Annotated in this window: 115 protein-coding genes and 2 pseudogenes (2 of these 117 cut by a window edge); 65 read left to right on the plus strand and 52 right to left on the minus strand. The window is 61.2% G+C overall.

Translation table 11 applies throughout. From position 1 onward, the window contains the following. Window positions 1–599 carry the 5' portion of a hypothetical protein gene (locus M2360_RS11885; protein ID WP_280775347.1) on the minus strand. It extends 562 nt beyond the left edge of the window, so only the first 599 of its 1,161 coding nucleotides appear in the window; the start codon lies at window positions 597–599; its stop codon lies beyond the left edge, outside the window. Window positions 600–660: 61 nt separating this feature from the next. Between M2360_RS11885 and M2360_RS11890 the strand changes: the two genes are divergently transcribed. From M2360_RS11890 to M2360_RS11905, 4 genes are read left to right on the plus strand one after another with little or no spacing between them, the layout of a single operon-like run. After that, entirely contained in the window at window positions 661–1,125 is a 465-nt protein-coding gene (locus tag M2360_RS11890; protein ID WP_280775348.1) for a MaoC family dehydratase, read from the plus strand. After that, on the plus strand, window positions 1,122–1,586 hold the full coding sequence (locus M2360_RS11895) for a MaoC/PaaZ C-terminal domain-containing protein (protein ID WP_280775349.1): 465 nt from the start codon (window positions 1,122–1,124) through the stop codon (window positions 1,584–1,586). Before M2360_RS11890 ends, M2360_RS11895 begins: the two co-directional genes overlap by 4 nt. A 57-nt stretch (window positions 1,587–1,643) precedes the next feature. After that, on the plus strand, window positions 1,644–1,916 hold the full coding sequence (locus M2360_RS11900; RefSeq protein WP_280775350.1) for a hypothetical protein: 273 nt from the start codon (window positions 1,644–1,646) through the stop codon (window positions 1,914–1,916). Further along, window positions 1,909–2,211, plus strand: coding sequence for a hypothetical protein (locus M2360_RS11905; RefSeq protein ID WP_280775351.1), 303 nt, complete (start codon window positions 1,909–1,911; stop codon window positions 2,209–2,211). Before M2360_RS11900 ends, M2360_RS11905 begins: the two co-directional genes overlap by 8 nt. An 18-nt stretch (window positions 2,212–2,229) precedes the next feature. Here M2360_RS11905 and M2360_RS11910 read toward each other — a convergent pair whose 3' ends face one another. The 5 genes from M2360_RS11910 to petA form a co-directional block, all read right to left on the minus strand. Continuing rightward, window positions 2,230–2,874, minus strand: coding sequence for a ThuA domain-containing protein (locus M2360_RS11910; RefSeq protein ID WP_280775352.1), 645 nt, complete (start codon window positions 2,872–2,874; stop codon window positions 2,230–2,232). Between the two features lie 36 nt (window positions 2,875–2,910). Beyond that, window positions 2,911–3,453, minus strand: coding sequence for an adenine phosphoribosyltransferase (locus tag M2360_RS11915; protein ID WP_280775353.1), 543 nt, complete (start codon window positions 3,451–3,453; stop codon window positions 2,911–2,913). A 122-nt stretch (window positions 3,454–3,575) separates the two neighbouring features. Then, window positions 3,576–4,451, minus strand: coding sequence for a cytochrome c1 (locus tag M2360_RS11920; RefSeq protein WP_280775354.1), 876 nt, complete (start codon window positions 4,449–4,451; stop codon window positions 3,576–3,578). A gap of 17 nt (window positions 4,452–4,468) precedes the next feature. Further along, window positions 4,469–5,728 carry a cytochrome b N-terminal domain-containing protein gene (locus tag M2360_RS11925; protein ID WP_280775355.1) on the minus strand — a complete coding sequence of 420 codons (1,260 nt, stop codon included), beginning with the start codon at window positions 5,726–5,728 and terminating at the stop codon, window positions 4,469–4,471. Window positions 5,729–5,743: 15 nt separating this feature from the next. Beyond that, window positions 5,744–6,322 (minus strand): ubiquinol-cytochrome c reductase iron-sulfur subunit, encoded by a 579-nt coding sequence (gene petA / locus M2360_RS11930; RefSeq protein ID WP_280775356.1) that lies wholly within the window; start codon window positions 6,320–6,322, stop codon window positions 5,744–5,746. 428 nt (window positions 6,323–6,750) lie between these two features. Here petA and M2360_RS11935 point away from each other — a divergent pair, with 428 nt between their 5' ends. Beyond that, window positions 6,751–7,557 (plus strand): endonuclease/exonuclease/phosphatase family protein, encoded by an 807-nt coding sequence (locus M2360_RS11935; RefSeq protein WP_280775357.1) that lies wholly within the window; start codon window positions 6,751–6,753, stop codon window positions 7,555–7,557. Between the two features lie 6 nt (window positions 7,558–7,563). Here M2360_RS11935 and M2360_RS11940 read toward each other — a convergent pair whose 3' ends face one another. Then, entirely contained in the window at window positions 7,564–9,420 is a 1,857-nt protein-coding gene (locus tag M2360_RS11940; RefSeq protein ID WP_280775358.1) for an ABC transporter ATP-binding protein, read from the minus strand. 136 nt (window positions 9,421–9,556) lie between these two features. Between M2360_RS11940 and M2360_RS11945 the strand changes: the two genes are divergently transcribed. After that, on the plus strand, window positions 9,557–9,769 hold the full coding sequence (locus M2360_RS11945) for a hypothetical protein (protein ID WP_280775359.1): 213 nt from the start codon (window positions 9,557–9,559) through the stop codon (window positions 9,767–9,769). A gap of 39 nt (window positions 9,770–9,808) precedes the next feature. Here M2360_RS11945 and M2360_RS11950 read toward each other — a convergent pair whose 3' ends face one another. After that, a complete protein-coding gene (locus M2360_RS11950; protein WP_280775360.1) occupies window positions 9,809–11,662 on the minus strand; it encodes an ABC transporter ATP-binding protein in 1,854 nt (617 codons plus the stop codon). A gap of 345 nt (window positions 11,663–12,007) precedes the next feature. Between M2360_RS11950 and M2360_RS11955 the strand changes: the two genes are divergently transcribed. Together M2360_RS11955 and M2360_RS11960 are read left to right on the plus strand one after the other, a co-directional pair. After that, on the plus strand, window positions 12,008–12,475 hold the full coding sequence (locus M2360_RS11955) for a tRNA (cytidine(34)-2'-O)-methyltransferase (protein WP_280775361.1): 468 nt from the start codon (window positions 12,008–12,010) through the stop codon (window positions 12,473–12,475). Between the two features lie 74 nt (window positions 12,476–12,549). Continuing rightward, window positions 12,550–13,419: a hypothetical protein gene (locus M2360_RS11960; RefSeq protein ID WP_280775362.1), complete on the plus strand. Its 870-nt coding sequence runs from the start codon at window positions 12,550–12,552 to the stop codon at window positions 13,417–13,419. 80 nt (window positions 13,420–13,499) lie between these two features. Here M2360_RS11960 and M2360_RS11965 read toward each other — a convergent pair whose 3' ends face one another. Next, complete coding sequence (locus M2360_RS11965; RefSeq protein WP_280775363.1) at window positions 13,500–15,437, minus strand: bifunctional diguanylate cyclase/phosphodiesterase; 1,938 nt, start codon at window positions 15,435–15,437, stop codon at window positions 13,500–13,502. 317 nt (window positions 15,438–15,754) lie between these two features. Here M2360_RS11965 and hemF point away from each other — a divergent pair, with 317 nt between their 5' ends. Continuing rightward, window positions 15,755–16,666 carry an oxygen-dependent coproporphyrinogen oxidase gene (gene hemF, locus M2360_RS11970; protein WP_280775468.1) on the plus strand — a complete coding sequence of 304 codons (912 nt, stop codon included), beginning with the start codon at window positions 15,755–15,757 and terminating at the stop codon, window positions 16,664–16,666. Window positions 16,667–16,768: 102 nt separating this feature from the next. Beyond that, window positions 16,769–16,993 (plus strand): hypothetical protein, encoded by a 225-nt coding sequence (locus tag M2360_RS11975; RefSeq protein WP_280775364.1) that lies wholly within the window; start codon window positions 16,769–16,771, stop codon window positions 16,991–16,993. Window positions 16,994–17,019: 26 nt separating this feature from the next. Here M2360_RS11975 and M2360_RS11980 read toward each other — a convergent pair whose 3' ends face one another. From M2360_RS11980 to M2360_RS11990, 3 genes are read right to left on the minus strand one after another with little or no spacing between them, the layout of a single operon-like run. Next, a complete protein-coding gene (locus M2360_RS11980) occupies window positions 17,020–18,264 on the minus strand; it encodes a CCA tRNA nucleotidyltransferase (protein WP_280775365.1) in 1,245 nt (414 codons plus the stop codon). Beyond that, window positions 18,261–18,884, minus strand: a complete 624-nt coding sequence (locus tag M2360_RS11985; protein ID WP_280775366.1) for a CoA pyrophosphatase — start codon at window positions 18,882–18,884, stop codon at window positions 18,261–18,263. The genes M2360_RS11980 and M2360_RS11985 overlap by 4 nt, the downstream gene beginning before the upstream one ends. Continuing rightward, on the minus strand, window positions 18,881–19,504 hold the full coding sequence (locus tag M2360_RS11990) for a DUF1285 domain-containing protein (RefSeq protein WP_280775367.1): 624 nt from the start codon (window positions 19,502–19,504) through the stop codon (window positions 18,881–18,883). Before M2360_RS11990 ends, M2360_RS11985 begins: the two co-directional genes overlap by 4 nt. A gap of 149 nt (window positions 19,505–19,653) precedes the next feature. Between M2360_RS11990 and M2360_RS11995 the strand changes: the two genes are divergently transcribed. From M2360_RS11995 to M2360_RS12010, 4 genes are read left to right on the plus strand one after another with little or no spacing between them, the layout of a single operon-like run. Beyond that, window positions 19,654–20,667, plus strand: coding sequence for a MoxR family ATPase (locus M2360_RS11995; RefSeq protein ID WP_280775368.1), 1,014 nt, complete (start codon window positions 19,654–19,656; stop codon window positions 20,665–20,667). Window positions 20,668–20,698: 31 nt separating this feature from the next. After that, complete coding sequence (locus tag M2360_RS12000) at window positions 20,699–21,619, plus strand: DUF58 domain-containing protein (RefSeq protein WP_280775369.1); 921 nt, start codon at window positions 20,699–20,701, stop codon at window positions 21,617–21,619. Further along, entirely contained in the window at window positions 21,619–24,402 is a 2,784-nt protein-coding gene (locus M2360_RS12005; protein ID WP_280775370.1) for a DUF4159 domain-containing protein, read from the plus strand. The genes M2360_RS12000 and M2360_RS12005 overlap by 1 nt, the downstream gene beginning before the upstream one ends. Then, a complete protein-coding gene (locus tag M2360_RS12010; RefSeq protein WP_280775371.1) occupies window positions 24,402–26,471 on the plus strand; it encodes a hypothetical protein in 2,070 nt (689 codons plus the stop codon). The genes M2360_RS12005 and M2360_RS12010 overlap by 1 nt, the downstream gene beginning before the upstream one ends. Before the next feature lie 8 nt (window positions 26,472–26,479). On the opposite strand, the gene M2360_RS12015 is transcribed toward M2360_RS12010, so the two are convergent. Further along, window positions 26,480–26,983: an N-acetyltransferase gene (locus tag M2360_RS12015; protein WP_280775372.1), complete on the minus strand. Its 504-nt coding sequence runs from the start codon at window positions 26,981–26,983 to the stop codon at window positions 26,480–26,482. A 253-nt stretch (window positions 26,984–27,236) separates the two neighbouring features. Here M2360_RS12015 and M2360_RS12020 point away from each other — a divergent pair, with 253 nt between their 5' ends. Continuing rightward, window positions 27,237–28,190, plus strand: a complete 954-nt coding sequence (locus tag M2360_RS12020) for a glutathione S-transferase family protein (protein ID WP_280775373.1) — start codon at window positions 27,237–27,239, stop codon at window positions 28,188–28,190. Here the strand turns inward: M2360_RS12020 and M2360_RS12025 are convergent, their stop codons facing one another. Further along, on the minus strand, window positions 28,191–28,655 hold the full coding sequence (locus M2360_RS12025; RefSeq protein WP_280775469.1) for an NUDIX domain-containing protein: 465 nt from the start codon (window positions 28,653–28,655) through the stop codon (window positions 28,191–28,193). Window positions 28,656–28,723: 68 nt separating this feature from the next. On the opposite strand from M2360_RS12025, the gene M2360_RS12030 reads away from it, so the two are divergent. Further along, window positions 28,724–29,656 carry a metallophosphoesterase gene (locus M2360_RS12030; protein WP_280775374.1) on the plus strand — a complete coding sequence of 311 codons (933 nt, stop codon included), beginning with the start codon at window positions 28,724–28,726 and terminating at the stop codon, window positions 29,654–29,656. Window positions 29,657–29,664: 8 nt separating this feature from the next. Here M2360_RS12030 and M2360_RS12035 read toward each other — a convergent pair whose 3' ends face one another. Beyond that, entirely contained in the window at window positions 29,665–30,354 is a 690-nt protein-coding gene (locus M2360_RS12035) for a CerR family C-terminal domain-containing protein (protein ID WP_280775375.1), read from the minus strand. A gap of 169 nt (window positions 30,355–30,523) precedes the next feature. On the opposite strand from M2360_RS12035, the gene M2360_RS12040 reads away from it, so the two are divergent. The 5 genes from M2360_RS12040 to M2360_RS12060 all read left to right on the plus strand — a co-directional run bounded on the left by M2360_RS12040 (window position 30,524) and on the right by M2360_RS12060 (window position 34,148). Continuing rightward, the gene (locus tag M2360_RS12040; RefSeq protein ID WP_280775470.1) at window positions 30,524–31,087 is read left to right on the plus strand and encodes a hypothetical protein; all 564 of its coding nucleotides are present in this window, start codon (window positions 30,524–30,526) and stop codon (window positions 31,085–31,087) included. 188 nt (window positions 31,088–31,275) lie between these two features. Beyond that, complete coding sequence (locus M2360_RS12045; protein WP_280775376.1) at window positions 31,276–31,794, plus strand: RNA polymerase sigma factor; 519 nt, start codon at window positions 31,276–31,278, stop codon at window positions 31,792–31,794. Window position 31,795: 1 nt separating this feature from the next. After that, window positions 31,796–32,710 (plus strand): hypothetical protein, encoded by a 915-nt coding sequence (locus M2360_RS12050; protein WP_280775377.1) that lies wholly within the window; start codon window positions 31,796–31,798, stop codon window positions 32,708–32,710. Between the two features lie 90 nt (window positions 32,711–32,800). Beyond that, window positions 32,801–33,313 (plus strand): CYTH domain-containing protein, encoded by a 513-nt coding sequence (locus tag M2360_RS12055; protein WP_280775471.1) that lies wholly within the window; start codon window positions 32,801–32,803, stop codon window positions 33,311–33,313. Beyond that, window positions 33,276–34,148, plus strand: coding sequence for a CHAD domain-containing protein (locus M2360_RS12060; protein ID WP_280775378.1), 873 nt, complete (start codon window positions 33,276–33,278; stop codon window positions 34,146–34,148). Before M2360_RS12055 ends, M2360_RS12060 begins: the two co-directional genes overlap by 38 nt. 12 nt (window positions 34,149–34,160) lie before the next feature. Here M2360_RS12060 and leuA read toward each other — a convergent pair whose 3' ends face one another. The 4 genes from leuA to M2360_RS12080 form a co-directional block, all read right to left on the minus strand. Next, on the minus strand, window positions 34,161–35,873 hold the full coding sequence (gene leuA / locus M2360_RS12065; protein ID WP_280775379.1) for a 2-isopropylmalate synthase: 1,713 nt from the start codon (window positions 35,871–35,873) through the stop codon (window positions 34,161–34,163). 341 nt (window positions 35,874–36,214) lie between these two features. Then, on the minus strand, window positions 36,215–37,564 hold the full coding sequence (locus M2360_RS12070) for a HAMP domain-containing sensor histidine kinase (RefSeq protein ID WP_280775380.1): 1,350 nt from the start codon (window positions 37,562–37,564) through the stop codon (window positions 36,215–36,217). Continuing rightward, a complete protein-coding gene (locus tag M2360_RS12075; protein ID WP_280775381.1) occupies window positions 37,561–38,223 on the minus strand; it encodes a response regulator transcription factor in 663 nt (220 codons plus the stop codon). The genes M2360_RS12070 and M2360_RS12075 overlap by 4 nt, the downstream gene beginning before the upstream one ends. After that, on the minus strand, window positions 38,223–38,567 hold the full coding sequence (locus M2360_RS12080; protein WP_280775382.1) for a PepSY domain-containing protein: 345 nt from the start codon (window positions 38,565–38,567) through the stop codon (window positions 38,223–38,225). Before M2360_RS12080 ends, M2360_RS12075 begins: the two co-directional genes overlap by 1 nt. A 113-nt stretch (window positions 38,568–38,680) precedes the next feature. On the opposite strand from M2360_RS12080, the gene M2360_RS12085 reads away from it, so the two are divergent. Further along, on the plus strand, window positions 38,681–39,154 hold the full coding sequence (locus tag M2360_RS12085; RefSeq protein ID WP_280775383.1) for a hypothetical protein: 474 nt from the start codon (window positions 38,681–38,683) through the stop codon (window positions 39,152–39,154). 19 nt (window positions 39,155–39,173) lie between these two features. Here M2360_RS12085 and M2360_RS12090 read toward each other — a convergent pair whose 3' ends face one another. From M2360_RS12090 to M2360_RS12100, 3 genes are all read right to left on the minus strand, one after another. Next, window positions 39,174–40,358: a benzoate/H(+) symporter BenE family transporter gene (locus tag M2360_RS12090; protein ID WP_280775384.1), complete on the minus strand. Its 1,185-nt coding sequence runs from the start codon at window positions 40,356–40,358 to the stop codon at window positions 39,174–39,176. A gap of 31 nt (window positions 40,359–40,389) precedes the next feature. Further along, window positions 40,390–41,295 carry an alpha/beta fold hydrolase gene (locus M2360_RS12095; RefSeq protein ID WP_280775385.1) on the minus strand — a complete coding sequence of 302 codons (906 nt, stop codon included), beginning with the start codon at window positions 41,293–41,295 and terminating at the stop codon, window positions 40,390–40,392. 146 nt (window positions 41,296–41,441) lie between these two features. After that, window positions 41,442–42,029: an ATP-dependent Clp protease proteolytic subunit gene (locus M2360_RS12100; RefSeq protein ID WP_280775386.1), complete on the minus strand. Its 588-nt coding sequence runs from the start codon at window positions 42,027–42,029 to the stop codon at window positions 41,442–41,444. Window positions 42,030–42,324: 295 nt separating this feature from the next. On the opposite strand from M2360_RS12100, the gene M2360_RS12105 reads away from it, so the two are divergent. Next, entirely contained in the window at window positions 42,325–42,912 is a 588-nt protein-coding gene (locus tag M2360_RS12105) for a HupE/UreJ family protein (RefSeq protein WP_280775387.1), read from the plus strand. 145 nt (window positions 42,913–43,057) lie between these two features. Further along, on the plus strand, window positions 43,058–43,828 hold the full coding sequence (locus tag M2360_RS12110) for a DUF2076 domain-containing protein (protein ID WP_280775388.1): 771 nt from the start codon (window positions 43,058–43,060) through the stop codon (window positions 43,826–43,828). Window positions 43,829–43,884: 56 nt separating this feature from the next. Here M2360_RS12110 and queF read toward each other — a convergent pair whose 3' ends face one another. Then, complete coding sequence (gene queF, locus M2360_RS12115; RefSeq protein WP_280775389.1) at window positions 43,885–44,349, minus strand: preQ(1) synthase; 465 nt, start codon at window positions 44,347–44,349, stop codon at window positions 43,885–43,887. Next, on the minus strand, window positions 44,349–45,263 hold the full coding sequence (locus tag M2360_RS12120) for a cation diffusion facilitator family transporter (protein WP_280775390.1): 915 nt from the start codon (window positions 45,261–45,263) through the stop codon (window positions 44,349–44,351). Before M2360_RS12120 ends, queF begins: the two co-directional genes overlap by 1 nt. A gap of 823 nt (window positions 45,264–46,086) precedes the next feature. On the opposite strand from M2360_RS12120, the gene M2360_RS12125 reads away from it, so the two are divergent. Together M2360_RS12125 and M2360_RS12130 are read left to right on the plus strand one after the other, a co-directional pair. Then, entirely contained in the window at window positions 46,087–47,418 is a 1,332-nt protein-coding gene (locus M2360_RS12125) for an MFS transporter (protein ID WP_280775391.1), read from the plus strand. 308 nt (window positions 47,419–47,726) lie between these two features. After that, window positions 47,727–48,035, plus strand: a complete 309-nt coding sequence (locus M2360_RS12130; protein ID WP_280775472.1) for a HigA family addiction module antitoxin — start codon at window positions 47,727–47,729, stop codon at window positions 48,033–48,035. Window positions 48,036–48,089: 54 nt separating this feature from the next. Here M2360_RS12130 and M2360_RS12135 read toward each other — a convergent pair whose 3' ends face one another. Beyond that, the gene (locus tag M2360_RS12135; RefSeq protein ID WP_280775392.1) at window positions 48,090–50,279 is read right to left on the minus strand and encodes an anthranilate synthase; all 2,190 of its coding nucleotides are present in this window, start codon (window positions 50,277–50,279) and stop codon (window positions 48,090–48,092) included. A 398-nt stretch (window positions 50,280–50,677) separates the two neighbouring features. On the opposite strand from M2360_RS12135, the gene M2360_RS12140 reads away from it, so the two are divergent. After that, complete coding sequence (locus M2360_RS12140; protein WP_280775393.1) at window positions 50,678–52,483, plus strand: methyl-accepting chemotaxis protein; 1,806 nt, start codon at window positions 50,678–50,680, stop codon at window positions 52,481–52,483. Window positions 52,484–52,507: 24 nt separating this feature from the next. Here the strand turns inward: M2360_RS12140 and M2360_RS12145 are convergent, their stop codons facing one another. Together M2360_RS12145 and M2360_RS12150 are read right to left on the minus strand one after the other, a co-directional pair. Continuing rightward, the gene (locus M2360_RS12145) at window positions 52,508–54,187 is read right to left on the minus strand and encodes a formate--tetrahydrofolate ligase (RefSeq protein WP_280775394.1); all 1,680 of its coding nucleotides are present in this window, start codon (window positions 54,185–54,187) and stop codon (window positions 52,508–52,510) included. Between the two features lie 174 nt (window positions 54,188–54,361). Then, window positions 54,362–55,192, minus strand: coding sequence for a hypothetical protein (locus M2360_RS12150; RefSeq protein WP_280775395.1), 831 nt, complete (start codon window positions 55,190–55,192; stop codon window positions 54,362–54,364). A 139-nt stretch (window positions 55,193–55,331) separates the two neighbouring features. Here M2360_RS12150 and M2360_RS12155 point away from each other — a divergent pair, with 139 nt between their 5' ends. The 3 genes from M2360_RS12155 to M2360_RS12165 all read left to right on the plus strand — a co-directional run bounded on the left by M2360_RS12155 (window position 55,332) and on the right by M2360_RS12165 (window position 57,094). Then, window positions 55,332–55,481, plus strand: a complete 150-nt coding sequence (locus M2360_RS12155; protein WP_280775396.1) for a hypothetical protein — start codon at window positions 55,332–55,334, stop codon at window positions 55,479–55,481. A 34-nt stretch (window positions 55,482–55,515) separates the two neighbouring features. Then, the gene (locus tag M2360_RS12160; protein WP_280775397.1) at window positions 55,516–56,040 is read left to right on the plus strand and encodes a TIGR00645 family protein; all 525 of its coding nucleotides are present in this window, start codon (window positions 55,516–55,518) and stop codon (window positions 56,038–56,040) included. A 322-nt stretch (window positions 56,041–56,362) separates the two neighbouring features. After that, the gene (locus M2360_RS12165; protein ID WP_280775398.1) at window positions 56,363–57,094 is read left to right on the plus strand and encodes a LuxR C-terminal-related transcriptional regulator; all 732 of its coding nucleotides are present in this window, start codon (window positions 56,363–56,365) and stop codon (window positions 57,092–57,094) included. A 99-nt stretch (window positions 57,095–57,193) separates the two neighbouring features. Here the strand turns inward: M2360_RS12165 and M2360_RS12170 are convergent, their stop codons facing one another. The 5 genes from M2360_RS12170 to M2360_RS12190 all read right to left on the minus strand — a co-directional run bounded on the left by M2360_RS12170 (window position 57,194) and on the right by M2360_RS12190 (window position 61,383). Further along, entirely contained in the window at window positions 57,194–57,511 is a 318-nt protein-coding gene (locus M2360_RS12170) for a metalloregulator ArsR/SmtB family transcription factor (protein ID WP_280775399.1), read from the minus strand. A gap of 107 nt (window positions 57,512–57,618) precedes the next feature. Next, window positions 57,619–58,374, minus strand: a complete 756-nt coding sequence (locus M2360_RS12175) for a pyridoxamine 5'-phosphate oxidase family protein (RefSeq protein WP_280775400.1) — start codon at window positions 58,372–58,374, stop codon at window positions 57,619–57,621. Between the two features lie 58 nt (window positions 58,375–58,432). Beyond that, entirely contained in the window at window positions 58,433–59,473 is a 1,041-nt protein-coding gene (gene choV, locus M2360_RS12180; protein ID WP_280775401.1) for a choline ABC transporter ATP-binding protein, read from the minus strand. Next, complete coding sequence (gene choW, locus M2360_RS12185) at window positions 59,473–60,345, minus strand: choline ABC transporter permease subunit (protein WP_280775402.1); 873 nt, start codon at window positions 60,343–60,345, stop codon at window positions 59,473–59,475. Before choW ends, choV begins: the two co-directional genes overlap by 1 nt. An 87-nt stretch (window positions 60,346–60,432) precedes the next feature. Then, window positions 60,433–61,383, minus strand: a complete 951-nt coding sequence (locus M2360_RS12190; protein WP_280775403.1) for a choline ABC transporter substrate-binding protein — start codon at window positions 61,381–61,383, stop codon at window positions 60,433–60,435. A 278-nt stretch (window positions 61,384–61,661) separates the two neighbouring features. On the opposite strand from M2360_RS12190, the gene M2360_RS12195 reads away from it, so the two are divergent. From M2360_RS12195 to M2360_RS12245, 11 genes are all read left to right on the plus strand, one after another. After that, window positions 61,662–62,048 carry a cytochrome c family protein gene (locus M2360_RS12195; protein ID WP_280775404.1) on the plus strand — a complete coding sequence of 129 codons (387 nt, stop codon included), beginning with the start codon at window positions 61,662–61,664 and terminating at the stop codon, window positions 62,046–62,048. A 210-nt stretch (window positions 62,049–62,258) separates the two neighbouring features. Further along, complete coding sequence (locus tag M2360_RS12200) at window positions 62,259–63,347, plus strand: hypothetical protein (protein ID WP_280775405.1); 1,089 nt, start codon at window positions 62,259–62,261, stop codon at window positions 63,345–63,347. A gap of 55 nt (window positions 63,348–63,402) precedes the next feature. Further along, on the plus strand, window positions 63,403–64,293 hold the full coding sequence (locus M2360_RS12205; protein WP_280775406.1) for a prohibitin family protein: 891 nt from the start codon (window positions 63,403–63,405) through the stop codon (window positions 64,291–64,293). Window positions 64,294–64,308: 15 nt separating this feature from the next. Continuing rightward, on the plus strand, window positions 64,309–65,451 hold the full coding sequence (locus M2360_RS12210) for a hypothetical protein (protein WP_280775407.1): 1,143 nt from the start codon (window positions 64,309–64,311) through the stop codon (window positions 65,449–65,451). Window positions 65,452–65,496: 45 nt separating this feature from the next. Beyond that, window positions 65,497–67,410 carry an AAA family ATPase gene (locus M2360_RS12215; RefSeq protein WP_280775408.1) on the plus strand — a complete coding sequence of 638 codons (1,914 nt, stop codon included), beginning with the start codon at window positions 65,497–65,499 and terminating at the stop codon, window positions 67,408–67,410. Window positions 67,411–67,432: 22 nt separating this feature from the next. Beyond that, entirely contained in the window at window positions 67,433–67,726 is a 294-nt protein-coding gene (locus tag M2360_RS12220) for a hypothetical protein (protein WP_280775409.1), read from the plus strand. Then, the gene (locus tag M2360_RS12225; RefSeq protein WP_280775410.1) at window positions 67,666–68,346 is read left to right on the plus strand and encodes a hypothetical protein; all 681 of its coding nucleotides are present in this window, start codon (window positions 67,666–67,668) and stop codon (window positions 68,344–68,346) included. Before M2360_RS12220 ends, M2360_RS12225 begins: the two co-directional genes overlap by 61 nt. A 101-nt stretch (window positions 68,347–68,447) precedes the next feature. Continuing rightward, entirely contained in the window at window positions 68,448–68,681 is a 234-nt protein-coding gene (locus tag M2360_RS12230) for a DUF6290 family protein (protein WP_280775411.1), read from the plus strand. Further along, on the plus strand, window positions 68,659–68,934 hold the full coding sequence (locus M2360_RS12235) for a type II toxin-antitoxin system RelE/ParE family toxin (protein ID WP_280775412.1): 276 nt from the start codon (window positions 68,659–68,661) through the stop codon (window positions 68,932–68,934). The genes M2360_RS12230 and M2360_RS12235 overlap by 23 nt, the downstream gene beginning before the upstream one ends. A gap of 8 nt (window positions 68,935–68,942) precedes the next feature. After that, the gene (locus M2360_RS12240; RefSeq protein ID WP_280775413.1) at window positions 68,943–70,232 is read left to right on the plus strand and encodes a DUF6638 family protein; all 1,290 of its coding nucleotides are present in this window, start codon (window positions 68,943–68,945) and stop codon (window positions 70,230–70,232) included. Between the two features lie 2 nt (window positions 70,233–70,234). Next, on the plus strand, window positions 70,235–71,356 hold the full coding sequence (locus M2360_RS12245) for a DUF2333 family protein (protein WP_280775414.1): 1,122 nt from the start codon (window positions 70,235–70,237) through the stop codon (window positions 71,354–71,356). Window positions 71,357–71,390: 34 nt separating this feature from the next. Here the strand turns inward: M2360_RS12245 and M2360_RS12250 are convergent, their stop codons facing one another. Then, complete coding sequence (locus M2360_RS12250) at window positions 71,391–72,236, minus strand: PAS domain-containing protein (RefSeq protein ID WP_280775473.1); 846 nt, start codon at window positions 72,234–72,236, stop codon at window positions 71,391–71,393. A gap of 561 nt (window positions 72,237–72,797) precedes the next feature. Here M2360_RS12250 and M2360_RS12255 point away from each other — a divergent pair. Together M2360_RS12255 and M2360_RS12260 are read left to right on the plus strand one after the other, a co-directional pair. After that, entirely contained in the window at window positions 72,798–74,126 is a 1,329-nt protein-coding gene (locus M2360_RS12255) for an aspartate aminotransferase family protein (RefSeq protein WP_280775415.1), read from the plus strand. 626 nt (window positions 74,127–74,752) lie between these two features. Beyond that, window positions 74,753–75,100, plus strand: a complete 348-nt coding sequence (locus tag M2360_RS12260) for a hypothetical protein (protein ID WP_280775416.1) — start codon at window positions 74,753–74,755, stop codon at window positions 75,098–75,100. A 58-nt stretch (window positions 75,101–75,158) separates the two neighbouring features. On the opposite strand, the gene M2360_RS12265 is transcribed toward M2360_RS12260, so the two are convergent. Continuing rightward, window positions 75,159–75,557 (minus strand): hypothetical protein, encoded by a 399-nt coding sequence (locus M2360_RS12265; RefSeq protein ID WP_280775417.1) that lies wholly within the window; start codon window positions 75,555–75,557, stop codon window positions 75,159–75,161. 178 nt (window positions 75,558–75,735) lie between these two features. Here M2360_RS12265 and M2360_RS12270 point away from each other — a divergent pair, with 178 nt between their 5' ends. From M2360_RS12270 to ade, 3 genes are all read left to right on the plus strand, one after another. Continuing rightward, entirely contained in the window at window positions 75,736–76,059 is a 324-nt protein-coding gene (locus tag M2360_RS12270) for a type II toxin-antitoxin system RelE/ParE family toxin (protein ID WP_280775418.1), read from the plus strand. Beyond that, the gene (locus M2360_RS12275; RefSeq protein ID WP_280775419.1) at window positions 76,041–76,343 is read left to right on the plus strand and encodes a helix-turn-helix transcriptional regulator; all 303 of its coding nucleotides are present in this window, start codon (window positions 76,041–76,043) and stop codon (window positions 76,341–76,343) included. The genes M2360_RS12270 and M2360_RS12275 overlap by 19 nt, the downstream gene beginning before the upstream one ends. A gap of 302 nt (window positions 76,344–76,645) precedes the next feature. After that, window positions 76,646–78,343, plus strand: a complete 1,698-nt coding sequence (ade, locus tag M2360_RS12280) for an adenine deaminase (RefSeq protein ID WP_280775420.1) — start codon at window positions 76,646–76,648, stop codon at window positions 78,341–78,343. 59 nt (window positions 78,344–78,402) lie between these two features. On the opposite strand, the gene M2360_RS12285 is transcribed toward ade, so the two are convergent. Next, window positions 78,403–78,771: an Atu4866 domain-containing protein gene (locus tag M2360_RS12285; RefSeq protein WP_280775421.1), complete on the minus strand. Its 369-nt coding sequence runs from the start codon at window positions 78,769–78,771 to the stop codon at window positions 78,403–78,405. Next, window positions 78,764–78,898 carry a hypothetical protein gene (locus M2360_RS12290; protein ID WP_280775422.1) on the minus strand — a complete coding sequence of 45 codons (135 nt, stop codon included), beginning with the start codon at window positions 78,896–78,898 and terminating at the stop codon, window positions 78,764–78,766. Before M2360_RS12290 ends, M2360_RS12285 begins: the two co-directional genes overlap by 8 nt. 202 nt (window positions 78,899–79,100) lie before the next feature. Between M2360_RS12290 and M2360_RS12295 the strand changes: the two genes are divergently transcribed. From M2360_RS12295 to M2360_RS12310, 4 genes are all read left to right on the plus strand, one after another. Next, window positions 79,101–80,000, plus strand: coding sequence for an AraC family transcriptional regulator (locus M2360_RS12295; protein ID WP_280775423.1), 900 nt, complete (start codon window positions 79,101–79,103; stop codon window positions 79,998–80,000). 72 nt (window positions 80,001–80,072) lie between these two features. Beyond that, window positions 80,073–80,426: a hypothetical protein gene (locus M2360_RS12300; RefSeq protein WP_280775424.1), complete on the plus strand. Its 354-nt coding sequence runs from the start codon at window positions 80,073–80,075 to the stop codon at window positions 80,424–80,426. 59 nt (window positions 80,427–80,485) lie between these two features. After that, entirely contained in the window at window positions 80,486–81,916 is a 1,431-nt protein-coding gene (locus M2360_RS12305) for a multicopper oxidase domain-containing protein (RefSeq protein ID WP_280775425.1), read from the plus strand. A gap of 481 nt (window positions 81,917–82,397) precedes the next feature. Next, window positions 82,398–82,904, plus strand: a complete 507-nt coding sequence (locus tag M2360_RS12310; protein ID WP_280775426.1) for an ankyrin repeat domain-containing protein — start codon at window positions 82,398–82,400, stop codon at window positions 82,902–82,904. A gap of 39 nt (window positions 82,905–82,943) precedes the next feature. On the opposite strand, the pseudogene M2360_RS12315 reads toward M2360_RS12310, so the two are convergent. From M2360_RS12315 to M2360_RS12325, 3 genes and pseudogenes are all read right to left on the minus strand, one after another. Then, a pseudogene (locus M2360_RS12315) lies at window positions 82,944–83,084 on the minus strand (transposase domain-containing protein); the annotation flags it as partial. Window positions 83,085–83,138: 54 nt separating this feature from the next. Beyond that, window positions 83,139–83,222, minus strand: a pseudogene (locus M2360_RS12320) (IS66 family insertion sequence element accessory protein TnpB); the annotation flags it as partial. Beyond that, window positions 83,182–83,412, minus strand: a complete 231-nt coding sequence (locus M2360_RS12325; RefSeq protein ID WP_280775427.1) for a type II toxin-antitoxin system VapB family antitoxin — start codon at window positions 83,410–83,412, stop codon at window positions 83,182–83,184. The pseudogene M2360_RS12320 and the gene M2360_RS12325, both read right to left, overlap by 41 nt. Window positions 83,413–83,540: 128 nt before the next feature. Here M2360_RS12325 and M2360_RS12330 point away from each other — a divergent pair, with 128 nt between their 5' ends. The 3 genes from M2360_RS12330 (at window position 83,541) to M2360_RS12340 (ending at window position 85,291) form a co-directional block, all read left to right on the plus strand. Beyond that, window positions 83,541–83,891: a cupredoxin domain-containing protein gene (locus M2360_RS12330; RefSeq protein ID WP_280775428.1), complete on the plus strand. Its 351-nt coding sequence runs from the start codon at window positions 83,541–83,543 to the stop codon at window positions 83,889–83,891. 4 nt (window positions 83,892–83,895) lie between these two features. Beyond that, window positions 83,896–84,720, plus strand: a complete 825-nt coding sequence (locus tag M2360_RS12335) for an FTR1 family protein (protein WP_280775429.1) — start codon at window positions 83,896–83,898, stop codon at window positions 84,718–84,720. A 109-nt stretch (window positions 84,721–84,829) separates the two neighbouring features. Then, window positions 84,830–85,291 carry a GNAT family N-acetyltransferase gene (locus M2360_RS12340; RefSeq protein ID WP_280775430.1) on the plus strand — a complete coding sequence of 154 codons (462 nt, stop codon included), beginning with the start codon at window positions 84,830–84,832 and terminating at the stop codon, window positions 85,289–85,291. On the opposite strand, the gene M2360_RS12345 is transcribed toward M2360_RS12340, so the two are convergent. The 4 genes from M2360_RS12345 to M2360_RS12360 all read right to left on the minus strand — a co-directional run bounded on the left by M2360_RS12345 (window position 85,288) and on the right by M2360_RS12360 (window position 89,631). Continuing rightward, window positions 85,288–85,719 carry a potassium channel family protein gene (locus M2360_RS12345; protein WP_280775431.1) on the minus strand — a complete coding sequence of 144 codons (432 nt, stop codon included), beginning with the start codon at window positions 85,717–85,719 and terminating at the stop codon, window positions 85,288–85,290. The genes M2360_RS12340 and M2360_RS12345 overlap by 4 nt on opposite strands. Before the next feature lie 44 nt (window positions 85,720–85,763). Continuing rightward, window positions 85,764–87,077: a guanine deaminase gene (gene guaD / locus M2360_RS12350; RefSeq protein ID WP_280775432.1), complete on the minus strand. Its 1,314-nt coding sequence runs from the start codon at window positions 87,075–87,077 to the stop codon at window positions 85,764–85,766. Window positions 87,078–87,196: 119 nt separating this feature from the next. After that, window positions 87,197–88,258 (minus strand): hypothetical protein, encoded by a 1,062-nt coding sequence (locus tag M2360_RS12355; RefSeq protein WP_280775433.1) that lies wholly within the window; start codon window positions 88,256–88,258, stop codon window positions 87,197–87,199. A 137-nt stretch (window positions 88,259–88,395) separates the two neighbouring features. Further along, window positions 88,396–89,631, minus strand: a complete 1,236-nt coding sequence (locus M2360_RS12360) for a urate hydroxylase PuuD (protein ID WP_280775434.1) — start codon at window positions 89,629–89,631, stop codon at window positions 88,396–88,398. Window positions 89,632–89,885: 254 nt separating this feature from the next. Between M2360_RS12360 and M2360_RS12365 the strand changes: the two genes are divergently transcribed. Then, on the plus strand, window positions 89,886–90,971 hold the full coding sequence (locus tag M2360_RS12365) for a DUF1176 domain-containing protein (RefSeq protein ID WP_280775435.1): 1,086 nt from the start codon (window positions 89,886–89,888) through the stop codon (window positions 90,969–90,971). Window positions 90,972–90,980: 9 nt separating this feature from the next. Here the strand turns inward: M2360_RS12365 and M2360_RS12370 are convergent, their stop codons facing one another. Genes M2360_RS12370 through xdhA form a run of 4 tightly spaced genes read right to left on the minus strand, consistent with a single transcriptional unit; the run spans window position 90,981 to window position 96,247 of the window. Continuing rightward, the gene (locus tag M2360_RS12370) at window positions 90,981–91,568 is read right to left on the minus strand and encodes a tetratricopeptide repeat protein (protein WP_280775436.1); all 588 of its coding nucleotides are present in this window, start codon (window positions 91,566–91,568) and stop codon (window positions 90,981–90,983) included. A 54-nt stretch (window positions 91,569–91,622) separates the two neighbouring features. After that, window positions 91,623–92,429 carry a xanthine dehydrogenase accessory protein XdhC gene (gene xdhC / locus M2360_RS12375; protein ID WP_280775437.1) on the minus strand — a complete coding sequence of 269 codons (807 nt, stop codon included), beginning with the start codon at window positions 92,427–92,429 and terminating at the stop codon, window positions 91,623–91,625. A 6-nt stretch (window positions 92,430–92,435) separates the two neighbouring features. Continuing rightward, window positions 92,436–94,772 carry a xanthine dehydrogenase molybdopterin binding subunit gene (gene xdhB / locus M2360_RS12380; RefSeq protein WP_280775438.1) on the minus strand — a complete coding sequence of 779 codons (2,337 nt, stop codon included), beginning with the start codon at window positions 94,770–94,772 and terminating at the stop codon, window positions 92,436–92,438. Further along, a complete protein-coding gene (gene xdhA / locus M2360_RS12385; RefSeq protein ID WP_280775439.1) occupies window positions 94,769–96,247 on the minus strand; it encodes a xanthine dehydrogenase small subunit in 1,479 nt (492 codons plus the stop codon). The genes xdhB and xdhA overlap by 4 nt, the downstream gene beginning before the upstream one ends. 197 nt (window positions 96,248–96,444) lie before the next feature. Here xdhA and glpK point away from each other — a divergent pair, with 197 nt between their 5' ends. The 9 genes from glpK to sbmA all read left to right on the plus strand — a co-directional run bounded on the left by glpK (window position 96,445) and on the right by sbmA (window position 104,234). After that, entirely contained in the window at window positions 96,445–97,935 is a 1,491-nt protein-coding gene (gene glpK, locus M2360_RS12390) for a glycerol kinase GlpK (protein WP_280775440.1), read from the plus strand. A gap of 94 nt (window positions 97,936–98,029) precedes the next feature. Then, complete coding sequence (locus M2360_RS12395; protein ID WP_280775441.1) at window positions 98,030–98,275, plus strand: type II toxin-antitoxin system prevent-host-death family antitoxin; 246 nt, start codon at window positions 98,030–98,032, stop codon at window positions 98,273–98,275. After that, the gene (locus tag M2360_RS12400) at window positions 98,275–98,691 is read left to right on the plus strand and encodes a type II toxin-antitoxin system VapC family toxin (RefSeq protein ID WP_280775442.1); all 417 of its coding nucleotides are present in this window, start codon (window positions 98,275–98,277) and stop codon (window positions 98,689–98,691) included. Before M2360_RS12395 ends, M2360_RS12400 begins: the two co-directional genes overlap by 1 nt. Before the next feature lie 84 nt (window positions 98,692–98,775). After that, a complete protein-coding gene (locus M2360_RS12405) occupies window positions 98,776–99,816 on the plus strand; it encodes an LLM class flavin-dependent oxidoreductase (protein ID WP_280775443.1) in 1,041 nt (346 codons plus the stop codon). 48 nt (window positions 99,817–99,864) lie between these two features. Further along, window positions 99,865–100,614, plus strand: a complete 750-nt coding sequence (map, locus tag M2360_RS12410; RefSeq protein ID WP_280775444.1) for a type I methionyl aminopeptidase — start codon at window positions 99,865–99,867, stop codon at window positions 100,612–100,614. A 62-nt stretch (window positions 100,615–100,676) separates the two neighbouring features. Further along, window positions 100,677–101,015, plus strand: a complete 339-nt coding sequence (locus M2360_RS12415; protein WP_280775445.1) for a hypothetical protein — start codon at window positions 100,677–100,679, stop codon at window positions 101,013–101,015. A gap of 30 nt (window positions 101,016–101,045) precedes the next feature. Then, window positions 101,046–101,528, plus strand: a complete 483-nt coding sequence (locus tag M2360_RS12420; RefSeq protein ID WP_280775446.1) for a general stress protein — start codon at window positions 101,046–101,048, stop codon at window positions 101,526–101,528. Window positions 101,529–101,675: 147 nt separating this feature from the next. Beyond that, on the plus strand, window positions 101,676–102,866 hold the full coding sequence (locus tag M2360_RS12425; protein WP_280775447.1) for a YbfB/YjiJ family MFS transporter: 1,191 nt from the start codon (window positions 101,676–101,678) through the stop codon (window positions 102,864–102,866). A gap of 114 nt (window positions 102,867–102,980) precedes the next feature. Beyond that, the gene (gene sbmA, locus M2360_RS12430) at window positions 102,981–104,234 is read left to right on the plus strand and encodes a peptide antibiotic transporter SbmA (RefSeq protein ID WP_280775448.1); all 1,254 of its coding nucleotides are present in this window, start codon (window positions 102,981–102,983) and stop codon (window positions 104,232–104,234) included. On the opposite strand, the gene M2360_RS12435 is transcribed toward sbmA, so the two are convergent. Together M2360_RS12435 and M2360_RS12440 are read right to left on the minus strand one after the other, a co-directional pair. Next, window positions 104,231–105,208 carry a polysaccharide deacetylase gene (locus M2360_RS12435; RefSeq protein ID WP_280775449.1) on the minus strand — a complete coding sequence of 326 codons (978 nt, stop codon included), beginning with the start codon at window positions 105,206–105,208 and terminating at the stop codon, window positions 104,231–104,233. The two genes, sbmA and M2360_RS12435, sit on opposite strands and share 4 nt — an antisense overlap. A 296-nt stretch (window positions 105,209–105,504) precedes the next feature. After that, entirely contained in the window at window positions 105,505–107,160 is a 1,656-nt protein-coding gene (locus M2360_RS12440) for an alpha glucosidase (RefSeq protein ID WP_280775450.1), read from the minus strand. Between the two features lie 104 nt (window positions 107,161–107,264). Here M2360_RS12440 and M2360_RS12445 point away from each other — a divergent pair, with 104 nt between their 5' ends. Together M2360_RS12445 and M2360_RS12450 are read left to right on the plus strand one after the other, a co-directional pair. Next, window positions 107,265–108,173, plus strand: coding sequence for a sugar kinase (locus M2360_RS12445; RefSeq protein WP_280775451.1), 909 nt, complete (start codon window positions 107,265–107,267; stop codon window positions 108,171–108,173). 87 nt (window positions 108,174–108,260) lie between these two features. Then, window positions 108,261–109,331, plus strand: coding sequence for a glycosyltransferase family 1 protein (locus M2360_RS12450; protein WP_280775452.1), 1,071 nt, complete (start codon window positions 108,261–108,263; stop codon window positions 109,329–109,331). Here the strand turns inward: M2360_RS12450 and M2360_RS12455 are convergent. The 3 genes in view from M2360_RS12455 to M2360_RS12465 are tightly spaced (at most 53 nt apart) and all read right to left on the minus strand, a layout consistent with a single transcriptional unit that may run on beyond the window. Next, window positions 109,313–110,560, minus strand: a complete 1,248-nt coding sequence (locus tag M2360_RS12455; RefSeq protein WP_280775453.1) for an aminotransferase class V-fold PLP-dependent enzyme — start codon at window positions 110,558–110,560, stop codon at window positions 109,313–109,315. The genes M2360_RS12450 and M2360_RS12455 overlap by 19 nt on opposite strands. A gap of 53 nt (window positions 110,561–110,613) precedes the next feature. Beyond that, entirely contained in the window at window positions 110,614–112,041 is a 1,428-nt protein-coding gene (der, locus tag M2360_RS12460) for a ribosome biogenesis GTPase Der (protein WP_280775454.1), read from the minus strand. A 31-nt stretch (window positions 112,042–112,072) separates the two neighbouring features. Next, window positions 112,073–112,096: the end of a tetratricopeptide repeat protein gene (locus tag M2360_RS12465; RefSeq protein ID WP_280775474.1), read on the minus strand. 648 nt of this gene lie beyond the right edge of the window; 24 of the gene's 672 nt are visible here — the last part of the coding sequence; its start codon lies off the right edge, out of view; its stop codon occupies window positions 112,073–112,075.

A 112,096-nucleotide genomic window follows, 5' to 3' on the forward strand; every position in this document is an offset into this window, starting at 1 on the left:
ATGAAGAACACGATCGCTGCGAAGCCCGAAATGGCGGCCAGCGCCAGACTGATCGGCGCGCGGTAACGCCAGTAATAGATCGACAGCATCACGAACGGAGCGAACGACATCGCAACCCACTCCCAATCGCCGAGCTTGCCTTCGAGCAGGCTGGCGACTGCGAAACTGGACGCCCCCGCAAAGGCCAAAGTCAGCGCCACCGCCGGCAGCGCCAACCGCTGCCGCAGCACGAGGATTTCCGATAGCGCAATCACGGAGGGGATGATGGCCAGCACGGACCAGAGGCCGCCCAGTCCGGTCAACCCGATCACCAGGCCGATGGTGATCAGCACATCATGGAAACCCCGAATGAAGCGCGGCGCTTCGGACTCCTCCAGCCCAACGCTGGGCTCAGAGGCGATCGGTGTATTGACGCTGCCCGCCTCGCCTTCCGCCAACAGCGGCTGCGGCGGCGCACCCAGCGCCACCCCGCGCGACACAAGAAACTCGACCAACGGCGCGGTCTTGTCAGTCGCAACCAATCCGGCGCGCATGGCGTCCTCCACCAGAGGCGTCATTCCCCGGCGACGATTTTCCCAGTCCGTAAGGTCATATTTCACTTGCATCATCTCCGCGCGGCACTATTCCAAAGAAACGTTTCAGGAGGCAAAAGCAAGGATCATGAGCGAAATCGCTTACTGGTGGGAGGACATGACGCCGGGTCGGCGCTTCGATCTCGGCTCGAAGACGGTGACGGCCGACGAGATCGTCGAATTCGCACAGGAGTTCGATCCGCAACCGTTTCACCTCTCCGTGGAAGCCGGCGAGGCCAGCATTCTCGGCGGTCTCTCGGCCTCCGGCTGGCATAGCTGCGCCATGTTCATGCGCCTCTACTACGACAATCTCCTGCATTTTTCCTCCAGCGAAGGCTCGCCCGGCGTCGACTTCGTCGAATGGCGCAAGCCTGTTTTGGCGGGCGACACGCTGACAGGCGTCGCCGAGGTGCTGGAAACGCGGCCGCTGAAATCCCGCCCCGGCATCGGTCTGGTCAAGCTGCGCCACGAAGTCAGAAACCAGCGCGGCGAACTGGTGATGGCGATGGAGAACCCCGGCCTGTTCCGGATGCGCGCGGGAGCCGCTGCATGAGAGTTCGCGATCTGATGCCCCTCAACGAGCCGGTCGCGATCGGCTCCTATCATTTCGACGACGAGACGATCATCGCCTTCGCCTCGAAATACGATCCGCATTTCTTTCATCTCGACGCGGAAACGGCGAAAGACTCGCTGTTCGGCGGCCTCTGCGCCTCGGGCTGGCACGTCGCCGCCGCCGCGATGAAGCTGAACGTCGCTCATCATCAGAAGGAAGCGGTCCGCCTGCGGGCTGAGGGACTGGAGCCGCCGAAGCTCGGCCCCTCCCCCGGCATCCGCGATCTCAAATGGCTGAAGCCGGTCTTCGCCGGCGATACCATTTCCTTCTCGCTGACCTTCCTCGGCGACGGGCCGGGCTACCGGCCGGACTACGAGATCTGCGAAATTCGCTTCGAAGGCGTCAACCAGAACAGCGAGACGGTAATGCGGTTCGACAGCCGGGTAGTGGAGTTTGTGTGACGCCTTGAATTCTAGGGCGCTCGGTGCAACATTAAAAACGAGCGGAGAACGGAGATCATGGCGAGGAAAGCGATCACGGTAAAGCCGGACGCCGATGGGCGTGTCGTCCTTGGCGCACTTGCCGCTGGCGTCAGCAGCTACAAGGTCAGCAAGCGCGCTGACGGAAGCCTGCTGCTGCAGCCAGACCCCGCCATTCCCCCGCATGAGGCCTGGTTGCGCAAAAACCCGACTGCCATGGCACAGATCGAACGCGGCCTCGCAGACGCAAAGGCGGGAAGATTGACCAAGGCGCCGGACTTCTCCTCATTCCTGGAAGAGGTCGATGAGTGATGGCTTTGCTCTTTTTCTCACCGATGAAGCCCTCCGGGCGATCGAAACGCTGAAAACTGATCCTTCACTCAACAAAAGGTGGAAGGCGGCCGGCAAAGCGATGGCCTATCTGCAGTCAAATCCGAGACATCCGGGCCTGAACACCCACAAATTCACGTCGCTGTCAGGGCCCAACGGCGAGGATGTGTTCGAGGCCTATGCCGAAAACAATACGCCAGGCGCCTACAGGATCTTCTGGTTCTACGGCCCCAATAAGGCGCAAATTACAATAGTTGCAATTACGCCGCATCCATAGCGCGTGACCGCCTGCCCCTCATCGCATCGCCCAGAGCGCGCCGCGTTCAAAGATCGTCCGCATTTCCGGAACGTCGAATTCGCTCGCCTGATGGCCGAGCGAGGAATAGAACACGCGGCCCTGGCCGAAGCGCTTTTTCCAGACGACAGGCATCTCCACGCCGTCGATGAAATCGAGATACTCGCCCGTAAACCGAGTCGTCGCCAGCACCTCGTTGGAGGGGTCGACATGCATGTAATACTGCTCGGATCGATAGGGGAAATCACTGACGCCCGCCATGATCGGGTCATCCGGCTTGGTCACGGTGACACGGTAGTCGATGATGTTGCCGGGATGGGCGACCCATTGGCCGCCGACCATGAACTGATACTCGACCTCGTTGCGAAAACTGTCGCCCATCGTGCCGTGGAAGCCGGCGAGGCCCACGCCGCCCTTGACGGCGCGCAGAAGCCCGGCAACCTCGTCCTTTTCGATCGTCGACATGGTGACCATCGGCACGATCAGGTCAAACTCTGTGAGGTCATGCTCGACAAGCGTCTTCGTGCCCTCGCCGACAGTCACATCGACGCCATGCGACGAAAGCAGCGCCGCCACGCGTTCGGCGCTGTCTCGTGGGGTGTGTCCATCCCAGCCGCCCCAGAAGATCAGTGCCGTTTTGCTCATTATTGCGCTCCTCCCAAAGCGGCGTCTTGATAGGCCTCAGTGGCCGTCGAAGCTGATCAGCGTGCGCACGGTGACGCCGAGATCCTCAAGCTTCTTGCGGCCGCCGAGTTCCGGCAGGTCGATGACGAAGCAGGCCGCGACGATTTCCGCGCCCATCTGGCGCAACAACTTGACAGCGCCTTCGGCAGTTCCGCCGGTGGCGATGAGATCGTCGATCAGGATCACTTTCTCTCCCGGCTGAACGGCGTCGCGATGCATCTCCATCTCGTCCACGCCATATTCCAGGCTATAGGCGATCCGCACGGTGTCATGCGGCAGTTTGCCCTTCTTGCGGATCGGAATGAAGCCGGCCGAGAGCTGATGGGCGATGGCGCCGCCGAGAATGAAGCCGCGCGCCTCGATGCCGGCGATCTTGTCGATTTTCGTGCCCGCATAGGGATGCACCAACTCGTCAATGGCGCGGCGGAATGCGCGCGGATTGCCGAGCAGCGTGGTGATATCGCGGAACATGACGCCGGGCTTGGGATAGTCCGGAATGTTACGGATGGCGGAAACGAGGTCGTCCTGAAGGCTTGTCATCGTGAAGGTCTGTCCATTGCGAGCGAGAGCTTGGGCGCTGGGACCATAGCAATGACAGCCCCCGACGCCAGCAAAAAAGGCGGCCCGGGAGCCGCCTTCCTCATCTTTTCATACCAAGCCGGTCAGTGCTTGTTGGCGTAGACCGATTTCTTGGTGAGATAGACCAGGCCGAGCAACGCCGCCAGGAAGATCATGACCATGAAGCCGGTGCGCTTGCGCTCTTCCAGCTTGGGCTCTGCAGCCCACATCATGAAAGCGGAAACGTCGCGGGCGTATTGATCCAGCGTCTGCGGCGAGCCATCGTCATAGGTCACCTGATCGTCGGAGATCGGCTGCGCCATTTTGAGCGCGATGCCCGACACGAAGTGCGGATTGAAATGCGTTCCTTCCGCCACTTCGACGCCAGCTGGCGGTTCCTGATACCCGGTCAAAAGGGCGTGGATATAATCCGGACCGCCTTCCTGATAGGGCCAGAACATGTCGAAGACGAATTGCGGAAAGCCGCGCTCCACGCCGCGCGCCTTGGCGAGCAGCGAGAAATCCGGCGGAGCCGCGCCGCCATTGGCTGCGGCGGCGGCCTCGTCATTGGCGAAGGGCGACGGGAAGTAATCCGACGGCACCGCCTTGCGGGCGTACATTTCACCATCGGCGTTGGGGCCGTCCTGCACTTCATATTCGGCGGCGAACGCCTTCACCTGCGCCTCGGTGTAGCCGAGATCCTGAAGGTTTCGGAAGGCCACGCGCTTCATCGAGTGGCAGGCCGAACAGACTTCCTTATAGACCTTCAGGCCGCGCTGCAGCTGGCCCTTGTCATATTTGCCGAAGAAGCCGGCGAAGGTCCAGTCTTCCAGTTCAGGCTTCAGCACCGGGAAGTGACCGCCAGCGATGGCGTGCTCCAGCTGCGCCTTGAGGTCATGCTCTTCCGCAGCCGAGGCGACGCCGAAGGCGGCTCCCGCGATCACGGCGGCGGCAAGGAGGGATTTAAACACAGTCTTCATGGTTCTCGTCCTTCCCATCAGGCCTTGGCGGTCTTTTCGAGCACGGCTTCCGTGATCGAATTCGGTATGCGACGCGGCGTCTCGAACAGGCCGAGCAGCGGCATGATGACAAGGAAGAAGCCGAAATAGTAGGCGGTGCCGACCTGTGACATGATCACATAGAGGCCTTCGGCAGGGCGGGAGCCCAGCCAGCCGAGCATGATCGCATTGACCACGAAGATCCAGAAGAAGGTCTTGTACCAGGGACGATAGACCGCGGACCGAACCTTCGACGTGTCGAGCCAGGGCAGGAAGAACAGGATGATGATCGAACCGAACATCACCAGCACGCCGCCGAGTTTGGAGTCGATCGGGCCGACATTGAAGGTGATGGCGCGCAGCATGGCGTAGAATGGCAGGTAATACCATTCAGGCACGATATGCGCCGGCGTCTTCAGCGGATTGGCTTCGACATAGTTGTCCGGATGGCCAAGGAAGTTCGGCTGGTAGAACACGAACCAGGCATAGACCAGCAGGAACAGCACAACGAAGAAGGCGTCCTTCAGCGTGGCGTAGGGCGTAAACGGCACGGTGTCCGTCTTGGACTTGACTTCCACCCCGGTCGGATTGGTCTGACCGGTCACATGCAGGGCCCAGACATGCAGCACGACGACGCCGGCGATCATGAAGGGCAGCAGATAATGCAGCGCGAAGAAGCGGTTGAGCGTGGGATTGTCCACCGCAAAGCCGCCGAGCAGGAACTGCTGGATCCATTCGCCCACGAAGGGGAAGGCCGAGAAGAAGCCGGTGATGACCGTCGCGCCCCAGAAGGACATCTGACCCCAGGGCAGCACATACCCCATGAAGCCCGCCGCCATCATCAACAGATAAATGATCACGCCGAGGATCCAGAGGATTTCGCGCGGCGCCTTGTAGGAACCGTAATAGAGACCGCGGGCGATGTGGAGATAGACCGCGATGAAGAAGAATGACGCGCCGTTGGCGTGCATGTAGCGCAGCAGCCAGCCGTGATTGACGTCGCGCATGATTTTTTCGACGGAGGAAAAAGCCACCGTCGTCTCGGCCGCGTAATGCATGGCGAGCACGACGCCCGTCAGGATCTGCACGATCAGCATCACCGACAGCATGGCGCCGAAAGTGTAGGCGAAGTTCAGGTTGCGCGGCACCGGATAGGCCACGAAAGAGTCATACATCAGGCGCGGCAAAGGCAGCCGCGAGTCGATGAATTTGGACAGAGCCGTACGCGGCTCGTAGGTCGAATGGTGTTCAGCGCTCATGATCCGCAGTCCCCCTTAGCCGATCTTGATCACAGTGTCGGAAGCAAACGAGAAGGTCGGGATCGCAAGATTTTGCGGCGCCGGACCTTTCCGGATACGGCCCGCTGTATCGTAATGCGAGCCGTGGCAGGGACAGAACCATCCGCCGAAATCGCCGGCCTGGCCGAGCGGCACACAGCCGAGATGGGTGCAGGAGCCAATCATCACGATCCAGTTTTCCTTGCCCTTGCCAGCCGAGCGATCGAGATCGGTCGCCTGGGCGTCCGGCGGCAGGTTGCCGTTTCGCGCCACGGGGTCCTTGAGCTCGGTCAACGCCACCTTGTTGGCGGCCTCGACTTCTTCCGGCGTGCGGTTGCGGATGAAGATCGGCTTGCCGCGCCACTTCGCCGTCAGCGACATGCCCGGCTCAAGCGCGCCGACATCCACTTCGATGGAGGCGAGAGCCAGAGTAGACGCATCAGGGCGCATCTGATCGATGAAAGGCCAGGCGACAGCGACTGCGCCAACCGCGCCCGCCATGCCCGTCGTGAGGTAAAGAAAATCGCGGCGGGTCGGCCCGCCTGCATCCCCGCTTGTCGTCTCGTGTCCGCTCACGGCTTTCCCATCCTTTGCGCAGAGTCGATTTAAACCAGATTAGATGAAAGTTCTCCGACGACCGACAACGGCCTTAGATTCCCCAACTTTCAAATTGCGTTCTATGCTTGATTGCAGATTAAGTCTAGGGTTGGCAATGGGATGGGGGCAGATTGTCGCGGCGTGGCGGCCCATTTCCCCGCTTCGCCGCCGCAATATGCGCGAATTGAGATTTTATCCGCATCGGGGTTTGACGAAACACAATTGCGCCCGACATTCCCAGATGGTAGCGCGCTGCAGCGCAAAAAATTCGAGCTTAGAACATGAAGACGATTTCGACCATTTTAAGCACGCTTTCGGCGCTGCTGCTGATCGCGTTAACTGGCAGATATGTTTCGAATTCATGGCTCTTCTTTACAATTTCTAGTTTTCAAGTCCAAGCGGCGATCTTGGCTTTTTTGATCGCGGGCGCCGCGTTTCTGTTGCATCGCAACTTTGCTCCGGCACTGATGATGACACTCGCCGTGGCGATCGGCGGACATGGTCTCTTCATGCTGTTCGAATTCAGGCAGGAGCCGGTTCGGACGGAAAACGCCAAGCCGCTTTTGCGTTTCCTCTCTTTCAATATCATGGGGAACAATGGTCCCGGCGGACCGCGGATCGCCGATTACATCATCGCCTCGGGCGCCGATGTAGTCTTCATCCAGGAATCGGCGCCGATCGGCCCGGAGATCGACCGCATCAAATCCGTCTATCCCTATCGCCTCGGCTGCGGCGCCCAGACGATCACCTGCGATCAGTCGCTCTGGTCCAAGCGGCCTTTCCTGCGCGGCGAGGTTTTCACTGCAAGTCCGATCTATCGCGACCGGCTGATGCTGGCCAGCATCGACTTCGACGGCCGCGTGGTCAATTTCGCCAATGTCCACCTCACCAAGCCCTACTTCGACAACTTTCATGAGATCGAACTGACCCAGGTGGCGCGCCGCCTCGACGCCTACCCTGGCGCCATGGTGCTCGCCGGCGATTTCAACGCCTCGATCCTGCTGACGGATATCCGCGCCTTCCTGCGCAGGACCGGCCTACGGACTGCGCAGATGGAGCCGAACACCTGGCCCGTCGGCTTTCCACAGATCGGCATGGCGATCGACCACGTGTTCGCGCGCGGACAGGTCAAGATCGGCTCGCTGGCGCGTATTCCAGATACTATCGGCTCAAACCATTACGGGCTGATCAGCGAGATCGTCTGGGAGGATTGAGGCGCATCATTCCGGCGCAATGAAGCCGCCGGATTGCCGGGCCCAGAGATCGGCATAGATGCCGCCTTGGGCGATGAGCGCCTCATGCGCGCCCTCTTCCACGATCCGCCCGCCGTCGATGACCACCAGACGATCGAGATGCGCGATGGTGGAAAGACGGTGGGCGATGACCAGCACTGTCTTGCCCTGCATCTGGCGCTCCAGATTCTGCTGAATCGCCGCCTCCACCTCGGAATCGAGCGCGGAGGTCGGCTCGTCGAAGACCAGGATCGGCGCATCCTTGAGCAGCATCCGGGCAATCGCCACCCGCTGGCGCTGGCCGCCAGACAATTTGACGCCACGTTCGCCGACATGCGCGTCATAGCCCTTGCGTCCCTTGAAATCGACAAGATCGGCGATGAAGCCGTCCGCCTCGGCCTCGGCGGCGGCGCGGGCCATCGCCTCACCCGACGCATCCGCGCGCCCGAACAGGATATTGTCGCGGATGGAGCGGTTGAGCAGCGCCGTATCCTGCGTGACCATGCCGATATGGCGTCTTAAACTCTCTTGGGTCACATCACGGATATCCTGATCGGAAATCAGGATGCGTCCACCTTCTACGTCGTAGAAACGCAAAAGCAGATTGACGAGCGTCGATTTTCCCGCGCCGGAGCGGCCGACAATGCCCAGCCGCTCCCCTGCCCTGACCTCAAGCGTGAGACCTTCGATCACCCCGGCGTCGCGGCCATAATGGAAGCGGACATCCTCGAAACGGATCGAGGGCTGGCGCATCGCCAGTTCGGGCGCGCCGGGCTTGTCGGTGAGAGCGATCGGCGCGGCCAGCATGTCGGCGGAGTTCTGGATCGTGCCGATATTGCGCATCACCGCGTTGAACTGCCCCATCATCCGTCCGAGCAGCATATTCATCCTGAGCACGAGGCCGAGAGTGAAGGCCACCGATCCCGTAGAGATCTCGCCGCGCATCCAGAGTTCGATCGCCATCGCTCCGATCACGGTGATCATCACGCCCGAAAGAAAAGCCAGCGAGGCGCGGATGCCGGTGAGATGGCGCGTGAAGCGGATCAGCGTCTGCCGAAATTGCTCGAAGCCATCGCGGATGAAGCGGTCATTGTCCTCCTCGCGGCTGAAAAGTTTCAGTGTTTGGATATTGGCGTAGCTGTCGGTCAGTCGACCGTTGATCATCGAGGACATTTCCGCCGTCTCCCGGGCATGCTTGCGCACGCGCGGCACGAAATAGCGGGCGAGCAGGCCAAAGACGACGATCCAGGCCGCGACGATGCCGCCCAGGCGAAGATCGAGGCTTGAAATCAGCGTCAGCGTCGTCAGCGTGTAGACCAGCATGAACCAGACGACCTGCAGAAGCGACACCATGAGATCGCCGGTGGCTTGGCCCGCCGACCAGACCTTGCTGACCACGCGTCCGGAAAACTCGTTGTGAAAGAAGCTCAGCGACTGGCGCGACACCTGCGCATGCGCCTGCCAGCGCACAAGGTTGAAGAAGCCCGGCACGACCGTCTGTTCCTCGACCAATGCGCCCAGCGCAATGGCGAGGAAGCGCACGACCAACACGATGAAAGCCATGCCGATCAGATCGACGCCGTGGCTGCCGAGCAGCCCTGCCCAGCCATTGGCGGGATTTGCGCCATCGAGAATGTCGACGAGCCGGCCGGTAAACCAGAACAGCCCGGCCTCCAGCATCGCCACCACGCCGCCGAGCGCGAGCATGGCGAGGAACGCGCCTTTGGCCTGGGAGACGAAATGCCAGACGAAAGCCAGCGCTTTTTCAGGCGGCCGATAGCTGGCGCGCGGACGAAACGGATCAATCCAGCCTTCGAACAGCCGGGAAATGGAGCGAAAGATCATGATGGGGCTATAAAGACTTTTAATGGCGGAACAAGGGTCAGATCTCTTGATACGCCGAACTTGACGCCATGGCCCAATGACGCATCATGGCTAAATCACAACCCGAACGACGATGCTCAGGCGGCGGAGTTCTGACATGGCGGAAAAACTCACGGCCTTCGACCCGACCGAATTGCTCGATTGCACCGAGGCGAGAACCTACTTCCTGAATGACGCCTTCGAGACGGGAGATCCCAGTTACATCGCGCACGCCATCGGGATTGTCGAACGCGCCGCCGGCAAGAACCGGTTGGCGTCCATAACCGCCTCACGGTCACCCCCGCAGAACAGAAAGCCGCCCCGGACCTGACGGGGTCCGAGGCGGCGGAATGAAAAGCTAGACCGAGGATTACTCCGCGGCGGCTTCCGCATCGCGATCATCGGCGAGGAAGCCGCCCGACTGGCGACGCCAGAGATCGGCATAGATGCCGCCTTGAGCGACGAGATCGCCATGCGCGCCCTCCTCGCGGATCGCGCCCTTATCGAGCACCACCAGACGGTCCATCTCGGTCAGCGTCGATAGGCGGTGCGCAATGGCGATCACGGTTTTGCCTTCCATCAGCGCAAACAGATTTTCCTGGATTGCCGCCTCGACCTCGGAGTCAAGCGCCGATGTCGCCTCGTCGAGGATCAGGATCGGCGCGTCCTTCAGGAAGACGCGGGCGATGGCGACGCGCTGACGCTGGCCGCCGGACAGTTTCACGCCACGTTCGCCGACTTGAGCGTCGAGCCCCTTGCGACCCTGGGGATCGACAAGCGTCTCGATGAACTCCCAGGCATTGGCCCGCTTGGCCGCCTGGATAATGTCGGCGTCGCTGGCGCCGGGCAATCCATAGGCGATGTTGTCTCGCACCGAGCGGTGCAGGAGCGAGGTGTCCTGCGTCACCACGCCGATCTTGGCGCGCAGGCTGTCCTGCGTCACATCGGCGATATTCTGCCCATCGACGCGGATCTGGCCGCCTTCGAGATCGTAGAAGCGCAATAGCAGGTTCATCAGCGTGGTCTTGCCGGCGCCGGAGCGGCCGACCAGACCGACCTTCTCGCCCGGCTTGATCGCCAGCGTGATGTCCTGGATCACGCCCTTGTCCTTGCCGTAATGGAAGCGGATACCGTCGAAATCGATACCGCCTTGGCTTGCCGAAAGCGCCGGCGCATCGGGCTTGTCGAGAATGTCCTGCTTTTTCGACAACATTCCCATGCCGTCATAAACGGTGCCGATATTCTCGAACAGAGCGGACACTTCCCACATGATCCATTGCGACATGCCATTGATGCGCAGCGCCAGCGAGATCGCGACCGCGATCACCCCCAGTTCGATCGAGCCGTTCGACCAGAACCAGATCGACATCGCCGTGGTGAGCACGCCGAGAACCGCGTTGTTGGTGTGCACCAGCGCATGGAAGGTGGTGACATAACGCATCTGGCCATGCACGGTCTGCAGGAACTCGTCCATGCCGCGCTTGGCGTAGGCCTCTTCGCGTCCAGCATGCGAAAACAATTTTACCGTGGCGATGTTCGTATAGCTGTCGACGATGCGGCCGGTCATCATCGAGCGGGCGTCGGCCTGCTTCTCCGAGATCTTCCGCAGACGCGGCACGAAATAGGTGAGCAAGCCTGCATAGCAGATGACCCAGAGCGCCAGCGGCGCCATCAGCCGCCAGTCGGCCATGCCGACCACGGCGAACATCGAGATGAAATAGCTCAGCACATAGACGAAGACGTCCAACACCTTCATCGCCACTTCGCGCACGGCGAGCGAGGTCTGCATGACTTTGGTGGCGACGCGGCCGGCGAATTCATTGGCGAAGAAGGTCATGCTCTGGCGCAGCAGGTAGCGATGCATCTGCCAGCGGCCGATCATCGGATAATTGCCGAGCAGCACCTGGTGCACGATCAGCGACTGGAACACGACCAACGCCGGCAGGACGATAAGCGCAAAGGCGCCCATGGCGAGCAACCTGTCTCCCTCGTCGGCGAAAAACGTCTTGGGATCCGACTTCGCTAGCCAATCGACGATCTGGCCAAGGAAATTGAACAACATCACTTCGCCGACGCCGATCGCGGCGGTGACGACCGCCATCAGGATCAGCCAGCCCTGAACCGGACGTGAATAATGCAGGATGAAAGCGTAAAGTGTCGAAGGCGGCGTCGAGGGCTCCTCGACCGGATAAGGATTCACGCGGGATTCGAACCAGGCGAACATGACAATGTCTCCATTGGAGGCTGCCGCGCTTCAGAAACACTGAAGACTTGAGGCGCGCGGGCGCCGGCGGCGAAACAAATTGCAGATCTCAGGAAATGCGCGGGAGGTAAATCAGCGGCGACGCGCGCGCCACGCAATGAGAACGCCGACCACAGCGATGTTATCCATAGCGTCCTCCCTTACCGCGTTGAAACGTCGCCTTCACTAGCCGTAAATCCAAGGCTTCGCCAGCCCCGGCCTTGCGGTTTTTGAAGCGACGCGTGTTCAGGAAGCCAAATGTTGCCATTTGGGCACAGAGGCGCTACCCGTCCCGCCACCCAATGACACAAGGAGGATGGACGCATCATGACGGGTCTGTCGATCGCGCTCTATCAACCCGATATCGCCGGAAACACCGGAACCATTCTCCGGCTCGCGGCCTGTCTCGGCTTGACCGTGGAACTCATCGAGCCAGCCGGCTTCGATACATCCGACCGCAATCTGCGCCGCGCCGGTCTCGATTACCTCGAAGCCGCCAGCCTGAACCGCCATATCGACTGGGCGCATTTCGAAGCCTGGCGGGCTGGACAAGACCGCAGGCTAGTCCTGGCCTCCACCAAGGCGGCGCAGCCCTATACCGGATTCGCCTTCGCCGATGGCGACATCCTGCTGTTCGGTCGCGAAAGCGCTGGTGTTCCCGATCATGTCCATGACAAGGCCGACGCTCGCATCCTGATCCCGATGATCGAGGGCCGCCGCTCGATCAATGTCGCGATGTCTGCGGCGATGATCGCTGGAGAAGCATTGAGACAAATTGGTTTTGGTCGTATTTGAATTTTATTTACTACTTATTTTCACGGAATAGCGAGACGGTTTCCTTATTGTTCTCACAAACAGAGAACAAATCCATGAAACCCAATCTGCTGGCCCCTGTGATTCCGTTCTGGATCAAGCAACGACCGTCGCCAATCGATGAGCCGCCGGTCGCGAAACCGCAAATGGATGCGAGCCAATCGCCCGAGGCATTCGTTCCGACTGACGAGGTTCCGCTTTTCGACGCAGCGCCAGATGAAACCGACATGGTTTCCGCCGGATTGGACGCCGCCGATATCGGTCTTCGCAAGGTCCAGCAGTCGGTGTCAGCCATTCTCGGCAAGGTCAACGCCGCGATCAACGACCCGGAACGCCGCGACGAACTGGCCGTAGATGTCGGCCTGCTGAAGGAGCGCGTTCGCGCCGAGGTCGAGGACGCGCAGCGGGACGGGATGAACTGGCTGACACTCGATTTCGGCCAGGATCCGCAGGAGAAGATGCTGCCGCGCCCGACCGGCGACGAGGAAGACCCGGCGGGCATCTCGCCCGTCGTGCTGATCAGTTCTGGAGACGCCGCCGACGGCATCCTGACGCGCCCCTATGGCGCATCGGAAGAGCAGGAACGCGGCGGTTTTCACCTTCTGTCGGACGACGCCGCCTTCGGGCAGGACCTGTCGCGCGAAATCGCGATTTCCAGCGAGTCGAGTGGGGAGGATCTGAAAGACATGCGCGCCGCACTGTCCTCGATCACCGCCGATCTCGCCAAGGCCGGCGCTCGCCTCGATCAGGCGCGAGCGCCGAGCGAAAAACCGAGTGAGCAAACGAGCGCCACCGGCCAATCAACCGCGATCAGCGCGGAAATTGATACGCTACTGGCGTCGGTCACCCGCGACGCCTTGCGCGCGCAAGCCCTCAACATCATGAATGGCGATAGCAGCGGCTTGAAGCGGCTCCTAGCGGGTTGAGGCCTGCTTTTTCCCGCATCCTCGACGACCCTCCAAGAATGAAGCGCCGTCTGACGAGCGCGTCGAAGATCGGGCTGCCCTTAAGCCCGGCTGGCTTTGGCGACGCCATCGGGGACCGCATAGGCGATGAAGGCTTCAACGTCGATCGGCCGAGACCAGAAATAACCCTGGGCGTAATCGACGCCGTGCAATCCCAGCATATTGGCGGCGCGCTGTGTCTCGACGCCTTCGGCGACGATGTTCAGGCCAAGCGCCTTGGCCATGCGCACGATCGCTTCGACCAAGGCCGCGCTTTGCGGATTGTCGAACATGCCGAACACGAAGGACTGATCAATCTTGAGCGTGGACACTTCGAAGCGACTGAGATTGCCGAGGTTGGAATAGCCCTTGCCGAAATCGTCGACCGAGAACTTAACCCCTTTCGCCGCGAGACGGCTGATCTGGCCGCGAATATCGTATTCATCCTCCAGAAGCATGGATTCGGTCAGTTCCAGTTCCAGGCATTGCGGCGATAGATCGCTGACATAGAGCGCGTCGAGCACGACATGTTCGAGATTGCCCCGCTTGAACTGCACGGCGGAAACATTGACGGCGATGGCGAAGTCCGCCAGTCCCAGTGTCTGGATGCGCTTGCATTCCATACAGGCCTGCTGAATCACCCATTCGCCGATCTCGACGATCATGCCGGTGTTTTCGGCGACCGGAATGAAATCGTCGGGGCGCACGGGCGGTTCGCCTTCCGGGAACCAACGCAGCAGGGCTTCGGCTCCCTTGATCCGACCGGTGTCCAACTCGACTTTCGGCTGGAGATAAATCTGGAACTCGCGCTTCTCGATCGCCGTCTTCAATTTGGCGGCCATGCTGATCGAGGCGATGGCTTGGCTGTTCATGCTCTCGTCGAACAGTTTGAAGGCGTTGCGGCCCGCGCCCTTGGCGCGATAGAGCGCGATGTCGGCCTCGCGGCGCAATGTCTCGAAATCGGGATCGGCGCTCGACCCCTGCGCGGCGCCGATCGAGCATGTGAGCATGATATATTGATGCCCGGCGCCGAGGGGTTCGCTGATCTTGCCGCTGATCCGCTCAGCGGTCGCCAGGATCTCCTCCGGATTCGACGGACGGCTGGTCAGAACGCCGAACACGTCGCCGGCGACGCGGAAGACGATGCAGTCCTCGCCCGCGATTTTCTGCAGACGGTCGGCGATGGTCTTGAGCACGAGGTCGCCGAACACATGCCCGAGCGAATCGTTGACCGCCTTGAAATTGTCGAGACCGATCAGGAACAGCGCCGCCGGCGCGTTCGGCGTGCGGATGTGGTCGTCGCGGTATTTTTTCTGGGCGCTGAACAAGTTCGGAAGGCCGGTCAGCGCATCGTGATTGGCGAGACGGTAGATCTCGTTTTCCGAGGCTTTCGCCTTGCGATATTCGCCGTTGTAGCGCGCAAGCAGTTGGCGCATGTCTGTCGCCAGCATGAAAATCGTCACCGCCGTGACCGAATAGAGCATCAATACGTCGCCGACATTGGACCAGTCGAACGGGAAAAGGCCGAAATCGACCCAGTGATATTCGTTGGCCAGCCCCAACGCCACGGCATTGGCGACGATGGCGAGATAGAGGATCAGGAAATGCTTCGGCGTCGAGAGCATCGCGGCAAAGACCAGCACGGTCACATTGCCGAGAATGACCTGATCGCGAAGCCCATCGCCGAGCCAGGTGATCGCGGTCACCGAAGCGAAGATCGTCCAGATGAACAGGAACTGACCGATCGCCGGCCGATCGCGATCGAAAAAGATCCGCGCGATCCAAAGCAACGCAAAGACCGACATTGCGGCGGCGCTGAGCCACACGCCCCGACCAAAGACGAGATTGTTGATCAACGACAGGACAATAAGAAGATTGATCGCCGCGATCATCTGCTTGACGCGTCTCGCATTGAATTGCGAAAGCGCCTGAATGACGTCGCGTCCGTCAGTGAACACCATCGCCAGCCCGCTTCCTTCGGCAGACTTGGAGCCTGTCATAGCTCCGGATGGCTTTTTTTGACCGCTAAACCACATCGCTAACCCGCCAGATGCGTTTGGGAGAATTTCTCCAAACGCCGCCAAATCGTCCATGCAACTCCCGGTTACGCGCATGCACAGTTTTCCGGCTTAACGCCATTCATTGGCGCGTAAAAATTAAGCCTGAGTAAATCGATAAGGTCCGATGTCCTAGCAAAGGATTAAAGCGACTTGAAATAAATACCCCGTGTCAGATTTTTTCACGCATGGTTGATTTTCTCTTCAGCATTTCGGAGCAGTGTGGCGAATCAACAAAAACTGCAAGAAAGCGCATGGCGATGGAACGACCCACCCTGCCTGCGGGCCTGCCCGCCGATATCGAGGACAAGAAGGACGCGGCGCGCGCCTGGTTCGAGAGCCTGCGCGATCATCTCTGCCAAACTTTCGAGGCGCTGGAGGATGAATTGCAGGGGCCGCTGTCCGATCAACCATCAGGCCGTTTTGAGCGCAAGGCTTGGCTCCGGGAAGACGGCGCTGGCGGCGGCGGCGTCATGTCGATGCTCGAAGGCCGGGTCTTCGAAAAGGCCGCCATTCACACGTCGACTGTTCACGGCGAGTTTTCGCCTGAATTCCGCCAGCAGATTCCCGGCGCAAGCGAAGATCCGCGTTTCTGGGCGTCGGGTATTTCCCTGATCGCCCATCCCGTCAATCCGCATGTGCCGACCGTGCATATGAACACGCGCATGGTGGTGACCAATTCCTGGTGGTTCGGCGGCGGCGCGGACCTTACCCCCATGCTGGGCGCTCGGCGCGACCAGACCGACCCCGACGCGCAGATCTTTCATCGCACCATGGAAATCGCCTGTTCCCGCCACGCGGTGGCCGATTACCCGCGGTTCAAGGCCTGGTGCGACGATTATTTCTTCCTCAAGCACCGCAACGAATCACGCGGCATCGGCGGGATATTCTACGACTGGCAGCATTCGGAAGAGGACGCAGGGGGTTGGGAAGCCGACTTTGCGCTCACCCGCGATGTCGGCCGGGCGTTTGGCCTGGTCTATCCGAAGATCGTCAGGGCGAACTTCAATCAGCCCTGGACGGAGCAAGACCGCGACGAGCAATTGATCCGGCGCGGCCGCTATGTCGAATTCAACCTGTTATACGACCGAGGCACCACCTTTGGGTTGAAAACAGGCGGCAATGTCGAATCCATCCTGTCCTCGCTGCCGCCCGTGGTCCGCTGGCCGTAATGCCGGGATTTTGAACGCGCGTGATACAATTCACTTCATGCAATTGGAACAAAATCATGCTATGAGTCGTTGCATTAGCCGATTGACCTGAGGAGGAGCGTCATGACGACGAATGACAAGACGGCTGGCGAGGCGAAACTGGAGACCGTGCGCGATCCCAAGACGCGCTCGATGATCGAACAGATCTTCTATTACGAAAACCAGCACGCGGAAGCGATCGCTGAAGCCGGCAACGACAATCGCCTTGCCGGCCTGAAGAAACAGGCCGCAGCGCCGAAGGGTTCGGATTGCTTCCAGGCCTGGGCATTGCCCGATTATATGCGCTGAAGCGACTTCGCGCCGCGCCGTCAGAGTCAGAGCGGCGGCGCGGACAGAAGTTCTTCTTTGCCAGCCTTGAAATCCGAGGCCATCCAGCGATCTTCCATGCGCTTCAGCGCCGCTCCCATATCTGCGCCGGGAGCAAATCCCTTTTCGATCAAATCGCCGCCCTTGACGGGCATGACCGGCTTTTCCCAGATCTCCGCCAGATCAAGCAGACGCTTGAGCCCGCCGCGGCGACCGAGCGCGTCGAGATCATCCTCGCCCTTTGACACCTGACTGGCGAGCGCCAGCTTGATGCGCGCCATCATTCCGGCCTTGCCTGCCTTGTAGAGAGCCAGCCGCATATCTTTGTCCGACATGTCCGGTTTGACCTCCGGCGTTGACGCCCAGGACAACAGCGCCGCGCGCTCCGCCCCCGACATTTTCAAACGATCGGCCATCGCCTCGACGCGTGTGTCAACAGGGGGAATGATCGCCGCGAGCCGGAGCAAAGGATCCGGGCTCCAGCCATAGGACGCCTCCGCGGCGATGAGGCCATGAATAGAGTCGATGCCCCATTTCTCCGTCTCCGGCAGAATATCGGTGAGCACACCCGCCGTGCGCATCCACAGCAGCGCCCGGCCCGGATCGCGCGCTGACAGCAGCTTCTTGATTTCCGCCCAGACCCGTTCCGCCGAGAGCGCCCCCAGACGCGACCGCGCCGCGGCGCAGGCCTTGAGGCCAGCGGCGTCGGGCCTGCCGCGACCGTAATGGGCAAAGAAGCGGAAGAAGCGGAGGATGCGCAGATGATCCTCCTCGATCCGAGTGGCAGCATCGCCAATAAAGCGGATCGTGGCGCTATCGATATCGGCAAGACCTCCGACATAATCATGCACCTTACCTTCGGCGTCGGCGTAAAGCGCGTTCACCGTCAGGTCGCGTCGCTCGGCGTCGGCGCGCCAGTCATCGGTGAAGGCGACTTCGGCGTGGCGACCGTCGGTCGAGACGTCGCGGCGCAACGTGGTCACCTCGAAGGGCCTGCCGTCCAGCACCAGCGTCACCGTGCCATGCTTGATACCGGTCGGCACGCATTTGACGCCGGCCGTCTCCGCGCGCGCCATCACCTCTTCCGGCTTCAGCGTCGTGGCAATGTCCATGTCGCTCACGGGCAGGCCCATCAGGCTGTTGCGCACCGCGCCGCCAACGACACGCGCTTCGCCGCCCTCGCCGTTCAGCAGCGCAAAGACGCGCGCCAGCGCAGGATCTCGAAACCAGGTCTCGCCTGCCACAGAGGTCATTCGTAAAACCTTTCGTAAAGCGACCGGAGAATGCCGGCCGTAATGCCCCAGATGCGCCATTCGCCATAGGGCATGACGTAGTAATGGCGCTGCTGATTGCGAAACAGCGCCGTCTCCTGGGCGTGATTGTCGGGATTCATCAGGAAAGACAAGGGCGCCTCGAATACACTCTCGACCTCGCCGGGATTGGGCGACAGTTGAAAACCGGGCTTGACGATCGCCAGCACCGGCGTGATGCGAAACCCCGAGAGAACCGGGATCGGCGGCAAATGGCCGATCACTTCGACGAAGTGCCGCGCCAAGCCGATTTCTTCCTCCGCCTCCCGAATAGCCGCATTCTCTGCGCTTTCCTCGGGCTCCAGCTTGCCGCCGGGAAAGGCGATCTGGCCCGAATGCTTGCGCAATGCGGCCGTGCGCTTGGTGAGGATCACCCGCGCATCATCGCCCTCGTCCACGATGGGCACCAGCACCGCCGCATCCTTGAGCTCCAGATTGGCGAGCCCCATCTCCGCGCCGGGATTGAGACGATAATCGCCATAGCCGAGAAAGTCGCCGGGACCGGCCGCCAGATGCCGTTCGGCGCGGGCGCGAAATGCGTTGGCGGAGAAATCGCCGCTCATGCCGACAATCTCTCAAGTTCATCCGCCGGCATGATCGGGAACCAAACGCCGCCGGAGCGAACGGCGAACATCTCTTTTCCGTCGATTTCAACGACGTCGCCGAGTTCCACCAGCTGATACATCACCGGCCGCGCCAACAGCGCCTCTAGCCGTCCCCGCATATGGAGATAGGGCTTGAGCTGGCGCTGCTCGCCGACCACGTCGAACCGAAAGGGATGATCGGGACCGGCGACCACGACGTCGCCGACATTGGTGCGGAAGGACAGGACGCGGTCGTCGCCCTCGCCCTCCACCGCCATTTCGACTGCGAGAAAATGCGCATCCTCCAGCCGGATGCCGACTTTTTCCACCGGCGTCACGAGATAGGTTTTGCCATCCTCGTCCTTGCGCAGAACTGTGGAAAACAACCGGACCAGCGGTGCCCGCCCGATCGGCGTGCCCATGTAGAACCAAGTCCCATCGGCGCGGATTTCCATGTCGATATCGCCGCAGAAAGGCGGATTCCAGCGCTCAACCGGCGGCAGCGACCGCCCTTCGGCCTGGGAATCGGCTGATGCGCGGGCGATCAACGCGGCGAGATCGCCGGCGTTGTTCTGTGCGCTGATGTCTCCGACCGCCATCATTCCATCCTCATTGATCATCCATTGCTAACGCAATCTTGAAAGCTTCGCGCTTGTCACGCTGTGACCACACTGTCACTCTTAATCTCACATATGGGGTTTCGATAGGTCGATTCGAACCACCAACGCCACCACCGCCGGAGGGTTTCATGGGCGCACTGACACCAACGGACGCCGTCATCGACGAAAAAGCCGTCGCGGCCCAGGCTGAACAGGCGCTGGAGGACATCGCCCGCATTCGCGCCGAGACCGGCAAAGTGATCTTCGGCCAGGAAAGCGTGATCGAGCAGACCGTGCTCGCCGTGCTCTCCGGCGGACACGCGCTGCTCGTCGGCGTGCCCGGTCTCGCCAAAACCAAGCTTGTCTCGACGCTGGCCACGGTTCTTGGACTTGCGACCAACCGCATCCAGTTCACCCCCGACCTGATGCCCTCGGACATTGTCGGCTCGGAAGTAATGGATCAGGACGAGCATGGCCGGCGATCCTTCCGCTTTGTCAAAGGCCCCGTCTTCACCGAACTGCTGATGGCCGACGAGATCAATCGCGCCAGCCCGCGCACGCAGTCAGCGCTGCTGCAGGCCATGCAGGAATATCACGTCACCATCACCGGCCAGCGCTACGACCTGCCGCATCCCTTCCACGTGCTGGCCACGCAGAACCCGCTGGAGCAGGAAGGCACCTATCCGCTGCCGGAAGCCCAGCTCGACCGCTTCCTGTTGGAAATCGATGTCGAATATCCCGATTTCGAGGCGGAGCGGCGCATTCTGCTCGAAACGACAGGCATGTCCGAAGCCCATGTCGAGGGTGTGATGACGGCGGCGCGGCTTCTGGAAATCCAGGCGCTGATCCGCCGCATGCCAGTGCCGGAAAGCGTGGTCGAAGCCATCCTCAAGCTCGTCCGTTCGGCCCGCCCAGGCCATGGCAATGAGTTCACCGACAGCCGCATCGCCTGGGGCCCCGGCCCGCGCGCCGGCCAGGCGCTGATGCTGACCGCCCGCGCCCGCGCGCTCTATCAAGGCCGCTTCGCGCCCTCGATCGACGATATCGCAGCGCTTGCCGGCCCTGTCCTGCAACACCGCATGGCGTTGACTTTCGCCGCCCGCGCCGATGGGGTGTCGATGAAGGACGTCATCGCCAAACTGGTGGAGCCGCTAAAGCCATGAGAAACCCGACCAGCAGAGGCGGAGCCGCATTTTGGCGTCCATAGGCCATATCGTCACCCCGACTCCCGCGAGCGCCGCTCTGGTACGCGCCCGCGAACGGGCGCGCCTGCTGCCGGATTGTCTCGTCGAAGCCCGGCGCATCGCCAATACGGTGATCGCAGGCTGGCATGGGCGCAGGAGACGCGGCCCGGGTGAGAATTTCTGGCAGTTCCGCCCCTTCGTCGAAGGCGACAGCCTGGCGCGCATCGATTGGCGGCGCTCGGCGCGCGACGACCACACCTATATTCGCGACCGCGAATGGGAGGCGGCGCACACCATCTGGCTCTGGGCGTCGATGAGCCCGTCGATGATGTACAAGTCGAACCTCGGCATGGTGTCCAAGGAAAGCCGCGCGCTGGTGCTGATGCTGGCCGCCGCCGAGATCATGGCCCGCTCCGGCGAACGGATCGGCTGCCCGGGCGTCATGGAGCCCATCGCCGCCCGCAACGCCGCCGAACGGCTGGCCTATGCGCTGGCGCATGAAGATCCCACCGGCGCGCTGCCCGACACCAGGATGATCCGGGGCGCGAGCGACATCGTGCTGTTTTCCGACTTTCTCGAACCGCCGGAAGCCGTGCTCGCCGCGTTGCAGCCATTGTCGCGGCGGGGCCTGCGCGGCCATGTCATCGAAGTCTCCGATCCTGCGGAGGAAACCTTTCCCTATGCCGGTCGGGTGGAATTTTCAGATCCCGCCACAGGCGCCAAGTTTCTCTCGGGCCGCTCCGAAGCGCTGGCCGAGGAATACAAGACGCTCTATCACGCCCGCCGCGAGACCCTGCGCGATGGCCTGCGGCATCTCGGCTGGAACTTCATCGCACATAACACCGGCCGCCCGGCATCCGAGGCGCTCGCCGCCGTGCATATGTATCTGTCCGGCCAGCCGGATCGCGCCCGCCACGGGGGAGGACGCTGATGCCCGGCCTTGCCTTCGCCGCGCCACTGGTGCTCGCCGCCCTGATCGCGCTTCCCGCGATCTGGTGGCTGCTGCGGATCACTCCGCCGCAGCCGGCGCGCGAGGCGTTTCCGCCCTTCCGCCTTCTGTTGCTGCTCAAGCGGCAGGAGGAAACCCCGGCCACCACGCCCTGGTGGCTGCTGGCTCTGCGCATGCTGATCGCGGGTCTGCTTGTGCTGGCGCTCGCCGGCCCCGTCTATGATCCAAACGCCCACCTGGGCGCGACGAGCGGCAGCCTTGCGGTGATCGTCGACAATAGCTGGGCGAGTGCGACCGATTTCGACAAGCGCCGCGCCACCGCCGAAAATCTCATCCGCCGCGCCGGCGAGAGCGACGCGCCCGTGAGCCTCACCTTCACCGCCGACCGCAATCCGGACGCGACGTTCAAGCGCGCCGACGAGGCGCTTTCGGCGCTGGCGGCGGCCAGACCTGCGCCTTTGCCGGCAGACCGATCGGCAGCCGCAGCGGCGCTGGTTGCGAGCTTCGGGCAGGAAAAGCCTGCACGCGCTGTGCTGATTGCCGATGGTGTTGCAGCTCCGGGCGATACGGCATTCTTCACCGCTTTGCGCGATGCCGGTCTGTCAGGGCTCGACGTGATCGGCGGGGACAATCCTGCGGCAATCGCCGTGACCGGGGCGGAAAACGCCGCCGACCGGCTCACCGTGTCCGCCGCTCGCCTGCAAACATCGGCGGCGCAGACCGTGGCGATCTCGGCGCGCGACATGCAGGGCCGTGTGCTGGGCGCGACCACCATCGCTTTCGACGCCGGTCAGGCGAAGGCGACCGGCGAGATCACCGCCCCCTTCGAATTGCGCAACGAATTTGCCCGCCTCACCGTGGACGGACTGGATACGGCGGGCGCGGTGCGGCTGCTCGACGACAGTTTCAAGCGCCGTTCGGTCGGCCTGATTTCGGGCGAAGCCGGCGATCGCAGCCAGCCGCTGCTGTCGCCGCTCTATTATATCAACCGCGCGCTGTCGCCCTTCGCCAATCTGTCGGAAGCCAATGGCTCCGATCTCGTCGCCGCCATTCCCGCGATGATTAAGGCGCGCCCCTCGGTCATCGTCATGGCCGATATCGGCCGCATGCCGGCAACTGCGGAAAAGGCGCTGGCGGATTGGATCCGCGATGGCGGCTCATTGGTGCGTTTCGCCGGCCCCCGCCTGGCTGCGGCGCCCGCCGATGATCCGCTGATCCCGACGCGTCTTCGCGAAGGCGAGCGCGCGCTGGGCGGTTCAATGTCCTGGGCCGAGCCCTTGCCGCTCGACGATTATCCGGAAAACAGCCCCTTCGCCGGCCTGACGCCGCCAGAAGACGTGCTCGTCAAGCGCCAGGTTCTCGCCGAACCCACGCCGGAACTCGCGGGCCTGACATGGGCCAGCCTCAAGGATGGAACTCCGCTGGTCACCGCCCGCCGCATCGGCGCCGGCCGCATCGTGCTTTTCCATGTCAGCGCCGAATCCTCATGGTCGAACCTGCCTCTGTCGGGCGAATTCGTGGAAATGCTGCGCCGGATCGTCCAACTCTCGCATTCGAGCAACACCGCCCGCAGCGAAGACGGCAAGGCCGTGCTGCCGCCCTATCGCCTGCTGACGGCTGAGGGAACGTTGACGACGGAGAAGGGTCTCGCCAAACCGATTGAAGCGGGCAACGCCATCACCCCGTCTTTCGACAGTCCGCCCGGGCTCTATGGCGGCGAAGACGGCTTCGAGGCCGTCAATCTCTTTTCTTCGGACGCGATTCTCGCTCCGATCGCCTACCCCCAGGACTTTTCCGTCGTCAAAAGCGGGTTTGTCGGCGACAACGCCTTCGATCTCAAGCTCTGGCTGTTCGCCGCCGCCGCCTTGCTTGCGCTCGGCGACACGCTGGCCATGCTGATCCTCGGCGGCGCTTTTGCACGGCGCGCCGCGACCGCCGCCATCTTCGCGCTCGCTGTGATCGGCGGGCTTGCCGGCGGCGTAGACCCCGCGCGCGCCGATGACGTTCGTCCCGGCGACGACGTGCTGATGAGCAGGCTCGACAAGACGCATCTCGCCTATGTGATCACCGGTGAGGCGGAGGTCGACCGGATTTCCGAACGCGGCCTCGCCGGCCTTTCCGATTTCCTCTATTACCGCACCACGCTGGAACCCGGCGATCCGGTCGGCGTCGATATCGCCAAGGATGAATTGTCGGTTTTCCCGATCCTCTATTGGCCGGTCAGCGCTTCGGCGCAGATGCCCTCGGAGAACGCCATCAGCAGGATCGACGCTTATATGCGCTCGGGTGGAACCGTGTTGTTCGACACGCGTGACCAGGCAACCTCGATCACCGCCATGGGCGGCGTCAGCGCCAACACCGAACGGCTGCGCGCCATTCTCGCCCGCATCGACATTCCGCCGCTTGAGCCGGTGCCGCAGGACCATGTTCTGACCAAAGCATTCTACTTGCTGAAATCCTATCCCGGCCGCTATTCAGGCAGCCCGCTCTGGGTGGAGGCGCAGCCCGACGCCAGGAGCGATCCCAACCGTCCGGCGCGATCAGGCGACGGCGTCACCCCCATCATGATCACCGGCAATGATTTCGCCGGCGCCTGGGCGATCGACAACATGGGCGCGCCGCTTCTTCCGCTGGTGCCGCCGGATGAGACGCAGCGGGAAATGGCCTACCGCACCGGCGTCAACATCATGATGTATATGCTGACGGGCAATTATAAAGCCGATCAGGTGCATGTGCCGGCATTGCTGGAAAGGTTGGGACAGTGATGACCCTGATGTTTGAACCTTTCCTGCCTGTCTGGCTGGTCGCGACGATCGGAGTCTCCGCCGCCCTCCTCGCCGCCTTCGGTCTCTACCGCCGCCAACGCGGGATGATCCTAAGAACGCTTGCTCTCGCGGCTTTGACGCTGGCGCTCGTCAATCCGATCCTCGTCGACGAGCAGCGGGAACCCTTGCCGACCATCGTCGCCATCGCCGCGGATCGCAGCCAGAGCCAGGATGTCGGTGAACGCAAGGCGCAGACGGACAAAGCGGTAGCCGATCTCCGCGCCGCCCTCGGCCGCTTCTCCGGTATCGAGACGCGCGTGATCGACGCCGGAAGCGACGATGGTTCGGAAACGCCATCGACGCGCCTGTTCGGCAATATCGCCTCGGCGCTGGAAGACGTGCCGCCTTCACGGCTTGGCGGCGTGATTGCGGTGACGGATGGTCAGGTCCATGACCTGCCAGCCGACGACCGACTGGCCGGCGTGAACGCGCCTGTACACGGGCTAATCACCGGCAAGGCCGACGAATATGATCGCCGCATCCAGGTGATCAAGGCGCCGCGCTTCGGTCTCGTCAATCAGGAGCAGGAAATGATCCTGCGGGTGATCGACGATGGCCGCGCCATCGACCAGCCCGCCGACATCACCGTCAGCGTCAATGGCGAAGTGGTCAACCGCATCCCTGCCGTTCCCGGCCAGGATCGCACCGCTCGCTTCAAGCTCGACCGCGCTGGCGGCAACATCGTCGAGGTCGCCGTCGCCGAGGTTCCCGGCGAAGTGACCCCGATCAACAATCGCCTCGTTCAGACCATCGACGGCATCCGTGAAAATCTCCGCGTGCTGCTGGTTTCCGGCGAGCCGCATGCCGGCGAGCGCGCATGGCGCAATCTGCTGAAATCCGACGCCTCGGTGGATCTGGTGCATTTCACCATTCTCAGGCCGCCGGAGAAGCAGGACGGCACGCCGATCAATGAGTTGTCGCTGATCGCCTTCCCGACCCGCGAATTGTTTGTCGAGAAGATCAGCGAATTCGACCTGATCATCTTCGACCGCTACCAGCATCGCGGCGTGCTACCGATCCTCTATTACGACAATATCGCCCAATATGTCCGCCAGGGCGGTGCGATCCTGCTCGTCTCCGGTCCCGAACATGCCGGCTCGGAATCCATCGCCTATACGCCGCTGGCCGATATCCTGCCCACCGCGCCGACAGGTCAGATGCTGGAAAAACCCTTCTTCCCACGGCTATCGGACCTCGGCAAACGCCATCCGGTCACCCGCGGGCTCGAAGGATCGGCCATCGAGCCGCCACGCTGGGGCCGCTGGTTTCGCGCCGTCAATGTGACGCCGCCGGACGGGGAAGTCGTCATGAGCGGCGCCGACGGCTCGCCTCTTCTCGTTCTGTCGCATGTCGATCAGGGTCGGGTGGCGATGCTCTTGTCGGATCAGGGCTGGCTCTGGGCGCGCGGCTTCGAAGGCGGCGGCCCGCATGTCGATCTCTACCGGCGCATCGCCCATTGGCTGATGAAGGAGCCCTCGCTTGAGGAAGAGCGGTTGACGGCCCGCTCGCTCGGCCGCGAGATTGAAATTACCCGCCAGAGCCTCAAGAAAACGGTCGACAAAGCCGTGGTCATCGGCCCGGACGGCGCGCGGCAAGAGACGGTTTTGACAGAGGACGAGCCCGGTCTTTTCCGCGCCACGCTGCGCACCGCCAAGAACGGGCTCTATGAAATCGACAATAGCGGCTTGAAGACGCTGGTGCATGTCGGCGCGGTCGACGCGCCTGAGTTCCGCGAAATGATCTCCACCACCGAGAAACTCGCGCCCCTGGCCGCCGCCAGCAAGGGCATCGTCAAGCGCCTCGACGATGGCGCTGATGGCGTGACCCTACCGCAGATCCTCACCGTGCGCGGCGATGTGCGCATTTCCGATCCCGACCGGATGGTGATACGCATGACGGATGAGACGGTTCTGAAGGGCGTGACCTCAATCCCGCTATTCGCCGGTTTCCTCGGCCTTGGCCTGCTGGCGCTCGCATTGGGATCGACCTGGTGGCGCGAAGGGCGCTGAAGGAACCCTCAGCCGGCCCGCCACTTGATCTCGCCCTTCAGCCGATCATGGATATCGGCATTGGCGGGGATGACCAGCACACGGGCTGGGTCGACGGGGCCGGGAAAGGTCAATGCGGCATAGGCGACCTTCTCGAAGCCGAGCGGCATGTAATAGGGCGGATCGCCGACCAGAATGATCGCGTCGGAGCCCTTTTTCTTGGCGGCCTCGACGGCGATGCGCACGAGTTCGCGGCCGATGCCCATATTCTTGTGCGACGGACGAACGGCGAGCGGTCCAAGCAAATGGCCCTTGACGCCGCCGGCCATGACAGGCGTCATCCGCACCGAGGCGATGGTCTCGCCGCGATCGGCGCAGATATAGGAGAGCGTCTGATCATGCGGCCCCTGCTCGCGGATGCGCGCGGCGGCCCGGACGAAACGGCCAGGGCCAAAGGCTTCTTCATTGATCAATTCGATGGCGTCGTGATGCGTTGCGTCTTCCGTCAGATAGACGAGGTCATGCTTTTTCATGGAGGATCTGCTGCGAAAATAAGTCGACAATGGCGTGAAGGCCCCGTCCGGATAATCCGGTCGGGATAAACAGCTTCATCGCGGTCGTCGCAGCAGCGTCATGGCCTGTAAGGGCTCCAGATTTGATAATCGACAGGGCGGATAGCAGGAAAATTTCCTGCCGCCAAGAGCCAAAACGCAGCGTTCAGCATTTAGCACTCGAAATGTCAGGCTGAAGTTGCGACATAGGGCACACGGTTTCAGGAGAACAGCGATGGGCATGTTGGTTGACGGCGTCTGGCATGACGTGTGGTACGATACGAAGTCGAGCAAGGGGCAATTCGTTCGCTCCGCCTCGCAATTCCGCAATTTCGTCACGAAAGACGGCGCCGCCGGACTGACCGGCCAAGGCGGCTTCAAGGCCGAAAGCGGTCGCTATCATCTCTATGTGTCGCTCGCCTGTCCCTGGGCGCATCGCACGCTGATGTTCCGCAAGCTCAAGAAGTTGGAAGCCCACATCTCGGTTTCAATCGTCCATTACCTGATGCTGGAAAAGGGCTGGGTGTTCGACGAGGGCGAAGGCGCGACCGGCGACGCTCTGTTTGGCGCCAAGACGCTTGCCGATATCTATGTCCGCGCCGACGCCAAATATTCGGGCCGCGTGACGGTGCCGGTGCTGTGGGACAAGCAGGAAAACACCATCGTCTCCAATGAATCCGCCGAAATCATCCGGATGTTCAACACCGCTTTCGACGATCTCACCGGCGACCGCCAGGATTTCTATCCCGAGGATCTCCGCGCCGAGATCGATGATCTCAACGCCTTCGTCTACGACAACATCAACAACGGCGTCTATAAATGCGGTTTCGCCACCACCCAGGACGCCTATTCCGAAAATTTCGACCGGCTGTTTTCAGCGCTCGACCAGATCGAAGCGCGACTTGATGGCAAATCCTATCTGTTCGGCGACCGGCTGACAGAGGCCGATTGGCGGCTGTTCACCACGCTGATCCGCTTCGATCCCGTCTATGTCGGCCACTTCAAGTGCAATCTGCGTCGGATCGCGGATTATCCGAATCTTCAGGCCTATCTGAAGCGGCTTTACGCTCATCCCGGCATTCGCGACACCGTGGATTTCACCCATATCAAGGGTCATTATTACGGCAGCCACCGCACCATCAATCCCACCGGCATCGTGCCTGTGGGTCCGAAACTTGATCTGGACTGATCACCAGAGCTCGTCGAAAGGCGCTTCGCCGGCGAGCTCGCGCAACCGCCGGCGCGTCGCAGACGTGACATCCGGCGGCAGCGCATCCGGTGCGAAAAAGCCGCTGTCGACGATCTCCCAATCCTTGGGCCTGGGCGCTGTCTGACGAACGACGCAGCGGTAGAACACCACGTGATCACGCTTCGAGGTGCGCTTGTTGTAGAACACATGCAGCAATTCGGGCGGCGTGATGGCTTCGAGATTGCCTTCTTCGCGCAATTCCTTGGCCAGCGCCTTTCCAACCGTCTCACCGCGCGCCACGCCTCCGCCGGGCATGTGCCAACCGGGAATGTAGGAATGCTTGACGAGAAAGATTCGTCCCTGTTCGTCGAAACACGCCGCGCGGACGCCCATGGTCATGCCCTGGATAAACGGATAGACGGCGTGGGCCAGCCGCGTGAGAATCTTATAACGGAACCTGCTCAGTTCAGCCGGGGTTGTGTCTTCGACCACGTCGCTTGCTCCTTTTGACCTTGAGGCCTATCGTGAACCCGATGATGACACTCGCACATTTCTCCGACGCCCATCTCGGGCCCCTGCCCGATATGTCCTTCAGGGAACTTCTGTCGAAACGGGTCACAGGTTATGTGAACTGGCAGCGCAACCGGCGCAAGCAGCTTTTCGGCAATACGCTGGAACTGCTGATCGAAGACATGCTCGACAAGAACCCCGATCATGTCGCGATGACCGGCGATCTCGTCAATCTCGCCACCAACACCGAAATCGAGGCGGCCGAGGTCTGGCTGCGCTCCTTCGCCGATCCGTCGCTGGTGTCGGTCGTTCCCGGCAATCACGACGCTTACGTGCCGGGCGCGATCAACCGCGCCTATGCCGCCTGGAAACCCTGGATGACGGGGGACGACCGAGCGGAAGACCACGACTTTCCCTATGTCCGAATTCGCGGCAAGATGGCGATTATCGGCCTTTCGACCGCCACAGCCACCCCGCCCTTCATGGCGTCGGGTTATTTCGGGTCAGGACAGGCGCGACGCTTCGCGACGCTGGCGCGAAAGCTGGGCGAGGACGGCTTTTTCCGGGTGGCGATGATCCATCACCCGCCAATCCGCGGCGCCACAGCCAATTACAAACGCATGATCGGCATCCGGCGTTTCGCGGCGGCTCTGCATCTGGGCGGCGCCGAACTGGTGTTGCATGGTCATACCCATCTCAACACCCTATATTGGTTGCCTGGACCCAATGGAGCTTCGACGCCGGTGGTCGGCGTCGCCTCAGCGAGCCAGGGCCATGGCGGCCACAAGCCGCCGGCGGCCTATAATCTCTTCCAGATTTCGGGAGAGCCGGGCGATTGGGCGATCCGACATGAACAGCATCGCCTGAACGACGCCTCGGATGGTTTCGCTCTGGCCCATTCGGCCATGCTCACGCCGCCGGCGAACTCCGAAAAGCGGAGCGCGCGGCGGCGTTGAAACGGCCATCAGGACAGGTGGCGGCGCGGCTTGTGCGCGTCGATCAAGTCGCGAACTTCCTGGACGAGATGATCGCAGAGCCGGTCGACCTCCTTGTCGCCCATCACGTCCCATTCCAGACGCCGCTGCACGAACGGCATGGCGATGCGATAGTGGAAGGCGCTGCCCGTCATCGAGAAGACGATGACCTTGAGGCGCTCGGAGTCGGCGTCCATGCCGGTGATCGCGGAAAACATGGCGCATAACCGCTCATGCATCGGCCGCATCCAGTTCTTATAGATGAGGTCGGACACTTCGCCGGGATTGAGCATTTCACGCGCCATGAACACCACGGCATGCCGCATGCCGGGATTGGCGACCCAGAAACGGATAAAGGTGTTCATGGTGTTGACGAGCGTCATTTCCGCCACGTCCGGCGTCATCGGCGGCGGTTGCCGCTTGAAGTTCATACCGATCTCGTTGCGGACCAGTTCAATGACGTGATCGGCGCAAGCGAGGCGGAGACCCGGCTTGCCGCCGAAATGATAGGCGATTGACCCGATATTCGCGGCGGCGAAATCAGCGATGTCGCGCGTGGAGACGGCGTCGTAGCCATGTTCGCCAAACAGCCGAATCGCTGCTTCGAGTAGCGATACGCGGGTCACTTCCGCTCCGGAAATCGGCTTGTCCGAACGGTGGTTTTCAGCCTGCAACAGCAATGTCTATGCCTCCAGCCAGATTGATTAGCATGCTTCCCATATGACTCCGGAGGCTTTACTTAGCAAGCAAAGTTATGTTGCTATGATAAAATTTTTATAACGGACTGTCGAAGCGGCCCGGTTAGACGTAGAAAGAGCGTGTTCAACGGAGGTTTACCCCATGCCCGCCATGACCCCATCACGTCTCGTCAAAAAAGGCCTTTGCTCTCTCTTACTCACCGTACTTGTCAGCTCTGCGACAATCACTGGAGCGCGCGCGGCGGGTTCTGACGACGGTCAGCCTCCAGAGCCCACCAACACCACTCAAGAATGCAAAAATGGCAAAGTGTGGGACGAGAAGAAAAAAGAATGCGTCGATCCGCAAAAAAGCGGCTTCAACGACGATCAATTGTACCGCGCAGCCCGCGAAATGGCCTATGCCGGCCAATACGATAACGCGATCCGTGTTCTCAAGCTCGCACGCAACCAGGAAGACCCGCGCATTCTGAATTATCTCGGCTTCGCCAATCGCAAGGCAGGCAATGTCGAGATCGGCATGGACTATTACCGCCGGGCGCTCGCCAAGGACGCGAATTACCTGCTGGCTCGGTCCTATTATGGCCAGGGTCTTCTACTTGAGGGCAATATCGAAGCCGCTCGCGCCCAGTTGGTCGAAATCCGCGATCGCGGCGGCCGCGACACCTATGCCTATTCGTCGCTCTATGACGCGCTGAAGCGCTCGTCGACCTACTGACATCGGACGCCTGAACATACGAGCTCCGCGCGCCGTTGAGGATGCGCGGAGCTTTTTGTTGCGACCGATTGCGGAACCGCCGATTCTGTTTCATATCCGGAGTTGGCATGTTACGCAGAGATGTCAGCCTTTTTTGGGCATATCACGAATAAACGGGCCGCAGCGGACGTCAGGATGATGTGGGGGTCATGAGGGATCAAGCCAAGGCGGAGCGTATCGGCCGGGAGTTGGTGGGACTGCTGCCTAAACTCCGGAGATTCGCCATGACGCTCACACGAAACGCATCGGACGCGGATGATCTGGTGCAGGAGGCCTGCGAGCGGGCGATCGCCAGATGCCATCTCTGGAATGGAGAGGGACGGCTGGACAGTTGGGTCTATGCGATGACGCGCAATCTCTGGATCGATGAGGTCAGGAAACGCAAGGTGCGCGTTGGCGCCGGCGTCGTTGATGCGAGCGAACAGGATGAACTGGTGATCGGCCCCAACGCTGAAAAGGCGATCTATGTGTCGCAGGTCCATCACATGATCCTGTCCATGCCGGAAGGCTTGTCTTCGGTTTTCCTGCTCGTCAATGTCGAAGGCCATTCCTATCGCGAAGCAGCCGATATTCTCGGCATTCCCATCGGCACGGTGATGAGCCGGCTTTCGACCGCGCGTCTTCGGCTTGCCGCGATGCTCGAAGGCGCACAGGAAGCGAGGGCCTGAGATGGATAACCTCGAGGAACTGCCGCTCGACATACTGTTGTCAGCCTATATCGACGGCGAACTTGACGCGGCTGACGCCGAAAAAATCGAAGCGCGCCTCGCCACGGACGCGGACGCCCGCGCCCTCCTTGAGCAGTTGAAGGCAGGCTCCGCCCATGGCGACGATCTGTTCGACGCGCTTTTGCGCGAGCCCGCCCCGCTGCATCTCGCCCGCGCCATCAAAGAGGCCGCCGGCCAGTCCGAGACCAGCCAACCCTCGGCGCCGCTGATGGCCCGCGCAGGCCGCGGCTGGTTGTTCGGCCAGGCGCCTCGGGCGGTCGCGGCCTCGGCGCTCTTGCTGCTCGGCGGCGGCTATGCCGGCTATACGATCGGCCGCCAGCCCGTGGCGCCAGAGGCAATCATCGCCGAGGCCCCGAGCGCAGCGAAAGCCCCTACGACAATTTCCAGCGGCGGCCAGACGCGCAGTTTCACGATTGGAGCAAGCGGGTCCGCCCAGAACGGAAAACTCGCTGCCGCGCGCGACGTGCTGGCAGTGCACGCCGTGTATGCGGCGCAGAAGAGCCGGGCGGCCGAGATCCCCGCCACCGAACTCGATGTGCTGACCGATTGGCTAAGGGACAGCGCCCATGTCGCCTTCGACATTCCCGATCTCAGCGCCGACGGCTTGACTTTCGAGGGTGGTCGTCTGGTCGTCATTTCCGGAAAACCGGCCGCGGCTCTCTATTATCGCGATGCCGGCGAGCATCGGGTCGGCGTCTATTTCAGCGAAGGAAGGACAGATCCGGCGCGACTCTCCGAAAGCGGCGTAACGCTGCTGGCCGGCATGCGCGACGGTCTTTCCTGGTTCGTGGCGGCGCCTGCGGCCATCGCAAATCCCGATCGCCTGGCCGAAGAGGTCGACGCCGCCGTCCGATAAATTTTTAGGATTCGTCGGTATTTGATGAAGCCAAACGTTGCGTTAGGCATTAACATCCCGTCGGCAACTCGTCTGCCGGGGGATAGGTGCATGCCCAAGGAAATCGAGCGCAAATTTCTCATCGACTCCGACGAATGGCGCAAGAACGCCGATGGCGGCAAGAAGATGCGTCAGGCGATCATCTTGTCCGAGCCAGACCGCTCGGTGAGAGTTCGCCTCATTGACGGCAAAAGGGCCCGCCTTACCGTCAAGATAGACTGCGACACATTCTCGCGTCACGAATTTGAATATGAAATCCCGATGAGCGACGCCCGCGAGATGCTGCAACTCGCCAACGGATCGGCGATCGTGAAGACTCGGTATGAAGTTCCTTTCAAGGGCTTCGTCTGGGAGGTGGATGTCTATGAAGGCGCTTTCGCAGGTCTGATCGTGGCGGAAGTCGAAATGAAGAGCGAGAAAGACAAGCCGCCACTGCCGCCTTGGGTAGGAATTGAGGTCAGCGACGACCGGCGCTTCTCCAACCGCGCCATCGCCGAAGGCAGCCTAGGAAAGGACTGGAAGCAACTTGTTCAGGATAAACTGGAGCGATCCGCCGCGGTCTGACATTCTCCGCATCGCGGAAGAAAAGATCAGTGGCGCTCAGGATGCGCTGCGCCGACAACCGGACGGGCTCGATGCAGCGGTTCATTCCTCCCGCAAGGCTATCAAACATTGCAGATCTCTGTTGCGACTGATCCGCTCGGCGGATGCGGAAGGCGCCAAACACCTCAACACCCTGCTTCGCGCCATCTCCACCGAACTGTCCTCCTTGCGCGACCAGGCCGCGTTGCAGGAGGCCGCGGCGCATCTGGCCGCCGTGATCCCCGGCCCCGCCGCCGATCGTCTGGCCGAAAGCTTCAAGGCGCGGCCGACCAATCTGTCCGCCGATCCCTCAGACATCACCGCCCTGGCTGCGGTTCGTCTCAGCGATGCTAGCCGCACCCTTGGCGATCTGGACCTGCCGGATGGTCGAGGAAAACTCTCTCTGCATATGGCGCGCGGCTGGCGGCGGACCGGCAAGCGCGCCGCCACGGCGCTGGAGCGCTGCATGGCCGAGTCGCGGGAGGAAGATTTTCACGATCTCCGCAAACGCGGCCAGGATCGATGGATGCAGGCTTCCCTGCTTCGAAAGATCTGGCCGTCGGGCCTGATCGCCATACAGGCCAGCGCCAAACAGATGGTCGACATGCTCGGCCAGGCGCGCGATTTCGGGCGTTTGCAGGCCGAAGTCGCGCAGTTGCCGGATTTCGACGATCGCGACAGGATTACGCTCACAGCGGCGATGGAGAGCGAAAGGATGCGCCTGCATCGCGAGGCGCTGACGCTCGCCCACGATCTCTTCCACCATGACAGCAAAAAGGAGGCGGACATCATCCGCCTCCTGATCAGGAACGCCTGAGCGCTATGAAGATCAGGCTTTGGCCTGATCCTCCAGCATGCGGTTGATGGCCGACATGATCGCTTCGAGCGACGCGCCGACGATATTGGTGTTGACGCCCGCGCCCCAGACCTTGCCGTTGGGCGTCGCCATTTCGACATAGGCGATGGCTGCGGCGTTGGAGCCATGCTGCAGCGAATGTTCTGAATAGTCGTTCACCGAGAGATCGACGCCGAGATAGATCGACATGGCGTTCATGAACCCGTCGATCGGGCCGGTGCCCTTGCCTTCGATCCGCTTGGTCTCGCCCTTGTCGATGATTTCGGCGGCGAGAATGCGCTGTCCCTTCACCGCAGTGTCGGGATAGGTGTGGTGATCGACGAATTTGAAGCGGGCGCCCGGCTGCTCGACATAGCGCTCCATGAAGCGGGCATGGATCGCCTTGGAGGGCAGTTCCTTGCCTTCCTCGTCGGTGATGCGCTGGATGTCGTTGCGGAACTCGACCTGCAGGTTGCGCGGCAGGTTGATGCCGTAATCTTCCTGCATGATATAGGCGATGCCGCCCTTGCCGGACTGCGAATTGATGCGGATGATCGCCTCATAGCTGCGGCCGACATCCTGCGGATCGATGGGCAGATAGGGCACTTCCCAGACCGGCTTGTTGGCCTGCTTGATCGCCTTCATACCCTTGTTGATCGCATCCTGATGCGAGCCGGAGAACGCGGTGTAGACCAGTTCGCCGACATAAGGATGGCGCTCGGGAATGACCATCTCGTTAGAATATTCATAGACGGCCTTGATGCGCTCGATATCCGAGCAATCCAGGCCGGGATCGACGCCCTGGGTGAACATGTTCAGCGCCAGCGTGACCACGTCGACATTGCCGGTGCGCTCGCCATTGCCAAACAGCGTGCCTTCGACGCGGTCGGCGCCGGCCATCAGGCCGAGTTCTGTCGCGGCGATGCCGGTGCCGCGGTCATTGTGCGGATGCAGGGAGATGATGACGTTTTCGCGATTGTCGATGTTGCGGCACATCCACTCGATCTGGTCGGCATAGATGTTGGGCGTCGCCATTTCCACGGTGGACGGCAGGTTGAGGATCAGCTTGTTGTCAGGCGTCGGCTTGATCACCTCGATGACGGCGTTGGAGATCTCCAAGGCCACGTCGAGCTCAGTGCCGGTGAAGCTTTCCGGCGAATATTCGAAGCGATAGCCGCCGCCGGCCTTCGCCGCCATGTCGGTGATCATCTTGGCGGCGTCGACGGCGATCTGCTTGATGCCATGGACATCCTTGCCGAACACCACGCGGCGCTGCAATTCCGACGTCGAATTGTAGAAATGGATGATCGGCTGATGCGCGCCTTTCAAAGCGTCGAACGTGCGGGTGATCAGCTCCGGCCGGCACTGCACCAGAACCTGCAGCGACACATCGGCCGGCACGCCGCCCTCTTCCACGCACCAGCGGGCGAAATCGAAATCGGTCTGCGAGGCCGAGGGGAACCCGATCTCGATTTCCTTGAAACCCATATCGAGCAGCAGTTGGAACATCCGGGCCTTGCGGTCATGGCCCATCGGATTGACCAGCGACTGATTGCCGTCGCGCAGGTCGACCGAGCACCAGATCGGCGGGGTGGTGATGGTCTTGGACGGCCAGGTCCGGTCAGTCAGGTTGACCTGCGGATAGGGTTGATACTTGATCGGCGCCTCGGGCATGCCGTGCTTGATGCTGTGCTGCTTGGTGATCATGTCTGTCTCTTCGCCTTAGCCGGTTGGCTCGTCGCCTGATACTGTCTTTGCAAGCGCTTGACGACAGCAAAATCAGCCGGACAACCGGAAAAATTCGGATTTTCGGATTTTTAGCGAGGAGCGTTTCAGCCCAAACGGCTTTGACCCGGCCGCCGGGCGCTCCTCAAAGGACCCGGCAACCGCGGATAAGCTTAAGGAGAAGAAGCGAGGAGAGCGACACACAGGACCGCGCGGCAAAAATGCCGTGTGCGCTGATCGTGTTTCTGGTCGCTGCGTTCATCATGGCGGCGGTTATAGCACGGCATTGGAGCGGCGCAAGCCCGCTTGCGCCAAATTTGCGTTCAGCCTGCCGGCAGCCGCACCGTGACCAGAAGCCCGGGCTCAGCATTCGCAAATGCAATTTCGCCTTTGTTGGCAGCGACGATATCGCCAACAATCGCCAGTCCCAGCCCTGCGCCGCCGCTTGTCGTGTCGAGCCGCCCGCCACGATCGACGACGTCCGCCAGACGTTCCGCCGGAATGCCGGGCCCGTCATCGCGTATATCGAGCGCCAGCAAGTCGCCCTCGCGGCGCGTTGAAATCTTGATTCCATCCCGAGCGTAGCGCGTGGCGTTTTCGAGCAGATTGCCGAGGAGTTCCGCGAGATCCTCGGCCTCTATCCGAGCGCGGTCTTTCTCTTCGACCTCGATCATCCAGTCGAGGAGCTGGCCGCGCGGCGTGCGTTCGAGCACGGCGATGACCCGGTTGGCGACGCCAAGCACTGAAACCGGCCGCGCCTGCCCGCGATCGGCAAGCCGCGCGCGCGCGAGTTGATGATCGACATGGCGGCGCATGGCGGCGATCGACAGCTCGATCTCGTCGGCAAGTTGACCCCGGCCTTCGGCGCGCAGCCGCGCCACATCGCCGGCCAGCGCCTGCAGCGGCGTCTTGAGACCATGGGCGAGATCGGCGGCCTGACTGCGCGCCTTCACAAGCTGCGCCTCGCGCGACGCCAGGAGTTCGTCGACCTCTTCGGTAAGAGGCTGGATTTCCAGCGGGTAAGCCGCCCCCATGCGTTGGGCGAGCCCGGCGCGGATCTCCGCAACCTTACGCCGCACTGCTGACAGAGGCAAAAGGCCAAGCTGGATCTGGATGAGATTGGCGACCATCAGCAAGGCGGCGAGCAGCGCCAGAAAGGGCGCCATGTCGGCGCGAAATTCCTGCGTCGCCGCATCGATATCGGCGCGATCGATGGCCACGGCGACCAGCACAGGATCAGGCCCCAGACGCTCGCCGCCGACAATTTCGCGCGCCGCCATGAACAGACGACGACCGGCCGGACCGGTGGCGTCTCGTATCACCGGCGAGCCTGGTTCCAACGCCGGCGTTTCGAGCGCTCCATCCCAGAGCGAACGCGAGCGAACAATCTCCCCCTTGCTCTCGATCTGCCAATAAAGCCCGGAGAGCGGCTTGGTGAAGCGAGGATCGACAGGATCGGCGAGAAGCCGCAGCCTTCCCTCCCCATCCCGGTCGAGCTTGGCGATGATCTGGCCGAGATGCAGCTCGAGTTCGGTCGCGACGCGCCGCTCGACATGCCGTTCGAAAAGATAGGACAGGCCGAAAAAGCTCATCACGCAGGCGATCGCGAGCAGCGCGAGCCCAGCGACCGCCAGCCGCAATCGCAAGGAACCACCGCGTTTGGCCGCGCTCATGGCTCTTCGCCGATATAATAACCGAAACCGCGACGGTTACCGATCAGATCCGCACCGAGCTTGCGGCGAAGACGGGTGATCAGCACTTCAAGCGCATTGGCGTCGCGCGAAAAATCGTCGCCATAGAGATGGCTTTGTAGCTCAGTGGGCGGCACCACGCGGCCGCGATGGTGGCCGAGATAGCTGATGAGCCGGTATTCGAGCGGTGTCAGCGCCAGCGGCGCGCCGTTGAGGCTGACGCGCATGCTGCGCGGATCGATGCTGAGCGGACCGATCGACAGTACGGCGGAGCCGATGCCGACCGAGCGACGGATCAAGGCCCGCACCCGGGCGATCAGTTCCTCGAACTGGAAGGGTTTCGGCAGATAGTCGTCGGCGCCGGCGTCGATGCCCTCGACGCGCTCGGCCCAGCTCGCCCGCGCCGTCAGCATCATCACCGGCATATGCCGGTCGTTCTGCCGCCAGCGCTTGATAATGGTCAGACCGTCGAGCTTAGGCAGGCCGATATCAAGGATGATCAGATCATAGTCTTCCGTATCGCCCAGGAACCAGGCCTCTTCGCCATCGGCGCAGATTTCCACCGTATAGCCCGCCTGGGTCAGAGCCGAGGCGATATCCGCCCCGATCTTGCGATCGTCCTCGACAAGCAACAACCGCATCAGTCGTCTTCCACCGCGATGACCGCCATGGTCTTGGCGTCCATCTTCACCTCGATCACCCTGCCGTCAGGGCGGATCATCTCAATCTCATAGATATAGCGGCCATCGTCCTGCTCGAATTCGATCTCGATCACTTCGCCCGGAAAGCTCTTGCGCATTTCGGCGAGAATGTCCTCAAGCGGGCGCACCAGACCGGATTGGAGAGCGCGACGCGCATCGTCATGCTGCAGCGGAGTTTGCGGCGTCGCCGGAGTTTCCTCGGGATTGGCGGCAAGCGTCGTAGCACCCATGGCAAGCGCGATGGCGGAGGATGCAAGCAGGATCTGGGCGCGGAAACGTGTCATGGACAGGCTCTATCACGGCGAAACTTACATTTCACTGACATCCGCTGTCAGCAAAGCAAAAGTCGGCCTGTGCGAAAAGGCCATCGTCACACACCGAAACAAGGAGACGCGACATGGCGCGAATTTATGGAAACGACCGCAACAACCGCCTCGACGGCACCGCCAATGGCGATGATATCGAAGGCCGCGGCGGCAACGACATCCTCTATGGCTTCGCCGGCCATGACGATCTCGAAGGCGGCTCCGGCAATGACAAGCTCTATGGCGGAGCCGGAAACGACGATCTCGAAGGCGGATCGGGCGCCGATATTCTCGATGGCGGCGCTGGAAACAACGACCTCGAAGGCGGCGCAGGCGCCGATATCTTCATCTTCAAGCAGGGCGTCACCGAAATCGACGATTTCGCCTCCAATGACACGGTGCGGATCGAGAGCGATCTCGGCGTCGACAATTTCAGCGAATTGAAGGCGCTGGCGCGCACCACCGATGGCGGCGAAGACCTGGTGTTCGATTTCGGCCGTCACGAACTACGCTTCGACGAAACGCGCCTTTCCGACCTCAAGGCCTCAGACTTCGACTTCATCTGATCGGACGGACGGGCGGGCCTTAGCCGCGCAGGCGACGCATGAGCGCGCCAAGCACCATGACCGCGCCGCCCGCCAGCAATCCCCAGAACGCTCCGGAGACCCCGGCGAAGGAGACGCCAGACGCCGTGGTGACGAAGGTCACCGCGGCGGCCTCCCGCGTTTCAGCCTCCTTGAAGGCCGAGACAGCCGAGCCAGAAAAGGCCGCGAGCAGCGCGAGACCGGCCACCGCCTCAATGAGGATCTTCGGCGCAAGCGCCACGAAGGCCGTGACGCCGCCAGCCGTCAATCCGAGAATGACATAGAAGACGCCGGCGATGATGCCCGCCCAGTAGCGCCTAGCCGGATCGGCATGGGCGTCGGGGCCTGCGCACATGGCCGCTGTGATCGCCGCGAGATTGACGGCGACGCCGCCAAACGGCGCGGCCAGCAACGAAAACACGCCGGTCATGGTGAAGAGCGGCCCGGGCGGCGGCTCATAGCCGTTGACCTTCAACACAGTGATGCCCGGAATATTCTGCGACGCCATGGTGATTATAAACAGCGGCAGCGCGATTGAGACGAGGCCCGCCAGCGTAAACTCGGGCGTCACCCATTCCGGCCTTGGCCACAGCGCCTCGCCGACCCCGGCGAAAGCGCCATCGGGGATCTCGACGCCGAAGGCGACCACGGCGGCGAAAGCGACGAGCGCGGCCGGCACCGCCAGCAGCCGGTTGACCATGCCGCCAAGGAAAAAGGCAATCACCAAAGGGGCGCCAAGCGCAGGATCGAAGCCGATCGCCTTGATCGGCGCAAAGCAGAGAGTCACGAGCACGCCGGCCAGCATGGCGCTCGCCAATGCCGCCGGAATGGAGGCGACGAGCCGTCCGAGCGGTTTGAACAGACCCGCAACGATGATCAGCAGGCTTGAGACGATGAAGGCGCCAACGGCCACCGGGAAGCCGCCGTCGATGCCGGAAAGCGTTGCGAGAAAGGCGGCGCCCGGGGTGGACCATGCCACCGAGATCGGCATCCGCTTCCAGGCGCTGAGGATGATCCCGCACAGGCCCATGGCGATTGACAGCGCCATCAGCCCTGAGGTCGCCTGCGCTTCCGTTGCGCCTGCGACGACAGCGCCATGAACCACGACGGCAAAGGAACTGGCAAAACCGACAAATGCGACGAGAAGCCCCATCACGAGGCTTTGGGGCGAAAATTCCTTCAACATGCGTGATCCGATAAAAAAGGAAATGCAGATGTCAGAGCGTCTTTGAGAACCAATCCGCCGTCTTGTCAATCACGCTTTGCGCCATCGATTGGTCCTGCTCGAGCGACTTGAAGATATGGTCGCCATCCGGGATCATCATCACTTCCTTGGTCGGGCTTTTCGCCAGGCCGACAAACCGCTCGGAATAGGCAGCCGAGAAATCCTTGGCCCCGGTGATGGTCAGATAGGCGCCCGGGAAATTGGCGATGGCGTCGTCGATCTTGCGCTTGGACAGGCTGTCGAAGAAAGCCTGCTTGAGCGCGATGGTGCGGAAGCCGAGATCCAACCCGACAATGCCGTCTTCCTTGGCGCGATCGAAAGCCTTATCCCCGAGCACCGTGCGGAAATCCTGCCCAAAATCGCCCACCGACGACCAGGTCACCAGCGATTTGACCTCGGAAGGACGATCGGACGCGAGCAACGTCGCCACCCCGCCGCCGAGGCTGAAGCCGAGCACGCCCAACCGCTTGGGATCGATGTCCGCATTGGCGCTCAGAAAAGCGAAAGCCGCCTTGGCCTGTTCAACCTGGCCATCCACGGTGATGTCGCCGCTATCGCCGGCGCTGTCGCCGAAGCCGAGAAAGTCGATGCGGAGCGAGGCGATGCCCTTCATGGCCAGGGCGGTGGCTGCCCGCTTGTACATTCCGCCGACCTCGTCACGCGAACTGCCGAAACCATGCAGCATCAGCACCGCCGGCACCGGCGCAGTGTGATCTGGCATATTGAGGGTCGCGACAATGCCGCCGTCCAGATTGACCACGGTTTCCCCCGCTGTCGCCAGTCCCGCCGCGCCGGCGAGAATTGCCGCCGCGAGCGCCGTACGAGAGACGGCGTGAATCACAGCGTTGACGAAAGCTCCGATGCGCGGCGCGGGGCGGCGAAGAGCCGAAACGGACATAACATCTTCTCCAGTATGATAATTCCACCCGGACGTTATGGGGAATTGAGAGCGCATACAAGCGCATTGCAGCATAAGCGTGGCGCGAAACAGGCAAAGAAAAACCCCCGGCGCTGGCTGCGCCGGGGGTTTTGCGAAACGAGCAATCAGATGTCGGCCTGCGACGAAATGATGCGCGAAACCAGACCATAGTCCTTGGCTTCCTCAGCGGAGAGCCAGTAATCGCGGTCAGTGTCCTTGGCGATCTTTTCGACCGATTGGCCGGTGGCCGCCGCGAAGATCCGGTTCAAGCGCTCATTCATGCGAATGATTTCGCGCGCCTGGATCTCGATGTCGGAGGCCATGCCGCGCGTGCCGCCCGAGGGTTGGTGCAGCAGGAAGCGGGTGTTGGTCAGGCAAAGGCGCCGTTCCCTGGGCACGCTGACAAAGATCAGCGCGCCGGCGGATGCGACCCAGCCCGTGCCAATGATCCAGACCTTCGGCTTGATGAACTTGATCATGTCGTGGATCGAATCGCCCGATTCGACATGGCCGCCCGGCGAATTGACGAAGATGCGGATATCGTCGTCGCTGGCCGCGGCGAGCGCCACCAGCTGGGCGCAGACCTTGTGGGCCAGCTCCTGGGTGATACCGCCATAGATGAAGATGGATCGCGACTTGAAGAGATTGGACTCGATGTCCTTGCCCATCGGCGCTTCGGTCTTCTTTTCCTTGTCGTCGTCTTCGTCGTTCATCCAATTCTCCAGATTTCGAAGCTTTCCGAGCCCTGAGATAGGGCGACTCACATGGAAAGACAATGCAACAAATGCGGATTACGCGAAACGGGTGAATTGCCGGTAAAGCCCCGGAATAACCGACCGGCAGGCGCCGCTCAAACAGGCAAAGCATGGAGCCGGACAAAAAATCGGCAATGAATGGCGCTCTGCGGCAAACGCCGTATGGACAGCATTGCAACATCGGGACTAGTCTTTTGAGGAGCGCCGTCACGGGCGGCCAACAAAGACGAATATAAAGACCGAGGAACTGATGATGTTGAAACGCTTTTCCGCCGCCGCCGCCCTGTCCGCCGGCCCCATGTTGGCGCTGATGACCGCCCCGGCCTTCGCGCATGTCGATCCCCTCGCCCATGGCGCGATGGCGAGCGGCATTCTTCATCCCTTTTCCGGCGCGGATCACATGTTGGCGATGATCGCGGTGGGCCTGTGGGCCTCGCAGCTGGGCGGCAAGGCGCGTTTTGCCGTGCCCGCGAGTTTCGTGGCGGTGATGGCGGCGGGTTTCGCGCTGGCGCTGATGGGCGCGCCCCTGCCCTTCGTCGAGCCGGCCATTCTCGCCTCCGTCGTGGGCTTGGGCCTGCTGGTGGCGCTGGCGGTGAAACTGCCGACGGCGCTCGGCATGGTGATTGTCGGCGCTTTCGCGCTGTTTCATGGCTACGCGCATGGCGCGGAACTTGGCGGCGCCGATGCGCTGTCCTTCGGTGTCGGCTTCGTGGCCGCCACAGCCATCCTGCATGCGATTGGCCTTGGGCTCGGCGCATGGGCTTCGGCCAAGAGCGCGGTCGCGGGTCGCCTGCTCGGCGCACTGACCGCGATCGGCGGCGCGGCCCTGATGTTCGGCTGAACAAACACGAATTTGCACCTCTGAAGCGGGCTTTCTGGCCCGCTTTTTCATGCGACATTACAAGGATTTAATTCGTCCTCGCCTCTTTCCGCCGCTTTCCGGTCCTACCTCGTGACGAGGCGCATAGACCGGAAAGGAGACAGACATGTCACCGGAAGAAAGAAGCCTGCTCAGCGATCTCTTCACCCGCACCCGCGGCGCGGCCTCGACCCCGCGCGATCCCGAAGCAGAAGATCTCATTCAGCGTGGCCTCAGGGAACAGCCGCACGCGGCCTATTTCCTCGCTCAGGCTGTGATCATCCAGGATCAGGCGCTCAACGCGCTAACAAGCCGCATCCGGGAGCTTGAGGATCAGATCGCAGACCTCGAACGCCAGAAGCCTGCAGAACCGGCGCACCAAACCAGTGGCGGGTTCCTCGGCGGCCTCTCCGGCCTGTTCGGCGGCGGCCAAAGCCAAACGCAGGCTCAGCGCTCCGGCCAGCTTTACGACGATTTCGCCCGTTCAAATTCGCAGCGAGCTTCAGCTCCCGCCGCCCCGAGCCCTTGGGGACGCGATGCGGCGGCGGCCGGCCCCTGGGGTCAAGCGCCGTCGTCTACAGGCGGCGGCTTTCTGCGCGGCGCGCTGACGACAGCCGCCGGCGTGGCGGGCGGCGTATTGGTCGCAGATGCGGTGAGGGATCTGTTTTCGCCGCATATTGGCGGCTCAAACGGCCTGTTCGGCTCGAATTTTGGCAGTACTGGCGGCCTGTTCGGTTCCGGCAATACGCCGGTCGAGGAAACCGTGGTGAACAACTATTTCCTCAACGATAGCGGCGACAATGTCGGAAATGACAGCCTCCAGCAGGCGGACAACCCGTCCAATGACGGTGACGACTGGTTCGACGCCAGCGATGATGGCGGCGACAGCTATGCCTGATGCGCCGACTTGAAGGGCCAGTTGCGCTGGCCCTTCAAGGTGGTCGGAGATATGACTCAGCCGCGCCCGCGATAAGGGGCGACGCCCTGATCGGGCAGCCAGACGCCTTCGGGCGGCGCGCCGGTCTGCCAGAACACATCGATCGGAATGCCGCCGCGCGGATACCAATAGGCGCCGATGCGCAGCCATTTCGGATTGAGGAGCTCGATCAGCCGCTTGGCGATATAGATGGAGCAATCCTCGTGAAAGGCGCCGTGATTGCGGAACGAGGCCAGGAACAGTTTTAGCGACTTGGATTCGACCAGCCATTCATCGGGAATGTAATCGATGACGATATGGGCGAAATCCGGCTGGCCGGTCATCGGGCAGAGCGAGGTGAATTCGGGCGCAGCGAAGCGCACGACATAATTGGCGTCGCGATTGCCGGACGGCACTTTTTCGAGAATCGCCTCTTCCGGATTGGCGAAGGCGCGGGGTTCGCCGCCGAGCTGGGTGAGACCTGATACATCGGTTGTGGGCATTACTTGGCTCCTTGCTGCATGGTGATGCGCACCCCATGCGACTTTTCGCTTTCGGGCTCAACATGAATCACGCATTGCGCGCCGGGATGGGCCTCCTGGATGCCGCGTTCCAGCCGGTCGCAGATCTCATGCGCCTCGCCCACGGTCATTGCGGCCGGCACCACCAGATCGAAGGCGATAAAGGTGGCGCGACCGGCGCGACGGGAACGGAAGTGGTGCACATTGAGCGCGCCATAGCCTTGGCTGGCGATCACCGCCTTGATCGATTCCTCCTCATCCGGCTCGACCGCCTGATCCATCAGGCCGGAGACCGAATGCGAGATGACCTTGTAACCCTGAAAGAGAATGTTGACCGACACGACCAGCGCCATGATCGGATCGAGAATGCCATAGCCCGTGACGATTGCGAGAACGAGGCCGATCAGCACGCCCACCGAGGTGACCACGTCCGACCAGATATGCTCGCCATCCGCCTTCAGCGCCGGCGACCGATGCGTGCGGCCGGCGCGGATCAACACGCCCGCCCAGACGGCGTTGATGACGGCGGCGATGGCGTTGATCGTGAGACCAAGCGCCGGGGCTTCCGGCAGGCTCGACGCAAAGAGATGCGGAGCCGCCTCGTTGACGATCAGCAGCGCCGCCACGACGATCAACACGCCCTCGACGACAGCGGAGAAATATTCCGCCTTGTAATGACCGAAGGGATGATCGCTGTCGGCGGGCTTGGCGGCATAACCCACCACCATCCAGGCCATCACCGCCGCCACCACATTGACGGTCGATTCCAGCCCGTCCGAAAGCAGCGCCACCGAGCCCGTCACATACCAGGCGAGCAATTTGAGGCCCATCACGCCGAAAGACAGCGGAATGCCCCAGAAGGCCAGCCTCCGGACAGTCATGTCGCTTTTTTCCATCGCCGTCCCCTTCCGCGAATGCGAGTGATTTGCAAAAACTCAAGTCCATCAACGCGAAACCGCGCGCAGGACGGGCCAGCGCGCGGTTTCGATGATGTCGGATATGAGTGAATTTGCGATGAGGGTCAAGGGCTGGACTGGAGATCAATATGGATCGATATGGGACGATCAGGCCCCGTACGCGCTCCATGTCAGCTCCGATGCGTCTCGCAAACGTAAATAGCGAGACAATGAGCGCCCGACGGGCGACATCACAACAAGGCGGCGACAGAGGAAACGGACAGGCTCCCCAATCCGCATCCTCTGGACGTGCTGCGCGAGGACTTTGTGGAGCCGTTGGCGCTCAAGCCCGAATGCGCTTGCGACGTCGCTGAAAGCGCCGCGGCGGCTGACTAAAACTATTGTGCTGGGCAAGCGCACTGCATATAGGCAAAATTCCCCGTTAACGTGCTGTTAGTACGACCACATCCATCGCAAACCAGGACCAAAACGGATATCCCCTGACGTCAGAGCCCGCCATCGATACTGGCTTCTATTCGTGGGCGACCAGCCCAGTTTGACGTCGCCACAAGCCCTGTCCGACCCTCCCGGCTCCAATCGGTCATCGACACTTGGTGTAAGTTGCTGGGCTCTTCCCATTACCATCTGCGTGGGTCTTTCGATTTCCGATGGTAATTTCATCACCTCATTATACCAGTTGACCTGTTAGTAGGTTTTTGACAAAACCTCGATGCGCCATCGGGGAGGAGTCTCGATTTCAGGCAACGATAGAGCCCCGCTTGCATCACGCGAGTGCGCAGCCTTTTTAAATTGGGAGGAATATATGGACGGCATATCACGACAGACGCCCGACGCGGGGCGGATCGAGGCCTCGACGATCAGGAAGATCTCAATTCGTCTGGTGCCCTTTATCGCATTGATGTTTTTCATCAACTACCTGGACCGCACGGCAATTTCCTTTGCCGGTCCCAACGGCATGACAACAGACCTCGCCATGACGGCAGCCCAATTCGGCTTTGCTGCGGGCGTCTTCTTCTTCGGCTACATCATCCTGGAGATTCCGAGCAATCTGGCGCTGCATCGCTTTGGCGCGCGCCGGTGGCTGTCACGGATCATGATCACCTGGGGCATCGTCGCGCTGTTGTTCACCTGGGTCAGCAGCATCAACGGCCTCTATGCGCTGCGCTTCTTTCTCGGCGTCGCCGAGGCGGGCTTCTTCCCGGGCGCCATCCTATATCTGAGCACCTGGGTGCCAGGTCGACATCGCGCCAAGATACTTGCGCTGTTCTACATCGCCCAACCGCTCACCACGGTCATCGGCGCACCCTTCGCATCGCTGCTGATCGAGGCGCATGGCTTCATGGGCCTCGAAGGCTGGCGCGTGATGTTCCTCGGCGTGTCCGTGCCAGCGGTGATCGTCGGCATCGTGACATGGTTCTATCTGCCTGACACCCCCAACGATGCGACATGGCTGACCGCCGAAGAGAAAACATGGCTGAACAATGCCCTGGCGAACGAGGATTCCAAAAAGGCGTCCGCGCGCAGTCATAGCCCGCTGGCAGCGCTCAAGGATGCGCGCGTCTGGCTCCTGTCAGGCATTTACTTCGGCCTGATCTATGGACTGTATGCGCTGGCTTTCTTCCTGCCCACGATTATCGCCGGCTTCGAAGCCAAATTCGGAACGAAATTCGACGTGTTCGATAAGGGCCTGATCACGGCAATCCCCTATCTTCCCGCCGCCATCGTGCTCTATTTCTGGAGTTCCGATGCGACGAAACGCGGCGTCAGGATCTGGCATGTCGGACTTCCGGCCCTGATCGGCGCGGCAAGCATTCCCCTGGCGCTGCTGATGTCGTCTCCGGAAGCGACCATCATCGTCGTGACCATCACGGCTTGCTCGATCTTCGCTGCCCTGCCGAATTTCTGGTCGCTGCCGACACGCTTTCTGACGGGCGCCGGCGCAGCCGCCGGCATTGCCTTCATCAATACGATCGGCAATATCGCCGGCTTCGCCGCCCCGTTCATCACCGGCGCCGTCAAGGACGCGACGGGGCTCTACGAGATGCCGATGTTCATCGTCGGAGGCTTCATGTTGCTGTCCGCGATCACGGCGTTCTCGATCGGCCCCGCGTTGAAAGGCCCGTCTTCGACGTAAACCGATAGCAGCGGCATGACCCAGAAGCCATTCGGACAGTCATGCCGCTCTTTCCTTCGCATTCCCTTCCGCGAATGCGAGTGATTTGCAAAAATCCAACTCCATCAACGTCAGACCGCGCGCAGGACGGGCCAGCGCGCGGTTTCGCATTGATGGAAATGGTTGGATTTACGATGTGGGTGAAGGGTGGGACTGGAGAACGGTGTGGATCGATGGGGCGGGAAAGCCGTGAGTGCGTGACTTGTGAGTTCCAGCGCATCACGCTACCTTTTGCAGGTGAGACCATGGACCCGGTGGGAGTGAAAAACATGGCAGCGACAGAGACAACCGCCTTGCTGCGCAATCCACATCCTGGAAACATCCTGCGCGAGGACTTTCTGGAACCGATGGCCCTCAGTCAGAATGCGCTAGCGAAAGCGTTGAAAGTGCCACCGCGGCGGATCAACGAAATCGTGCTGGGCAGGCGCGCGGTCACCGCCGACACGGATCTTCGGCTGGCTCGCTATTTCGGCATGTCGGAAGGTTTCTTCCTCGGTCTTCAAACTGATTTCGACCTCATGCAGCGGCGACGGCAGATCGAAAGCGAATTGGCGACGATCGAGCCGCGCGTCGCCTAATCTTCACGTCACGGGCGCGCTACCGAAAAGGTAGCGCACCTGATTTGAATGATCTCAGGCCGCCTTCACCTTGGCGCGCTTGGCCAGATGCGCCACGACATTCTCGATCATCCGCATGCCGGCTTCGGAGCCGAGCGTCATGATCGATTCCGGGTGGAACTGCACCGCCGCCACCGGCTCCTTGGTGTGCTCGATGCCCATGATCGTGCCGTCTTCGCTTTCGGCCGTGATGATGAAATCGCGGTTGAGCGTCGAGGGATCGGCAAAGATCGAGTGATAGCGGCCGACAGTGACTTCCTTGCCGAGGCCGGAGAACACCACGCCGGGCTCGAGCACGCGGATTCGCGACGGTTTGCCATGCATGGGAATGGCGAGATGGCGGAGTTCGCCGCCATAGGCCTCGGCCAGCGCCTGCAGCCCCAGGCAGACGCCGAAGATCGGCAAGTTGCGCGCCCTCGCCTTCTTGATCGTCGCCTTGCAATCGAAATCCGACGGCGAGCCGGGTCCGGGCGACAGCACCACGAGGTCAGGGTTCATCCGGTCAAACACCTCTTCCGGCACCGGCGTGCGCACGGTGGAGACCGTCGCGCCCGTCTGGCGGAAGTAATTTGCGAGCGTATGCACGAAGGAATCTTCGTGATCGACCAGCAGGATATTGACCCCCTGGCCGACTTTGGCGACATCGCGCTTGGTCATGGCGGAATTCCCTGTCTTGGCGTCGCGGATGGCGGCGATCATCGCGGACGCCTTGAGTTCCGTTTCCGCCTCTTCTTCTTCCGGAATGGAATCGTAGAGCAGCGTCGCGCCGGCGCGCACCTCGGCGATCCCGTCCTTGATCCGGATGGTGCGCAGCGTCAGACCGGTGTTCATGTCGCCATTGAAGCCGACCCAGCCGATCGCGCCGCCATACCACACGCGCGGGCTCTTCTCATGCGCCTCGATGAAGCGCATCGCCCAAAGCTTCGGCGCGCCCGTGACGGTAACGGCCCAGGCATGGCTGAGGAAGCCGTCGAAAGCGTCCATATCGTCGCGCAACCGGCCTTCGATATGGTCGACCGTGTGGATGAGCCGCGAATACATCTCGATCTGCCGGCGGCCGATGACCTTGACGGAGCTCGGTTCGCAGACCCGGCTCTTGTCGTTGCGATCCACGTCCGAGCACATGGTCAGTTCGGACTCGTCCTTCTTGGAATTGAGCAGCTTGAGGATCTGCTCGGAATCCGAAATCGCGTCGTCACCACGCTTGATCGTGCCGGAGATCGGGCAGGTCTCGATACGGCGGCCCGACACGCGCACGAACATTTCCGGCGATGCGCCCACCAGATATTCCTGATTGCCGAGATTGATGAAAAAGGAATAGGGCGACGGATTGATCGCCTTCAGCCGCCGCGCGATCGCGGACGGCTTGGAATCGCAGCGCTCCATGAATTTCTGTCCCGGCACAACCTCAAACAGGTCACCGCGCTGAAAACTCTTCTTGGCGTGCTTGACGAGATCGGCATATTCGCCGGTTCGATGATCGCCGCGCGGCGGGATCGTGTCGGTCTGCACGAATGGATCCGACGGGATGTCGCCCGCCTTGCCGACCGTCGTCCGGTCGCCAAGCGTATATTCGTAGCGGTCGATCCAGGCCTTGGCGGAGTAATTGTCGACCACGAGGATCTCGTCGGGCAGAAACAGCACCATGTCGCGCTGGTCATCAGGCCGCTTGAGCTTGAGGTCAATGGCGTCGAACTGGAAGGCGAGATCGTAGCCAAAGGCGCCGTAAAGGCCGATCGAGGAATCCTCGGCGGAATGGAACAGGCCGGTGATGGCGCGCAGCACGGTGAAGACCGTCGGCATTTTCGACCGCTCCTCCTCAGTGAACACACGCGAGGGCGGGTTCACGGTGAGGTCTAGCCTGCGGTTGGTCCGCGCGCCCAACGTCAGATCCTCTACTCCGGCCAATTCGTCGGCGATGATGTCGAGCAGCACTTCGCCGCGCTCGTTATAGGCTTCGAGCCAGACAGAGCGGCCGAAGGAGGATATGCAGAGCGGCGGATCGCAGACCGCCACGTCCCAGCGGGTGTAGCGGCCCGGATATTCGTAATTGGAAGACAGGACGGCGCCGCGGCGCTCATCGAGCTTTTCGACATAGGAGTCGATCGCGTCGGCATAGGAGGTCTCGCGACGGCTGCGAGTGATGGTCACTCCGCCTTTTGTCACATATTGCTCCGAGCCGTCTTCCAGTATGCGCGTTCCCATTCTTTCTCTCCGTTTAGGCCCGGTCGAGCGCGGCCCGGATATGAAAAAAGCCGCCTCTTTCCGGGCGGCTTCGTGGTCTTGTCTTTTCACATGACGATCCGAGGCCGCGTTTTCAGCGAGCCCACCACCAGATAGCCATGATCACAGACGTTTTCATGACCAAACTGATAGCCTGAAGCTCCGGGCAAGACAAGCCCCTCCCCCGATCAGCGTCGGCCTCAGACGTCCATCATCCAAATAATGGAAAAAAGAGACAAAATCGGAAATCGTCCGGGGATTCATGACGCCGCCATTCACTTCCCACCTGAATACAATTTAGAACTACATATTATGCAAGCGGTAACTAATTGTTGATTTAGTGTTGCCGCATATAAAGATATCCACCGTCCGGAGCTCCCATGCGCATAAACCTCACGCAAACCCTTGCGGCGTTTGGCTTCCTGCTGTTCGTTGTTTTTGGCTTCGCCATGGCGATTCAGATCTACGCGCTGAACAAATTGCGGGTCGAAGGGCCGGAATATGAGCGGGTTGTCGACGCCAAGGATCTGGTGGCCGACATCTTGCCTCCGCCGATGTTTCTGATTGAGGCATACCTCCTCGCAACCGAAGCGGCCAACCACACAGAAACCGCAGCAGTGAATATCGAGCAGATCGGACGACTTGAAAGCAGCTACCGCGAGCGCGTGGACGTGTGGAAAAAGAAGGACCTGCCGAGCGACATTCGCGCCACGCTCGACTCCGAACTACAGCCGGCCAGCGATGTGTTCTGGGCGACCATGCGCAACGACGTGTTGCCGGCGCTGAGCGCGGCCCAAGGCGGCAAGCCAGCCGATCTTTCCAGGCTGCGTGAAGACTTCATCGCCCAACGCGCGGCGGTGGAAAAACTGGTGGGTATTTCGAACGCCTATATGAAGGTCGTCGAAAGTGGCGCAGCCAAGACCGCGCGGGACCTGCAGTTGCTTGTGTACGGGGTATCCTTCTTCGCGTTTCTCGTCCTCATCGGGGGGCTCTGGATGTTCAAGCGGCGCAGCATCGACCCGATGCGGGATATGGGTCGCTGTATGAGCGCGCTGCAAAAGGGCGAATACGAGGCCAAGCCGCTGCACACCGAACGCGCGGACGAAGTAGGCGACATGGCCCGCGCGCTCGCCCATTTCCGCGAGGCCATCCTGGAAAGACGCCGACTGCTTCATGACAAGCTTGCCCAGACGGAGGCCGAAAACCGGGAACGCGCCGATCGTCTCGCGCGCGAGCTTCAGGCCGCTGGCGCGCTGCGCGTGGTGGTGGATACGCTCGGCGGGGCGCTCGAACGACTGTCGCGCTTTGACATCCACACCAAGATCGACACGCGCTTTCCCGTTGAATTCGAACTGCTTCAGCAGAACTTCAACAAGTCGCTGGACGTCTTCCAACTGACCATGCGCCGCGTCCTGGTCAAATCGGATGAGATCAGAGCCAACACGGCGGCCCTGGAAGGCTCCTCGGACGATCTCTCGCGGCGCACCGAGCAACAAGCGGCGACGCTTGAGGAAACGTCCTCGGCCGTCAAGCAGATCACCCAACGCATCCGATCCGCCCAGGAGATGACGAACAGAACAAAGACCAGAAGCAGCCATGCCCGCCACAACGTCAACCAGTCCTCGCGCATCGTTCAAGACGCCATCATCGCCATGAGCAGGATCGAAGAGGCGTCCAGCCAAATCAGTTCCATCACCGGCGTGATCGACGAGATCGCCTTTCAGACCAATCTGCTCGCTCTGAACGCCGGTGTTGAGGCGGCCCGCGCCGGCGACGCCGGCAAGGGCTTCGCCGTCGTCGCCCAGGAAGTGCGGGAACTGGCGCAGCGTTCGGCGAAGGCAGCCAAGGAGATCAACGAACTGATCGCCCGCTCGTCGAGCGAGGTGAAGGGTGGCGTCGATCTGGTCAGCCGGACAGGCGAGGCTCTCAAGACGATTGAGGCCGATATCGGCGACATCGTCCAGGACATGGACGACATTGCCCAGGGGTCGACGGACCAGGCGCGGATCCTCGAAGAGGTCAATGCCGCCGTCAACCAGATCGATCAACTGACCCAGCAGAACGCCAGCATGGTTGAGGAGACCACCGCCGCCACCCATTCGCTCGCCGACGAAGTCACCGAACTCGTTGCGCTCGTCGGCCAGTTCGTGTCCGACGAGCCGCGTACGGCGAAACGGGCGGCGTGAACCGCCCCGCCGCCGCGGCCGGGATCAGAACAGCCCTTCGATATATCCCTGTTCGTTGAGATAGATCCGCTCCGACGACGGCGATTTCGGCAGACCGGGCATGGTCATGATCTCGCCGGTGATGGCGACCACGAAACCAGCGCCCGCCGACAGCCGGACTTCGCGCACATTCACCACATGCCCTTCCGGCGCACCGCGCAGGCTGGGATCGGTGGAGAAGGAATATTGCGTCTTGGCCATGCAGACCGGCAGTTTTCCGTAGCCCTGCGCCTCCCAGGTCCGGAGTTGGTCGCGCACAGATTTGTCGGCCGTCACCTCGCCGGCGTGATAGATCGATTTGGCGATCCGCTCGATCTTTTCGAACAGCGGCATGTCGTCGGGGTAAAGCGGGGCGAATTGCGACTGGCCGCCTTCGGCGAGCTCGACCACTTTCCGCGCCAGATCCTCGATCCCCGCCGAGCCCTGCGCCCAGTGCTTGCAGAGGATCGCTTCGACGCCGAGTGTGGCGACATAATCCTGGATCGCCTTGATCTCGGCCTCGGTGTCCGAGATGAAATGGTTGATGCCGACCACCACCGGAACGCCGAATTTCTTGACGTTCTGCACATGCCGGCCGAGATTGGCGCAGCCCTTCTGCACGGCGGCGACGTTTTCGACGCCAAGATCGTCCTTCTTGACGCCGCCATTCATTTTCATCGCCCGCGCGGTGGCGACAATCACCGCCGCATCCGGCTTCAGGCCCGCCTTGCGGCATTTGATGTCGAAGAATTTTTCGGCGCCAAGATCGGCCCCGAAACCGGCTTCGGTCACGACATAGTCCGCAAGCTTGAGCGCCGTGGTGGTCGCAACAACGGAATTGCAGCCATGGGCGATATTGGCGAAGGGGCCGCCATGTACGAAGGCGGGATTGTTTTCCAGCGTCTGCACCAGATTGGGCTGCATCGCGTCCTTGAGCAGCACCGTCATCGCTCCATCCGCTTTGATATCGCGGGCAAAAACCGGGCTCTTGTCGCGACGATAGCCGATGATGATGTCGCCAAGCCGTTTTTCGAGATCCTTGAGATCGGTCGACAGACAGAGAATGGCCATGACTTCCGAAGCGACAGTGATGTCGAAGCCGGTTTCGCGCGGATAGCCATTGGCGACGCCGCCGAGCGAGGCGACGATCTGGCGAAGCGCCCGATCATTCATGTCCATCACCCGCCGCCAGGCGATGCGCCTGATGTCGATGCCCTGCTCGTTGCCCCAATAGATATGGTTGTCGATCAGCGCCGAAAGCAGGTTATGCGCCGAGGTGATGGCATGGAAATCGCCGGTGAAATGCAGGTTCATGTCCTCCATGGGAACGACCTGCGCATAGCCGCCGCCAGCCGCGCCGCCCTTGACCCCGAAACAGGGGCCGAGCGAAGCCTCGCGGATACAGACCACTGCTGTCTTGCCGATGCGGTTGAGCCCGTCGCCCAATCCCACGGTGGTGGTGGTCTTGCCCTCGCCCGCCGGCGTCGGATTGATGGCGGTCACCAGCACCAACTTACCATTGGGCTTGTCTTTGACCCGCGCAATGAAATCGGCGGAAACCTTGGCCTTGTCATGCCCATAGGGCATCAGATCTTCAGTCGCTATTCCCAGTTTCGCGCCGATCTCCTGGATCGGACGTTTCTTCGCGCCTCGCGCAATTTCGATGTCGGATTTCACGTCGGCCATAAACACTCCGCCTCCCGTTCGGATTGATTTGCCATAAGCCCGCGCGCCTTCCTCCTCGGCGCGGGGACACCTGTCAGTAAATCGGCAAAACGAGCCGGCCGCCGCCCTCGAAAGGGCCGAAGCCTATTCCATTTGCGACATTTTCCATTTTATGCGCGAAATATAGGAACCAGATCAGATCGGCTCGTCGACAGGCTCCAGCGTCGACAGGCTGGAGGCCGGCGCAGTGGCGGGCAACAAAATGCAATTGCCGGGTCTGTCCGGCGTCAGGCAGGCCTGCGGCGCCGTAAGCATATCGGTGGAGGAGAGTTCGGTGATCAGTCCGATCTTCAGCATCTCGACAGGTTCAAGCGTCCGGATCTTGTCCGGCGTCGCCGACTGCATGAGATCGAGAAATACCCGGTCGACGCCCATATCCTTCAGATAGGCCGTCAGCGCCTTGCGAGTGGACTTTGGCATCCTGGTGCTGCTTTTGGGCCCGATGTTCTTTCGGCGGATTTCCTCGCGGCTTACCACCTTCCTCTTGCCGTCGACGATTTCATAGCGCTCCTTGTAATAGATCTTCTGGCGCTGATAGACGGTGGTGACCTGGTGCACGCCGGTATAGGACCAATGGCTGGAAAAGCGTTTTTCGCCGCCCGCGAGCGCGATCGGGCAGGCCGACCAGCAGAACGAGCCAGCAACCGCCACAGTCCCGTAATATTCGCCGTCGCGCGCGCCATCGGGCTTGCAGGCGTCGTCCGTCGGTCGACAGGTGACAAAGCGGGTATAGCCGACTTCCACCGAAACAGCGTTCTTGCGGATGAGCCGACCGAGGGCCATTGCAGCGTCGACATCTCCGCCCGGCGAAGTGAGGATCAGCGGCAATCGCCGGTCGCCGGCCTGCTTCAAGGCTTTTTTGAACGCGGCGGGAGTTTCCGGCACAATCTGGCCTTCGCCATAGATCCATTCGGGGCAGACCGGCTCGCAATATCCCGCGCCGGACCTGACGATAACGAAATTCATCGGACGCTCAAAAAGAGCCGGCAGAGTGGCGCCTTGCCCGCGGTCGCCGGCATTGGCGGCGCAGCCGAACGCTATCGCCAGGACAAAGCACGTCCAGAGACGACCGGTTGGTCCGCCATGAAACCACAGAGACATAGAATTGACCACCACGCTGTTGCCGCTCAGAATTGGCGGCAAGACCGGCGTCGCGCAAGGCGCTCCGAACCCGATTGCGCATTTTTCTTTCGATCGTGGCGCGCTTGCCGCATTGCGAAACACCGCATTGCCGGAGTATGACCGACGCGCCTGAAGACATTGACCAAACGACAAGCGCGAGGCCGGCCATGAAATCGTTGGAATTGATCATCGAGAAGATCATCCTGTCCAGTCGATGGATTCTTGTCGTCTTCTATCTTGGCCTCGTCGCCGCGCTTGCCGTCTATGCGGTTTCCTTCGCCTATAAGTTCTGGAAGGTGACGGTGAATGTCTTCAACCTGGGCGAATCCGAGATGATCCTGGCGATGCTGGGCTTGATCGACGCAGCTCTGGTGGCGAGCCTGATCGTCATGGTGATGATTTCTGGCTACGAAAACTTCGTGAGCCGGTTCGATGGGGCCAGCGACGAAGTGTCATTTCTCGGAAAGCTCGACGCCGGCAGCCTGAAGATCAAGGTCGCCTCCTCGATCGTCGCGATTTCATCAATTCACTTGCTGCAGGTGTTTCTCAACGCCAATCAATATGACAATTGGAAGCTCGCTCTTCTCACCTTGATCCACATCGCCTTCGTTGTGTCGGCGTTGATGCTCGGCGTCCTGGAAAGGCTGTCGAAAAAAGACAAGGCGGGACAGAATGAAAGCCCGGCGCTCTGACCGATGGTCCGCAGGGGCATTTCCGGAACTCTGCAAACGTTTACTTTTTCCAAGACTATTGAAGATTGCTGAAATGTGTATTTAACATAATCGGCGGTTTCGATACTGAATGCTGAAACACGTCCCGGCACAGGGAGAGGACGGCGTGTGGAACCGTGTATTTAACGGACTGGGCTTTGCAGCACATCGAAATTCGCGATATGTAGTACCCTCAACCAGCCGTCGCCGCCAGTGACGTCGGCAGGGCAAACAGAAACCGTTGATTTTGCGCCAATGCCCCCTAGGGGCCGTTGAGCATCAGAACGGAAGGACGTCAAAACTCATGCGGCAGATGACGCTGGAACAACAGCAAATGTATTCCGCGATCAGCGATGGGCCGAGCAAACCGGATCTTGCGCAGAATCTGTTCCGCATCGGACGTATGTTCGAATTCGCCTACTCGACATTTATGGTGATGCCGTCGAAGACGGATGTGAGCGTGGCGACGTTGATCATCGAAACAAATGCCGCCCCGGATTTCTATAGCCGGCTGGACGAAATCCGTCCGCCGAAGGATTGCTACGTCTACGACGCGGCGCGTTGCACCGTATTGCCTTTGGACTGGTCGGCCGAACAGATCGAACGCCAATGCCATCTGATCAACTCGTCGCCACCACCATCGCTGAAGCATTATGTTGATCATGGCCTGACGGGCGGATTGTTGATTCCGCTATCATCGCTCGATGGCTCCCGGCACATCATCCGGTTCGATGGCGATCGCGCGCCTCTGGAGCAGATCGAAATCAACGATCTGACCATGCTGGCGCTGCATTTTTTTCAATCCTACGATCGTAACCGTTACCCTCTGACCGACAATCCCTGCGGGTTGACGGAGCGGGAACTTGAAATCGTCCGCTGGACGGCGCGGGGAAAGACCTCCGCCGAGATCGGGGTAATCATGGCGCTCTCCGATCATACCGTGAACGCCTATATGAACAACGCCGTGAAGAAACTTGATTGCGTGAACCGGACACAACTCGTGGCCAAGGCCCTGCGGATGAGAGTGATCAGCTAACCGGAACTGCTGTACGCGGTGATTGTCCGAAAACATCCGCTATAAAGAAGGGGCCCGCAAAGGCCCCTTGTTCATTATATAGCCTGGAATATATCTATATTATGCTGCGACGCTTTTGAGCACGTCGTCCCCGTAGAGGGACTCCAATGCGCCCAACAACGTAAGAACCTGCGCCGAATTGCTGGAGTAATAAATGGTCTGAGCGTCGCGTCGCGTGCGCACGAGTTTTTGCGCCCGAAGCTTGGAAAGATGCTGCGAAAGCGCAGACTGGCTGAGACCGACCTGATTGGCGAGAACGCCGACCGGAACTTCGCCATTCACGAGATTGCAAAGGATTAGAAGTCTCTTGGGATTGGCCAACGCCGACAACAGCGCTGCCGCTGATGCTGAATTTTCTGACAATGTTCTCATCTTCATAGCAATTTTATCCTCAATCCAATTCGTTGATGTTTAACTCAATAGATCCCAGGCTCTTGAAATCGAACGAAAAAATCATAACGCTCTTTCTTTGTTGATGTACATTACTAATTTTCACGTATTTCCATAAGCATTTGCTCATATATTGCAATCAGCCCTTTTAGATCTTGAGTGGGCTCATCAAGTTCAATGCGGACGAGATGCTCGCCAAGCGCGATATCAAGGCCGCATGCATCCATTCCCGACAGTTCCCAATTGTATGATTTTACAATGGAATACTTATTCGCGAGTAGGTTTGCGAGATCAGGATCGAGAGATGCAACTTTGGAAAGATAATGCAACTCGCTGAGCGCGAGCTCGGCGGTGAGCGGCGAATAAATTAGCAGGTCCTCTCGCAAAATATTATAACTTTTTCCGAAGCCGCCATTCAAGAAGGCGTTGTCCAGGTCGATTTTATAGAACTGAAAGTCTTCGAAGGAGGCATAGAGCTTCGATTTGGGATGACGCCTCAAAAACCGACGCCGAATCACATTTTCGTCAGGGGAGCCTTTTTCGACCGCTTTAGCCCTTCCCGGGACGGTCAGCCTTGGCCAGGCGAGAGGATCACCCTTGCGCGGTTCGCCCACCAACAGCGAACAACGCGGGTCCGCCATCAACGCCCTGGTATGGGCTGCGAGGCGCGAGATCAAGATGACCGGGGCGCCGTCCAGATCCGTGCCGACCAGGGTCCGCGTGGCCAGCGGAAAGCCCGTCTGGGGATCGAGCACCGCGAGCGCCGCGAAACGGGCGCCGCGCAACAGAATGCGGGCAAGCTTGCGCGCCTGCTCATCGGTGGGGCGGATAAGGGGCGTCTCTTCTTGCATAAAAAAACCTTCCGGCGCATGGCGACCGGAAGGTTTTAACATGAGGATCGCGGACCCGTCAGCCTCTGTTACGGTGCCGCGTCAATCCGCTCACCACGTCCTCGGCCGAGATCGCGCCGATCAGAACGCCGTTGTCGACGACGCCGATGATCCCAGGTTGGCGGGACATGACGTCGAGCACGTCGACCAGTCGGGCGTCGGGCGTCGTCGCGCCCGAGACCTGGGCATTGGGATCGACATTGTCGCGACGCATCACGTCGGAGGCTGTCAACATATTGATCGGATTCATGTTCTGCACGAAATCCGCCACATACTGATTGATCGGATTTCGCACAATATCCTGCGGCGTGCCACATTGAACAATGCGTCCGCCTTCCATAATGGCGATGCGGTTGCCAATGCGGAAGGCCTCGTCGAGATCGTGACTGACGAATAGGATGGTCTTCTTCAGACGGCGCTGGAACTCCAGCAGTTCATCCTGCAGGCGGGTGCGGATCAGCGGATCGAGCGCCGAGAAGGGTTCGTCCATCAGCAGGATCGGCGCGCCGGTGGCAAACGCACGAGCCAGGCCCACGCGCTGCTGCATGCCGCCCGACAATTCCTGTACTTTACGCCCAGCCCATTTGGCGAGATTGACGAGTTCTAGCTGCTCGTCGACGATCCGTTTGCGCTCCCCCTCCTCCATGCCGGCGAGTTCAAGACCGAAACCGACATTCTCGGCAACCGTCCGCCAGGGCAGAAGCCCGAACTGCTGGAACACCATGGAAACAGATTGCATGCGCAGTTCGCGGAGTTGGACGCCCGAACATTTGTAGGGATTGAGGAATGCGCCCCGATGCGCGACGCTGACATCGCCACGCACCACCGGCGCCAGCGCGTTGACGGCGCGCAGAAGTGTGGACTTGCCCGAGCCCGAGAGGCCCATAAGCACGAGGATTTCGCCTTCCTCGATGGTCAGCGAGGCATTGGCGACGCCGAGCACCAGGCCGGTCTCTGAGCCAATCTCGTCGCGGGTCTTGCCGGAGTCGGCCATGGCCAGCGCTTTTTCAGGATTGGCGCCGAAGATGATGGAGACATTTTCGAATTTGACGGCGGTCATCACGCGTCTCCTTCATCGGAGGACCGGAAGATGCGGTCGAGGACAATGGCGAGGATCACGATGCAGAGGCCGGAATCGAAGCCCTTGGCGATGTTGACGGTGTTCAGCGCACGCACAACTGGCACACCCAAGCCATTGGCGCCCACCAGCGCGGCGATCACCACCATGGACAGCGACAGCATGATGGTCTGGGTCAGGCCCGCCATGATCTGCGGCATCGCGAAAGGCAACTCCACCTTGGTCAGCACCTGACGCTTGGTGGCGCCGAAGGCTTCGGCGGCTTCCACCAGCGACGGAGGCGTCGAGATGATGCCGAGGCGCGTCAGGCGGATCGGCGCGGGAATGGCGAAAATCACGGTTGCGATCAGGCCCGGCACCATGCCCAGGCCGAAGAGCAACAACGCAGGGATGAGGTAAACGAATGTGGGAATCGTCTGCATCAGGTCGAGCACCGGGCGCATCGCGGAATAAAGCCAGGGTCGGCGCGCACAGGCAATACCGATCGGTATGCCAATCACCATGCAAACGCCCGTAGCCGCCAGCACCAGCGCCAGCGTCTGCATCGTTTCTTTCCAATAGCCCTGATTGTAGATGAACAGCATTCCGAGCAGCGTGAAGGCGGCAATGCCGACAGAGCGGCGCATGAACCACGCAAACGCCGTGAAAACCACGATCATGAACAGCGGGTAGACCTGCTCGAGGCTCGATCCCCTGAGATAAGGCGCATCGAGAACGAAGAGCATCGCGTTGATCGATGAGTCGAGAATGGCCGAGATGACCCGGAAGACGACCTTGAGGTCGGTCGTGAGCCAATCCACCACGGTCTTGGCCCAACTGCCGACCGGGATCTTGTATTCAGTCAAAATGTTCATGCGCTGTCCCCGACAATTGACGCTGATAGGCCGCCGGAATCCGCGCGGGCGTCCCCCCGCCCGCGCAGTCCGTCTTCACTTCGCCAATCAGAGACCGAGCGCGCTTTTGACGGCCGCTGTCGCGTCGCCGCCGTCCTTGGTGGTGACGCCCTTAAGCCAAGGCTCGAATGCCGTGGGATTGGCGGTCAGCCATTCGGTGGCGGCGGCCTCAGGCTCCATGCCGCCGTCGAGGATCTTCTTCATCACCTCGTTTTCCATCGCCAGGCTGAACTTGAGGTTCTTCAGGAGCGCGCCGACATTGGCGCATTCGGCCACATAGCCGGCGCGGGTGTTGGTGTAGATGGTCGCGCCGCCGAGATTGGGGCCGAACACGTCATCGCCGCCAGTCAGATAGGTCAGCTTGAAATTGGCGTTCATCGGATGCGGCTCCCAGCCAAGGAAGACGATCGGCTTGCCGTCGCCGTTGAGGCGAGCCACCTGCGACAGCATGCCCTGCTCGGAGGATTCGACGACTTCGAAGCTCTTGAGGCCGAACTTGTCGCCTTCGATCATGCCGAGGATGAGGCGGTTGCCGTCATTGCCGGGCTCGATGCCGTAGATCTTGCCTTCGAGTTCGTCCTTGTGCTTGGCGATGTCGGCGAAATCCTTGATGCCGAGGGCGGCGCCGGCTTCGTTGGTGGCCAGCGTATATTTCGCGCCTTCGAGGTTTTCACGCACCGTATCGACCGTCTTTTCGTCGCGATAGGGCTTGATGTCGGCTTCCATCGTCGGCATCCAGTTGCCGAGGAAAACGTCGATGTCCTTGTTCTTCATCGACTGGAAAGTCACCGGGACGGAGAGCACTTTCACATCGGTGTCATAGCCGAGCGCCTTGAGAACGACGGAGGCCGTGCCGGTCGTGGCGGCGATATCGGACCAACCAACATCGGCGAAGCGCACCGTCGAGCAGCTGTCCGGTTCGGCCGCGCGGGCAGCGCCAGCAAAGGCGAAGGCCGAAACGGCGAACGCGAGCACTGTTTTAGAAATCATTGACGTCATTGAACGTTCTCCCTCTTTTTGGTTGCGCTAGCCAACCACCATTGAGACGACAATTCAAGCGGATTGGCGGCGCGGACATGCCGATTCGCGACGTCTTCACGGCGCAATCCGAAAAACCCCTTTGGCGGGACCGCCGCAACGGCAAAATCGATCGCATAAACCGCTGATTATGCGGCGATCGCGCGCTTTTGTCCGTGATTGATGGATGTCAAGGCGAACTGCGTCGCAAAGGCTTATTCACCTCCAGAGCCAATTCTGATTCGAGAGGACCTGTCTCCATGCGCCACACCACGCTCCTAGCCGCCCTGATCCTGACTGCGTCATCCGGAGTAGCTTTCGCCGATGGCGACGCAAAGGCCGGCGCAGCTGTTTTCAAGAAGTGTTCCGCCTGTCACACGGCCACCGAGGCCAAGAACAAGGTTGGCCCGTCCCTGATGGGCGTGATCGGACGCAAGGTGGCGAGCGTGGACGGCTTCAAATATTCCGAAGCGATGAAGACCTTCGGCGCCGACGGCAAGGTCTGGGACGAGACGCATCTGACCGCCTATCTGGCGAATCCCAAGGGAGCCATTCCGAAAAACAAGATGGCCTTCCCCGGATTGAAGAAGCCCGAAGACATCCTCAATGTGATCACCTTCCTCAAAGATCCTGCCGCAGCAAAATAAACTCCGCGGCCCTTCGCGCCCGCTCTCGTTGAGGCGGGCGTAATTTTTTCGCGTCCGAATAATCGGGCGGCCTTGCGCGTTGACCTCATGACGACAACATAACCGCTTGCAGCGGATAGGCGTTTTGCCGGTTTTCAAATCGGCGAAAAGTCCTATTGTGCGCACGCAGTCAACGCGCCGCGTCCACGCGGCCACTTCAGGGAAACAACCATGGCCAGCCTGCAGTCCTTCGACGCCGAAATCGAAAAGACCCGCTCGATCGTCAACGACATGCGCGGGAAGCTCGACGCCTCCACCGGCGTGCTGGATCGCTTCGCCAAGGCGGACGCCAAGATCGGCGACGCCAGCTTCGATATCGAAAACGCTCGCATTCAGGACGTGCTGACCCAGCAGAAGGTGATGGAGGCCAATATCGCCGACCTCATTCTCGGGCTGGAGGACGCCACCAATGTGTTCGGCTCCGAATTCGAGAGCATGAAGAGCTATACCGGCTTTGAAAAATTCGTCGGCATCTTCTCCAAGCAGAAGGCGCAGCGCATGCGCACCGATCGCGTGCGCGGCATGTCGCTCGCCGGCAATTTGCAGGAACTGCTCGCGAAATCCGACACAATCGTCGGCATTCTCAAAGAACAGAAGAATGTTCTCGACCAGCGCTACAAATCCTCCGAAGCCAGCCTGATCCAGGTGATCGAGCGGCGTAAGAACGCCATGGTCAATCTGGAGGCCGTGCAGAAGCGCATCGAGGAACTCAATCCGATGCTGCTCGACATCGAGAACAAGATCGCGTCGGCCACCGACCAGAAGGCCCGCACAGATCTCGAAGGCGAGCGCTCGAAACTGGCCACAGAATACAACGAGAAACAGGCCAAGGAACAGGAATTGCTGGCCGAGAGCCAGACGCTCGAACGCTACACCTCGATGTTCCAGACCTTCGTGGATTCGCTCAACAATCAGATTGCCGCGCAGAACACGCTGATCAACAAGCTGACTATCGACACCGAGCAGCGCATCGTTCTCTACAAGGCGCTCGAGGATTCGTTGAAGACGGCCGCGCAGCAGGAAGTCGCCCACCGCATCAACACGCTGGGCAGCCAGGTGGATACGGCGGCTGAGGAAACCATGGCCGGCATTGGCGCCGCAGCTCAGCGCCATATCGGCGATCTCCTGGAGATGCATGAGAAGAACATGCTCTCCACCCAGGACATCCAGCGCCGCAAGAAGCTGGCCGACGACGCCTTTGCGCGCCGCTTCCAGACCGTGCTCGATAAGCATAATGCGGCCAGTTACACCAAATCCTGACCGAAACAGATGCCGGTCGGACGAGCATACCCCCTCTTGATTGAAAGAGCTATTCATGACTGACGTCGAAGCCGTCAAGAAAGTCCGCGACAGCAATCGCGGCTTCGCGAAAATCGCCGCCGGCGCCGCTGTGCTGGCGGCCATATTCCTGGTCGCCTCCGGCGGCTTCTACACCGTCGACCAAGGCGAACGCGGCGTCATCCTTCGCTATGGCGCGGTCGTCGGCACGGCAGAGCCGGGCCTCGGTTTCAAACTGCCCTTGATCGACAAAGTGGTGAAGATCACCGTGCAGAACCGCAGCCAGCTTTATGAGCGGGTCAGCACCTATTCGCGCGACCAGCAACCAGCCGAAATCACGCTATCGGTCAACTACCGTCTACCGGCCGAACAGGTCGCCAAGATCTATGCCGAATATGGCAGCGAGGGCGGCGTGGTGAACCGCCTGATCGATCGGCGGGTCTATGAGCAGGTCAAGAATGTCTTCGGCCAGTTCAACGCCGTCACCGCCATACAGGACCGCGCCCGTCTGAACGCCGAGGCAGAGGCCGCCATCCGCGACACCGTGCGCGGCCCCGTCATCATCGACAGCGTGCAGATCGAGAACATCGATTTCTCCGACGCCTATGAACAATCCATAGAGAACCGGATGCTGGCCGAGGTGGAAGTGCAGAAGATCCGCCAGAACGCCGAGCGCGAAAAGGTGCAGGCGCAGATCACCGTCACCCAGGCGCAGGCGCGCGCCGATGCCGTGCGCGCAGAGGCCGAGGCCAATGCGGCGGCGACACGGCTGGCCGGCGAGGCGGAAGCCGACGCCATCAAGGCCAAGGGCGCGGCGCTGAGGGATAATCCCGAACTCATCAACCTGACCGCTGCGGAAAAGTGGAACGGCCAGCTGCCCTCCACCATGGTGCCGGGATCGGCTGTGCCCTTCATTGGCGTCAAGTAAAGTGGAGACTTGCCTATGAATGCGGTCGAGCCGGCGGCGGCGCAATATTTCCAGACGGTCCGCGCCGCTTTTGTCGGGCTTGAAGCCTATCTCGACGGTCCCGGCCGCAACACTGCGGCGCGCGATCTCACCGCGACGCTGGTGATGAAATATGTCGAGCGCCTCAAGACGTCGCTCGCCTGCTGGGAAAACAAGATCGGCTTCATGGAGCGTTTCCGCATTTCCCGGGCGGAGTCGGGCTTTCCGGTGTTTCAGAACGTGCTGGAACTGGAAAATGACCGCCGTTCCGCACCCGAAAAGCTGGCGGCCATTCCCGATACAGGCAGGCTGAAAGCCGAGATGGTCGATTTCATCCTGCGCAACAAGGCGTTTCCGGAAGAGCTGCAAAGCCGGATCGCCGAGCGGCTCTATCTCGAAGAGGCGCAGAAGGGCGAAGTGTTCTCGCCGGTGGTGCTGCCTGAGACCTCCGCCGTATCGGTCAATGCCGAGAGCTTGCGTCCGTCTGTGGTCGTCAACTGGGCGGCCTTTGATGGCGCGCAGACGCTGCCGATGATTTACATCGCCCGCATCGAGGACTCCTCTGACAACCTGACCCGCATGCTGGTCAAGGCGGATGGAACCCTGAATGAGAAGATCGATATACCCTTCCCCGTCGGCGGATTTCTCAATCCCGAACTCGCCGCCCGCTTCGATGATTTCGTGATCCGCAACAGCGGCTATGCTTTGACGCCGGTGACGATCGCGACCAATCTCGACAAGGATTTTCCGACGCTGCATCCCAAACAGATGCGCAGGATCGTCATCGGCCCGTTTTACTCAGCCGGGATTACCGAAAACAACGAAGTGATCAACTCGATCCTGTCACGGGTGCGCAAGGCCGAAAACGCCTGGCTCTTGACCTGGACGGTGCAGGACGTCATCTCGAAACAGGAAAAGCCTGCCCAGCGCGGCTTTTTCTCTTCCACGCCGGCCGAGCAGATCTTCCATATCGACACCAATGATCTCGAAGCGGCGCGCATGGGCGTCACCGCTTTCGAGAAACACGCGCTGGTGCCGCACGACGCCTATACCGCGCTCTACGCTTCGGGCGAAGCCGAACGGGTGTTTGCGGGCTACAAGGTCCATGTCATCTCGGGCAACCAGGTGACGGATGTCTGAGAACGGCGGCGGGCCATTGCGGCCAGCCATGACCGGGAGGAACATATGTCGCTGAACACCGGCCTCACGGCCATTTCCGAAGACGATCTCCGTATTCATCTGACGACTGCCCAAAGTTTTGTCGGTCGTTTCTCGATGATAGAGAGCGATGCGGCGAATGCCGGCGCGCCGATCGCTGGAACGGGCCGCCGCTTCGTCTCCACCGTTTCGACCTCAGGCATGCGCCGGACGCGCGAAGTGGATCTGTCCAAGGCGATCCAGGCGGCGCGCGTCGACGACCCCATGCTGTCGCCCCGTCAGCACGCCCTGCTCTATCGCGCCCGGCGCGGGGTGATGGCGGCGCTGGCGATTTCGGATGTCTTTGCCCGGCAAACAGGACTGGAAGCGCTGAAGGCCCGCAACGCCGCATCCCCTCTGTCTGGACCTGACGCAGAACAGTTCAAGGCGCTCTTGTCGACATCCGCCTTCGTCGCCGCCTTCTCCTTCGCCGCCTATCTCTCTTCGACGCTTGCGGGCGAAGGTGAGCCTGTCGAGGACGTCACCGAACCCGATTTCCTGTTCGACACGCCGCAGGAGGCGCTGAAATCGATCATCGCGGGTCTGGAGCGAGCGCTTTCCGGCGCCCCCGACGATCTCGCTCTCCTGAGCCGCGCCCGCGCTTTCGCCCGCGACGCCATTGGCGGGCTGATGGCGCGCAAGCCGCGCTTCACCGGCCTAGGTCCCTTCGAGACAGCCCATATCCGCATCGAAAGCGATGACTTCGATCTGAACGGATTCGATGTTGCGCCTGGCCAGAAGCGTAAGCCGCTTGTGATGGCCTTCAAGAAACCGGACGAGGTCATCGGCAATCACATCGCCAAATATCAGGGCATGAAGCTCGCCAAGATGATCATGGCCTATGACTTCACGCGTGGCCTCAACCCCTTCGTCGAACTTGGCGGCTTCCTGTTCACCTTCATCGGCGACGGCATGCCGGGCACCGGCAAGACGACGCTGATCCAGATGATCGCCGGACTGATCAACGATTACTGCCAGGTGGCGGGCTACGCCTTCCATTACGAGAATTTCGGCGTCGACCAGATCTCGTCCTATCAGGGCAAATCCGGTCAGAACTGCAAGGCCTTCATCGACAATATCATGAACCCCAAGACGATCGGCTTCGGCACGATCGACGATGTCGACCAGGTGGCCGCCAAGCGTTCTGACGACCGGGCGTCATCAGGTCAGCAGGAAGTGACGGCCGTGCTGATGGAGGCCTTCGCCGGCGCCTCCACCGTGGTGCGCGGCAACTGCTCCTTCGGCATGTTCTCGAATTATCCCGAAAATGTCGATGATGCGCTGCGCCAGCGCGCCGGCGCCCGCTGGCTGGTCGACGGCCCGCAGACGCGCGAAGACTATATCGACATTTTCGCGCTGCTGGTCGGCAAGAACCACCAGATCCCGCTCGGCGAGCACCAGCTCTATGCCGGCCAGGAGATCAAACGCGCCGTGAGCGCCACCTATGAGGGCCATAGCAGGCCGAGCGAGGAAGGCCTCGTCAAAGTCTGGGAGCGCTTCGAGAAAAGCCGCGGCGGCTTGAAGACGATTGCCGATATCGGCGCCTATCTGCACGAGATCCGGCTCGCCGAATCCCGCTTCACAGGCCGCGCCATCAAGAACATCACCGACGCCATCAAAATGCGCGCCATGGATGTCGAACTGCCCGACGCGTGGTTCGAAAAGCCCGAGACCTTCCTGCACAAGGATTATGACGCCAAAAAAGCCATGATCGCGGAGCTTCGCCAACCGATCACGCTCGACATGGTGCAGCAGGAAATCAACCGCTACGCCGATTCCGAATTCCGCTACGCCGACAAGAGCGACGACGCCGCTGTGAATGACATCATCCGCCGCGAGCGCCAGCGCGAACGCGCCATCCGGGAGATTGAGGCGATGAAAACGGAGGGGCGGTGGAGTTGATGTACGAGGATCTTCGTATTATATGAAGCAGGAAGGGTTTCGCTTCGCAAAGGAAAAGGTGCTGAAAGCTCTTGCTGATGGCAGCTACCTGCATGAGACGCGAAACGCCATTGATGTGAAAAACCTGTTGCAAATGGGACTGGTCACTGCAGAGGAAATCGCCACTGTGATCCGCCGCTGCACGGGCTCCCATCACACGAGTTCGCCACATCACTGGTCTGCAGAGATCACGGTGCATGTGCTCAGGCGGGACGGTTGGTACATCAAATTCTACTTCGTCGATCCCGATACCGTATTCATCAGCGTGCACAGATAGGTGTCCACATGAAACTTTATTCGGCAGGCGATAAAGGAAAGGCCCTTTGCGATCACTGCCAGGGATTGGTGGCGGCCACCTATGCCTATCGCACCGTACCGTTCAGCGATGGCGAGGGAAAAGCCCGGAATATTCTCGTTTTGGTGTGCGACAGCTGCGGCGCGGTGATTGCAACGCCAGCTCAGTCGACGCCGGCGATCCGGGCCGCGCGCGAGGTCGCGGTTAAGCCCATCGAACTCAACCTGCCGGCGCCGTTCGTGGAAGCGCTCGATCTGGCTGCATTTCGGATTGATCCCGAGGCAGCCACAGAATTCAGGAAGCGGTTGCTCGCCTATTACATTCTAGAGACGGCCGAAACCGAGCCGAGCCAGAAAGATCTTCAGGATCGATTTTCGCGGCATGGCGAAGCCTTTCGCAGCGATGCGCCCAAACGACGCCTGTCGTTCAAGGTGACGCCCCGGCTGAACAACGCTCTGGATCATATTCGCGCAACAACGAGTTTGACGAAAACGGACATCATCAAAGCTCTCGTGGTGAAAATCTATGAAGACATTGTCCAGAGCCCGTCGCCCCGGGATCTCAGGGAGCTTCGCCGACTGGCCGCTGTCACTGCCGCCTAACTGTCATCGGAGAACGCGCGCAGATTTACCGATTTGCCCGCATTCGCCGCTTCGAATAGAGTTGAACATTGAGACCGAGCGCGCCTCCGAGGGAAACACCCATGACCATTCAGACTGCCATTCAACTTCCGGAAGATGTGTTTGAGCGGCTGCAAAGCGCGGCGAATGAGTTGGGCCAATCGCCCTCCGCATTCATCCGGCAAGCCATCGAAGAGCATATCGAAGACGTCGAGGACATCAGGCGCGCAGAGGAGGCGCTGGACAAGGTGAAATCCGGCGAGATGCGCACCTACAGCCTGAGCGAGGCGGCGCGTGAGCTCGGCCTGGACGATTGAGCTCACCGAAAACGCCAAGAAGGATCTCAAGCATCTGGGCCGGCCAGAGGCCAAACGCATTGTCCAGTTTCTGCAGGAGCGGGTTGCTGGAGCAGGCGACGCCCGGCGTCTGGGCAAAGCATTGACAGGACGCCGATATGAACATCTCTGGCGCTATCGGGTTGGCGATTTCAGGATCATCTGCGAGCTTCAGGATGATAGGCTCGTGGTGCTCGTGATCGAGATCGGTCACCGCCGAGACATATACAGGTAAGAATTTTCATGAAACGCCTCCTCGAATCCGAGCTCATCTATGGTCGCCTGCTGACGGTCGACGCTCCGCATCTGATCGCCCGTTACAACAAGGCGCTCAAGGGCTTCGGCCTGCCTGAAACAAAGCTTGAGCGCTTCGACATCGACATGACCGGCTTTTCGCCGGAGATAGCGGAAGAACTGGGCGATCGCGATTATCTCGATCCGCTCAGGGTCAACAGGCGCTTCATCATCCTGACCCCGGAGCAGGAAAACCTGCCGGTGGTCCATACCAGTTTTTCCAACACCGCCGGGCTAATGCATGAATTCTACCGCGCCAATGCCCGCGCCATCAGCGCCGTCACCATCAAGGATGCGCTCTATGGCGAGATCGAGGATTCGGTGGCCAAGGTCGAGCATATCGAGGACCTGCTCTCTATCAACGAAGTGAATTTCCGCGTCCATTCCGCCGAGGATATTCTCGGCAAGGCGTCGGAATTGCGCATGCTCGCCGATCAGGTGACATCGCAGCCCGAGGCCTGGCGCGACGACGCCATGCTCAACCGCATGGTGGAGCTTGCCAAGATCACCGGCGACATCCGCCAGAACACGCTGGTGCCGGACCAGCTGGTGTTCCGCCATGACGCCTTCTGGGCCGATCATTTCGGCGGCGTCTATGTCTTTCACGATGCGCGCAACACCACGGTGATCTGCCGCGCCGACACGCCCGGCTTCAGGAAGGCCCGCCCCTGGCAGGTGTCCTATATCGATATCGATGACCACGACACGCTCTACGGTTTTCTCGCCCGCACCCGACGCATCGAGCTGCCGCAGGCTTCCTGGGTCATCGCCTCGGGCCTCTATCAGCATCGCATGCGGATGATCCTGCTCGGCCTCGCAATAGCCAAGGATCCGAGTTTCGACGCCGATCGCGCTGACATGGTCTGGCTGCAAACCTGGGCGCATATGAACGCCGACCGAGTGCTCGCCGATGGCGGCTATCCGCTGCTCAACGAAATGCTGCGCGTTGCGGATACGACCGGCAGCATCCGCATGCCCGACATCGCCGCGAAAAGCCGCTTCCTGCTGATCCGCGCGGAACCCGCCCATCCCGATCAATGGCTGGTCAACCGGCTGATCGCGGCGCTGCAGCCGCATGACTTCGTCTCACGCTTCATCTTCGACAAGCAGGGCTTCTACGCAGCCTATGAAGCCTATCCGGAAAAGTTCCGGGAGCACGTTGTGAAGACGCTCGAAAATACATATCTCAAGGACAAGGCTGGCTTTCGCCGCCGGCTCTACGGCATTCAAGAGGAGTGAGCATGCTGGACCCGATCATTGCGTTTTTTCAACGCATCTTCAGCGCCATCGGCCGCGGGATCGGCATGATCATCGCCTGGATCCTGTTTCCCTTCCTGAGCGCCAGCCGCTGGTACGCCTCGCGGGGATTGATCATCAAGGCCGTGGTCGGCCTGTTTCTGCTGATCCTCGTCGGCGCTTACGGCCATTTCATCTGGATGACCCAGGTCTGGACGGGCTTCAACCCGGACTATGTCGCCGCCTACAAGCTCGACCAGCGAAAATTCGCCGCCGGCCAGGACGTCAGCGGCGCCGAGAACGCTGCGCCGACGGCGTGCCAGACATCCGGCATCGTCGAGATCGCCGCCGATCTCATCGATCAGGAGGTCAACCAGAACGCCTGGATTTCCTCCATGCCGCTCTACAAGCTGGGCCTGTTCGGCATGGATTGGGATCATACGCCCTGGCTCGACAACAAAGCGAGCTTCCAGCGCGGCGTGAACCAGACGGTGCGCCGCACCACCGTGGAGCTGGTGGATTCTCTGGCCCGCGTGCGCGGCACGTCGGGCATCAACAACACGCTGCAGCTCGCCCGGTCCAACATGCAGTATGACGAGGGCTCCTGGTATGTCAGCTTCTCGCCCTTCGGCTTCCGCACGCCGACCCAGGACGTCTATCGCCAGGCGGTCACCCAGCTCAACCAGTTCAACACCGAGCTTGGAAAATGCCAGTCGGTGTTCGATGGCCGCGCCGACAATCTGCTCGAATTTCTCGACCGCATCGCCAACGACCTCGGCTCCACCTCGGCCATGCTCCGGGAGCGGTCAGAAAACTACAATGCCGGTTGGTTCGACACGCGCGCCGACGACCGTTTCTGGTTCGCCTATGGCCAGCTCTATGGCTATTACGGCATCCTGACCGCCGCCCGCGCCGATTTCGGCCCGGTGATCCGCGAGCGCAATCTCGCCCCACTCTGGAACGAGATGCTCAAGCAGTTCCGCGCCGCGCTCAATATCCAGCCGGCAATCATTTCCAATGGCCGCGAAGACGGCTGGATCATGCCCACCCATCTCGCCACACAGGGCTTCTACATTCTCCGGGCGCGTTCGAACCTGATCGAAGTCCGCGACGTGCTCGACCGCTGACGGGAGGGGCGAAAAGCCCCTCTTCATCCCCTCGTCACGACGCAAACCCAGCGATCGACAGATTATCGTAGAATTCGTAGACGGAGCCGTAGAGCTCATCCTTCCCGTCTGTCGTCTTGCGGTAGCCGCCAATCAACCGAAGCGTCTTGTAGCTTGTCGTTCGCGCATAGCGATGAATGACATGAAACATCGCTTTATGCCGGGCGGCGGCTTCAAAAGCTTTTGAAACAATCGGCGCGTCATCGGGATGCGTCCGGCGGATCAACTCAGCCAGATTGGCGGGCGCAGGCGAATAGGGCAAACCGTAGATTTGATGGGCGGCCTGAGAGAAGTAACAATGGCCGCTTTCGATATCCTGCCGAAAAAAGCCGTAAAGCCGATGCCGGCAAATGAGATCAGCAATATCGTCGTCACTGATATCGACAGCCTGATGACGCAATCCTTCGCGCGATATATCCCCATTGGCGCCGTCGAGCGTGTGCAGCGCCGTCGTTGCGGCGCTGATGACAAGCTTGCTGGGCTCTATGGCCTCCGCGCCTGCGCCGTCACTAGAGACCAGCACCTCGGCGCCGGAATCTCGCGGCAGGAATTCATAGACGATTCCGACGAACTCTCCGCCGCCGGGCGTGTCCCGATAATGTTCGACCAGCCGCGCCCACCGGACAGAACCATTGGCCTGCCGGAGCCGGTAGTTGAAATACCAGCCACAGCGCGCCTTGGCGGCGGTCTCGAACGCATCAAGTATGCGCTCCGCATCGACAGGGTGAATCCGGCTGAGGAGATCGACGACCTTAATGGGCTCCGACGACACCGGCAGGCCATGCATGGCGCAGGCTTGTGGCGAAAAATATGTCGCCCCATCAGAAAGATCGATTTTCAAGACACCAAAACGGCGGAAAGCGGACGCCAGATGGACAATCTCGCTGCTGGCGATGCCAATGGCGGCTTTATCGAATCCAAGCGGCGTTTCGACGCCATCATCCAGGGCAAGCAGCAACATTGACCTCACAACTTCACGCGACCGCTAATACAGCAAAAACGCGACAAAAAGCGAGCTGCATTCATAAACTCAAGTGAATTAATAGACGACGCTGAAGACGATGAGGATTTTAAAAAAACGGCCCCGTTTCTCTGGTCATAACGAGAAACGGGGCTATTCTGGCATTCCGCCGCTGATGCAAGGTCATGGAGTCGCGTTTTTGCCCTGGCGACCGCATGACCTGCATATTAGGAAGTCCCACACCAAACTTGCTCCGGCCTGACCGGTCAATTCCCGTGATCACTTATGAAATTCCGTGGCCCTCCTTGACGCGGCAGGGGTGCTTGCTACTTTGCGCAACACGCACGCCGGCCCGCGTCGAGCGCGATTTGCCTCCGAAAGCAGGAGAATCCGGCTGGAACGAGGCGACGCGCACGGGTCTCACCACTTCCGGAGAATGAAATGTCAAACCGCCTCAATTCTACGCCGAACGACATGCGGGCGTTCTGGATGCCGTTTACGGCCAATCGCCAGTTCAAGAAGGAACCGCGCCTGTTCGTGGGCGCAAAAGACATGCATTACACCACCCATGACGGCCGCACCGTGCTGGATGGCACCGCCGGCCTCTGGTGCGTGAATGCCGGCCATTGCCGCCCGCTGATCACCGAGGCGATCCGCGAACAGGCGGGAGAGCTCGATTACGCCCCCGCCTTCCAGCTCGGCCATCCCAAGGCCTTCGAGCTCGCCAACCGCCTGGTCGATATCGGCCCGGAGGGGCTTGATCATGTGCTCTACACCAATTCCGGCTCGGAATCGGTCGAGACGGCGCTGAAAGTCGCGCTCGCCTATCACCGCGCCAAGGGCAATGGCTCGCGCACCCGCCTGATCGGCCGCGAGCGCGGCTATCACGGCGTCAATTTCGGCGGCATTTCGGTGGGCGGCATTGTCTCCAACCGCAAGATGTTCGGCACGTTGCTGACCGGCGTTGACCATATGCCCCACACCCATTTGCCGGCCAAGAACGCCTTCTCCAAGGGCCAGCCGGAACATGGCGCCGAACTCGCTGACGAACTCGAGCGCATCGTCACCCTGCATGACGCCTCCACCATCGCCGCCGTAATCGTGGAACCCGTCGCAGGCTCCACCGGCGTGCTCATTCCGCCGAAGGGCTATCTGCAGCGCCTGCGCGAAATCTGCACCAAGCACGGCATTTTGCTGATTTTCGACGAAGTCATCACCGGCTTTGGCCGCCTCGGCGCGCCCTTCGCCTCGCAATTCTTCGACGTCAAGCCTGACATCATCACCACCGCCAAGGGCCTGACCAATGGCGTGATCCCGATGGGCGCCGTCTTCGTGACGTCGGAAATCCACGACGCCTTCATGACCGGCCCGGAACATCTGATCGAGTTCTTCCACGGCTACACCTATTCCGGCAACCCGATCGCCTCGGCCGCAGCCCTCGGCACGCTCGACACCTATAAGGAAGAAGGCCTGCTGACCCGCGCCTCAGACCTCGCCCCCTATTGGGAAGAGCGCCTGCATTCGCTGGCCGATTGCCCGCATGTCATCGATATCCGCAATATCGGCCTGATCGGCGCGATCGAACTGAAGCCGATCGACGGCGAGCCCACCAAACGCGCCTTCTCGGCCTTCCTCAAGGCCTATGAAAAGGGCCTGTTGATCCGCACCACCGGCGACATCATCGCCCTCTCGCCGCCCTTGATCATCACCAAGGAGCAGATCGACGAATTGATCGGCAAGCTGCGTGAAGTGCTGGTGGCGAACGCGTAAGTTTCGACACGACGGTTTGATGAGGCGGCGGCTTGGTGAGGGGCCGCCGTTTTTGTTTTTATACTATCCCAGAGCGCAGGGATCACATGTCATTTTCCGGCGAGCTTGCGTTGGAAGAAGTTACGTCAAGCCAAAATAGAAAGCTTTGTCTCACCCAACCTTTCGATGCTCAACGACGACCCGAACCAATAACCAGATGCTGAAGACGCCCCAAAGCGCCACAACCAGATAGGACGTGGCGGTGGCGCCGAGACATTCGCTCTCATCGATCTGACAGTTTCGGATCACCCCTTGCCGAAGAAAAACTGTTGAGATTGCCAACGCAAGAGCGGACAAAATCAACGTCGCCCAAGTCCGCAGTCCAGGACGGATGATCAGCGCGGATACCAGCAAAACGAAACAAGGCGAGAATGTAACAGCCGCTAAAAACATCATGTCGCAACCGAAAATTCATCCAAGCGTTTTGCGCGAATAATAACCACGAAGAATTGTAATTCCAAGAAAGCCAAACCTCCCGTGAGATGCGCAAGGCTCGTAAAAATTGAATTCAAGCCATACACAAGTTTCTCATCGTAATTTCTCCGAACCGCATGAATGCGGGCTTTCCACTGATAATGGAGTATCAGATGAAAAATTCAAATGGCGTCGCCAAATCAAGCAGCGACATGTTTCAACTGAATTATTTGAAGTTTTACCAGTTCAAAGCCGATACGGTCGCCGGCAAAATCGACCGGTACGAATCCCTGATGGACGAGATTCAGTTTTTTCGGAAAGAGATCGTGGACATTCGCCACGAGGGCGACGGCCTGACCAAAGACGAACGCAACACGATTCATCTTTACCAGAACACGATTGAAAAAGATCTCGCGGCCATTGATCGGATGCCGGACATCTCGACGCTTCATGATCGGCTGGACTTCCTGAACGACAAGATCGAGCGCCATGCCGATCTCTGGGGCATCGATTCCTGGTGACGCCAGGGGCTTGATACGCCTGAAGACGCAATTGAGTGAGTGGGCGCAAAACGCCCCCTCACGCCCCGCCGCACATATGCTGGCTGTCGGCCATTTCCCAGCTCTCGCCCGTTCGCAGATTGGTGGTGCGATAGCTGCGGCCGCGCTCGTCGCCGGGCGGGCAGTCTTTGGGGATGTCGGTGAGACACATGCGGACAGGATCGCCGATCTTGGAATTGACGATCGCCTCCACCCGGTCATAGCCGATCTGCATGCCTTCATTGGCGAAGACGACAAAGGTTCCGGTCTCAAACGTCTCATCGCCTTCCAGCCGTCCGCCGATCTCGGTGATGCTGGTTTCAGCGCATTGACTGACCTTGGTCGGCAGCGGTTGGTTCTTTCCGCCGGCCATGCCGGGACTTGAGGAAATCTTCAGGAACAGCGCCGCCAGAAAGATGCGGCGCGAAAGGGTCATCATCGGGTTTCTCCAAAATCAGGGCGCGGAATCGGATGCGGATGACTCAAGGAGACACCATCGGTGCGGATTGGACAACATGGGGCGAAAGGCGTCTCCTATGAATCAGGCCGCCCACGGCCTCGCTTTTGTCCATATCGGCCACCCTTGCCCTTCGTATCGGTTCTGATACAATCACTCCATGAAACCGATCACGTTTCTGGGCGACAGCAGGGAAGCATTGCAGCACTTTCCCGACCCGGCGCGGTATCGGGCGGGCGTCGAGCTTCGCGCGGTTCAGAGGGGGCTTGATCCTCACGACTGGAAGCCGATGAAATCTGTCGGCGCCGGCGTTCGAGAAATCAGGATCAAGGATGCGGCCGGCGCATTCCGGATCATCTACCTGGCAAACCTGCCGGATCGGGTGCTTGTGCTGCATGCATTCCAAAAGAAGACCCAGAAAACAGCGCAGAGAGATTTGGAACTGGCTGAGCGGAGATTAGACCTTTGGAACAGGACACTATGACGGTGGAGACGTTTGACGACCCGTTTGAAGCGCTCGGCGTCGCGAAGGCCGAAGCGGCCAATATGACGTTTCGCGCCGATGTCTTGTTGGCGATCCGCGAGCAGGTGAGATCCTGGGGGCTGTCGCAGGAGAAAGCGGCTGCGCGGCTGGGCGTGACGCGCCCGCGTCTCAGCGATCTCCTGCGTGGCCAGGTCGACAAGTTCTCACTGGACGCACTGGTGAATATCGCAACGGCGGCCGGCCTGCGCTTGACGATCGAGGTGGGCGGCGACAGGGCGGCATGAACTGAACTCAGATTTCAGATCAGTGGTTGTAGCCGCCCCCTCTGCCCTGCCGGGCATCTCCCCCTCAAAGGGGGAGATCGAGGGAGGCGAGCGCCGCGCGCCATATGTGAGGTAGAAGATGAGGCGAGCGGGCGCCTCTGGCCAATCTCCCCCCTTGAGGGGGAAATGTCCGTCAGGACAGAGGGGGGTGCGGCCGGGCTCAGCGATCAGAGAAGGCCCTTCCCCAACAAATCCCGATCCAACACGTGACCCCCGGCCTCGCCCCCGCTACACTCGTCCAAACAACGGAATCGGAGCAGGCCATGAGCACACTCGAACGGATGATCGATGCAGGAACGGGCAGCATACCGGCCGAAATCGTGCTCAAAGGCGGCCGCTTCTATGATCTGGTGACGGGCGAACTGGTCGCCTCCGACATCGCCATCACCGAAGGCCGCATCGTTGGCACGCATGGCGACTACAAGGGCGAAACGGAGATCGATATTTCCGGCCGCATCGTCGTGCCAGGCTTTATCGACACGCATCTGCATATCGAATCATCCCTCGTCACCCCGCATGAATTTGATCGCTGCGTGCTGCCTTATGGCGTGACCACGGTGATCTGCGATCCACACGAGATCGCCAATGTTCTGGGCACCGAGGGCCTGCAATTCTTCCTGGATTCCTCCATGGAAACCATCATGGACATCCGCGTCCAGCTTTCCTCCTGCGTGCCCGCCACGCATCTGGAGACGTCGGGCGCCGATCTGCCGATCGAGCGGCTCTTGCCGTTCCGAAAGCATCCCAAGGTGATCGGCCTTGCCGAATTCATGAATTTTCCCGGCGTGATCCACAAGGATCCCATCGCCATGGCCAAGCTCGAAGCCTTCCAGGGCGGCCATATCGATGGACATGCCCCGCTGCTGTCGGGCTATGGGCTGAATGGCTATATCGCCGCAGGCATCCGCACCGAGCATGAGGCGACTTCGGCTGCGGAAGCCATGGAGAAGATCCGCAAGGGCATGCATATCCTCATCCGCGAAGGCTCGGTGTCGAAGGATCTGAAGGCGCTGACGCCGCTGTTCACCGAGCGCCTGTCGCCCTTCATCGCGCTCTGCACCGATGATCGCAATCCGCTCGACATCGCCGAACAGGGCCATCTCGATTATCTCATCCGCACGGCCATCGCCGATGGCGCCGACATCCTCGCCGTCTATCGCGCAGCCTCCATCTCCGCCGCCCGCGCCTTCGGTCTGATGGATCGCGGCCTGGTGGCGCCCGGCCGCCGCGCCGATCTCGTGGTCATCGACAGCCTTGAGAATTGCAAGGCCGAAATGGTGTTCTCCGCAGGCCGGCGCGTGACGCCGGACCTGTTTGCGAGCCGCAAGCCGGTGGCGTCCGTGGGCACCGACAGCGTTCGCGCGCCAGAAATCACTGCAGCCGATTTCTCCGTGCCGGCGCGCGAGGGCGACACATCCGTGCTCGGCGTCATCCCCGGCAAGATCATCACCGAACATCGCCGCCTGCGCCTGCCGGTCAAGGGCAACCAGACCACGGTGGATCTCGCCCAGGATGTGCTCAAGGTCTCGGTGATCGAGCGCCACGGCAAGAATGGCAACCGCGCCGTCGCCTTTGTTCAGGGTTTTGGCCTCAAGAAAGGCGCCATCGCCTCCACTGTCGGCCATGACAGCCACAATATCTGCGTTGTCGGCGCTTCAGACGAGGATATGGCCGCAGCCGTGGCGCGGCTGAGCGAAATCAAGGGCGGCTTCGTCGTGGTGGAGGATGGCCGCGTCACCGGCGAGATCGCGCTGCCGGTCGCGGGCCTGATGAGCCTTGAGCCCTATGAAAGCGTCCGCGACACGCTGCATCACCTGCGCGAGGCCGCCTATGCGCTGGGCTCGACGCTACAGGAGCCTTTCCTGCAACTGGCCTTCCTGCCGCTGCCGGTCATTCCGCATCTGAAGATCTCGGACAAGGGGCTTGTCGATGTCGACAAGTTCGAACTGATCGACGGATGAGGCATGAAAAAAGGCGGGCGCCGCGCGGCCCCGCCTTTTTTTCGAATCTTGGCTGCAAATCAGCGCCGGTAGAAAATCAAGCCAGCGTGATAGAGAATGCCGTCCTTGTAGACGCCGTCGCTACGGACGCCGGCGTCATCATAATAGGCGATCTTGTCGCCTGCGATTTCATAGCGGCCTTCGCGGGTCGGCTTGTCGCTGACGGCGTTGCGCTCCACGAAGCGGCCATCGGCGCGCACATCGCGCTGCACCTGTCCGTCGCCGGTGATCCACATGCCCACCAGCCGACTGACGACATCCACCTCTTCGGCGCGAATATCCTGCTTTCGTTTGGCGGTCTCGCCAAAAGCTTTTCCGAAGATTCCAAATGCCGCGATCAAAGAAAACACCACCGCCATTGCATTGATCAAAAATCCACCGTCAGCCATTGATCCACCTCGCTTCCGCCTGCCTCTCGCGCTCCTCGTTGAACGCCGTGATTTTGTCGCGCAACATCTTGAACATCCTGAGCGGGACATCCCATCTAATGGCGATGTGAAGCTGGTCGTTTTTCATGGTTCTCGCTCCTTCCATCTCAGGTTCGTCGTTTTGTGCAACACGGCCAATATGCGGGAAAAGACGGCTGCAGTGGTAGACCGATCCTCCGGAAGGATTGCACATTCCTACAAAGGTTAGCATGCAACCATTTCCAGCCCCGATCGGACATGCTAGTAAATGACCATGAAATCGGGCAAAAAATGGTTCCCAAGGTGACAAGATGAAGAAATCTCAGGAACTTGCGTTTCTTATTGCACATTACGCCAACCAGGAGGGGATCGCCGCCACCCGCGTTCCCCGGCTTTTCACGGCGCGGCTCTCCGCGCCGTCGGAGCCGACCCATGGCGTTCAATCGGCGTCGATCTGTTGGATCGCACAAGGCCGCAAGCAGGTGGCGATGGGTGACCAGCTGTTTACCTATGGCGCAGGCCAGCATCTGGTGGTGTCCATGGACCTGCCGGTAATGGGCCAGGTGATCGAGGCGAGCGCGGATAAGCCCTATCTTTGCCTAAAACTCGATCTCGACATGGAGCTCTGCGCCGAGATGCTGCTGAAATATCCGGGCGGGCCCAAGAACGACGCCAAGCTCGGCGCAGCCTTGGGTGAGACGCCCGAGCCGCTGATGGACGCGGCGATCCGCTTGCTGAAGCTCAATGAGACGCCTGATGACATCGCCGAACTCGCCCCCTTGATCGAGCGGGAAATCGTCTATCGGCTGTTGCAGGGACCGCAGGGCTGCTGCATCCGCCGGGCGCTGACGCCGGAAAATCATCATCGCCATATCGGCCGGGCGATCAACTGGATCAAGGAACATTACGACCGGCCGATCCGAATTGAGGATGTCGCCTCGGTGTCCGGCATGAGCCCGTCGTCGCTGCATCAGCATTTTCGCGAGGCGACCACGCTCAGCCCGCTGCAATATCAGAAGCGGCTTCGGCTGCAGGAGGCGCGGCGACTGATCCTGACCCAATCGCTCGACGCCGCCAGCGCCGGCCATACGGTGGGTTATGACAGTCCGTCTCAGTTCAGCCGCGAATATAAGCGCCTGTTCGGCGCCCCGCCGGCCCGCGACATCGATCGTCTCAGGCGGTCGCCGGTCGCGGCGCAGGCGGAGGCCTGACCCCCGCGACGTTGCGGCGCTTGGCGAAGCGGCCATACGGGTCTATGGTCAGCGCCTAACAAAGGACGAGCTATGCTGCGGCTGCCACTCCTGCTGATGTTGATAGGCCTGTTGGCGGGATTATTGTCCCTGCCGGGCGGCGAGCGCGCGCCCGGTGTTTCAGCCGCCCGCGCCCATCACGCGATGATGCAGCATGACCACACTGCGATGGCCGATCATAGCGGCGGCCATCAGGCCAACCACGACAACGCCGCGCAGAAATGCGCAGCCTGGTGTCTGGCGTCGCTCCTGTCGCTGCCGGCTGAACCCTATGTCGACGCAACGCATGAAGAGAGCGACGCGACACTGTCGCCTGCCCTGCAGGCGCGGCTGATCGGCCGCGATCTCGCGCCGGGACTGGAGCCGCCGATCCCCTCTTTCGCCTGACATGCCGTTGCGGCGCGGTCCGCGCCGCCACGAAAAGCACAAGTCGAAAGAGACACACAATGAAACGCAGAGATTTTCTTGCGGGCGTCGTTGCGCTCGCCGGCGGCGCGGCTATCGGCCTGCCCGCTCCCGCCCGGGCTGCGGCCCGCGCCCTGACGATTTCCACCCGAACGCTCGAGGTCAACCGCCGCCCCGCGACCGTCTACGGCCTGACTGGCCCGGACGGCCGCCCCGGCCTGACATTTGCGCCGGGCGATGCTTTCCGCGTCGACCTCGCCAACAGGCTCAAGGAAGAAACAACAGTGCATTGGCACGGGCTGACGCCGCCGATCGATCAGGACGGCGTCGCCCATGCCGGCGGCATGCTGAAGCCGGGCGAAACAAGAGCCTATGACTTCCCGCTCGACCGACCCGGCACATACTGGATGCATGCCCATACGCTGCAGGAACAGAACCTTCTCGCCGCGCCGCTGATCATCCATTCGAAGGAGGATTTGGCCGCCGACCGCCAGGACGTCGTCATGCTGCTGCACGACTTCTCCTTCACGCCGGCAGAGGAACTGCTGGGACGCCTGACCTCAGGCCAGGGGCATGGCGGCATGACGCATGGCTCCATGGATCACGGAACGATGGACCATGGCGCGATGGGGCATGGCTCCATGAACGAAGCCTCCGGCATGAGCGCCTCGATGATGGCGATGGACCTCAACGACATCGACTACGACGCCTATCTCGCCAATGACCGCACGCTCGATGATCCCGAAATCATCACGGTGGAGCGCGCAGGCCGCGTCCTGCTGCGCATCATCAACGGCGCAGCCTCGACCGGCTTCACCATCGACACCGGCGCCCTCTCCGCCCTTGCCATCGCCGTGGATGGCCAGCCGATCACGCCGGTCAAGGGAAAGCTCTTCCCGCTCACCATGGGTCAGCGCATCGACCTCCACGTCGACATACCCAAAGACGGCGGCTCTTTCCCGATCCTCGCCCGCCGCGAGGGCACGCCGCACCAAACGGGACTGGTTCTGGCTACCCGAGGCGCGACGACGCGGAAAATCGCGCCTCTCGGCGAAACCGCCGGCCCGGTGCTCGATCTCGCCTTCGAAGCGAAGCTGCAGACATCCGCGCCGCTTGCCGCCCGCCCCGCCGCAAAACGCTTCATGGTTCATCTGACTGGCGACATGGCGAGCTACCAATGGGGCATGGCGGGCGCGGAGGACATCACGACGACTTCAGGCGAAAGGATCGAGATCGCCATGATGAACATGTCGATGATGGCCCACCCCATGCATCTGCACGGCCATCATTTCCAGGTGACCGCCATTGACGTCGCTCCCCTCTCCGGTGCGCTGCGCGACACCGTGCTGGTCCCGCCGATGAAGACCGTGACCATCGCCTTCGACGCCGGAACACAAGGCGACTGGGCCTTTCACTGCCACCATCTCTATCACATGGTTCAGGGCATGATGGCGCATGTGAAGGTGGGTTGATGGCCTTGGCGATGACAGGAACGAGGGCCACCTGACGCCAGCCAACGGAGCGCCGCCGAAGATCGCCAATCATCGGCGGCGCCGATTATTGTCGTCACCACTGCCTCAGGCCGAGATGCTCCACCATCGGCTGATAGTCACGGTCGGAATCAAGAAGAGCGCATCGCTGATCCAGACAATAGTAGCGGTGCGCCACTCGCACTTGGACAAATTCCTGGATTCTGTGTGGAGAACCAGCAGCTTTTTTGGCATGGCAACTATGGACCAGTAGGAGTCCTCGGACGACCGATCTTGTGACGCCTAGCAGTTGTTGACCTTAGGCTCGGATGCTCGCCATATTGCAACCGGGGCCAATTGCCGTTTAGGGTGCACTATAGTGATATCAGCCGTTTGCCGCCGAATTGTTCGGTTTCTTCTACGCGCTATTGCCATATTCTCTGCATTATTCGCTCTGGCGTTCGTCCATTTTACGAAGCCTTGGGTGCTTCCGGAAACGCTCGCTGATGCAGTATGTTCAGGAAATACCGTTGCCGTCATCCGTCATCTGGAATCGGGCGCTGATCCCAACGCCAAGGAACTTGGCTGGTCATACGAAGGAATTCCGTTGTTCCTTCAGTTCGACAACACGGGCTGTCAAAAGCCAATGGGAGTAATGATACGTCAAATCCTGATCCACTATGGCGCCGATATCCACCAGTCGACATCGTCTGGATACACGCTTCTGATGCTTGCCGTCAGCGAAAATAATCTCGCGGATACGCGCTATCTTTTGGAAAACGGATTGAACCCCAACGCCCAGTATAGAGACGGGAGCACAGCTCTGATGGTGGCTGCCCAGCTGGACAACACCGATATCGCCCAGTTGCTCATCGATTATGGGGCTGCCCCTAAGCTGAAAACCAAAGACAGCCAAACAGCATCCGATTTCACGCATGATCGGGCTTCAAAAGAACTGGAAGCGAACCCAGATAACGGGTGGTCACATTGACTTAGTCCGCAATGGGCGACGGCGGTCACGGGGAACGGGTTACTTTACCAGACAATTCCACGGTAGGAGCTTATCAATCGGGCTCTGCTTGCGGCCATTGACGAAGGCGGTGAGCGTGCTGGTCAGATAGGCCAGCGGATCAAAAACCTTGAATTTGCGCGTTTCGATAAGTGCGGCGATCAGCTTCAGCCGATCCGCCTTCCGTGACCGGAACACGAAGACCGTGCCAGTGAATGGGCCTCTACGCAGCTCGTTCTTTATCAGCGTTGCCAATCCGTCATGACCCTTGCGGAAGTCTACCGGTTTGGTCGCCACCATGATCCGCATGCGGCTCGATGAAAAGATCATGTCGTAGCCGCTCGCTGCGTTCGATGGCCGCATGCAAGGCTTGTTCGACGGTGTCTCTTTCCGATTTTCCGCCTGTCGCTTTCATCGCGCGCTCAAGCAGCGATGCTTCCACATCCACTTTTGTCTGCATGCTCGCCTCGCCTGTTTGCATCTCCATCATATGTCCGCCGCAGCTCCGCGCGCAAGCGCCTCTCCCGGCCCGGTGACGCCATGTTTCAGCCATATTCGAGGCGAAGAAAACCGGACATCGGCCATCCACTTTCATTGGGGCCGGCACGGAGCACGCCTATGAGCCTTCGCATCCTCACGTCCCTCCTTCTCATGACTTCAGCCGCCGGCGTCGCCCATGCCGCCGGCATGACGCCGACCAATTCGTCTGGCCAGATCGAACTGACGCTCGATGAACACGAATTCGATCCGGCGGAAATTCATGTGCCGGCGGGAAAGCCGGTGCAGATCCTGATCAAGAATGAGGACGGCACGCCGGAAGAATTCGACTCACATGACCTCAAGACCGAGAAGGTCGTCGCCGGTCATGCGACGGGCATCATCCGGCTCCGTCCGCTGGCCAAGGGCGACTATCATTTCATGGGCGAGTATCACTCCGACACCGCCCAGGGCGTGATCGTGGCGGAATGATCCCATGCTCTCAGCTCTAATCATCGTTTTCCGGGAGATGCTCGAAGCCGGGTTGATCCTCGGCGTCGTTCTCGCCGCCACGCGCGGCCTCAGCCACAGGCTTCCCTGGCTTGCGGGCGGCGTGGCGCTCGGCATTGCCGGCGCACTTGTCGTGGCGGTGTTCGCCGAGGCGATCGCCGGCCTGTTCGATGGCGCCGGCCAGGAGCTGGTCAACGCCGCTATCCTGCTCCTCGCCGTTCTTATGCTCGCCTGGCACAATGCCTGGATGGCGAGCCACGGACGGGAGATGACCCGCGATCTCAAGACGCTCGGCGCCGAGGTGGCCCAGGGCACCCGGCCGCTGCGCGCACTCGCCATAGTCTGCGGCGTCGCGGTCATGCGCGAGGGGTCGGAAGTGGTGCTGTTTCTCTATGGCGTGGCCTCCGCCGGCGGCGATAGCGCGAGCGATATCCTCATTGGCGGTCTTCTTGGTCTCGCCGGCGGCGCGGCGGTGTCGGCGCTCCTCTATCTCGGCCTGATCTCCATTCCCATGCGCTATCTTTTCGGTTCGCTGTCCCTGCTGATCTCGCTGCTGGCCGCAGGCCTCGCGGCCCAAGCCGTGACCTTCCTGCAAAGCGCCGGCTATCTGATGGAATGGACCGATCCGCTGTGGGACACGTCCTGGATCCTGTCGCAGGATTCCATGGTCGGCCGCGTGCTGCACACGCTGATCGGCTATTTTGATCGGCCCGACGGCATGGAACTGGCCGCCTATGTCGCGGCGCTCCTGGCGATGCTCGCGCTCAAGCAGATTGCCTCGCCAAGGCAAGGCGCTCTGTCGACGCGCTGACTTTTCAACAGAGGATCGACCCGCGGCGCGCTTCAGACGAAGCCCGCGGGTTTATCTTTGTCCAAAGGATTGCTACCCAGCCGCGATGATGACAGCTCTCGTGACACCCATGACCTTCCACATTTCGCTTGAAGACCCCGGCCAGCCCGACGTGCTGAAACTGCTCGCAGACGGCGAAGCCTATGGGGCGGCGCTCTATCCGGCGGAAAGCAACCACTATCTGCCGATCGACGCCCTGCGCGCCGCCCATGTCCGTTTCGTGGTCGCCCGCGATGACCATGGTCAAGCTGTGGGCACCGGCGCGATCGCTCTCAATCACGGCTGGGCGGAGCTCAAGCGCATGTGGGTGGCGCCCGCCGCGCGCGGACGGGGCCTCTCCAGGATGCTGCTCGCCAATCTCGAAGCCAGGGCCACCAGCGCCGGCATTTTCGTGATCAGGCTGGAAACCGGCATCGAGAACCACGAAGCGCTCGGTCTTTACGAGCGGTCCGGCTATATCAGGCGCGAGGCTTTCGCCGATTACCTGCCCGACCCGCTCAGCGTCTTCATGGAAAAGACGTTCCGAGATTAGAAATGCTCGCCTGACCTGAAGGGACCGACCCGAATGCCGGCGGCGATGAGATAGGCGGTCGACCAGCCGATCAGCAGAAAGCCATTGACGCCTTCCAGAGCTGCAAGCAACCGCCACTCATGCGCCGGCACCACATCGCCATAGCCGACGGTAGAAAAGGTGATGGTGGAGAAATAGAGCGCGGTCGGGAAATCCTCGACCACGCCCAGCAGCGTGTAGCAGGCGGCCCACAGCCAGACCTGTACCGTCAGCACGGCAAAGATGCCGATCACGACAGTGTTCATCGCCAGCACGCGGCTGCGATGGCCGTGCAGCCGGAAGCGCCCCGTAAGCCAGGTCATCACATGGGTGACCGCCATCAGCCCCCAGGTATGGATCAGGACCGTCAGCGATATGACCAGCGCGCCCAGACCGAGATTGGCGACCATGAAAATCCCCGCATTTGCCGTCAGCCGAGAATAGGGTTCGGCCGTCAGCCGGGCAACCGTGATTTTGCCGGCTGGCCTGCGACATAGGTCTCGGCGATGGCGCGATCGTCGCCCAATGTCTGCAACAGGAACAGTTCCTCGGCCAGCGTAGAGACAACTTCCACCTTCAGCGCCATGGCCGGCGTGGCCTGCGCGTTCAGCAACACGAAATCGGCGTCGTGGCCAATCTCCAGCGCGCCGATGCGATGGGAAAGCCCGAGCGCCTCGGCATTGCCGCGCGTCATACGGTAGAAGCTTTCGAGCGGCGTCATGCGCTCGCCCTGCAATTGCAGCACCTTGTAACCTTCATCCAGCGTCCGGAGCATGGAATAGGAGGTGCCGCCGCCGATATCGGTGGCGACAGCCACGCGCACCGGCTTCTCCCGCTGTGTCAGGCGCTTGAGACCGAACAGGCCGGAGCCGAGAAACAGGTTGGAGGTCGGGCAAAACACCGCGACCGACCCGGTTTCGCTCATCGCGTCCGCCTCGCGGTCGGAAAGATGGATGCAATGGCCGAACAGGCTCTTGGGGCCCAATAGGCCATACTGCGCATAGACATCCGTATAATCTTTCGCCGCCGGGTAAAGCTCCTGCGTGAAGCGGATCTCGTCGTGATTTTCCGCCAGATGAGTCTGGATATGAAGATCAGGATATTCCCGCGCGAGCGCCTGAGAGGCTTCCATCTGCTCAGGCGTCGAGGTGATGGCGAAACGCGGGGTGATGGCGACATGGTTGCGGCCCTTGCCATGCCAATCGGCGATCACCTGTTTGGTCTCGTCATAACCCTGCTGTGCGGTGTCACGCAGCCCTTCCGGCGCATTGCGGTCCATCATCACCTTGCCGCCGACCATCAGCATGTTGCGCCTGAGGCTCTCGGCGAAGAACATGTCGGCGGAGACTTTGTGCACCGAACAATAGGCGACCGCCGTCGTCGTGCCATGGCGGATCAGCTCGTCGAAGAAGCGCATAGCGATGCGTGCGGCATGCGCTTGGTCGGCGAAACGCTGCTCCTCAACAAAGGTGTAGGTGTTCAGCCATTCCAAGAGATTGGCGGCATAGGAGCCTATGACCTGCATTTGTGGAAAATGCAGGTGCATGTCGATGAAGCCGGGCGTCAGCAGATGCGGGCGATGATCGACCGCTTCGATAACCGCAGGAGCGCGCGCGGCGACATCCGCATACTCGCCGAGATCGGCGATCTTGCCATTCACCACAAACACGCCGCCATCTTCGACATAGCGATAGGATGAGGCGTCGCCGAGACCCTGCGGTTCGCGATGGAAGGACAGCAGGCGCGCGCGGATGAGGAGCGGTTTCATGAAAACCCTTGTCTGAAACAGAATGTGAGAGAAGCCTAGCGAAAGCCGGCCCAAGGCTCAAGGCGTTCGTCCCCGCAGGGCGCGATGCGCGTCACGCATCGCGGTAAAACAGGGGATTGTCAGTCGATCAGGTCAGAGAAATCAACTTCGTCGCGGAACATGTCGACATAATCGCGCACCATGTCCCGGTTGGCGTCGGACATGCGCTGGCCGCGACCGACGACGCCCTTGTTGAATTTGAGCGCCTGCTTGCCGGTATTCGCCACGATTGCCGCAGCGATGCGCTCCGTGGTGGCCTGACCGCCGATATAGGCCGCGAGCTTTTCGGCCAGTTCGGCCGGTTCGCCCTTGACGTCCTGTTCATAGGAAATCCACAGCGGCGCGACCAATCCCTTGGCCTCGCATTTCCGCCAGGAGGCGTAAAATGACAGATACCAGGGCAAATACAGGCGGATCAAGGTCGCCATGCGCCTGTCGTCCGACATGTCTTTGTAGGCATGCGGCAGATGCGTGAAGAAATAGAACTTGTCCGCGTGATGGGCCCGCGCCGCTTCAAGGCACATGTCGTCGAGACTGACCAGCGAATCCAACAGGTTGCGCTTCAGCAGGATGGGCTGGACATGGTAGAGCGCCAGTTGGGACGAGAGATAGGGTGTGCAGCGGACATGTTGTTGCGACACGAAGCCGGTGGGCAGGAAACAGGCGCGCAGAAGCGCGAGTTCATCCATCTCATGTTCGCGCATAGCAGCGCCAAGAGCGCCGGCGTTCTGCAGGCGCGCCACCGGCAGGGTCAGCAGCGACTCCTGCGCGCCAAGCGCATTGACCAGCACGGCGGACAAGAAGGTCGACGCCGTCTTGCGCGGGCAAGCCAGCAATATGCGCGGCGCCCGCACGGTCTGCACTGCCTTTTTCAATCTCAGGACGATATCTGCAAATTCGGTCAGCCCGATCTGCTGGCCGCGCCACATGCGGGCGGCATAGGCGTCATCGGGTGCGTAGAGCGGATTGGACAGTCCCACCGAGCAGGCGATCTGCCGTTGCAGAGGATCGGGAAGGCCAGTCATCAACTCGGCAACCGTCGCCGACAGCTTGGCGGGATCCGTGATATTCACCACCTTGGCGACCATTTGCTGAATGATCGCCTGGGCGTCGACGCCGGATTGCGGGCTGGGAGAGGTCATGGCGGGGTCGCGCTTTCCTGTCAGTCATCGTCGGATCGCGGCACGGAAGGCCGCGCGCGGTACGGAGGATGGCCGAGAGCTAAAGCCGCAAGCTGGCGCGGGCCTGTTCCAAAGAGCTTCCGCGCCTCAACCAAACCTCAGTTTATCCTCTTGGCGATTGCGCTTTCATACCAGGCCGTGAGCAGTTTGCGCTCTTCGGGCGAAATATCGGTGACGTTTCCTGGCGGCATGGCGTGGCTGCGACCGGCCTGCAGATAGATCTCGCGGGCATGCATGGCGATGCGGTTATCCGTATCCAGCATCACCTGTTTGGGCGGAAACACCACGCCGTCCCAGACGGGCTCGGCGGCGTGGCACATCGAACAGCGCGACGACACGGTTTCCACCACCTGGGCGAAATGCGCATCGTTGCGGAATTTCTCGAACACCGGCGACAGTTTGGCGTCCTCCTCGCCTGTCAACACCTTCGGAACCGTCGACAGCCACATGATCAGCACGAAGAGCAGGATCGTCACCAGCCAGGTCCAGTGCGGATGGCCCTTGCGGGCATGCACGGTGTTGAACCAGTGGCGGATCGACACGCCCATCAGGAAGACGAGGCCGGCGATGATCCAGCTATACTGCGTGGCGAAGGCCAGCGGATAGTGGTTCGACAGCATGAAGAAGATCACCGGCAGCGTCAGGTAATTGTTGTGCAGCGAGCGCTGCTTGGCGATCACGCCATATTTCGGATCGGCGGCGCGGCCGGCCTTGAGATCAGCCACCACGATTTTCTGGTTGGGAATGATGATGAAGAACACATTGGCCGACATGATCGTGGCGGTGAAAGCGCCAAGATGCAGGAAGGCGGCGCGGCCGGTGAAGATCTGCATATAGCCCCAGGCCATCGCCACCAGGAGCACGAACAGGATCGCCATCAGGCCCCAGGTGTGCTTGCCCAGCGGCGACTTGCACAGGGCGTCGTAACAGAGCCAGCCGATCGACAGTGAGCCCATCGAGATCAGGATCGCGACCCAGTTGGGCACGTCGAGAAGATGGCGGTCTATGAGGAAGAGATCGGCGCCGCCATAATAGACCACCGCCAGCATGGCGAAGCCGGAGAGCCAGGTCGTATAGCTTTCCCATTTGTGCCAGGTCAGATGCTCGGGCATCTCCTTGGGCGCCACCAGATATTTCTGCATCTGGTAGAAGCCGCCGCCATGAACCTGCCATTCCTCGCCATAGACGCCGTCCGGCAGTCCGGGCCGCTTGACCAGACCGAGATCGACGGCGATGTAGAAGAAGGACGAGCCGATCCAGGCGATCGCCGCGACGACATGCAGCCAGCGCACAGCAAATGCCAACCATTCCCAGGCCATGGCGTAATCGTACATTCCAATCCCCTTGTTTTTTCGACTCGCAACTTTGCAGAAGAGCGGGCGTCCTGAAAAGGGCCGATGATGCAGCGCACAGAAATTAGCGGAAGAAGGTTCTATTTTCATCCGCATGACGACCCGCGCTACGCCGCTGGAGGTCAGCAGCAGGGACCGACGATGCCGCTTGTCTGGCCCGATATCTCGCGATAGCCTCAGATTTAGAAAACCGTCATATCGCAAAGACAGGCGGCGAATTGGGGTCTGGGGGAAGCATGACGTCTCTAAGAAGAATTGGCCTGGCGCTGTTGTTGAGCCTGGGCATGGCGCAAACCGCGCGCGCCGAAGACCCGTCGATCGATCTGAAGCTGTTCGGCAAGCAGGAAATCGAGGGCGGCCTGAGCGTCTGTCATCTGGCCTTCTGGCAACGCAACAAGAACCCTGACAGCGACCAATACGCTTATATCCTCTACATGCCCTATGACAGCGAGGGCAAACCGACCCAGGCGCGGATCGAGATCGGCAAGGAGAAGATTGCTCTTGCGGAGACGGCGCGCGGCGATATCCATCTCCCCTCGCGGCTCGGCTATCGCCTTTATTCCAGCGACGATGAAGCCACTCATGTCATCCTGCACATCATGGAAGCCTCGGAAGAAGGATCTCTCATCACCGTCGACAGAGCCCGTGTTACGGTGGTGCGGAATGATCTGCCGCCTTTCGTCGCGAGCGCCAAGGGTGTGATCGGCTGCCCCGGATCGTCATCCGCAGCGGCGACGGCCACACAGGATGCGCCGGCTGCGGAAAGTGCGCCGCCCACAGCGCCCGCGCTTGCCTATGCCGGACCGGACGGACTTCCCATCGGCGCGGCGAAACTTCTCGCCTCGACCAATGACGTGCCGGCCGCAGTCCGCAAGGAGATCGCCACTTACGCGCCTGACCAATGCAGCGACCCAGAAACACTCGCTTATCCCGGCCAACGCTACCAGCTTTCGGAAAGCTCCATACTCTGGGAAGTCCCCTGCTTCCTCGGCGCCTATCAGGGCTCAAGCGTCTTCGCCATTACCCAGGACCCGCCCGGCGACTGGGCGACGCTGCTCAGCCTGCCCAATCCGCCGGCGCTCGAAGGTGAAAACAATGTCCAGATGATGAGCGCCGACGTGAAGCCGGAGCGCGGCCTGTTCATATCGACCGAACTCGGCAGCGGCGGCGGCGATTGCGGCGTCTATCGCGTCTTCAGGCTGATGGATGCGCCGGGCGAGACTTTGGAATTCCAGCTGATGGAATATCGCGAGAAGGTGAATTGCGACGGCGTGGTAACCGATCCGCCGTCCTGGCCGCTACAATTCAGCGCCTCCAACTGAGGCATCGCATCAGGCGTCGACAAGATCCAGCAGACGTTGCGCCTCGTTATTGCCGGGATCAAGCTTGAGCGCGCGCCGGCCGAGATCGGCGGCGCGAGGTTCGTCGCGGCAGGCGATGCAGATCGAGCCCAGCTCCGTGAGCGCGGCGAGACTGTCTGGCTCCAGCGCCAGCGCCGCCTCCAGCGCTTCGCGCGCCTTCCAGATCTTGCCGGCCCGAAACAGGGCGCGGCCCAGTTGGATCGCATGGTCGGCAACACCGGGCTCCAGCCGCGCCGCATTCTCGAAATGCGCGGCGGCGGCGACGTAATTCTGGTTGCGGAGATGGATCGCGCCGATCCGGGCGTTGAGCAGCCCCACTTCGACGCCGAGGCTGAGCGTTTGCGAAAACAGATCGGCAGCCTCGTTGATCTGACCAAGTCGCAGGAACAGTTCGGCGATATTGAACGACGCCTGATGCGCGGTCGCGACTAGTTGATCGCCCCGGGCGCGGTCATCGGCCAGCATCGGCGCGTCGCGGCGCTTGGCGAAGTCGAGCGCCGCCTCGACGAGCGGCGCCAGTTTGTCGCGTTGGGCGCGGACAGCGTCGATATGGTTCATTCCGTTTTCCTGCATGGCTAGTGCCGAGCTTTGACGTTCGAGACTTGCCCGAGCCTATTGCCTCGTTTTGGAGTGTGTCGGCGAAAGCAGCCTTTCCAGCAGTTCCGCCGCCACCAGCGCCGCGATCACCTCCGGCCGCTTGTCACGCAGCCGCTCGCCGCCGATCGGCAGGATGAGCCTGTTCATGAGGTCGGGGCCATAGCCTGAGTCGCGCAGATAGGAGGCGAAGACGCCGCGTTTGGTCTTTGAGCCGATCATGCCGACATAAGCAAGATCATCGCGCAGCAAGGCTTCAGATCCGATCAGGAAATCCAGCGCGTGGTCATGAGTAAGTATGACAGCCGCTCCACCCGGCAGGATCGCCGCCACAGCTTCTTCCGGCATGGCCAGCAACCGCCTGTTCACGCCGGGATCGAGGAGAGCGAGTTCTTCGGCCCGGTTCTCGATGACTGTCAGTCGAAATGGCAAGGGCTCAAGCGCCCGCGCCAGGGCCCGGCCGACATGGCCCGCCCCAAACAGATAAACATCGGTCGCGCCTGCAGCCTGGCGGGTGAGCCGCGCATCGACCTCATCCCGAAGCGCCTGATCCAGCCGTCTGAGCCTCAGCGACACGCGTCCGCCGCAGCACTGTCCCGTATCAGGGCCGAGGGTAAACTCCAGGCGCTCTTCGATCCGCCCATCAGCCAGCATGGCGCGGGCGAGATCGATGGCGTCGAATTCCAGATGCCCGCCGCCAACGGTGCCCTGCACGGATGACGCGCCCACCAGCATGAAGGCGCCCGCCTCGCGCGGCGTCGAGCCCTTGGCGGTGACGACCTCGACGAGCACGAGATCGCCGTCGGGAAGATCCGTGGAGATCATCAATGATCAGGCCTTCCGCATCCGCTCCACCGCCATCAGCACGCGCTCCGGCGTCGCCGGCGCATCGAGCTGCGGGCAGCGCTTGTAGTCGCCGACCGACGCCACCGCCATCGACAGCGCTTCCAGCACGGAGACGCCCAGCATGAAGGGCGGCTCGCCCACCGCCTTGGAGCGACCGATGGTCATTTCACGGTTCTCGGACCATTCGGCCAGGTTCACGTTGAAAATGGCGGGACGGTCGGAGGCAAGCGGGATCTTGTAGGTTGACGGCGCATGCGTCCGGAGGCGTCCCTTGCCGTCCCACCACAATTCTTCGGTGGTCAGCCAGCCCATGCCCTGCACGAAAGCGCCTTCCACCTGGCCCTTGTCGATGGCCGGGTTCAGCGACTTGCCGACATCATGGAGAATATCGGTGCGGTCGATGATGTATTCGCCGGTCAGCGTGTCGATCGACACTTCCGAGCAGGACGCGCCATAAGCGTAGTAGAAGAACGGCCGACCCATGCCCTTGGCGCGATCCCAATGGATCTTCGGCGTCTTGTAGAAGCCTGCGGCCGACAGATGCACGCGCGCCATATAGGCCTGCTTGATGAAGGTCGGGAACGGGATCTCCTCATCGCCCACCCGCACGCGATTGGGCAGGAACTCGACGGAGGCCGCCGGCACGCCCCATTTCTCCGCCGCGAAGGAATAGAGACGATCCTTCAGCTGGCGCACGGCGTCATAGGCGGCCATGCCGTTGAGATCGGACCCCGAGGACGCCGCCGTGGCCGAGGTGTTGGGCACCTTGCCGGTGGTGGTGGCGGTGATCTTGACCCGCTCAATATCGATCTGGAATTCGTCGGCGATCACCTGGGCGACCTTGGTGTAGAGGCCCTGCCCCATTTCCGTGCCGCCGTGATTGAGATGAACAGAGCCATCCTGATAGATATGCACCAGCGCGCCGGCCTGATTATAGGGCGTGAAGGTGAAGGAGATGCCGAATTTCACCGGCGTCAGCGCGATGCCCTTGCGGATGATCCGTGAGGTGTTGTTGAACTCGATTATCGCGGCGCGACGCGCCTGATAATCGGCGTTGGTCTCCAGCTCATCCACGATGCGGTGGATGACATTGTCCTCGACCTTCTGGTGGTACGGCGTCAGGCAGCGCTCATCGCCCTCGATGGCGTAGAAATTCTTCTTGCGGATTTCGAGCGGGTCCTTGCCGAGCGCATAGGCCACTTCCTCGATGAGGCGTTCGGCGCCCACCAGTCCCTGCGGACCGCCGAAGCCGCGAAAGGCGGTGTTGGAGACCGTGTTGGTCTTCAGCGGCTCCGAGGTCAGCAGCACGTCGGGATAGAAATAGGCGTTGTCGGCGTGAAACAGAGCGCGATCCGTCACAGGACCCGAAAGGTCGGCGGCGAAACCGCAGCGGGCGGCGTAATTGGCCTTCACCGCGAGGATATTGCCGTCGTCATCGAAGCCGGTTTCATACTCGACGAGGAAATCATGCCGCTTACCGGTCATGGTCATGTCTTCGTCGCGGTCGGGACGGAATTTCACGGCGCGCCTGAGCTTACGTGCGGCGATTGCGGCGAGTGCGGCAAACTGGTTGCCCTGCGTTTCCTTACCGCCGAAGCCGCCGCCCATGCGCCGGGTCATCACGGTGATGGCGTGGTTCGGCACATGCAGGATGGTCGCCACCATATGCTGCACTTCCGACGGATGCTGGGTGGAGGACCAAATGGTCATCTCGTCGTCTTCGCCAGGAATGGCGAGCGCGATATGGCTTTCGAGATAGAAATGCTCCTGTCCGCCGATGCGCATCTGCCCCTTGAGGCGTCGCGGCGCCTTTTCGAGGCTTGATACGGCGTCGCCGCGCTTCAGCGTCATCGGCTTGGTCACCATGGGAAAGTCGAGCGCGCGCGCATCGACGATATCGGTGGCATGCGGCAGGTCGCGATAGGTGAAACGGGCCTTGCGGGCCGCCGCGCGGGCGATCTCGCGCGTCTCCGCCGCCACGGCGAAGGCCATCTGGCCGTGGAATTCGACTTTCTTTTCAGCCAGAAGCGGCTCGTCGCCGGTGTGCCCGGGACCGATGTCGTTATGGCCGGGAATATCCTTATGTGTCAGCACAAGCTTGACGCCCGGCGTCGCCTCGACCTCCGACAGGTCCATTTCGAGGATTTCGGCATGGGCGCGGTCGGTGAGACCCGCCGCCATATGCAACGTGCCCTCGGGCGCCTGCATGTCGTCGATATAATCGGCCTCGCCAGTGACATGCTTGTGGGCGCTGTCATGTCGGCGATCCCGATGCATCGAGCCGGAGATTTCGGATTTGAAGGTCATGTCGATCTTGTTCATCGGGAGCCTCCCGCGACGCGGCGAACAAGCTCGGCTTTCTCGCCCTGCGTTTCCAGATAAAAGCGCGTCAACAGATTACGCGCCGTGGTCATGCGATACTCCGCGCTCGCGCGCCAATCGCTGAGCGGCGAAAAGTCCTCTTCCATCAAGGCTGCGGCAGCCAGCACATTGACTTCGGTCCATTCTTGGCCCGACAACGCCGCCTCGACCGCCGCCGCCCGCTTGGGCGTGCCGGCCATGCCGCCAAAGGCGAGTCTGATCTCGGCTACCTTGCCATCGCCATTGAGCCGCAGGAAAAACGCCCCGAGCACCGCGGTGATATCCTCGTCGCGGCGCTTGGAGAGTTTGTAGACCGAGAAATGCCCGTCCTCTGGCAGATCGGGAACGCTGACGCTTTCGACGAATTCGTGCCTCTGGCGATCCTGCTTGCCGTAATCGATGAAGAAATCTTCGAGCGCGACGGTGCGCGGCCCCTCGCGCGACGCCAAAGTGACGCTGGCGCCGAGCGCAATCAGCGCCGGCGGCGTATCGCCGATCGGCGAGCCATTGGCGATATTGCCGCCGATCGTGCCCATATTGCGCACCTGTTCACCGCCAATGCGCGGCAGGAGTTTGCCAAAGGCAGGATGCGATGTGGAGATAGCCGAAAGCGCCTGCGCATAGGTGACGCCAGCGCCGATGCGCGTCGCGCCATCCTTGTGTTCGATGGTCTGTAGCGCGTCCAATCCGCCGATAAACACAACCGGATTGATGGGCCGCATCTGCTTGGTCACCCAGAGCCCGACATCGGTGGAGCCGGCGACGATGGTGGCGTGCGGACGGCGCGCGAGGTAATCTGCGAGTTCAGCCGTGGTCGAGGGAATGAAGAATGCGTCGTCGCCGGTGACGACCTCGACCGAACCCGACGCCTTGATCGCGGTCAGGTCTTCCGTCACCCGATGACGCGTCGCTTCGATGGGATCGAAGACGTCGGCGGGCCTGAGTCGCGCCGCCTGCTCCGCCGCCTTCACGATAGGCTCGTAACCGGTGCAACGACAGAGATTGCCCTGCAGCGCCTGTTCGATGCGGGCGCGGGACGGATTGTCTTCCGACAGCCACAGGCCATAGAGCGACATCACGAAACCGGGCGTGCAGAAGCCGCATTGCGAGCCGTGACAATCGACCAGCGCCTGCTGGATCGGATTGAGCATGCCCTCTGGGCTCTTGAGATGCTCCACCGTCACCACATGGGTGGCGTCAAGCGATCCCATAAAGCGGATGCAGGCATTGACGCTTTCATAGACGAGACGCCCCTGCGAGAGACGACCGACCAGCACTGTGCAGGCGCCGCAATCGCCTTCGGCGCAGCCTTCCTTGCTTCCGGTCAACCGCCGATCCAGTCTCAGCCAGTCGAGTAGCGTCAAACGCGGCGAGATTCCCCCGAGTTCGACCGTTTCACCATTTAGAAGGAAGCGGATTGTGGTGCGTGAAGTCATGATGCCGCCAGTCGCGATTTGAACCTAACGTGACAGCCTGTGCGCAGATGCACAAAAGCGCAAGAGTCAATTTTGATCGCGTTTACCTTTTGGTCAAACTCGGCCGGGCGCGTGGAAGTGGAAGGCGCGTTTGTTTTCCTTTGACTTTCGTTTTGAGTTCAGATTGAAAATTGGGAAAAAGCGGATGGGAGGATCCAATGAGCGGATATATTCTGGCGATCGACCAGGGCACCACGTCGAGCCGGGCGATCGTCTTCAATGGCGACATGAAAGCCGTGGCGCGCGGCCAGAAGGAATTCACCCAGTTTTTCCCGCAATCGGGCTGGGTGGAGCATGATCCCGAAGAGATCTGGGAATCGACGCTCTGGTCGGTGCGCACCGCGCTCGCTGAGAGCGGCCTTGAGGCCTCCGACATCTCGGCGATCGGCATCACCAACCAGCGCGAGACGGTGGTGGTCTGGGATCGCGCCACCGGCAAGGCGATCCACAACGCCATTGTCTGGCAGGACCGCCGCACCGCAAAATTCTGCGAGGACCTGAAGGCATCGGGCCACGAGCCGCTGTTCACCGAAAAGACCGGCCTGCTCCTCGACCCCTATTTCTCCGGCACCAAGCTTTCCTGGCTGCTCAGCCATGTCGAGGGCGCGCGTGACAGGGCGAAAAAAGGCGAACTCTGCTTCGGCACCGTCGACGCCTTCCTGCTCTGGCGGTTGACCGGCGGCAAGAGCTTCCTGACCGACGCCACCAACGCCTCACGCACGCTGATCTACAACATCGCCGACAATGCCTGGGATGAGGAACTGCTCGGCCTGCTCGACATTCCCGCCGCCATGCTGCCGGAAGTCCGCGATTGCGCGAGCGACTTCGGCGTGACCACGCCGGATCTCTTCGGCGCGGAAATCCCCGTTCTCGGCATGGCGGGCGACCAGCAGGCGGCGACCATCGGTCAGGCCTGCTTCAAGCCGGGCATGCTGAAATCCACCTATGGCACCGGCTGCTTCGCGCTGCTCAACACCGGCGCCGACCGCGTGCCGTCGAAAAACCGTCTCCTCACCACCATCGCCTATCGCCTAGACGGCAAGACCACTTATGCGCTGGAAGGCTCGATCTTCATCGCCGGCGCCGCCGTGCAATGGCTGCGCGATGGATTGAAGATCATCAAATCCGCCGGCGAAACCGCCGAACTCGCCGAAAGCGCCGATCCCAACCAGCAGGTCTATCTGGTGCCCGCCTTCACCGGCCTCGGCGCGCCCTGGTGGGACGCCGAAGCGCGCGGCGCGATCTATGGCCTGACGCGCAATTCAGGCCCCGCCGAATTCGCCCGCGCCGCGCTGGAAAGCGTCTGCTACCAGACCCGCGACCTGCTCGACGCCATGCATAAGGACTGGCAGACCGACGGCAAGGAAACGGTTCTGCGCGTCGACGGCGGCATGGTCGCCTCCGACTGGACCATGCAGGCGCTCGCCGACATTCTCGATGCGCCCGTCGACCGGCCGCAGATCCTCGAAACCACCGCGCTCGGCGCCGCCTGGCTCGCCGGCTCCCGCGCCGGCGTTTGGCCCGACATGGCCGGCTTCTCCTCCTCCTGGGCGCTCGACCGCCAGTTCACGCCTGAGATGGACGATGCGACCCGCAAGGCCAAGGTCGAGGGATGGAACAAGGCGGTGAGGAAGACGCTGGAGGAGTGACGCTTAAACATATTATCGTGCGATACCGCTACAGCCTCAGGGACTTTGCGAGAGGCTCGGAGCCTGATAGATTGTCAGTCTATCGGAGGCTGTCATGACGGTGATGTCCGCACGCGAATTTGTCGAGAATGCAGAGCAGGCTGAAAAGCTGGCTGATCAGGGACCCGTGTTCATTACGCAGCATGGACAGAACGCCTATGTGTTGATGTCGCAAAGTGATTACGAGCGGCTGCAGCGCGCAGCACGGTCTATCCCGGCTCTATTGGCCATGGATGAAGATATCGATTTCGAACCCGAAAAAATGGATGACAGCATCCTCAGGCCAGCCGAATTCGACTAATGTTCATCCTCGACACTAATGTCGTCTCAGAACTGAGAAAGGGTGGCAAAGCGGACCGCAACGTCGTGCAATGGTCCGCCACGCAGGAGCCGGAGACCCAGTTTCTTTCCGCGATTACGGTATTCGAGATCGAAATTGGCATACTGAAGCTTGCCGCGAAGGATGAGCGTGGTTCGACGCTCTTATCGAACTGGTTGCGCAATTCTCTCCTCGCTCATTTCGAAAACAGGATTCTGCCTCTCGACCATGCCTGCGCCTTGCATTTCGCGCATCTCATGCATCCCCGCACCCGCCCCTATCGCGACGCGATGATCGCCGCCACCGCCATGGCGCATGGCTGCACCATCGTCACCCGCAACATCAGGGATTTCCGGGACCTCCCCCTCCCCCTGATTGACCCCTGGCGTCCGCGCTGAGCCGCATCTGACACAGTGTTCGCTTCCCCACCCCTTTCCTCGCCCCGCGAAAATCGCCATATCCGTTGCAAACAGGAGTTTACGATGGAACTGGGCCTCTACACTTTCGCCGACGTCAATCCCGATCCCGCCCCGGGCGAGCGTGGGCGGGATGCGGAGCGGCGCATTCGGGAACTGATCGCGGAAATCGAACTCGCCGATCAGGTCGGGCTCGACGTTTTCGGCCTCGGCGAACATCACCGCCGCGATTACGCGGCGTCTGCGCCCGCCGTCATCCTTGCGGCCATCGCCGCCCGCACGAACAAGATCCGGCTAACCAGCGCCGTCTCGGTGCTGAGTTCGGATGATCCGGTGCGCGTCTATCAGCAATACGCCACGCTCGACCTGATCGCAAAGGGTCGCGCCGAACTGATGGTCGGCCGCGGCTCCTTCATCGAAAGTTTCCCCCTGTTCGGCCAGAGCCTTGATGATTACGATCAGTTGTTCGAGGAGAAGCTCGACCTGCTGCTGACCGTGCGCGACAACGAGATCGTCACCTGGCAGGGCGGCGAGACGCGGGCGCCGATCAATGGCCGCGGCGTCTATCCACGCGCGCTGCAGGACAAGCTGCCCATCTGGATCGCGGTCGGCGGCACGCCGCAATCGGTGGCGCGCGCCGGCTATCTCGGCCTGCCCATGGGGCTCGCCATCATCGGCGGCGAGCCGGCGCGCTTTGCGCCGCTGTTCGATCTCTACCGCCAGGCGGCGGAAAAGGGCGGCCATGATCCCGCCACACTGAAGACCTCGATCAATGTGCACGGCTTTGTCGCCGACACCGATCAGGCCGCCGCCGACCAGTTCTACGGACCCTCGAGCGCAGTGATGAACCGCATCGGCCGCGAACGCGGCTGGGGTCCGTCAAGCCGGGCGCAATATGATCGTTCCACGGGGCCAGAAGGCGCGTTGTTCATCGGCGATCCGGAGACGCTGGCGCGCAAGATCATCGCGCATCACAAGATTTTCCGCAACGACCGCTTCCTGTTGCAGATGGCGATCGGCCTGATGCCGCATGACCAGCTGATGCGCGGCATCGAGCTCTATGGAACCAGAGTCGCTCCCATCGTGCGCGACGCGATCGGCGGTTGACCTTTTTCTCCGAAGCGTCGATAGGCTCAGGGGCGAAAGGACCCCCGCATGGTTGTCGAAACGGATCAGGAACTGCAAAAGCTGAAAGAAATCGGCCGCATCTGCGGACTGACGCTCAAGAAGATGTCGGAGGCCATTGAGCCCGGCATGACCACGGCGGAACTCGACGCGATCGGCCGCCGGCTTCTGGAGCAGGAGGGCGCGCAATCGGCGCCCGAGGAATGTTACCAGTTCCCCGGCGCCACCTGCATCAGCGTCAATGAAGAGGTCGCCCACGGCATTCCGGGAGACCGGGTGCTGAAGCCGGGCGATCTCGTCAATATCGACGTCTCCGCCGTCAAGGACGGATTTTTCGCCGACACCGGCGCGTCCTTCGTCATGGCGCCCATCGCCCCGCGCACGGAAAAGCTCTGCCGCGACGGCAAGCGCGCCATGTGGACGGGCATCAACCAGGTCCGCGCCGGCCAGCCCTATGCGAAGATCGGCCAGGCGATCGGCGACTTCGCCCGCAAGAACCGCTACACGCTGATCCAGAACCTCGCCAGCCACGGCGTTGGCCGCTCGCTGCATGAAGAGCCCTCGGAACTGGCGACCTGGCCCGACCCGTCCGAGCGTCGCATGATCGAAAACGGCCAGGTCTTCACCGTCGAACCCTTCCTGTCGCTGGGCGCCAATTGGGCCGAAGGCGGCGATGATCCCTGGACGCTTTACAGCGAGCCGCGCGCGCTGACCGTGCAATTCGAGCATACAATCGTAGCCACCCGCGCTGGCGTGGTGATTCTCACCCTCGTCGACTGATAAGGGCTCCGGATCGGAACAACTCCCCGCCGCCGGCGTTTTGACCAGGGCGAAAAGGGAGCTTGGTTTTCATGACGATAGAACCAATTCGCCGGGCGCGCCTTGCGCTCGCGCTTTCAACGCTGCTACTCTTCAGCGGGGCCAACGCTCAAGCGCTCGCCCCGAGGGAAGAAACCACCGGATCGATCCCGGCGCCTGGCTTGCAACAAGGGACACGTTCATACTCGCAAGCGCAGGCGCGCGCCCGCCTGGAAGCCATGGGCTTTCTGGCCATCAGCGAGCTCCGGCTCGACGCAAAAGGCGTGTGGCGGGGAGTGGCGACATCAGGCGCAAGACGCATCGATGTCGGCCTGGACAAACAAGGAAAGGTAGCCGCGAGACCACGGATCGATCTCAACTGAAGCCTCGTGAACAGGACGAAAGGAACGCCGATGAAGACCGTAGTTGGACTTTTTGACGCCTACGCCCAAGCACAGGACACCGTGACGGCGCTGAAGATGACCGGCATCGCCTCGGACGACATTTCCGTCATCACCAGCCAGAGCGAGGCCGAGCGCCTCGACCAGGCGACATCCGCAGAAGCCGGGGAACTGACCGGTTTCAACTATGTGTTCAACAGCGCCAAGGGCCTTCTGAGCGGCCTGATGGGCGCCGATGTGATCGAAGACCACGCCCATGTCTATGCCGAAAGCGTCAAGCGCGGCGGTGTGCTGGTCGCCGTCCGCATCCATGACGATCGCGAAGGCGAAGTGAAGCGCATCCTGGCGCGCCATGACGCGATCGACGCCGAGGATCGCCGCCGGCTCTATCTCGATGAAGGTTGGCGCGGCGTGGAAGCGGCGTTCCCGCTCGACGGGGCGCCTTCGATCCGGCCGGATCGCAGCACCTATCGCGCCCAGGTGGCGCGTCCCTGATCAAGGGCTTGATGAGATGAGGATGGCGGCTTCGGCCGCCATCTGCGTTTTGAGGCGTTGAAAGTGTTATGCATGCTTCACAAATTGTCATTTGTCAGGCTGCGAAACGGGTCCCATATCCGCTGCACTGCAACAGGCCCGCGCATCATGTCCTCATCTCCATCCGCCCCACGCGATTACTATGCCAGCGCCGCCGCCCTGTCCGGCGCCGTCGCCATGGCTGCGGCCATGGGCTTCGGCCGCTTTTCCTTCACGCCCATCCTACCGGGCATGATCTCGGAACTCGGCCTCAGCGCCAGCGCTTCGGGCCTGATCGCGGCGGGCAATTTCACAGGCTATCTCGCCGGCGCGCTTCTCGCCTCGCTCAACTGGGCGACTGGTCGGGAGCGGCGGACGGCGCTTGCGGCGCTCGCAGCCAATGCCGCGCTGCTTGGGCTGATGGCCGCAACCGATGACATCCTGATCTTCACGCTGATCCGCTTTCTCTCCGGCGTCGCCAGCGCCTTTGCGATGATCTTCACAAGCTCTGTCGTGCTGGGGCATGCCGCCCGCATCGGCGGCGAACGCATCCAATCCGCCCATTTCGGCGGCGTCGGTCTCGGCATCGCCGCCTCATCGGCGCTGGTGTTTGCGCTCGGCCAGATCGCGCCCGGAGCCTGGCGGCTGGATTGGCTGGCAGGCGGGTTCGTGAGCCTCGCGGCTTTCGTCCTGGTCTTCACGCGTCTGCCGCCGATGTCGTTTGGACCCGCAGTGCAGGCGCGGGAACCTCGCCTCGCCTGGACGCCGGCGTTCTCACGCCTGATCCTGTCCTACGGCCTGTTCGGCTTCGGCTATGTCGTCACAGCCACCTTCATCGTCGCCATGGTCCGGCAGGCCCGGATGGGCGCAGGCATCGAATTCCTGAGCTGGTTTCTGGCCGGCTGCGCGGCGGCGCTGTCGCTGATCGTCTGGCGACCGCTGATGCAGCGCCAAGGCCTTGGCGGCGCCTATCTCGCGGCGCTCACGCTCGAAGCCCTGGGCGTGGCGGCCTCCGTGCTGCTACACGGACCGATCGCGCCCCTGCTGGGCGGATTGCTCCTGGGGGCGACCTTCATGGTCATCACCGCCTATGGGCTGAGGCTCGCCCGCGATCTCGCCCCCGAAAGCCCCCGCCGCGCCTTCTCGCTGATGACCGCCGCCTTCGGCCTCGGCCAGATCGCCGGCCCGCTGACGGCTGGAAGCGTCGCCGAATGGACCGGCGGCTTCACCCTCCCAAGCCTGATGGCGGCAGGCGCGCTGACGCTTGCGGCGCTGATCGCCTTTCCGCTTCGGCGCGCGCCGATCATGACCGGAACCTGACCGGGAAATTACATTCTCGTTAGGCGGCTTTGACGCCATTGCGAGCGGAATCGAACTGAACTAGGGTCGCGCGAAAATGACGTCCGGCAAAGCCGGCAAGCGGAGATCCCAACCTTGTTTGAATCCTTTTTTCCGAAACCAAAGCTGGCCCTCGTGGCGGCCTTGGTCTGGTTCGCGGTCGGCCTCGCAATGTGGTTCACAATAGCTCCGGATCTCCAGGCATGGTTGGGAATGCAGGCGCGACCGGGCACGCCGCCGGATGATCTCAGCTACTTCGTCACCCCCGACAACATCTTCTTTTACGCCTACTTCCTAACGTTCCTGATCAGCTTCGGCGTCTTCTGGACCATCATCGGCGGCGATCACCCGTGGAAAAGATGGTCGATCTGGGGCAGCATCTACATCACCTTCTTCACCTATTTCTCGGTGGATACGAGCGTCGCGATCACCTATTGGCGTGGTCCGTTCTATAACATGATCGTGGAGGCGTTGAACAAGCCGGGCACGGTCACTCAGGCTGAAATCTACTACGGAGCCTTCAAATTTTTCCAGATCGCCAGCGTCAGCATTACGGCAGCGGTCTTCACGCTGTTCTTCACGAGCCACTATCTGTTTCGCTGGCGCAATGCCATGACCGACTATTACTATGACCGCTGGAACAAGGTGCGCCATCTCGAAGGCGCGTCACAGCGTATTCAGGAAGACACGATGCGCTTCTCGCGCACCGTTGAAGGCTTGGGCACCAGCCTCATCGGTTCGTTTATGACGTTGATCGTCTACCTGCCGCTCCTGGCGACGCTTTCGGAGAATGTCAAGGAATTGCCGATTATTGGCGCAATCCCGCATCCCCTCATGTTCGCGGCGATCTTCTGGTCGATTTTCGGCACGCTCCTGATGATCGTTGCAGGGATCAAGCTGCCAGGCCTCGAGTTTCAAAATCAGCGTGTCGAAGCCGCCTATCGCAAGGAGCTTGTCTACGGGGAAGATGCGCCGGATCGAGCCGAGCCTGTGACAGTGCGCGAGCTGTTTGCAAACATCCGGAAAAACAACTTCCGAATGTTCTGGCATTACAGCTACTTCAATTTCTTCCGATATCTCTACCTTCAGACTGACAATATCTTTCCGATCCTGATCCTCGTGCCGTCATTCGCGGCTGGCGTCATCACCTTCGGTGCTTTCCAGCAGATCCGGGACGCTTTCGGCAACGTCACCAGCTCTTTCCAATATCTGGTCAACAGCTGGCCGACGATGATCGAGCTGATCTCGATCTACAAACGTCTTCAGGCGTTTGAAGCCGCCATGAACGACGAGCCTCTGCCCTCGCTCGATCAGAAATTCATCGAATCCGGCGGAGAGGAGAAGGTCTAAAGCCCGCTCGCCCCGACCGTCCCCCGCATGTCCATCGCCTGCGTGTAGCTCACGCAGGCGACGTCTTTTTTGGCGCAGGTCTCGCCGAGAAAGGTTTCAAGCGCATCCCAATAGGCGCCGCCGTTCATCTCGACGAAATGGAAGCCGAGCTGCAGCGGAATGCGCTTGCCTTGATATTGCGTCTCGAAGGCGTTGCGAAACGCGGCAAGCGTCCGCGCCTTGAATTGCGGGGCGCGGCCGGGCGAATTCAACCCGCCGGAATGGCGCACATAGAGATTGTAGTCCATGCCGATGATCAGCCGCCCCTCCGGCCCCTCGGGAATGCGCGGCAGCGCGAAGCGCATCAGGCCGCCTTCGCGTTCGGGCTCCGCCGGCCCCTTGGACACGAGGCTGGCGTCGAAGCGGAAGCCGTGATCGGAAAGCGCGGGCGTGAGACCCGGGCTAGTCGAGAGATAGGGCGCGCGAAAGCCGGTGATATCCGTGCGGACGAAATCGACCCAGCCCTCCGGCTCCTTATCCTTGACGCCGTTGCGGGCCCAGGCGTTGAGAAGCGCATCGTCGAAGGCGCTGAACTCCGCCGACCAGTCCGCCCTCGTCCAATCCTTGCCGTCGAAATGCCCGCAAGCGTGTGAGCCGATATCGTGGCCGTCGAGATGCGCCTGCCAGATATGTCCGAGCCGCGCCTGGATCTCCGGCACAGTCAGCGCCCAGCCGGTCGCCGATTTGCCGGCGGCGTGGTGCGGGGCGCGATAGGTTTTCCGATCGGCCGGATTGATGAGATAGGTGCAGGACAGGAAGTAAGTGAACTTGGCTCCGGTACGCTTCGACAGCGCCAGCGACCGTTCCCATAGTCGGTTGTCATGCGCGCCATCGAAGGAGATCAGCACCAACTGCTTGGGCCGATGCGGCGGGTCGGCAAGCGCCGGGGCGGTAGTGAGAGCAAGGCTGAAGGCGAGGCAGGAAGTCAGTCGCATGATCGGTCCGGGCAGTTCACAGGGGAATGCCGATTGCGCCGGAAATGGGGTGATTTGATGATAGGAGAGGTTGAGGCCCGGGGTTACCCCCCCTCTGCCTGCCGGGCATCTCCCCCTCAAGGGGGAAGATTGATGCGCGGCGATGCCTCGCCCTCTACTGACCTCGGACTATGCGGCAAACACGTCGGTTGATGTGGCGGAAGACGATCCGCACAGCCGATCTCCCCCCTTGAGGGGGAGATGGCCGGCAGGCCAGAGGGGGGTGGCCCCACCCTCATCGCCCACCGAAAACTACCTCACCCGATCGTCGCGCAGAAGGCGTCGAACCCGTCGAGTTTGACCACACCGCCGTCGAAGCCGGGCTTGAAGCCGGGCAGCGCCAGTTGCTCCTTCACCGACATCGTGTCTGGCAGAATGAAGCTCTGGCCCTCGCGCGTCAGGTTGAAGACGAACAGCAGCGCCTGGTCGCCCTGGCGGCGGGTAAAGGCGAGGAGATCCTGATTAACCTGCAGGAAGTGGAAATCGCCCTCGGTCATGGCCGGATGACCAGCGCGGAAGGCGAGCGTGTCGCGGTAGTGGCTTAGCACCGAACCCGTCACGCCCTGCTGGGCGTCGACAGCGCGAATGCGGTGTTCGTCCGGCACGGGCAGCCAGGGTTTCACGGTCGAGAAGCCGCCATAGGGCTGGCCCGCTTCCCACACCATCGGCGTGCGGCATCCGTCGCGGCCCTTGAAGGCCGGCCAGAAGCGCATGCCATAGGGGTCCTGCAGATCCTCATAAGCAATATCGGCTTCAGTCAGACCAAGTTCTTCGCCCTGATAGAGGCAGACCGAGCCGCGCAGCGACAGAAGCGTGGTCAACGCGATCTTGGCGACGCGGTCCTGGCTGTCGCCGGGCTCCATGAAGCGGGTGACATGGCGCTGGACGTCGTGGTTGGAGAAGGCCCAGCAGATCCAGCCATTGGCGGCCTGGGTCTCGACCGCGCTCACGCATTTGCGGATATGGGCGGCGGAAAAGTCCGGCGACAGGAGGTCGAATGTGTAGCACATATGCAGCTTGTCGTCGCCGGCGGTATAGGCCGCCACCGTCTCCAGCGAGCGATAGCCGTCGCCGACTTCGCCCACCGTGGCGCGATCCTCATACTGGTCGAGCAGCGCCCGGAGACGCTTGAGGAAGGCGATGTTCTCAGGCTGGGTCTTGTCGTAGAGATGGTTCTGATAGGTGTAGGGATTGGTGTCGGGCGCATCCTGCGCCGCCCCTTCCACCTGGATCTGCATCGGCGGATTGTCCCGCAACTGCTTGTTGTGGAAATAATAGTTGACCGTGTCGAGGCGGAAGCCGTCGACGCCGCGCTCCAGCCAGAATTTCACCGTGTCGAGCAGCGCGTCCTGGACCTCCGGATTGTGGAAATTGAGGTCTGGCTGCGAGGTGAGGAAGTTGTGCATGTAATATTGCCGGCGCACGCCGTCCCATTCCCAGGCCGGACCGCCGAAGATCGACAGCCAGTTGTTGGGCGCTGTGCCGTCGGGCTTGGGATCGGCCCAGATATACCAGTCGGCCTTGGGATTGTCGCGGCTCGTGCGGCTTTCCTTGAACCAGGGATGCTGGTCCGACGAATGCGAGATCACCTGGTCGACCATCACCTTGAGGCCGAGGCGATGGGCTTCGGCCACCATCTCGTCGAAATCGGAAAGCGTGCCGAACAGCGGATCGACATCGCAGTAATCGGAGACGTCATAGCCCATATCGGCCATCGGCGACTTGAAGAACGGCGACAGCCAGATGGCGTCGACGCCGAGCGAAGCGACATGCGGCAGCCGCCGCGTAATGCCCTTCAGCGTGCCGCTGCCGGATCCGTCCGGCGCCTGATAGGAGCGCGGATAGATCTGGTAGATGACCGCGCCGCGCCACCAGTCTGCGCCGCTCTTCGTGATTGGACCGGATGTCGCCATGCAAAGTCTCCGTCTGTAAATCCAGATTTGACACGTCTTTACGCTTTACCGGCTGCCGCCGCTTCCGTAAACCGCGATCAGGATGAGTGGAGGATTTTGTCAAAATGCCGCGATTGCTGTGTATCGGCGAATGCATGATCGAACTTGCGAGCCTCGGCGGCGACATGTTCCGCAAGGGTTTTGCCGGCGATACGTTCAACACCGCCTGGTATGCCCGCGCGTTTCTGCCCGAGGACTGGTCGGTCGCCTATTTCACCGCGCTCGGCGACGATGAAGCCTCCAACGACATGGTAAGCTTCATGGGGCAAGCAGGCGTCGAGACCGGCTTCATCCGCCGCATTCCCGGCCTCAGCCCGGGCCTCTACATGATCCATCTAAAGGATGGCGAGCGGTCCTTCTCCTATTGGCGATCAAACTCCGCCGCCAAGCGGCTGGCCGATGACGACGCGGCGCTCGACGCCGCCATTTCCGCATCCGACATCGTCTATTTCTCCGGCATCACGCTGGCGATCCTGTCGCCTGACGCGCGCGCGCGGCTGATCACCCGCATGGCGAACGCCCGCGCCGCCGGAAAACTGGTGGCTTTCGACCCCAATCTCCGCCCTCGCCTCTGGGCCTCGATTGAGGAGATGCGTGGGAGCATTACGGATGGCGCCCGCGCCGCTTCCCTGGTGCTACCGGGCTTCGATGACGAAGCCGTCCATTTCGGCGACAGCGATGTCGCAGCCACCGTGGCGCGCTATCGGTCGCTTGGCGTCGACACCGTGCTGGTCAAGGACGGCGCGAAAGGCGCGACCATCGCAGCAGCGAATTTTCAAATTCATGTTCCCGCCGCCTCGGTCGAGACGGTGGTGGACACCACCTCCGCTGGCGACAGCTTCAACGGCGGCTATCTCGCCCGGCTCGCCGTCGGCGACACTCCGGAAGAAGCGGCCCGCTTCGCCGCGCGCGTTGCGGCCGAGGTTATTCGCCATCGCGGCGCGCTGATCCCGAGGCAAACTCTGGGTCTCTGACACGCCCGTCACACGCCTGTAACACGCCCGTCGCACAAGGCCCGGAGAACTCGGGCGACGCCGGATTCTCCCGGCCTGTGAGGCGAAATGGCCAAGATAACGATTGTGACGGATGCCTGGCATCCGCAGGTGAATGGGGTTGTCCGCTCGCTGGACAACACGATCGACGAAATGCGTCGGCTGGGCCATGAGATCATGCTGGTCACGCCCGACCGCTTCCGCAACATTCCCCTGCCCTCTTATCCCGAGATCCGCATCGCGCTGACCCGCTACCGAACGGTCGAGAAGGAAATCGACAAGTTCCAGCCCTCCTATGTGCATATCGCCACCGAGGGACCGCTGGGCTTTTACGCCCGCAAATGGTGCCTGAAGAACAAGATGCCCTTCTCCACCAGCTATCACACCCGCTTTCCGGAATATGTCACGGCGCGCATCCCCATCCCAGCCAGCATTCTCTACGGCATGGTGCGCAATTTCCACAATGCCGGCAATGTCTGCATGGTGGCGACAGCAAGTCTCGAAGCGGAACTGACGGCGCGCGGCTTCAAAAATCTCAAGCGCTGGTCGCGCGGCATCGACCACGACCTCTACCAGCCGCGGCCGCTGGTCGACCGGCCTTTCGGCCTGCCCCGGCCGATCTTCATGCAGGTAGGGCGCATCGCGGTGGAAAAAAACATCGAAGCCTTTCTGGCGCTCGATCTGCCGGGCTCGAAAGTCGTGGTCGGCGACGGCCCGGGACGTGAAAAGCTGCAGAAAGCCTATCCTGACACGCTGTTCACCGGCGCAAAATTCGGCCAGGAACTGGCCGAGCACTACGCCCAGGCCGACGTTTTCGTGTTTCCCTCAAAGACGGACACATTCGGCAATGTCATCCTGGAAGCTTTGGCTGCAGGCGCGCCGGTGGCAGCCTATCCGGTAACCGGACCTGCCGATATTCTCGGCGCGCATCCGCAAGCCGGCGCGCTCGATTCAGACCTGCGCCTGGCCTGCCTCAAAGCGCTCGATTGTTCCCGCGAGGCGGCCCGCGCCTTGGCGTTGACTTATACCTGGGAAGCGGCCACCCGCCAGTTCCTGGAAAATGTCATGCGCGCCAATGGCGTCACGCCCGACGAAATCGAAAAGGCCTATGCGCCGGCCCTTCAGATACAGAGCGCTTGATCGAAATCGGCGATCAGGTCATCCGGCGATTCAAGCCCGATCGACAGACGGAAAACCCCGTCGCCGGCGAAACGCCTGTAGTCGTCAAGAGCAGCGTCCTTGAGACGGAAGGTCGACGCCATCATATCCTCGGTGTCGAGCAGCACCACGATCGATCGCTGATGACCGAGCGAAAAGGCGTAATGGACCACTTTCAGCCGCTTGGCGAGCGCCATGGCCATAGCCTTGCGGTCGCCCTTGACGCGAAAGCCGATCATGCCGCCAGCGATGTCCATCTGGCGATCGGCGAGCGCTTTTTGCGGATGGCTGTCGAGGCCGGGATAGATCACTCGCTCGATGGCTGGGTGACATTCGAGGAAGGCCGCAACCTTTGCGGCTGTTTCCGAAATCATCCGCATGCGGGCGTAAAGCGTGTCGATGCCGCGCAGGATAAGCCAGGCGTTCTGCGCCGACAGCGTCGCGCCGAGATAGACGCCGGCGCGGGCGCGGATACGGGCGATATCAACCTTCGAGCCCGCCACGGCGCCGCCGAGCGCGTCGCCGTGACCATTCATGAACTTGGTCAGCGAATGGATGACAAGATCGACGCCGAGATCAACAGGCCGTGTGGCGACAGGCGTCGCGAAGGTGGAATCGACGGAAACCTTGATCCCATGCGGCTTGGCAAGGGCGACGACCCCTTTGAGATCGGTCAGCCGCAGAATGGGATTGCAGGGGCTTTCGCAATGGATCAGGCGGGTATTGGGACGGATCGCCGCCTCGATCTCGTCCAGCCGAGACATGTTCACCGGCGTCACGTCAATGCCATAGTCCGGCAGGATGCGCTGGGCGAGTTCGGTGGCGCCCGCATAGCAAACATCTGAAACCACCAGATGATCGCCCGCCTTCAGAAAGGTGAAGAAGACGCCGGCGATCGCCGCCATGCCGGTGGCGGAGCAAAGCGCGGCCTCGGCGTTTTCGAGCGCCGCCACCCGCATTTCCAGCTGCCGCACGGTGGGATTGGTCCAGCGGGCGTAGAGATAGGGCAGATCGGCGAGATCCTCGACGCCATCGGCCGAAAACGCCCCTTCGCCCGGCAAAAGCGCGTTGTTGACCGAGGCCGACAGATTGGGCGCGATCGCGCCGGTGGCCGGATCAATCGTAAGCCCTGCGTCGACGGCCCGCGTTTCGGGCCGCCAGTTGCGGATGTCGTCTGGGGACGGCGTTGTGAATTTTCCGGTTTCGCTCACGCCGTATCCTCCATTCCTTGCGACGACGGACGCGCTGGCGCGTTCTGTCGGCGTCAGTATTTCTTGTTCTTCTTGCCCTCGAAGGGGTTCACCGAACTCCGGTAGAAGATCCGGATCGGCACGCCGGCCAGACCGAAATCCTGCCGCAACCCGTTGATCAGATAACGCGTATAGCTTTCCGGCAGCGCTTCAGGACGCGAGCAGGAGATCATGAAGCCCGGCGGACGCGATTTCACCTGCGTCATATATTTCAGGCGAATGCGGCGGCCCGACACGGCTGGTGGCGGATGGCCCTGGGTCTGGTAATCGAGCCAGCGATTGAGCTTGGCGGTCGAGATGCGCTTGTTCCAGATCTTGTCGGTGTCGACGATCGCCTGCATCAACCGGTCCAGCCCGTCGCCTGTTTGCCCCGACACGGTGATGGCGCGGATGCCGCGCGCCTGCGGCAGAAGCCGCTCGGTCTTTTCGCGGAGATCGGCGAGCACTGCCTGGCGGTCCTCGATCAGATCCCATTTGTTGAAGGCGAGCACGGCGGCGCGGCCTTCCTTGATCACGAAATCGACAATATGCAGATCCTGCTTTTCGAACGGGATCGTGGCGTCGAAGACGATGACCACGGTTTCGGCGAAGCGTACGGCGCGCAGCGTGTCGGCGACCGACAGCTTTTCGAGTTTTTCGGTGATGCGCGAGCGGCGGCGCATGCCCGCGGTGTCGAACATCTTGATTTTGCGGCCGCGCCAATCCCATTCAACCGAAATGGAATCGCGGGTGATGCCGGCTTCCGGGCCGGTGAGCAGCCGATCTTCGCCGAGGAAGCGGTTGATCAGCGTGGACTTGCCGGCATTCGGACGACCAACGACAGCGATGCGCAGCGGCTTGGTGTCGTCATATTCGGGCTCGTAATCCTCGTCCTCGATGTCGTCGACATCTTCTCTCGGAACGACGACATCGGTTTCGGCGACATCTTCCTCTTCGAACGCGCGCTCTTCGCCGATGGCCGCGACGATTGCATCGCGCAGATCGAGCATGCCCTCGCCATGTTCGGCGGATATCGGGCAAGGTTCGCCCAGACCGAGGCCATAGGCGTCATAGAAGCCTGCGTCAGAGCCGCGCGCTTCAGCCTTGTTGGCGACCAGCACGACCGGCTTGCCGCGACGGCGCAGCATTTCGGCCAGCGTGTTGTCGACAGGCGTAAGCCCCATCTTGGCGTCGACCACGAACAGCGTGATGTCGGCCTCGTCGATGGCGAGCTCGGTCTGCTGGCGCATACGGCCTTGAAGCGACTCCTCGTCGGCTTCTTCGAGACCGGCGGTGTCGATGATGCGGAAGCGCAGATCCATCAATTTGGCGTCGCCCGGCCTACGGTCGCGCGTCACGCCCGGCGTGTCGTCGACCAGCGCCAGCTTCTTGCCCACCAAGCGATTGAACAGGGTGGATTTGCCGACGTTCGGACGCCCGACGATAGCCACTGTGAAACTCATGAACCGCTCCGGACAAGTAGGATAGTTGGGATCAGGACAGCTTGCCGCTGGCCGT

Source organism: Rhizobium sp. SG_E_25_P2, from assembly GCF_029892285.1.
In the GTDB taxonomy this organism is placed as follows: Bacteria; Pseudomonadota; Alphaproteobacteria; order Rhizobiales; family Rhizobiaceae; genus Rhizobium_E.

Coding starts and splice junctions, on each gene's coding strand:
- M2360_RS12295 (WP_280775423.1), top strand. CDS start 79,101: ATGAAGAAATCTCAGGAACTTGCGTTTCTTATTGCACATTACGCCAAC.
- M2360_RS12100 (WP_280775386.1), bottom strand. CDS start 42,029: ATGAACGACGAAGACGACGACAAGGAAAAGAAGACCGAAGCGCCGATG.
- M2360_RS12040 (WP_280775470.1), top strand. CDS start 30,524: ATGACCCCATCACGTCTCGTCAAAAAAGGCCTTTGCTCTCTCTTACTC.
- ade (WP_280775420.1), top strand. CDS start 76,646: ATGAGCACACTCGAACGGATGATCGATGCAGGAACGGGCAGCATACCG.
- xdhC (WP_280775437.1), bottom strand. CDS start 92,429: ATGATCTCCACGGATCTTCCCGACGGCGATCTCGTGCTCGTCGAGGTC.
- M2360_RS12170 (WP_280775399.1), bottom strand. CDS start 57,511: ATGAAGATGAGAACATTGTCAGAAAATTCAGCATCAGCGGCAGCGCTG.
- M2360_RS12335 (WP_280775429.1), top strand. CDS start 83,896: ATGCTCTCAGCTCTAATCATCGTTTTCCGGGAGATGCTCGAAGCCGGG.
- M2360_RS11965 (WP_280775363.1), bottom strand. CDS start 15,437: ATGACAGGCTCCAAGTCTGCCGAAGGAAGCGGGCTGGCGATGGTGTTC.
- M2360_RS11900 (WP_280775350.1), top strand. CDS start 1,644: ATGGCGAGGAAAGCGATCACGGTAAAGCCGGACGCCGATGGGCGTGTC.
- M2360_RS12355 (WP_280775433.1), bottom strand. CDS start 88,258: ATGACCTCTCCCAGCCCGCAATCCGGCGTCGACGCCCAGGCGATCATT.
- M2360_RS12370 (WP_280775436.1), bottom strand. CDS start 91,568: ATGAACCATATCGACGCTGTCCGCGCCCAACGCGACAAACTGGCGCCG.
- M2360_RS12090 (WP_280775384.1), bottom strand. CDS start 40,358: ATGTTGAAGGAATTTTCGCCCCAAAGCCTCGTGATGGGGCTTCTCGTC.
- M2360_RS12055 (WP_280775471.1), top strand. CDS start 32,801: ATGCCCAAGGAAATCGAGCGCAAATTTCTCATCGACTCCGACGAATGG.
- M2360_RS12020 (WP_280775373.1), top strand. CDS start 27,237: ATGGGCATGTTGGTTGACGGCGTCTGGCATGACGTGTGGTACGATACG.
- M2360_RS11955 (WP_280775361.1), top strand. CDS start 12,008: ATGACGGGTCTGTCGATCGCGCTCTATCAACCCGATATCGCCGGAAAC.
- M2360_RS12285 (WP_280775421.1), bottom strand. CDS start 78,771: ATGGCTGACGGTGGATTTTTGATCAATGCAATGGCGGTGGTGTTTTCT.
- M2360_RS12110 (WP_280775388.1), top strand. CDS start 43,058: ATGTCACCGGAAGAAAGAAGCCTGCTCAGCGATCTCTTCACCCGCACC.
- M2360_RS12165 (WP_280775398.1), top strand. CDS start 56,363: ATGCGGCAGATGACGCTGGAACAACAGCAAATGTATTCCGCGATCAGC.
- M2360_RS12445 (WP_280775451.1), top strand. CDS start 107,265: ATGCCGCGATTGCTGTGTATCGGCGAATGCATGATCGAACTTGCGAGC.
- queF (WP_280775389.1), bottom strand. CDS start 44,349: ATGCCCACAACCGATGTATCAGGTCTCACCCAGCTCGGCGGCGAACCC.
- M2360_RS12080 (WP_280775382.1), bottom strand. CDS start 38,567: ATGACACGTTTCCGCGCCCAGATCCTGCTTGCATCCTCCGCCATCGCG.
- M2360_RS11905 (WP_280775351.1), top strand. CDS start 1,909: ATGAGTGATGGCTTTGCTCTTTTTCTCACCGATGAAGCCCTCCGGGCG.
- M2360_RS12010 (WP_280775371.1), top strand. CDS start 24,402: ATGACCCTGATGTTTGAACCTTTCCTGCCTGTCTGGCTGGTCGCGACG.
- M2360_RS12140 (WP_280775393.1), top strand. CDS start 50,678: ATGCGCATAAACCTCACGCAAACCCTTGCGGCGTTTGGCTTCCTGCTG.
- M2360_RS12195 (WP_280775404.1), top strand. CDS start 61,662: ATGCGCCACACCACGCTCCTAGCCGCCCTGATCCTGACTGCGTCATCC.
- M2360_RS12400 (WP_280775442.1), top strand. CDS start 98,275: ATGTTCATCCTCGACACTAATGTCGTCTCAGAACTGAGAAAGGGTGGC.
- hemF (WP_280775468.1), top strand. CDS start 15,755: ATGGAACGACCCACCCTGCCTGCGGGCCTGCCCGCCGATATCGAGGAC.
- M2360_RS12435 (WP_280775449.1), bottom strand. CDS start 105,208: ATGCGACTGACTTCCTGCCTCGCCTTCAGCCTTGCTCTCACTACCGCC.
- M2360_RS12120 (WP_280775390.1), bottom strand. CDS start 45,263: ATGGAAAAAAGCGACATGACTGTCCGGAGGCTGGCCTTCTGGGGCATT.
- M2360_RS12395 (WP_280775441.1), top strand. CDS start 98,030: ATGACGGTGATGTCCGCACGCGAATTTGTCGAGAATGCAGAGCAGGCT.
- M2360_RS12160 (WP_280775397.1), top strand. CDS start 55,516: ATGAAATCGTTGGAATTGATCATCGAGAAGATCATCCTGTCCAGTCGA.
- M2360_RS12150 (WP_280775395.1), bottom strand. CDS start 55,192: ATGAATTTCGTTATCGTCAGGTCCGGCGCGGGATATTGCGAGCCGGTC.
- M2360_RS12245 (WP_280775414.1), top strand. CDS start 70,235: ATGCTGGACCCGATCATTGCGTTTTTTCAACGCATCTTCAGCGCCATC.
- M2360_RS11990 (WP_280775367.1), bottom strand. CDS start 19,504: ATGGCGGTCGGAGACATCAGCGCACAGAACAACGCCGGCGATCTCGCC.
- M2360_RS12230 (WP_280775411.1), top strand. CDS start 68,448: ATGACCATTCAGACTGCCATTCAACTTCCGGAAGATGTGTTTGAGCGG.
- M2360_RS12405 (WP_280775443.1), top strand. CDS start 98,776: ATGGAACTGGGCCTCTACACTTTCGCCGACGTCAATCCCGATCCCGCC.
- M2360_RS12135 (WP_280775392.1), bottom strand. CDS start 50,279: ATGGGAACGCGCATACTGGAAGACGGCTCGGAGCAATATGTGACAAAA.
- M2360_RS12300 (WP_280775424.1), top strand. CDS start 80,073: ATGCTGCGGCTGCCACTCCTGCTGATGTTGATAGGCCTGTTGGCGGGA.
- M2360_RS12330 (WP_280775428.1), top strand. CDS start 83,541: ATGAGCCTTCGCATCCTCACGTCCCTCCTTCTCATGACTTCAGCCGCC.
- M2360_RS11975 (WP_280775364.1), top strand. CDS start 16,769: ATGACGACGAATGACAAGACGGCTGGCGAGGCGAAACTGGAGACCGTG.
- M2360_RS11945 (WP_280775359.1), top strand. CDS start 9,557: ATGGCGGAAAAACTCACGGCCTTCGACCCGACCGAATTGCTCGATTGC.
- M2360_RS12440 (WP_280775450.1), bottom strand. CDS start 107,160: ATGGCGACATCCGGTCCAATCACGAAGAGCGGCGCAGACTGGTGGCGC.
- M2360_RS12425 (WP_280775447.1), top strand. CDS start 101,676: ATGTCCTCATCTCCATCCGCCCCACGCGATTACTATGCCAGCGCCGCC.
- M2360_RS12205 (WP_280775406.1), top strand. CDS start 63,403: ATGACTGACGTCGAAGCCGTCAAGAAAGTCCGCGACAGCAATCGCGGC.
- guaD (WP_280775432.1), bottom strand. CDS start 87,077: ATGAAACCGCTCCTCATCCGCGCGCGCCTGCTGTCCTTCCATCGCGAA.
- xdhB (WP_280775438.1), bottom strand. CDS start 94,772: ATGAACAAGATCGACATGACCTTCAAATCCGAAATCTCCGGCTCGATG.
- choW (WP_280775402.1), bottom strand. CDS start 60,345: ATGAACATTTTGACTGAATACAAGATCCCGGTCGGCAGTTGGGCCAAG.
- M2360_RS12145 (WP_280775394.1), bottom strand. CDS start 54,187: ATGGCCGACGTGAAATCCGACATCGAAATTGCGCGAGGCGCGAAGAAA.
- M2360_RS11890 (WP_280775348.1), top strand. CDS start 661: ATGAGCGAAATCGCTTACTGGTGGGAGGACATGACGCCGGGTCGGCGC.
- M2360_RS12215 (WP_280775408.1), top strand. CDS start 65,497: ATGTCGCTGAACACCGGCCTCACGGCCATTTCCGAAGACGATCTCCGT.
- M2360_RS11910 (WP_280775352.1), bottom strand. CDS start 2,874: ATGAGCAAAACGGCACTGATCTTCTGGGGCGGCTGGGATGGACACACC.
- der (WP_280775454.1), bottom strand. CDS start 112,041: ATGAGTTTCACAGTGGCTATCGTCGGGCGTCCGAACGTCGGCAAATCC.
- M2360_RS12265 (WP_280775417.1), bottom strand. CDS start 75,557: ATGATGACCCTTTCGCGCCGCATCTTTCTGGCGGCGCTGTTCCTGAAG.
- M2360_RS12085 (WP_280775383.1), top strand. CDS start 38,681: ATGGCGCGAATTTATGGAAACGACCGCAACAACCGCCTCGACGGCACC.
- choV (WP_280775401.1), bottom strand. CDS start 59,473: ATGACCGCCGTCAAATTCGAAAATGTCTCCATCATCTTCGGCGCCAAT.
- M2360_RS12255 (WP_280775415.1), top strand. CDS start 72,798: ATGTCAAACCGCCTCAATTCTACGCCGAACGACATGCGGGCGTTCTGG.
- M2360_RS12030 (WP_280775374.1), top strand. CDS start 28,724: ATGATGACACTCGCACATTTCTCCGACGCCCATCTCGGGCCCCTGCCC.
- M2360_RS12240 (WP_280775413.1), top strand. CDS start 68,943: ATGAAACGCCTCCTCGAATCCGAGCTCATCTATGGTCGCCTGCTGACG.
- M2360_RS12015 (WP_280775372.1), bottom strand. CDS start 26,983: ATGAAAAAGCATGACCTCGTCTATCTGACGGAAGACGCAACGCATCAC.
- M2360_RS12125 (WP_280775391.1), top strand. CDS start 46,087: ATGGACGGCATATCACGACAGACGCCCGACGCGGGGCGGATCGAGGCC.
- M2360_RS12045 (WP_280775376.1), top strand. CDS start 31,276: ATGAGGGATCAAGCCAAGGCGGAGCGTATCGGCCGGGAGTTGGTGGGA.
- xdhA (WP_280775439.1), bottom strand. CDS start 96,247: ATGACTTCACGCACCACAATCCGCTTCCTTCTAAATGGTGAAACGGTC.
- M2360_RS12345 (WP_280775431.1), bottom strand. CDS start 85,719: ATGGTCGCCAATCTCGGTCTGGGCGCGCTGGTCATATCGCTGACGGTC.
- M2360_RS12270 (WP_280775418.1), top strand. CDS start 75,736: ATGAAACCGATCACGTTTCTGGGCGACAGCAGGGAAGCATTGCAGCAC.
- glpK (WP_280775440.1), top strand. CDS start 96,445: ATGAGCGGATATATTCTGGCGATCGACCAGGGCACCACGTCGAGCCGG.
- M2360_RS12305 (WP_280775425.1), top strand. CDS start 80,486: ATGAAACGCAGAGATTTTCTTGCGGGCGTCGTTGCGCTCGCCGGCGGC.
- M2360_RS12360 (WP_280775434.1), bottom strand. CDS start 89,631: ATGTACGATTACGCCATGGCCTGGGAATGGTTGGCATTTGCTGTGCGC.
- M2360_RS11980 (WP_280775365.1), bottom strand. CDS start 18,264: ATGACCTCTGTGGCAGGCGAGACCTGGTTTCGAGATCCTGCGCTGGCG.
- M2360_RS11995 (WP_280775368.1), top strand. CDS start 19,654: ATGGGCGCACTGACACCAACGGACGCCGTCATCGACGAAAAAGCCGTC.
- M2360_RS12130 (WP_280775472.1), top strand. CDS start 47,727: ATGGCAGCGACAGAGACAACCGCCTTGCTGCGCAATCCACATCCTGGA.
- M2360_RS12070 (WP_280775380.1), bottom strand. CDS start 37,564: ATGAGCGCGGCCAAACGCGGTGGTTCCTTGCGATTGCGGCTGGCGGTC.
- M2360_RS11915 (WP_280775353.1), bottom strand. CDS start 3,453: ATGACAAGCCTTCAGGACGACCTCGTTTCCGCCATCCGTAACATTCCG.
- M2360_RS12220 (WP_280775409.1), top strand. CDS start 67,433: ATGAAGCAGGAAGGGTTTCGCTTCGCAAAGGAAAAGGTGCTGAAAGCT.
- M2360_RS12200 (WP_280775405.1), top strand. CDS start 62,259: ATGGCCAGCCTGCAGTCCTTCGACGCCGAAATCGAAAAGACCCGCTCG.
- M2360_RS12325 (WP_280775427.1), bottom strand. CDS start 83,412: ATGATGGAGATGCAAACAGGCGAGGCGAGCATGCAGACAAAAGTGGAT.
- M2360_RS12075 (WP_280775381.1), bottom strand. CDS start 38,223: ATGCGGTTGTTGCTTGTCGAGGACGATCGCAAGATCGGGGCGGATATC.
- M2360_RS12190 (WP_280775403.1), bottom strand. CDS start 61,383: ATGACGTCAATGATTTCTAAAACAGTGCTCGCGTTCGCCGTTTCGGCC.
- M2360_RS11950 (WP_280775360.1), bottom strand. CDS start 11,662: ATGTTCGCCTGGTTCGAATCCCGCGTGAATCCTTATCCGGTCGAGGAG.
- M2360_RS12290 (WP_280775422.1), bottom strand. CDS start 78,898: ATGAAAAACGACCAGCTTCACATCGCCATTAGATGGGATGTCCCGCTC.
- M2360_RS12050 (WP_280775377.1), top strand. CDS start 31,796: ATGGATAACCTCGAGGAACTGCCGCTCGACATACTGTTGTCAGCCTAT.
- M2360_RS11985 (WP_280775366.1), bottom strand. CDS start 18,884: ATGAGCGGCGATTTCTCCGCCAACGCATTTCGCGCCCGCGCCGAACGG.
- M2360_RS11895 (WP_280775349.1), top strand. CDS start 1,122: ATGAGAGTTCGCGATCTGATGCCCCTCAACGAGCCGGTCGCGATCGGC.
- M2360_RS12175 (WP_280775400.1), bottom strand. CDS start 58,374: ATGCAAGAAGAGACGCCCCTTATCCGCCCCACCGATGAGCAGGCGCGC.
- M2360_RS12210 (WP_280775407.1), top strand. CDS start 64,309: ATGAATGCGGTCGAGCCGGCGGCGGCGCAATATTTCCAGACGGTCCGC.
- M2360_RS12420 (WP_280775446.1), top strand. CDS start 101,046: ATGAAGACCGTAGTTGGACTTTTTGACGCCTACGCCCAAGCACAGGAC.
- M2360_RS11960 (WP_280775362.1), top strand. CDS start 12,550: ATGAAACCCAATCTGCTGGCCCCTGTGATTCCGTTCTGGATCAAGCAA.
- M2360_RS11920 (WP_280775354.1), bottom strand. CDS start 4,451: ATGAAGACTGTGTTTAAATCCCTCCTTGCCGCCGCCGTGATCGCGGGA.
- map (WP_280775444.1), top strand. CDS start 99,865: ATGGTTGTCGAAACGGATCAGGAACTGCAAAAGCTGAAAGAAATCGGC.
- leuA (WP_280775379.1), bottom strand. CDS start 35,873: ATGATCACCAAGCAGCACAGCATCAAGCACGGCATGCCCGAGGCGCCG.
- M2360_RS11940 (WP_280775358.1), bottom strand. CDS start 9,420: ATGATCTTTCGCTCCATTTCCCGGCTGTTCGAAGGCTGGATTGATCCG.
- M2360_RS11925 (WP_280775355.1), bottom strand. CDS start 5,728: ATGAGCGCTGAACACCATTCGACCTACGAGCCGCGTACGGCTCTGTCC.
- M2360_RS12005 (WP_280775370.1), top strand. CDS start 21,619: ATGCCCGGCCTTGCCTTCGCCGCGCCACTGGTGCTCGCCGCCCTGATC.
- M2360_RS12260 (WP_280775416.1), top strand. CDS start 74,753: ATGAAAAATTCAAATGGCGTCGCCAAATCAAGCAGCGACATGTTTCAA.
- M2360_RS12340 (WP_280775430.1), top strand. CDS start 84,830: ATGACCTTCCACATTTCGCTTGAAGACCCCGGCCAGCCCGACGTGCTG.
- M2360_RS12105 (WP_280775387.1), top strand. CDS start 42,325: ATGTTGAAACGCTTTTCCGCCGCCGCCGCCCTGTCCGCCGGCCCCATG.
- M2360_RS12450 (WP_280775452.1), top strand. CDS start 108,261: ATGGCCAAGATAACGATTGTGACGGATGCCTGGCATCCGCAGGTGAAT.
- M2360_RS12095 (WP_280775385.1), bottom strand. CDS start 41,295: ATGTCCGTTTCGGCTCTTCGCCGCCCCGCGCCGCGCATCGGAGCTTTC.
- M2360_RS12365 (WP_280775435.1), top strand. CDS start 89,886: ATGACGTCTCTAAGAAGAATTGGCCTGGCGCTGTTGTTGAGCCTGGGC.